This is a genomic window from Caulobacter sp. DWR2-3-1b2 (assembly GCF_049896345.1).
GTDB lineage: Bacteria > Pseudomonadota > Alphaproteobacteria > Caulobacterales > Caulobacteraceae > Caulobacter.
The window spans coordinates 53,596-162,666 of sequence record NZ_JAFCUC010000005.1 but is presented as its reverse complement, the minus strand read 5'-3'; the positions used below and the strand labels follow the sequence as shown (position 1 = coordinate 162,666).

General features: G+C 66.6%; 120 protein-coding genes, 1 other RNA gene and 1 pseudogene (2 of these 122 cut by a window edge). 60 read left to right on the top strand and 62 right to left on the bottom strand.

The genetic code is table 11. The features are described from left to right. Positions 1 to 957, bottom strand: the start of a protein-coding gene (gene pepN / locus ACP694_RS14740) for an aminopeptidase N (RefSeq protein ID WP_426013552.1). It extends 1,647 nt beyond the left edge of the window; 957 of the gene's 2,604 nt are visible here — the first part of the coding sequence; the start codon lies at positions 955 to 957; its stop codon lies off the left edge, out of view. 79 nt (positions 958 to 1,036) lie between these two features. Here pepN and ACP694_RS14735 point away from each other — a divergent pair, with 79 nt between their 5' ends. Together ACP694_RS14735 and ACP694_RS14730 are read left to right on the top strand one after the other, a co-directional pair. Beyond that, positions 1,037 to 1,597 carry a YkgJ family cysteine cluster protein gene (locus tag ACP694_RS14735; protein ID WP_426013551.1) on the top strand — a complete coding sequence of 187 codons (561 nt, stop codon included), beginning with the start codon at positions 1,037 to 1,039 and terminating at the stop codon, positions 1,595 to 1,597. Between the two features lie 51 nt (positions 1,598 to 1,648). Next, a complete protein-coding gene (locus ACP694_RS14730) occupies positions 1,649 to 2,575 on the top strand; it encodes a CPBP family intramembrane glutamic endopeptidase (protein WP_426013549.1) in 927 nt (308 codons plus the stop codon). On the opposite strand, the gene ACP694_RS14725 is transcribed toward ACP694_RS14730, so the two are convergent. Next, positions 2,572 to 3,138: a hypothetical protein gene (locus tag ACP694_RS14725; RefSeq protein ID WP_426013547.1), complete on the bottom strand. Its 567-nt coding sequence runs from the start codon at positions 3,136 to 3,138 to the stop codon at positions 2,572 to 2,574. The genes ACP694_RS14730 and ACP694_RS14725 overlap by 4 nt on opposite strands. Positions 3,139 to 3,273: 135 nt before the next feature. On the opposite strand from ACP694_RS14725, the gene ACP694_RS14720 reads away from it, so the two are divergent. Then, positions 3,274 to 4,389: an acyl-CoA dehydrogenase family protein gene (locus ACP694_RS14720; protein ID WP_426013545.1), complete on the top strand. Its 1,116-nt coding sequence runs from the start codon at positions 3,274 to 3,276 to the stop codon at positions 4,387 to 4,389. 2 nt (positions 4,390 to 4,391) lie between these two features. Here ACP694_RS14720 and ACP694_RS14715 read toward each other — a convergent pair whose 3' ends face one another. After that, positions 4,392 to 4,544: a hypothetical protein gene (locus tag ACP694_RS14715; RefSeq protein WP_426013797.1), complete on the bottom strand. Its 153-nt coding sequence runs from the start codon at positions 4,542 to 4,544 to the stop codon at positions 4,392 to 4,394. On the opposite strand from ACP694_RS14715, the gene ACP694_RS14710 reads away from it, so the two are divergent. Together ACP694_RS14710 and ACP694_RS14705 are read left to right on the top strand one after the other, a co-directional pair. Then, entirely contained in the window at positions 4,539 to 5,774 is a 1,236-nt protein-coding gene (locus ACP694_RS14710) for an acyl-CoA dehydrogenase family protein (protein WP_426013544.1), read from the top strand. The two genes, ACP694_RS14715 and ACP694_RS14710, sit on opposite strands and share 6 nt — an antisense overlap. A gap of 4 nt (positions 5,775 to 5,778) precedes the next feature. Then, a pseudogene (locus ACP694_RS14705) lies at positions 5,779 to 5,891 on the top strand (hypothetical protein); the annotation flags it as partial. Here the strand turns inward: ACP694_RS14705 and ACP694_RS14700 are convergent. Beyond that, entirely contained in the window at positions 5,889 to 7,661 is a 1,773-nt protein-coding gene (locus ACP694_RS14700; RefSeq protein WP_426013542.1) for a vWA domain-containing protein, read from the bottom strand. The pseudogene ACP694_RS14705 and the gene ACP694_RS14700 overlap by 3 nt on opposite strands. Positions 7,662 to 7,881: 220 nt before the next feature. Between ACP694_RS14700 and ACP694_RS14695 the strand changes: the two genes are divergently transcribed. From ACP694_RS14695 to ACP694_RS14680, 4 genes are read left to right on the top strand one after another with little or no spacing between them, the layout of a single operon-like run. Beyond that, entirely contained in the window at positions 7,882 to 9,405 is a 1,524-nt protein-coding gene (locus ACP694_RS14695) for a tetratricopeptide repeat protein (protein WP_426013540.1), read from the top strand. Continuing rightward, positions 9,402 to 10,913 carry a hypothetical protein gene (locus ACP694_RS14690; RefSeq protein WP_426013539.1) on the top strand — a complete coding sequence of 504 codons (1,512 nt, stop codon included), beginning with the start codon at positions 9,402 to 9,404 and terminating at the stop codon, positions 10,911 to 10,913. The genes ACP694_RS14695 and ACP694_RS14690 overlap by 4 nt, the downstream gene beginning before the upstream one ends. Continuing rightward, positions 10,910 to 11,482 (top strand): hypothetical protein, encoded by a 573-nt coding sequence (locus ACP694_RS14685; RefSeq protein WP_426013537.1) that lies wholly within the window; start codon positions 10,910 to 10,912, stop codon positions 11,480 to 11,482. Before ACP694_RS14690 ends, ACP694_RS14685 begins: the two co-directional genes overlap by 4 nt. Next, entirely contained in the window at positions 11,476 to 11,643 is a 168-nt protein-coding gene (locus ACP694_RS14680; protein ID WP_426013535.1) for a hypothetical protein, read from the top strand. Before ACP694_RS14685 ends, ACP694_RS14680 begins: the two co-directional genes overlap by 7 nt. Positions 11,644 to 11,768: 125 nt before the next feature. On the opposite strand, the gene ACP694_RS14675 is transcribed toward ACP694_RS14680, so the two are convergent. The 4 genes from ACP694_RS14675 to ACP694_RS14660 all read right to left on the bottom strand — a co-directional run bounded on the left by ACP694_RS14675 (position 11,769) and on the right by ACP694_RS14660 (position 19,811). Further along, complete coding sequence (locus ACP694_RS14675; protein ID WP_426013795.1) at positions 11,769 to 13,202, bottom strand: amidase; 1,434 nt, start codon at positions 13,200 to 13,202, stop codon at positions 11,769 to 11,771. Between the two features lie 263 nt (positions 13,203 to 13,465). Then, positions 13,466 to 14,248: an acyl-CoA thioesterase gene (locus ACP694_RS14670; RefSeq protein ID WP_426013534.1), complete on the bottom strand. Its 783-nt coding sequence runs from the start codon at positions 14,246 to 14,248 to the stop codon at positions 13,466 to 13,468. 818 nt (positions 14,249 to 15,066) lie between these two features. Beyond that, a complete protein-coding gene (locus ACP694_RS14665; protein ID WP_426013532.1) occupies positions 15,067 to 17,295 on the bottom strand; it encodes a DPP IV N-terminal domain-containing protein in 2,229 nt (742 codons plus the stop codon). A gap of 143 nt (positions 17,296 to 17,438) precedes the next feature. Next, on the bottom strand, positions 17,439 to 19,811 hold the full coding sequence (locus ACP694_RS14660; RefSeq protein ID WP_426013530.1) for a TonB-dependent receptor: 2,373 nt from the start codon (positions 19,809 to 19,811) through the stop codon (positions 17,439 to 17,441). 223 nt (positions 19,812 to 20,034) lie between these two features. On the opposite strand from ACP694_RS14660, the gene ettA reads away from it, so the two are divergent. Continuing rightward, positions 20,035 to 21,702, top strand: coding sequence for an energy-dependent translational throttle protein EttA (gene ettA / locus ACP694_RS14655; RefSeq protein WP_426013529.1), 1,668 nt, complete (start codon positions 20,035 to 20,037; stop codon positions 21,700 to 21,702). Positions 21,703 to 21,874: 172 nt separating this feature from the next. Here ettA and ACP694_RS14650 read toward each other — a convergent pair whose 3' ends face one another. Beyond that, positions 21,875 to 22,300: a hypothetical protein gene (locus ACP694_RS14650; RefSeq protein ID WP_426013527.1), complete on the bottom strand. Its 426-nt coding sequence runs from the start codon at positions 22,298 to 22,300 to the stop codon at positions 21,875 to 21,877. A gap of 161 nt (positions 22,301 to 22,461) precedes the next feature. Between ACP694_RS14650 and ACP694_RS14645 the strand changes: the two genes are divergently transcribed. The 12 genes from ACP694_RS14645 to ACP694_RS14590 all read left to right on the top strand — a co-directional run bounded on the left by ACP694_RS14645 (position 22,462) and on the right by ACP694_RS14590 (position 33,441). Further along, a complete protein-coding gene (locus ACP694_RS14645) occupies positions 22,462 to 23,037 on the top strand; it encodes a type 1 glutamine amidotransferase domain-containing protein (RefSeq protein WP_426013525.1) in 576 nt (191 codons plus the stop codon). A gap of 107 nt (positions 23,038 to 23,144) precedes the next feature. Then, complete coding sequence (locus tag ACP694_RS14640; RefSeq protein WP_426013524.1) at positions 23,145 to 24,104, top strand: 2-hydroxyacid dehydrogenase; 960 nt, start codon at positions 23,145 to 23,147, stop codon at positions 24,102 to 24,104. Positions 24,105 to 24,237: 133 nt separating this feature from the next. Next, the gene (locus ACP694_RS14635) at positions 24,238 to 24,603 is read left to right on the top strand and encodes a VOC family protein (RefSeq protein ID WP_426013523.1); all 366 of its coding nucleotides are present in this window, start codon (positions 24,238 to 24,240) and stop codon (positions 24,601 to 24,603) included. 62 nt (positions 24,604 to 24,665) lie between these two features. After that, complete coding sequence (locus ACP694_RS14630; RefSeq protein ID WP_426013521.1) at positions 24,666 to 25,643, top strand: ArsR/SmtB family transcription factor; 978 nt, start codon at positions 24,666 to 24,668, stop codon at positions 25,641 to 25,643. Beyond that, positions 25,640 to 26,599 carry a methylenetetrahydrofolate reductase [NAD(P)H] gene (gene metF, locus ACP694_RS14625; protein WP_426013520.1) on the top strand — a complete coding sequence of 320 codons (960 nt, stop codon included), beginning with the start codon at positions 25,640 to 25,642 and terminating at the stop codon, positions 26,597 to 26,599. Before ACP694_RS14630 ends, metF begins: the two co-directional genes overlap by 4 nt. Then, positions 26,596 to 27,690, top strand: coding sequence for a homocysteine S-methyltransferase family protein (locus ACP694_RS14620; protein WP_426013518.1), 1,095 nt, complete (start codon positions 26,596 to 26,598; stop codon positions 27,688 to 27,690). Before metF ends, ACP694_RS14620 begins: the two co-directional genes overlap by 4 nt. Positions 27,691 to 27,798: 108 nt before the next feature. Further along, complete coding sequence (locus ACP694_RS14615) at positions 27,799 to 28,797, top strand: D-alanine--D-alanine ligase family protein (protein ID WP_426013517.1); 999 nt, start codon at positions 27,799 to 27,801, stop codon at positions 28,795 to 28,797. Between the two features lie 2 nt (positions 28,798 to 28,799). Continuing rightward, complete coding sequence (locus ACP694_RS14610) at positions 28,800 to 29,198, top strand: DUF4259 domain-containing protein (protein WP_426013515.1); 399 nt, start codon at positions 28,800 to 28,802, stop codon at positions 29,196 to 29,198. After that, positions 29,195 to 31,864, top strand: coding sequence for a methionine synthase (metH, locus tag ACP694_RS14605; protein ID WP_426013513.1), 2,670 nt, complete (start codon positions 29,195 to 29,197; stop codon positions 31,862 to 31,864). The genes ACP694_RS14610 and metH overlap by 4 nt, the downstream gene beginning before the upstream one ends. Next, entirely contained in the window at positions 31,804 to 32,187 is a 384-nt protein-coding gene (locus ACP694_RS14600; RefSeq protein ID WP_426013512.1) for an HlyD family efflux transporter periplasmic adaptor subunit, read from the top strand. The genes metH and ACP694_RS14600 overlap by 61 nt, the downstream gene beginning before the upstream one ends. Before the next feature lie 278 nt (positions 32,188 to 32,465). Further along, positions 32,466 to 33,047, top strand: a complete 582-nt coding sequence (locus ACP694_RS14595; protein ID WP_426013510.1) for an SEL1-like repeat protein — start codon at positions 32,466 to 32,468, stop codon at positions 33,045 to 33,047. A gap of 67 nt (positions 33,048 to 33,114) precedes the next feature. Then, on the top strand, positions 33,115 to 33,441 hold the full coding sequence (locus tag ACP694_RS14590) for a hypothetical protein (RefSeq protein WP_426013508.1): 327 nt from the start codon (positions 33,115 to 33,117) through the stop codon (positions 33,439 to 33,441). 31 nt (positions 33,442 to 33,472) lie between these two features. Here the strand turns inward: ACP694_RS14590 and ACP694_RS14585 are convergent, their stop codons facing one another. After that, positions 33,473 to 33,820, bottom strand: coding sequence for a type II toxin-antitoxin system HicB family antitoxin (locus ACP694_RS14585; protein ID WP_426013506.1), 348 nt, complete (start codon positions 33,818 to 33,820; stop codon positions 33,473 to 33,475). A gap of 42 nt (positions 33,821 to 33,862) precedes the next feature. Beyond that, on the bottom strand, positions 33,863 to 34,162 hold the full coding sequence (locus ACP694_RS14580) for a Uma2 family endonuclease (RefSeq protein WP_426013504.1): 300 nt from the start codon (positions 34,160 to 34,162) through the stop codon (positions 33,863 to 33,865). Here ACP694_RS14580 and ACP694_RS14575 point away from each other — a divergent pair. Both ACP694_RS14575 and ACP694_RS14570 read left to right on the top strand, forming a co-directional pair. Next, on the top strand, positions 34,140 to 35,321 hold the full coding sequence (locus ACP694_RS14575; RefSeq protein WP_426013503.1) for a glycoside hydrolase family 1 protein: 1,182 nt from the start codon (positions 34,140 to 34,142) through the stop codon (positions 35,319 to 35,321). The two genes, ACP694_RS14580 and ACP694_RS14575, sit on opposite strands and share 23 nt — an antisense overlap. Then, positions 35,288 to 35,620, top strand: coding sequence for a family 1 glycosylhydrolase (locus ACP694_RS14570; protein WP_426013502.1), 333 nt, complete (start codon positions 35,288 to 35,290; stop codon positions 35,618 to 35,620). Before ACP694_RS14575 ends, ACP694_RS14570 begins: the two co-directional genes overlap by 34 nt. 33 nt (positions 35,621 to 35,653) lie before the next feature. Here the strand turns inward: ACP694_RS14570 and ACP694_RS14565 are convergent, their stop codons facing one another. Next, a complete protein-coding gene (locus ACP694_RS14565) occupies positions 35,654 to 36,544 on the bottom strand; it encodes a hypothetical protein (protein WP_426013501.1) in 891 nt (296 codons plus the stop codon). A gap of 349 nt (positions 36,545 to 36,893) precedes the next feature. Between ACP694_RS14565 and ACP694_RS14560 the strand changes: the two genes are divergently transcribed. Further along, a complete protein-coding gene (locus ACP694_RS14560; protein WP_426013500.1) occupies positions 36,894 to 37,589 on the top strand; it encodes a TerB family tellurite resistance protein in 696 nt (231 codons plus the stop codon). A gap of 104 nt (positions 37,590 to 37,693) precedes the next feature. Further along, complete coding sequence (locus ACP694_RS14555) at positions 37,694 to 37,981, top strand: hypothetical protein (protein ID WP_426013498.1); 288 nt, start codon at positions 37,694 to 37,696, stop codon at positions 37,979 to 37,981. A gap of 11 nt (positions 37,982 to 37,992) precedes the next feature. Here the strand turns inward: ACP694_RS14555 and ACP694_RS14550 are convergent, their stop codons facing one another. Further along, on the bottom strand, positions 37,993 to 38,328 hold the full coding sequence (locus ACP694_RS14550; RefSeq protein WP_426013497.1) for a hypothetical protein: 336 nt from the start codon (positions 38,326 to 38,328) through the stop codon (positions 37,993 to 37,995). 252 nt (positions 38,329 to 38,580) lie between these two features. Here ACP694_RS14550 and ACP694_RS14545 point away from each other — a divergent pair, with 252 nt between their 5' ends. The 3 genes from ACP694_RS14545 to ACP694_RS14535 all read left to right on the top strand — a co-directional run bounded on the left by ACP694_RS14545 (position 38,581) and on the right by ACP694_RS14535 (position 41,309). Then, on the top strand, positions 38,581 to 38,871 hold the full coding sequence (locus ACP694_RS14545) for a putative quinol monooxygenase (protein ID WP_426013495.1): 291 nt from the start codon (positions 38,581 to 38,583) through the stop codon (positions 38,869 to 38,871). A 5-nt stretch (positions 38,872 to 38,876) separates the two neighbouring features. Then, positions 38,877 to 40,088 (top strand): acyl-CoA dehydrogenase family protein, encoded by a 1,212-nt coding sequence (locus tag ACP694_RS14540; protein WP_426013493.1) that lies wholly within the window; start codon positions 38,877 to 38,879, stop codon positions 40,086 to 40,088. A 129-nt stretch (positions 40,089 to 40,217) separates the two neighbouring features. After that, positions 40,218 to 41,309, top strand: a complete 1,092-nt coding sequence (locus ACP694_RS14535) for an NADH:flavin oxidoreductase (protein WP_426013491.1) — start codon at positions 40,218 to 40,220, stop codon at positions 41,307 to 41,309. A gap of 126 nt (positions 41,310 to 41,435) precedes the next feature. On the opposite strand, the gene ACP694_RS14530 is transcribed toward ACP694_RS14535, so the two are convergent. The 6 genes from ACP694_RS14530 to ACP694_RS14505 form a co-directional block, all read right to left on the bottom strand. Further along, positions 41,436 to 42,347, bottom strand: coding sequence for an SMP-30/gluconolactonase/LRE family protein (locus ACP694_RS14530; protein WP_426013489.1), 912 nt, complete (start codon positions 42,345 to 42,347; stop codon positions 41,436 to 41,438). Positions 42,348 to 42,424: 77 nt separating this feature from the next. After that, positions 42,425 to 42,826 (bottom strand): hypothetical protein, encoded by a 402-nt coding sequence (locus ACP694_RS14525; RefSeq protein ID WP_426013487.1) that lies wholly within the window; start codon positions 42,824 to 42,826, stop codon positions 42,425 to 42,427. Beyond that, positions 42,823 to 43,338, bottom strand: coding sequence for a dihydrofolate reductase (locus ACP694_RS14520; RefSeq protein WP_426013486.1), 516 nt, complete (start codon positions 43,336 to 43,338; stop codon positions 42,823 to 42,825). The genes ACP694_RS14525 and ACP694_RS14520 overlap by 4 nt, the downstream gene beginning before the upstream one ends. 9 nt (positions 43,339 to 43,347) lie before the next feature. Continuing rightward, a complete protein-coding gene (locus tag ACP694_RS14515) occupies positions 43,348 to 43,779 on the bottom strand; it encodes a PaaI family thioesterase (RefSeq protein WP_426013485.1) in 432 nt (143 codons plus the stop codon). Continuing rightward, positions 43,776 to 44,633, bottom strand: coding sequence for a thymidylate synthase (locus ACP694_RS14510; protein WP_426013483.1), 858 nt, complete (start codon positions 44,631 to 44,633; stop codon positions 43,776 to 43,778). Before ACP694_RS14510 ends, ACP694_RS14515 begins: the two co-directional genes overlap by 4 nt. A 93-nt stretch (positions 44,634 to 44,726) precedes the next feature. Then, positions 44,727 to 45,281, bottom strand: a complete 555-nt coding sequence (locus ACP694_RS14505) for a DUF924 family protein (RefSeq protein WP_426013482.1) — start codon at positions 45,279 to 45,281, stop codon at positions 44,727 to 44,729. Between the two features lie 107 nt (positions 45,282 to 45,388). On the opposite strand from ACP694_RS14505, the gene ACP694_RS14500 reads away from it, so the two are divergent. Together ACP694_RS14500 and ilvC are read left to right on the top strand one after the other, a co-directional pair. Next, a complete protein-coding gene (locus ACP694_RS14500) occupies positions 45,389 to 46,291 on the top strand; it encodes an RcnB family protein (RefSeq protein WP_426013480.1) in 903 nt (300 codons plus the stop codon). Positions 46,292 to 46,595: 304 nt separating this feature from the next. Next, the gene (ilvC, locus tag ACP694_RS14495; RefSeq protein WP_426013478.1) at positions 46,596 to 47,615 is read left to right on the top strand and encodes a ketol-acid reductoisomerase; all 1,020 of its coding nucleotides are present in this window, start codon (positions 46,596 to 46,598) and stop codon (positions 47,613 to 47,615) included. Positions 47,616 to 47,735: 120 nt separating this feature from the next. Here the strand turns inward: ilvC and ACP694_RS14490 are convergent, their stop codons facing one another. Beyond that, complete coding sequence (locus ACP694_RS14490) at positions 47,736 to 48,569, bottom strand: CAP domain-containing protein (protein WP_426013476.1); 834 nt, start codon at positions 48,567 to 48,569, stop codon at positions 47,736 to 47,738. 26 nt (positions 48,570 to 48,595) lie between these two features. Between ACP694_RS14490 and ACP694_RS14485 the strand changes: the two genes are divergently transcribed. Further along, the gene (locus ACP694_RS14485; protein ID WP_426013475.1) at positions 48,596 to 49,159 is read left to right on the top strand and encodes a nucleoside 2-deoxyribosyltransferase; all 564 of its coding nucleotides are present in this window, start codon (positions 48,596 to 48,598) and stop codon (positions 49,157 to 49,159) included. Between the two features lie 139 nt (positions 49,160 to 49,298). On the opposite strand, the gene ACP694_RS14480 is transcribed toward ACP694_RS14485, so the two are convergent. Continuing rightward, entirely contained in the window at positions 49,299 to 49,961 is a 663-nt protein-coding gene (locus tag ACP694_RS14480) for a tRNA1(Val) (adenine(37)-N6)-methyltransferase (protein WP_426013793.1), read from the bottom strand. A gap of 240 nt (positions 49,962 to 50,201) precedes the next feature. Between ACP694_RS14480 and ACP694_RS14475 the strand changes: the two genes are divergently transcribed. Both ACP694_RS14475 and ACP694_RS14470 read left to right on the top strand, forming a co-directional pair. Next, a complete protein-coding gene (locus ACP694_RS14475; protein ID WP_426013473.1) occupies positions 50,202 to 51,212 on the top strand; it encodes a polyprenyl synthetase family protein in 1,011 nt (336 codons plus the stop codon). A gap of 32 nt (positions 51,213 to 51,244) precedes the next feature. Further along, positions 51,245 to 51,814 (top strand): hypothetical protein, encoded by a 570-nt coding sequence (locus ACP694_RS14470; RefSeq protein ID WP_426013472.1) that lies wholly within the window; start codon positions 51,245 to 51,247, stop codon positions 51,812 to 51,814. A gap of 10 nt (positions 51,815 to 51,824) precedes the next feature. Here the strand turns inward: ACP694_RS14470 and ACP694_RS14465 are convergent, their stop codons facing one another. Next, positions 51,825 to 52,679 (bottom strand): FkbM family methyltransferase, encoded by an 855-nt coding sequence (locus ACP694_RS14465; protein WP_426013470.1) that lies wholly within the window; start codon positions 52,677 to 52,679, stop codon positions 51,825 to 51,827. A 168-nt stretch (positions 52,680 to 52,847) separates the two neighbouring features. On the opposite strand from ACP694_RS14465, the gene ACP694_RS14460 reads away from it, so the two are divergent. Both ACP694_RS14460 and ACP694_RS14455 read left to right on the top strand, forming a co-directional pair. Next, positions 52,848 to 53,249: a YccF domain-containing protein gene (locus ACP694_RS14460; protein WP_426013469.1), complete on the top strand. Its 402-nt coding sequence runs from the start codon at positions 52,848 to 52,850 to the stop codon at positions 53,247 to 53,249. Positions 53,250 to 53,317: 68 nt separating this feature from the next. After that, on the top strand, positions 53,318 to 54,397 hold the full coding sequence (locus tag ACP694_RS14455; protein WP_426013467.1) for an IS630 family transposase: 1,080 nt from the start codon (positions 53,318 to 53,320) through the stop codon (positions 54,395 to 54,397). On the opposite strand, the gene ACP694_RS14450 is transcribed toward ACP694_RS14455, so the two are convergent. From ACP694_RS14450 to fumC, 6 genes are read right to left on the bottom strand one after another with little or no spacing between them, the layout of a single operon-like run. Further along, positions 54,394 to 54,702, bottom strand: coding sequence for a CcdB family protein (locus ACP694_RS14450; RefSeq protein ID WP_426013465.1), 309 nt, complete (start codon positions 54,700 to 54,702; stop codon positions 54,394 to 54,396). The genes ACP694_RS14455 and ACP694_RS14450 overlap by 4 nt on opposite strands. Before the next feature lies 1 nt (position 54,703). After that, complete coding sequence (locus ACP694_RS14445) at positions 54,704 to 54,946, bottom strand: type II toxin-antitoxin system CcdA family antitoxin (RefSeq protein WP_426013463.1); 243 nt, start codon at positions 54,944 to 54,946, stop codon at positions 54,704 to 54,706. Positions 54,947 to 54,977: 31 nt separating this feature from the next. Beyond that, the gene (locus ACP694_RS14440) at positions 54,978 to 55,733 is read right to left on the bottom strand and encodes an AAA family ATPase (RefSeq protein ID WP_426013461.1); all 756 of its coding nucleotides are present in this window, start codon (positions 55,731 to 55,733) and stop codon (positions 54,978 to 54,980) included. Further along, complete coding sequence (locus ACP694_RS14435; protein WP_426013460.1) at positions 55,730 to 56,404, bottom strand: phytanoyl-CoA dioxygenase family protein; 675 nt, start codon at positions 56,402 to 56,404, stop codon at positions 55,730 to 55,732. Before ACP694_RS14435 ends, ACP694_RS14440 begins: the two co-directional genes overlap by 4 nt. After that, positions 56,401 to 56,808 (bottom strand): DoxX family protein, encoded by a 408-nt coding sequence (locus ACP694_RS14430; protein WP_426013458.1) that lies wholly within the window; start codon positions 56,806 to 56,808, stop codon positions 56,401 to 56,403. Before ACP694_RS14430 ends, ACP694_RS14435 begins: the two co-directional genes overlap by 4 nt. After that, positions 56,808 to 58,199: a class II fumarate hydratase gene (gene fumC, locus ACP694_RS14425; protein WP_426013456.1), complete on the bottom strand. Its 1,392-nt coding sequence runs from the start codon at positions 58,197 to 58,199 to the stop codon at positions 56,808 to 56,810. Before fumC ends, ACP694_RS14430 begins: the two co-directional genes overlap by 1 nt. A 125-nt stretch (positions 58,200 to 58,324) precedes the next feature. Here fumC and ACP694_RS14420 point away from each other — a divergent pair, with 125 nt between their 5' ends. The 4 genes from ACP694_RS14420 to ACP694_RS14405 all read left to right on the top strand — a co-directional run bounded on the left by ACP694_RS14420 (position 58,325) and on the right by ACP694_RS14405 (position 60,921). Beyond that, on the top strand, positions 58,325 to 58,861 hold the full coding sequence (locus tag ACP694_RS14420; RefSeq protein WP_426013454.1) for a DUF1697 domain-containing protein: 537 nt from the start codon (positions 58,325 to 58,327) through the stop codon (positions 58,859 to 58,861). Between the two features lie 109 nt (positions 58,862 to 58,970). After that, entirely contained in the window at positions 58,971 to 60,158 is a 1,188-nt protein-coding gene (locus tag ACP694_RS14415; RefSeq protein WP_426013452.1) for an acyltransferase family protein, read from the top strand. A gap of 50 nt (positions 60,159 to 60,208) precedes the next feature. Next, the gene (locus ACP694_RS14410; RefSeq protein WP_426013451.1) at positions 60,209 to 60,532 is read left to right on the top strand and encodes a YbjQ family protein; all 324 of its coding nucleotides are present in this window, start codon (positions 60,209 to 60,211) and stop codon (positions 60,530 to 60,532) included. Positions 60,533 to 60,534: 2 nt separating this feature from the next. Beyond that, positions 60,535 to 60,921: a RusA family crossover junction endodeoxyribonuclease gene (locus ACP694_RS14405; protein ID WP_426013449.1), complete on the top strand. Its 387-nt coding sequence runs from the start codon at positions 60,535 to 60,537 to the stop codon at positions 60,919 to 60,921. On the opposite strand, the gene ACP694_RS14400 is transcribed toward ACP694_RS14405, so the two are convergent. The 7 genes from ACP694_RS14400 to ACP694_RS14370 form a co-directional block, all read right to left on the bottom strand. Next, positions 60,883 to 61,272 (bottom strand): hypothetical protein, encoded by a 390-nt coding sequence (locus ACP694_RS14400; RefSeq protein WP_426013447.1) that lies wholly within the window; start codon positions 61,270 to 61,272, stop codon positions 60,883 to 60,885. The two genes, ACP694_RS14405 and ACP694_RS14400, sit on opposite strands and share 39 nt — an antisense overlap. Positions 61,273 to 61,343: 71 nt before the next feature. Then, complete coding sequence (locus ACP694_RS14395) at positions 61,344 to 63,494, bottom strand: serine hydrolase (RefSeq protein ID WP_426013445.1); 2,151 nt, start codon at positions 63,492 to 63,494, stop codon at positions 61,344 to 61,346. A gap of 112 nt (positions 63,495 to 63,606) precedes the next feature. Further along, the gene (locus tag ACP694_RS14390; RefSeq protein ID WP_426013443.1) at positions 63,607 to 64,458 is read right to left on the bottom strand and encodes a C13 family peptidase; all 852 of its coding nucleotides are present in this window, start codon (positions 64,456 to 64,458) and stop codon (positions 63,607 to 63,609) included. A gap of 6 nt (positions 64,459 to 64,464) precedes the next feature. Beyond that, on the bottom strand, positions 64,465 to 64,950 hold the full coding sequence (locus tag ACP694_RS14385; RefSeq protein WP_426013441.1) for a PaaI family thioesterase: 486 nt from the start codon (positions 64,948 to 64,950) through the stop codon (positions 64,465 to 64,467). 6 nt (positions 64,951 to 64,956) lie between these two features. Further along, on the bottom strand, positions 64,957 to 65,442 hold the full coding sequence (locus tag ACP694_RS14380; RefSeq protein ID WP_426013439.1) for an SspB family protein: 486 nt from the start codon (positions 65,440 to 65,442) through the stop codon (positions 64,957 to 64,959). A 134-nt stretch (positions 65,443 to 65,576) separates the two neighbouring features. Further along, positions 65,577 to 65,942: a transfer-messenger RNA gene (ssrA, locus tag ACP694_RS14375) on the bottom strand. Then, positions 65,908 to 66,216 carry an Atu4866 domain-containing protein gene (locus ACP694_RS14370; protein WP_426013437.1) on the bottom strand — a complete coding sequence of 103 codons (309 nt, stop codon included), beginning with the start codon at positions 66,214 to 66,216 and terminating at the stop codon, positions 65,908 to 65,910. The genes ssrA and ACP694_RS14370 overlap by 35 nt, the downstream gene beginning before the upstream one ends. A gap of 202 nt (positions 66,217 to 66,418) precedes the next feature. Between ACP694_RS14370 and ACP694_RS14365 the strand changes: the two genes are divergently transcribed. Continuing rightward, on the top strand, positions 66,419 to 67,330 hold the full coding sequence (locus ACP694_RS14365; protein ID WP_426013436.1) for an AraC family transcriptional regulator N-terminal domain-containing protein: 912 nt from the start codon (positions 66,419 to 66,421) through the stop codon (positions 67,328 to 67,330). Between the two features lie 134 nt (positions 67,331 to 67,464). Here ACP694_RS14365 and ACP694_RS14360 read toward each other — a convergent pair whose 3' ends face one another. Next, positions 67,465 to 67,602, bottom strand: coding sequence for a hypothetical protein (locus tag ACP694_RS14360; protein ID WP_426013434.1), 138 nt, complete (start codon positions 67,600 to 67,602; stop codon positions 67,465 to 67,467). On the opposite strand from ACP694_RS14360, the gene ACP694_RS14355 reads away from it, so the two are divergent. Continuing rightward, entirely contained in the window at positions 67,601 to 68,131 is a 531-nt protein-coding gene (locus tag ACP694_RS14355; protein ID WP_426013432.1) for an aquaporin, read from the top strand. The two genes, ACP694_RS14360 and ACP694_RS14355, sit on opposite strands and share 2 nt — an antisense overlap. Before the next feature lie 89 nt (positions 68,132 to 68,220). Here ACP694_RS14355 and ACP694_RS14350 read toward each other — a convergent pair whose 3' ends face one another. From ACP694_RS14350 to ACP694_RS14310, 9 genes are all read right to left on the bottom strand, one after another. After that, positions 68,221 to 68,484: a hypothetical protein gene (locus ACP694_RS14350; protein WP_426013431.1), complete on the bottom strand. Its 264-nt coding sequence runs from the start codon at positions 68,482 to 68,484 to the stop codon at positions 68,221 to 68,223. A gap of 307 nt (positions 68,485 to 68,791) precedes the next feature. After that, positions 68,792 to 69,661 carry a hypothetical protein gene (locus tag ACP694_RS14345; protein WP_426013429.1) on the bottom strand — a complete coding sequence of 290 codons (870 nt, stop codon included), beginning with the start codon at positions 69,659 to 69,661 and terminating at the stop codon, positions 68,792 to 68,794. Positions 69,662 to 69,663: 2 nt separating this feature from the next. After that, positions 69,664 to 70,215 (bottom strand): acetolactate synthase small subunit, encoded by a 552-nt coding sequence (gene ilvN / locus ACP694_RS14340; protein WP_426013427.1) that lies wholly within the window; start codon positions 70,213 to 70,215, stop codon positions 69,664 to 69,666. Then, a complete protein-coding gene (locus tag ACP694_RS14335; RefSeq protein WP_426013425.1) occupies positions 70,212 to 70,775 on the bottom strand; it encodes a hypothetical protein in 564 nt (187 codons plus the stop codon). Before ACP694_RS14335 ends, ilvN begins: the two co-directional genes overlap by 4 nt. Before the next feature lie 61 nt (positions 70,776 to 70,836). Continuing rightward, on the bottom strand, positions 70,837 to 72,645 hold the full coding sequence (locus ACP694_RS14330; protein WP_426013423.1) for an acetolactate synthase 3 large subunit: 1,809 nt from the start codon (positions 72,643 to 72,645) through the stop codon (positions 70,837 to 70,839). 107 nt (positions 72,646 to 72,752) lie between these two features. Continuing rightward, positions 72,753 to 72,800: a hypothetical protein gene (locus ACP694_RS14325; protein WP_426013791.1), complete on the bottom strand. Its 48-nt coding sequence runs from the start codon at positions 72,798 to 72,800 to the stop codon at positions 72,753 to 72,755. Positions 72,801 to 72,917: 117 nt separating this feature from the next. Continuing rightward, the gene (locus ACP694_RS14320) at positions 72,918 to 73,400 is read right to left on the bottom strand and encodes a CinA family protein (protein ID WP_426013422.1); all 483 of its coding nucleotides are present in this window, start codon (positions 73,398 to 73,400) and stop codon (positions 72,918 to 72,920) included. A gap of 99 nt (positions 73,401 to 73,499) precedes the next feature. Next, positions 73,500 to 74,417, bottom strand: coding sequence for a tRNA (adenosine(37)-N6)-dimethylallyltransferase MiaA (miaA, locus tag ACP694_RS14315; RefSeq protein WP_426013420.1), 918 nt, complete (start codon positions 74,415 to 74,417; stop codon positions 73,500 to 73,502). Further along, a complete protein-coding gene (locus tag ACP694_RS14310) occupies positions 74,414 to 75,217 on the bottom strand; it encodes a hypothetical protein (protein ID WP_426013418.1) in 804 nt (267 codons plus the stop codon). The genes miaA and ACP694_RS14310 overlap by 4 nt, the downstream gene beginning before the upstream one ends. A 92-nt stretch (positions 75,218 to 75,309) precedes the next feature. Between ACP694_RS14310 and serB the strand changes: the two genes are divergently transcribed. Then, positions 75,310 to 76,170, top strand: a complete 861-nt coding sequence (serB, locus tag ACP694_RS14305) for a phosphoserine phosphatase SerB (RefSeq protein WP_426013416.1) — start codon at positions 75,310 to 75,312, stop codon at positions 76,168 to 76,170. Then, a complete protein-coding gene (locus ACP694_RS14300) occupies positions 76,167 to 76,832 on the top strand; it encodes an HAD family hydrolase (protein ID WP_426013415.1) in 666 nt (221 codons plus the stop codon). Before serB ends, ACP694_RS14300 begins: the two co-directional genes overlap by 4 nt. Here ACP694_RS14300 and ACP694_RS14295 read toward each other — a convergent pair. Then, complete coding sequence (locus ACP694_RS14295) at positions 76,829 to 79,165, bottom strand: putative bifunctional diguanylate cyclase/phosphodiesterase (RefSeq protein ID WP_426013414.1); 2,337 nt, start codon at positions 79,163 to 79,165, stop codon at positions 76,829 to 76,831. The two genes, ACP694_RS14300 and ACP694_RS14295, sit on opposite strands and share 4 nt — an antisense overlap. An 8-nt stretch (positions 79,166 to 79,173) precedes the next feature. Further along, positions 79,174 to 79,785 carry a methylamine utilization protein gene (locus ACP694_RS14290; protein ID WP_426013412.1) on the bottom strand — a complete coding sequence of 204 codons (612 nt, stop codon included), beginning with the start codon at positions 79,783 to 79,785 and terminating at the stop codon, positions 79,174 to 79,176. A 177-nt stretch (positions 79,786 to 79,962) separates the two neighbouring features. Between ACP694_RS14290 and ACP694_RS14285 the strand changes: the two genes are divergently transcribed. Beyond that, positions 79,963 to 80,844 carry a DUF3034 family protein gene (locus ACP694_RS14285; protein WP_426013410.1) on the top strand — a complete coding sequence of 294 codons (882 nt, stop codon included), beginning with the start codon at positions 79,963 to 79,965 and terminating at the stop codon, positions 80,842 to 80,844. Between the two features lie 7 nt (positions 80,845 to 80,851). Then, positions 80,852 to 81,358, top strand: coding sequence for a group I truncated hemoglobin (locus tag ACP694_RS14280; protein WP_426013408.1), 507 nt, complete (start codon positions 80,852 to 80,854; stop codon positions 81,356 to 81,358). 32 nt (positions 81,359 to 81,390) lie between these two features. Here ACP694_RS14280 and hflC read toward each other — a convergent pair whose 3' ends face one another. Together hflC and hflK are read right to left on the bottom strand one after the other, a co-directional pair. After that, complete coding sequence (gene hflC, locus ACP694_RS14275) at positions 81,391 to 82,236, bottom strand: protease modulator HflC (RefSeq protein ID WP_426013407.1); 846 nt, start codon at positions 82,234 to 82,236, stop codon at positions 81,391 to 81,393. Further along, positions 82,233 to 83,342, bottom strand: coding sequence for an FtsH protease activity modulator HflK (hflK, locus tag ACP694_RS14270; RefSeq protein ID WP_426013405.1), 1,110 nt, complete (start codon positions 83,340 to 83,342; stop codon positions 82,233 to 82,235). Before hflK ends, hflC begins: the two co-directional genes overlap by 4 nt. Positions 83,343 to 83,448: 106 nt before the next feature. Here hflK and ACP694_RS14265 point away from each other — a divergent pair, with 106 nt between their 5' ends. Continuing rightward, positions 83,449 to 84,555 carry an Mrp/NBP35 family ATP-binding protein gene (locus ACP694_RS14265; protein ID WP_426013789.1) on the top strand — a complete coding sequence of 369 codons (1,107 nt, stop codon included), beginning with the start codon at positions 83,449 to 83,451 and terminating at the stop codon, positions 84,553 to 84,555. Between the two features lie 187 nt (positions 84,556 to 84,742). Here the strand turns inward: ACP694_RS14265 and ACP694_RS14260 are convergent, their stop codons facing one another. From ACP694_RS14260 to ACP694_RS14240, 5 genes are all read right to left on the bottom strand, one after another. Then, positions 84,743 to 86,053: an outer membrane protein transport protein gene (locus ACP694_RS14260; RefSeq protein ID WP_426013403.1), complete on the bottom strand. Its 1,311-nt coding sequence runs from the start codon at positions 86,051 to 86,053 to the stop codon at positions 84,743 to 84,745. A gap of 272 nt (positions 86,054 to 86,325) precedes the next feature. Beyond that, complete coding sequence (locus ACP694_RS14255) at positions 86,326 to 87,234, bottom strand: SDR family NAD(P)-dependent oxidoreductase (RefSeq protein WP_426013402.1); 909 nt, start codon at positions 87,232 to 87,234, stop codon at positions 86,326 to 86,328. Positions 87,235 to 87,420: 186 nt separating this feature from the next. Next, positions 87,421 to 88,425, bottom strand: a complete 1,005-nt coding sequence (locus ACP694_RS14250) for an HlyD family secretion protein (protein ID WP_426013401.1) — start codon at positions 88,423 to 88,425, stop codon at positions 87,421 to 87,423. Positions 88,426 to 88,445: 20 nt separating this feature from the next. Beyond that, positions 88,446 to 89,195 carry an ABC transporter ATP-binding protein gene (locus ACP694_RS14245; protein ID WP_426013399.1) on the bottom strand — a complete coding sequence of 250 codons (750 nt, stop codon included), beginning with the start codon at positions 89,193 to 89,195 and terminating at the stop codon, positions 88,446 to 88,448. Beyond that, a complete protein-coding gene (locus tag ACP694_RS14240) occupies positions 89,192 to 90,394 on the bottom strand; it encodes an ABC transporter permease (RefSeq protein WP_426013397.1) in 1,203 nt (400 codons plus the stop codon). The genes ACP694_RS14245 and ACP694_RS14240 overlap by 4 nt, the downstream gene beginning before the upstream one ends. A 314-nt stretch (positions 90,395 to 90,708) precedes the next feature. On the opposite strand from ACP694_RS14240, the gene ACP694_RS14235 reads away from it, so the two are divergent. The 4 genes from ACP694_RS14235 to ACP694_RS14220 all read left to right on the top strand — a co-directional run bounded on the left by ACP694_RS14235 (position 90,709) and on the right by ACP694_RS14220 (position 93,551). Then, on the top strand, positions 90,709 to 90,852 hold the full coding sequence (locus ACP694_RS14235) for a hypothetical protein (protein ID WP_426013396.1): 144 nt from the start codon (positions 90,709 to 90,711) through the stop codon (positions 90,850 to 90,852). A gap of 72 nt (positions 90,853 to 90,924) precedes the next feature. Beyond that, a complete protein-coding gene (locus tag ACP694_RS14230; protein WP_426013394.1) occupies positions 90,925 to 91,443 on the top strand; it encodes a calcium-binding protein in 519 nt (172 codons plus the stop codon). 147 nt (positions 91,444 to 91,590) lie between these two features. Continuing rightward, positions 91,591 to 92,871: a NupC/NupG family nucleoside CNT transporter gene (locus ACP694_RS14225; RefSeq protein ID WP_426013787.1), complete on the top strand. Its 1,281-nt coding sequence runs from the start codon at positions 91,591 to 91,593 to the stop codon at positions 92,869 to 92,871. Positions 92,872 to 92,933: 62 nt separating this feature from the next. Next, entirely contained in the window at positions 92,934 to 93,551 is a 618-nt protein-coding gene (locus tag ACP694_RS14220) for a glutathione S-transferase family protein (protein WP_426013392.1), read from the top strand. A gap of 4 nt (positions 93,552 to 93,555) precedes the next feature. Here the strand turns inward: ACP694_RS14220 and ACP694_RS14215 are convergent, their stop codons facing one another. Beyond that, positions 93,556 to 94,005, bottom strand: coding sequence for a PaaI family thioesterase (locus ACP694_RS14215; RefSeq protein WP_426013391.1), 450 nt, complete (start codon positions 94,003 to 94,005; stop codon positions 93,556 to 93,558). 103 nt (positions 94,006 to 94,108) lie between these two features. Here ACP694_RS14215 and ACP694_RS14210 point away from each other — a divergent pair, with 103 nt between their 5' ends. From ACP694_RS14210 to ACP694_RS14180, 7 genes are all read left to right on the top strand, one after another. Further along, a complete protein-coding gene (locus ACP694_RS14210) occupies positions 94,109 to 94,435 on the top strand; it encodes a DUF3253 domain-containing protein (protein WP_426013389.1) in 327 nt (108 codons plus the stop codon). Between the two features lie 72 nt (positions 94,436 to 94,507). After that, positions 94,508 to 95,095: a uracil-DNA glycosylase family protein gene (locus ACP694_RS14205; RefSeq protein WP_426013387.1), complete on the top strand. Its 588-nt coding sequence runs from the start codon at positions 94,508 to 94,510 to the stop codon at positions 95,093 to 95,095. After that, complete coding sequence (locus tag ACP694_RS14200) at positions 95,092 to 96,129, top strand: alpha/beta fold hydrolase (protein ID WP_426013386.1); 1,038 nt, start codon at positions 95,092 to 95,094, stop codon at positions 96,127 to 96,129. The genes ACP694_RS14205 and ACP694_RS14200 overlap by 4 nt, the downstream gene beginning before the upstream one ends. Positions 96,130 to 96,202: 73 nt before the next feature. Further along, the gene (locus tag ACP694_RS14195) at positions 96,203 to 97,264 is read left to right on the top strand and encodes a Leu/Phe/Val dehydrogenase (RefSeq protein ID WP_426013384.1); all 1,062 of its coding nucleotides are present in this window, start codon (positions 96,203 to 96,205) and stop codon (positions 97,262 to 97,264) included. Between the two features lie 119 nt (positions 97,265 to 97,383). After that, on the top strand, positions 97,384 to 98,913 hold the full coding sequence (locus ACP694_RS14190; protein WP_426013382.1) for a collagenase: 1,530 nt from the start codon (positions 97,384 to 97,386) through the stop codon (positions 98,911 to 98,913). A gap of 59 nt (positions 98,914 to 98,972) precedes the next feature. Further along, entirely contained in the window at positions 98,973 to 99,311 is a 339-nt protein-coding gene (locus ACP694_RS14185; protein WP_426013380.1) for a GIY-YIG nuclease family protein, read from the top strand. Next, positions 99,308 to 99,880, top strand: a complete 573-nt coding sequence (locus ACP694_RS14180; RefSeq protein ID WP_426013378.1) for a DUF2239 family protein — start codon at positions 99,308 to 99,310, stop codon at positions 99,878 to 99,880. Before ACP694_RS14185 ends, ACP694_RS14180 begins: the two co-directional genes overlap by 4 nt. Positions 99,881 to 99,907: 27 nt before the next feature. On the opposite strand, the gene ACP694_RS14175 is transcribed toward ACP694_RS14180, so the two are convergent. The 4 genes from ACP694_RS14175 to ACP694_RS14160 all read right to left on the bottom strand — a co-directional run bounded on the left by ACP694_RS14175 (position 99,908) and on the right by ACP694_RS14160 (position 103,453). Continuing rightward, positions 99,908 to 100,306 carry a VOC family protein gene (locus tag ACP694_RS14175; RefSeq protein ID WP_426013376.1) on the bottom strand — a complete coding sequence of 133 codons (399 nt, stop codon included), beginning with the start codon at positions 100,304 to 100,306 and terminating at the stop codon, positions 99,908 to 99,910. A 28-nt stretch (positions 100,307 to 100,334) separates the two neighbouring features. Continuing rightward, positions 100,335 to 101,168: a flagellin gene (locus tag ACP694_RS14170; RefSeq protein ID WP_426013375.1), complete on the bottom strand. Its 834-nt coding sequence runs from the start codon at positions 101,166 to 101,168 to the stop codon at positions 100,335 to 100,337. Between the two features lie 112 nt (positions 101,169 to 101,280). Next, positions 101,281 to 102,372 (bottom strand): alpha/beta hydrolase, encoded by a 1,092-nt coding sequence (locus tag ACP694_RS14165; protein WP_426013374.1) that lies wholly within the window; start codon positions 102,370 to 102,372, stop codon positions 101,281 to 101,283. Positions 102,373 to 102,448: 76 nt separating this feature from the next. After that, entirely contained in the window at positions 102,449 to 103,453 is a 1,005-nt protein-coding gene (locus ACP694_RS14160) for an SDR family oxidoreductase (protein ID WP_426013373.1), read from the bottom strand. Between the two features lie 132 nt (positions 103,454 to 103,585). On the opposite strand from ACP694_RS14160, the gene ACP694_RS14155 reads away from it, so the two are divergent. Then, on the top strand, positions 103,586 to 104,962 hold the full coding sequence (locus tag ACP694_RS14155; RefSeq protein WP_426013372.1) for an MATE family efflux transporter: 1,377 nt from the start codon (positions 103,586 to 103,588) through the stop codon (positions 104,960 to 104,962). 47 nt (positions 104,963 to 105,009) lie between these two features. On the opposite strand, the gene ACP694_RS14150 is transcribed toward ACP694_RS14155, so the two are convergent. Continuing rightward, positions 105,010 to 105,927 (bottom strand): cobalamin biosynthesis protein CbiG, encoded by a 918-nt coding sequence (locus ACP694_RS14150; RefSeq protein WP_426013371.1) that lies wholly within the window; start codon positions 105,925 to 105,927, stop codon positions 105,010 to 105,012. 90 nt (positions 105,928 to 106,017) lie between these two features. Next, complete coding sequence (gene mdoH / locus ACP694_RS14145; protein ID WP_426013369.1) at positions 106,018 to 108,024, bottom strand: glucans biosynthesis glucosyltransferase MdoH; 2,007 nt, start codon at positions 108,022 to 108,024, stop codon at positions 106,018 to 106,020. Positions 108,025 to 108,312: 288 nt separating this feature from the next. Between mdoH and ACP694_RS14140 the strand changes: the two genes are divergently transcribed. Then, the gene (locus tag ACP694_RS14140; protein WP_426013367.1) at positions 108,313 to 108,660 is read left to right on the top strand and encodes a copper-binding protein; all 348 of its coding nucleotides are present in this window, start codon (positions 108,313 to 108,315) and stop codon (positions 108,658 to 108,660) included. A gap of 49 nt (positions 108,661 to 108,709) precedes the next feature. Here the strand turns inward: ACP694_RS14140 and ACP694_RS14135 are convergent, their stop codons facing one another. Continuing rightward, positions 108,710 to 109,071: the 3' portion of an NADP-dependent oxidoreductase gene (locus ACP694_RS14135; RefSeq protein ID WP_426013366.1), read on the bottom strand. Its footprint extends 664 nt past the window's final position; 362 of the gene's 1,026 nt are visible here — the last part of the coding sequence; its start codon lies beyond the right edge, outside the window; the stop codon is at positions 108,710 to 108,712.

Sequence of the window (109,071 nt, the reverse complement as noted above, 5' to 3'; positions counted from 1 at the left end):
CCAGTCGCGGCAAGTGATGCGGTTGCCGGTCCAGTTATGGAAATATTCGTGGGCCACGACGCTTTCGATGCGCTCGTAATCCATGTCGGTGGCGGTCTCGGGGGCAGCCAGCAGCAGGGAGCTGTTGAAGATGTTCAGCCCCTTGTTCTCCATCGCCCCGAAATTGAAGTCGCGCACGGCGACGATCATGAACAGGTCCAGGTCGTATTCGCGGCCGAACGCCTCTTCGTCCCACTTCATCGAGCGCTTGAGGCTGTCCATCGCATAGGCGGCGCGCGGCGCCATGCCAGGATCGACAAATACTTTCAGCGCCACCGTCCGGCCGGTCATGGTGACGAAGCTATCTTCCAGCACGTCCAGTTGGCCCGCCACCAGGGCGAACAGATAGGCCGGCTTGGGGAAGGGGTCGTTCCAGACGGCGTAGTGGCGGCCGCCTTCCACCGTGGAGTCCAGTTCGCCGCCTTCCCACAGATTGCCGTTGCTGAGCAGGTAGGGGAACGCCACGTCCGCCTCGATCCGCACCGTGTAGCGGCTCAGCACGTCGGGCCGGTCGGGGAAGAAGGTGATGGTCCGGAAACCTTCAGCCTCGCACTGGGTGCAGAACCGGCCGCCGGACATGTAGAGGCCCATCAGCGCCTTGTTGGCCGACGGGTTGATCTCGACCTCGGTGGTCAGGACGAAGGCGTCTGGCACGGCGTGGATCGTCAAGCCCTCGCCGTCTAGGGCGTATGCGTTCGCGCCGAGGGCCTGGCCGTCGATGGCCACCGAGATCAGCTTCAGGCGTTCGCCGTTCAGGAACAGGGGCTCGCCGGGCGCGCCGCTGCGTTTGATCGTCAGGGTCGCCCTGATCCGCGTCGCCTCGGGATTCAGCAGGAACTCGAGATCGGTGGTCTCGATCGTGAACGGGAAGGGGCGATAGTCCGAAAGCTGGACGGGCTGGGGCGTGTCGGTGCGCATCCGGCCAATGTAGGCAAGGAGATGTGTCGGGGCGAGGGCGCACTTGACCCGATTGCAGAATTGTCGCGAGTTCCGCGCCATGACCCCGCTGGGTCCACAGGGGGCGTCGATGACCGGGCGGGAATGCGGCGAGTGCGGCCAGTGCTGCAAGCTGATCGGCGTGCGCGAGTTGGAGAAGGCGCCGCAAGTCTGGTGCCGCTATTACAAGCGTGGCAAGGGCTGCTGCGTCTATGAGGGCCGCCCGCAAGGCTGCGCGGACTTCGCCTGCGACTGGCTGCTCGATCAGCGCCTGGACGAGACGTGGCGGCCAGACCGTAGCGGTTTTGTCCTGCACGCCGGCAAGGGCGGCCGCACGATCCATGTCGAGCTCGACCCGACCAAGCCCACGGCTTGGCGGCGCGCACCGTTCGAGGCGACCTTGCGCGGCTGGGCCAGCGCCGGGGCGGCGGACGGGCTGGAAGTGCTGATCTGGGTCGGACGCCGTTGTTGGCGGCTTGGGCCGAACGGCGGCGAGATCGACCTGGGCGTCACGCGCCCGGCGGTGGAATTCAGCTCGCACAGCCGCCTGCGTCGCCCGGGCTCGGGCATGGACTGGCCGCCACTGGCCGACGCAACGCGACCTGAACCGTTCGTCACTTGAAGCCAAGCGTGATCCCGCCAAAGGTCGGTGCTTGTTCTGGGGTCTGATTCAATGTCGCTGATCGATACGGCGCCAAGCGCCGGCCTTGACCTGGGCTCGCGCCGGTTCGTGCATCCGGGGCCCCTGCGGTGGCTGCGATGCCTGGGTTGGGGGGTGTTGCTGTTCGTCGCGTTCATGTTGATCGACGCGGCGGCCACGATCCTGCCGGGCGTCTGGTTCAACGGGCACGAGCCGCTGATCGCCCTGGCGACTCTCGCCATCTGCGCGGCGGGCTATGGTCTCTACGCTGGCGTGATGCGCTTGGCCGAAGCGCGGTGGCCCTCGGAGTTGGCTCTGCGACCCGCCTTGTCGGAGCTGGCGATCGGCCTGCTGCTTGGCGCGGCGATGATGACCGTGGTGGTTGGGCTGCTGGTCGGCTTTGGACTCTATGACGTCACCGGACCGCGCGCCGCGTCGGCCTGGGGCATGATCACTGTCGCCATCTTCTCGGGCTCCATGGAAGAGCTGGTCTTCCGCGCCATCATCCTGCGCCTGCTGATGCGCGCGTTCGGCGCCTGGTGGGCCTTGGCCATCTCAGCCGCCCTGTTTGGGCTGATGCACCTGGGCAACGACAACGCCACGCCGACGGCCGCCTTCGCCATCAGCATCGAGGCGGGCCTGATGCTGGCGGCCTTCTACATGCTGACGGGCCGAATCTGGATGTCGGTGGGCGTCCATGCGGCCTGGAACTTCGCCCAGGGCTGGATCTGGGGCGCGCGGGTGTCAGGCATCGAGGTCAAGGAGAGCCTGTATTTCAGCACCCCCAAGGCCGGGGCGCCGGAATGGCTGAGCGGCGGCGGCTTCGGGCCCGAGGCGTCCGTCCCGGCCATGGTCGTGGGCACCGGCGTAGCGATCCTGGTGCTCTACTGGGCCTGGAAGAAGGGCAATTTCAAAGCGACTCCGGACGAGCCTTCGGTGGCGCAGATCGAGGCCGGCTAACTGGCCTCGAGGATGGTCACCGACGCGTCGGCGGCGGGCACCTCGTGCAGGGCCCGTTCGATGGCGGCGGCGCGCTGGGCGATGGCCACCAAGGCCGGTGGCGCGTCCTCCGGATGATCGGCGGCCAGTTCAATCAACTGGCGGGCCAAGGCGTGCAGTTGGGGCGCGGCGGCGATCAGTCGCGCCTGGAACTCCATCTTACGCGGATCGCGATCGTACTCGGCTCCGGGGGTGCGCCAGCCGCCCCAGTCATTGGCGTCGGTCACCACCACGGGATAGGTCCCGGGATAGGGGTGGTGCAGGCAGTCGCTTTCCTGCTGCCACTTGTTGCGGGCCCGCAGGATGCGCCAGTTGGCGAGCGCGACGCCGCCGTCCTCGCCGATGCGGTCTTCGGGTTTCAGCTCATGGGCCTGGAACTCGCGGTTCAGTCCGACGTCGTAGGTGACGCGCACCGGTTCGTCGAAACCCTTGGCCCAGATGGGAACGATCTTCTCGATCGTCGCCCACGCGCCAACGCTCTCGACCCACACCTTCTGGTTCCGCTGAAAGACGGTCTTGGCCACGCACGCGCTCTCACTCGTTTCGAGGCCGCCATAAGAACGTGAAATCCTTGACGCGAGGTCAATCTTTCCCTCGAGGCCAAGGCGGTCCATCGTGTCTCGACGCCGCCGCCAGAGCGACCCAAGGAGGAAGTCCAAGTGGATTTCGACTATTCCGACGACCAGAAGTTCCTCAAGGACGAGGCGCGCAAGTTCCTCGCCGCCCGTTGCGCGCCCTCGGTGGTGCGCGGCGTGTTGGACGATCCGGCCAAGAGCTATGATGCGGGGCTATGGACCGCCGTGGCTGAGCAGGGCTGGCTCGGTGCGGCCATTCCGGAAGACTACAATGGCCTGGGCCTAGGGCGGGTCGAGCTGTGCGCCATCGCCGAGGAACTGGGCCGCGCCGTCGCGCCCATTCCCTTCGCCTCGACGGTCTATGTGTTGGCTGAGGCCGTGATGGCGTACGGCACGGCCGCCCAGAAGGCCGCCATCTTGCCGCGCATCGCCGTTGGTGAACTGATCGGCTGCCTGGCGGTGTCGGAAGGACCGGGCGCGGTCACCCCGTCCAGCCTGTCGGCCAAGGTCGAGGGCGGCAAGCTGTCGGGCGTCAAGATCCCGGTTACCGACGGCGACGCGGCCGACATCGCCATCGTGCTGGCGGCCGAGAGCGGCAGGCCCGGCCTGTTCCTGGTCGACTTGCGGGCTGGCGGCGTCAAGGTCGAGACCCTGGAGAGCCTGGATCCGACACGGGGTGTGGCTCGCCTGACCTTCGACGGCGCCACCGCCGACCGTCTTGGCGAGTCCGGACGGGGCTTCGAACTGCTCCAGGCCATCCTCGACCGCGCCGCCGTGCTGCTAGCCTTCGAGCAACTGGGCGGCGCTGATCGCTGCCTGGAAATGGCCCGCGAATATGCGCTGGGACGCTACGCCTTCGGCCGCGTGATCGCCGGCTACCAGGCGATGAAGCACAAGATGGCCGACATGTACGTCAAGAACGAGGTCGCTCGCTCCAACGCCTATTATGGGGCCTGGGCCCTAGACGTCGACGCGCCGGAATTGCCGACCGCCGCAGCCGCCGCGCGCATCGCCGCCTCCGACGCCTTCTGGTTCGCCAGCAAGGAAAGCGTCCAGGTGCATGGCGGCATGGGCTTCACCTGGGATGTCGACTGCCACCTCTATTACCGCCGCTCGCGGCAACTCGCGCTGGTCGCCGGCTCGCCCAAGCTCTGGAAAGAGCGGCTGGTTTCTGAATTGGAAAAGAAGAACGCCGCCTGACGCTATCCCTCTCCCCTTGCGGGAGAGGGTGGCCCGCAGGGCCGGGTTAGGGGTCTCTCAGACCTCTCCGGACAGGCCTTTCGACCCCTCATCCGTCGGCCGCTGGCCGACACCTTCTCCCGCAAGGGGAGAAGGCAAGGAGAACCAAGATGGATTTCAACGACTCCCCCGAAGAAATCGCCTATCGCGAGACGGCTCGCGCCTGGCTGGTCGAGGCCGCCGCCGCGCATCGCGCCGAGCACGGCGAGCCCAAGCCGACCACGCCCGAGCACATGGCGGCCGGCAAGGCCTGGCAGGCCCGTAAAGCCGCCGCCGGCTATGCCTGCATTACCTGGCCCGCGGGGGTCGGCGGGGGCGGCGGCACGCCGATCCAGTCGGTGATCTTCGGCCAGGAAGAGGCCAAGGCGGGCGTTTCCTACGGCTATTTCACCATAGGCCTGGGCATGTGCGTGCCCACGGTCATGGCCTTCGCCAACGACGAGACCAAGCAGCGCTTTGTCTCCCCGGCCGTGAAGGGCGAGGAGATCTGGTGCCAGCTGTTCTCCGAACCGGCCGGCGGCTCCGACGTCGCGGCCCTGCGGACACGGGCCGTCCAGGACGGCCCAGATCCTGATGGCGACTGGGTGATCAACGGCCAGAAGGTCTGGACCACCGGCGCTCACTACTGCGACTACGGCATCGTCCTGGTCCGCACCGATCCCGACGTGCCCAAGCACAAGGGCCTGACCATGTTCTGGATCGACATGCGCGACGCCGCCGTCGCGTGCCGGCCGATCCACCAGATGTCGGGCGGCCGCGAATTCAACGAGGTCTATTTCACCGACCTGCGCGTCAAGGACAGCCAGCGGCTGGGCGCGGTCGGCGACGGCTGGAAGGTCGCCCTGGTCACCCTGATGAACGAGCGCCTGGCGGTCGGCGGCTCCAGCGGGCCCGACTACCGCCAAGTGATGGAACTGGCCCGCGGCCTGTCCGGTCCCAGCGGTCCGGCGCTGAAGGACAACGCCTTCCGGGAGAAGCTGGCCGATTGGTATGTCAACTCGCAAGGCCTGAAATATACTCGCTTTCGCACCATGACCGCCCTGTCGCGCGGCCAGACGCCGGGCCCGGAAAGTTCGATCGGCAAGATCATCGCCGCCAACCAGATGCAGGAAATGGCCAATACCGCTGTCGAGGCCCAGGGCGAATACGGCATCCTCACCGATCCGTCCCTTGCCCCCATGGAGGCGGCCTTCCAGGCCAGCCTGATGTGGGCGCCGGGCTTGCGCATCGCCGGCGGCACCGACGAGATCCTCAAGAACATCATCGCCGAGCGGGTGCTGGGCCTGCCGGGCGACGTGCGCGTGGACAAGGACGTGGCGTTCAAGGACATGCCGACGGGGCGGTAGCTATGTGCGTCCTTCGAGGCTTCGGCTTTGCCTCGCACCTCAGGATGAGGAAATCAGCAGAGCGTTCCTCATCCTGAGGCGCCCGCGCAGCGGGCCTCGAAGGACGCAGAGCGCCTAGCCCTTCACGCCCTTCGCCGCCCGCGTCAGCTGCACGAACTCCGCCCGCAGGCCGTAGGGATCATCGCCCCGCGCGCCCTGGGCCAGGGCCGTGACGTCATCCCAGCCGAAACGGTCCTCCACCCACGGATCACCCCGCAGCTTCTGTCCATAGGCGGCGACCGCCACGGCGAAGCGGGTCGCCTCCGGCGCGGCGGCCAGGCTGGCGCGCACGTCGCCGGCTCCGATCGGCCGCTCGATCAGCTTCGAGGTCGAGCCCCCCGGCGGCTTGTAGCGAATCTTCAGGAACGCCAGCTCGTCGCCGCCGCTCTTGACCGGCGCCTTGCCGCGATAGCGCAGCGGGTCGGACGACGGCCGCGCGCCGACGGGTGTGATCTCGTAGATCGCCGTCACCGCCGCGCCTGAACCGACTTCGCCAGCGTCGACCTGGTCATTGTTGAAGTCCTCGCGATTGAGCAGCCGGGTCTCGTAGCCGATCAGTCGATATTCGGCGACCTTGGCCGGATTGAACTCGACCTGAATTTTTACGTCGTCGGCGATCGGGAAAAGGGCGCTGTCGAAGTCGTCGCGCAGCAGCTTGCTCGCCTCCTGCAAGCCATCGACATAGGCGGCGGTTCCGTTGCCGTTCTGGGCCAGGGCCTGCATCATCGTGTCGTTATAGTTGCCGCGGCCAAAGCCGTAGACCGACAGGTAGACGCCGCTCTTGCGTTGGTCGGCGACGAAGTCCTTCAGGCGCGACGGATCACTGACGCCGACATTGAAGTCGCCGTCGGTCATCAGGATCACCCGATTGACCGCATCTGGATCCATGTTCTGTTTGGCCAGGGCGTAGGCCAGTTCCAGCCCCTGGCCGCCGGCGGTGGAGCCGCCGGAGTTCAGGGCGGTCAGGGCGCAGCGCATCTTCAGCTTCGTACGGCCATCGGTCGGCGACAGCACCGCGCCGGCAGAGCCGGCATAGGCCACCATCGAAACCCGGTCCTGCGGCCGCAGCTGGTCGATCAGGACATTCAGCGCCTTCTTGGCCAGGGGCAGGCGGTCGGGCGACGACATCGAACCCGAGGTGTCGATCAGGAACACCAGGTTCAATGGGGGTTGGTCGGCGTGGGGGGTGGTGTAGCCCTGGACGCCGATGTGCAACAGCTGGCGGTCCTTCGACCAGGGCGAGGGCACGACCACGACGGTCGGCTTGAACGGCGCGTCCTTGGCGGAGGGCCGGGCATAGCCGTAGTCGAAATAGTTGATCAGTTCCTCGACCCGCACAGCGTCGTTGGGCGGAGCGGCGGCCTCGTTGAGGAACCGCCGCACATTGGCGTAGGCGGCGGTGTCGACATCGATCGAGAAGGTCGAGACCGGCTCTTCGGCGGTGCGCTTCACCGGATTGGCGACGGCGCCGGGGTATTTCTCGGTGTCGCGATACTGCGCCATGTAGCCTGGGGACGGCGGCGTCACGGATGGCGCCGCGACGCTGTAGGAGGCCTGGGGAGGCGGAGGCGGAGGAGGGGGCGGAAACTTCGATTCGGCGCGACGAGCCGGCGAGATCGGCCGCAGGGGCGCTGCCGTCTCGGCTCCCGTCGGGCGCGCGCGCGTCGCAGTCACAGTGACGCTTTCGTGATCGTTGGCCGGCGAAGCGTACCCCAGCGCCGCGCAGGCCTCGGGCGTCACCGCGCCATCGGCGACGTCAGGCCGGGCCAGGCTGGGGCCGCTGGCGCTCGCCGCGATTAGCAGCGAAAGCGCCGTGGAGCCGAGGACGCGAGCGATGCATGACGCCATGATCTGAAAACCTCCCGAGGTTGCAGACCATGGTGCTTCCCGGCTTGTGGCCAAAGCTGGGCCTTGACTAAAAACCTAGGGATTCACCTGAGACGAGAATCCTTCTGTGAGCAGTCTCGTGATGAGGCTCAGAACAGCGTTCCGCGAGCTTGACAGGGTTTGCCCCCAGGCACATGAGTGATTTCGGATTTTATGGTTAACGACGTGCTGAGGGGGAGCGATGCGCGAGACCAGCAATGCTGTTTCTCATCTCGTGGCGCTCCGAAGAGCGTTGGCCTATGTGGTCGATAACCGGGTCACCCTGATCCGCCGCCTGCCGGTCACGGCCGTGGTGGCGGCGGTGGTGATCCCGCTGGTCGGCTGCGACACCGGCCCGTCCTTCTGGTTTCACAAGCGCGCCAGCGCCTGCCCGCGTCCACAAGCGGCGCAAGGGGTTTCTGGCCAGTTCAATCAGCAACAGCAGGAAATCCGCGCCCTGCGCCAGGGCGGTTTCCACGGCGACTTCTTTGCCCAGTTGGAACTGGCCCGGCGCTATGAGGGACAGCGCGCGGTCGACAAGAATCTCGAGGATCAGGTCGAGGCGGCGGTGTGGTACGCCATGGCCCTCTCCAACGCCGGCGGCTATTCGCCGATCGCCGCCTACGAGCGCCGCGGCCAGAACGGCGGTGGCGCACTGTCGCGATTCGACGACTGTAGGGCCTTCGAGCGCCACGCCGCCTATGGCGCGCTCGATCGCCTGCTGTCGCGGATGTCGACCGAGGAACGCGAGAAGGTCCGCAACCGCGTCATCTACATTCTTTCCACCCAGGGCGCCGACGGCTACCGGGTGCTGGCGCGGATGCATGACGGCTTCTTCGGACCGTTCGGCGAGCCCTCCGACAACCTCCAGGCCGTCGAGGCCTACGGAACGCCCAAGCGCAGCGGTGCGGCCGCAGCCCTGGATCTGTTCCGACGCAACGACGTGGACGCCTATCTCTACAACTATCTGGCCGTCCAGACCGGTGACGTGTCGGCCTATGTGATGCTCAAGGATTTCGAACGGTCCTCGCCGCAGCGCGCGTCCTACGGCGGCTTCGTCGAGACCAAGGCCAAGCGCTGGATCCCGCCTTACGAGTTCTACCCGCCCGATTCGCCGGACTCCGGCGTGCCACACTCCGACGAAAGCGACCCCTCGGGCGACGCCAAGGAGGCGGCCCTGGCGCGGCTGCCCGAACTGCCCTTCGTGCACATCGGCGAGGCCCTGGCCTATCTGCGGGTCATCCCGGCGCCCATCCTCGACGAGCGCCTGCTCAGCCTCAACGCCGCCCAGACCTTCCAGGCGATGATCGGCCGGCCGATCACCGGCCGCCTGACCGGGATCGAGAAGGTGCGGGCGGTGCAGTACGCGGCGACCAATGGCTCGTCCAAGGCCCAACTGGTGCTGGCGGTGATGTACTCCGAGGGCGTCGGCGTGCCGCGTGACTATGCCCGGGCCTATCACTGGTACGAGGAGGCCGAGCGCCAGGGATCCCCTGAGGCCAAGTACGCCATGTCCACCTTCTTCTCGCTAGGCCTGCAGGGCGTGGCCGACCAGGACCGGGCCAAGGCCGTGGTCTATCAGCTGGACGGCGCCTTGGCCGGCTTCAAGCCCTCGGTCTGGCGTCTGCAGCAACTGCTGTCGCAGGTCTCACGGCCGCCGCGCGCCGCCGGCGATCGCGGCCAGCCCGACGGCCAACGGCCCTATATCGAAAGGGACTATCGATGACCCGCTTTCGCCAGCTCATCGCGGCCCTGGCGGTTCTCTGTTTGATCGTCGGCGTGACGCCGCAGCCCGCCCTGGCCGGCTCGCCCGACGCCAAGATCGACCAGCAGATCCGTCCATGCTTTGGCCTGCTGCTCGAACCCAACCTGTCGGACGGCTGCCGGGTCAAGCACTATCGCAAGAAGAAACCACGCTATGGCACGGGCTACGGCTACGGCGACTCGCGGGGCCGCTATCGTACCTCGGTGGATTGCGACCGCGCCTATCCGGGCGAGGTCAGCGACGTGCTCGACCATCTCTATGAAGGCGACACCCTGACCCTGCGGTCACGCAACGGCCGGGCCTGTGTTGATTCACTGAACGTCACGCGGGCCGTGAACATCATCTTCGACGGACCGGCGCCGATGCGCGGCCGGCCGGTTCTGGTCACGCCCCCTGGGCAACCCTGCATCCGCATCGCCGCCGGCGTGCAATATGTCGTCATCGAGGGACTGAGCATCGAGGCGCTGCGCGCCGGTTCGTCCTCCTGCATCAGCGGCCGGGCCACCGAACTGGCCTTGAAGAACGTTGTCATCCGCTATGAAGGCGACGCCTCGGCGCTGGACCTCGGCGAAAGCCGGCTGGAGCTGGCCAATGTCACGGTCATCGGCCGCACGCGCCAGGCAGTGGTCAAGGCCACCGGCGCGATCATGGCCGAAAATGTCGAGGTCGCCGCCACTGCCATCGGCGCGGCGTTCGAGGCCAGCGAGGACAGCCGCATCCGCGATTTCCGGGTCATTCGCCTGGGCGACTGGACCGGCTCGAGTCGTAGTCGAAGTTCGGCCGGCTTCGTGCTGGCTGGCATGAACCGCTCGCAGCTGGTGCAGATCGAGGGCCTGTATGTCGACGGCTTCTCGCGCGGCGTCTATGTGGGCGGCGGCGACGAGACGACCCTGCTGCGTCCTGTAGTGCGCGACAGCGACTGGGCCATCGTGCTGGAGAACGCCGACCTGCGGGTGTTGGAAGGTAAGCTCGAGGCCACCGATGTCGGCATCTATGCCGGTTCGGGCACGGTCTACGCGTCCGACAACGCCATCGCCGGCGTCATGCGCGCCGGCCTGTTCGCCGACAACGGCGCCCAGGTACGGGCTCGCGACAACCGCGTCTACGCCAAGCCGGGCGGCTGCGAGGCGCTGATCACCGGCTATTTCGACGGCAAGCTGACCTGCGAGCCTTGGTTCGAGGGGCCGGAGCTGTTCCGTACCCCGCGCGACCGGGCCCGGGTCGATTTCGACAACTATTGGCCGGTCGCCGCCCTGACCGCCACCGCCGCCATGCCGACCCTGCCGGGTGACGCGTACTTGGCCGGCCGGTCGCTTGACTTGCAGGACGCCTCGGCCGCCGCCGGCGGCCCCGCCGGTCCTGGTTCGCCCCAACCCTATCCGCCGCCTTGCTATGTTTCGTCTCCGTCCGGTCTGGCTGTCCAGGTCGCGTGTCCGGCCAAGGCGCCTAGAGGAGGAGCCTCGCGATGAGCAAGCTTGCCACCGGCCTGTTGGCCGCCCTGATCGCGTCCACCGCCTCGACCGGCGCCTGGGCCCAGCAACAGTCCGGAGCCTATGGCGTTCCCGGCGGCTATGGACCTTCCAATGGCCCGCCAAGCCGCCGCCCCACGCCGTGCGGCGCGCCGCTGACCGGCGAGGCGCCCGACGTCATGACCTATGACCGCGCCACGGGCACCCAGGTGTTTGTGGGGGGAAAAGGCCAGACCGAGGTCAGCGCCTTCAACCGCGAGACGGGCTCGTCGGCGGCGATGCGTGGCGACCTCAGCCGGGCCGGCGTAACCGAGACCTGCGCGGTCGACAAGCTGTCGGGCGACTCCTATCGCGTCAGCTCCGACGGCCCTGGCGACATAAATGTCAGCGGCCGCACAGGCCGGACGGGCGAACGCTGGTCGTTCCGGGCGCCGGACGGCTCGACCCAGTACTGGGATCCTCGCGCCGACAATCGCTGCTTCCGCGACGGACTGGGCCTCAGCCCGAACGGTAGCCTGGCCTCTGGTCCGCGTCCCGATCCCCGCGACGGCGGGCGTTCGGGATGCTGAGGACGGCGCTCCTGCTCGGCGGTCTGCTGCTGGCGCTGGCCGCCTGCGCGCCGCGCTATCCCTATTACCCGTCCGGTGGCCCACCGCCGCCGGTCTCGCCGGACGCCTACCAGGTAACGCCGCCGCCACCGCCGGTCGATGTCATCCGGCCGAAGGTGTAGGCGCCGGTCCTCCCCCCGTGGGATCGGTGGGGGAGGTTTAAGATCGATAGATCAGGCTTTCGGTTGACCCCCGATCACTCCCCCCTCCGTCGGCTTCGCCGACACCTCCCCCACAGAGGGAGGACTTATTTCTCCGGCGCCACGGTCGGCAGGAACTTCGGTTCGATCCGGCGGTGGGTCGCCTGTTCGTAGGCGTAGCCCAGTCCCAGCAATCGCGCCTCGCTCCAGGCCGGGCCGATGAAGCTCAGCCCCACCGGCAGGCCGCCGACCGCGCCCATCGGCACGGTCAGGTGCGGATAGCCGGCCACGGCGGGCAGGGTGGTGGACGAGCCGCCATAATGGTCGCCGTTCAGCGGGTCGATGGTCCAGGCCGGACCGGTGGTCGGGGCGACGATGGCGATGGCGCCGGTGTCCTTCAAGATCTTGTCGATGCCCTCGGGACCGGCCATGCGCTTGGAGTCTGCCAGGGCCTTCTTGTATTCAGGATCGTCATAGCCCTTGGTGGCCTGAGCCTTCTCGAAGGTTTCCTGGCCGAACCACTCCATCTCCTTGGGGGTGGCGGCGTTGAAGGCGATCAGGTCGGCCAGGGTGCGGGTCTTGACCTTGGTCGGATCGGTCGAGGCCAGGTAGGCGTTCAGATCGACCTTCAGCTCGGTATAGAGCACCACGCCCTCGGCCTTGCCGATCGGGGCCTCGTCGAAATCCTTGACCTCGACCAGGGTCGCGCCCTGGGCCTTGAGGTCCTTCAAGGCCTGTTCGAATACCGCGTCGGTGCCCGGCGAGGAGCCGGTATAGAACCGGGCGACAGCCAGGGTCACGCCCTTCAGCGCGTCCTTGTCCAGGCCCTTGGCGTAGTCGGTCTTGTGGGCGTCGGCCTCCTTTGTCGCCACGTCGGCGGGGTCGGAGCCGGCGATGGCGGTGAGGATCAGGGCCGCGTCCATGACCGTGCGGGTCATCGGGCCGGCGGTGTCCTGGCTGTGGCTGATCGGCACGATGTGGGTGCGCGACACCAGGCCGACGGTGGGTTTCAGGCCGACCAGGCCGTTGATAGCGGCGGGGCAGGTGATCGAGCCGTCGGTCTCGGTGCCGATCGCCGCCGGGGCCAGGCCGGCCGCCACCGCGGCGCCTGAACCGCTGGACGAGCCGCAGGCGCTGCGGTCCAGCACATAGGGGTTGCGCACCGTACCGCCCACCGCGCTCCAACCGCTGATCGAATGGTCGGAGCGGATATTGGCCCATTCCGACAGGTTGGTCTTGCCCAGGATCACCATGCCGGCGTCACGCAAGCGCTTGACCAGCGGGGCGTCGCGGCCGTTGACGTTGTCCTTCAGCGCCAAGGAACCGGCGGTGGTAGGCATTTCGTCGGCGGTTTCGATGTTGTCCTTCAGCAGGATCGGCACGCCGTGCAGCGGCCCCCGGACCTTGCCGGCCTTGCGCTCGGCGTCCAGCGCCCGGGCGTCGGCCAGGGCGTGGGGGTTCAGGGCGATCACGGCGTGGAGCTTCGGGTTGAGCGATCGGATCCAGCCCAGGCGCTGCGCGGTTGCCGCTTCGGAGGTCATTAACTCAGGGACCGCCCAGAGTTGGCTGGCCGGCGGCGGGCCTTGGGGGCGATAGGCGGTGATGACCTCCTCGACCTGAGGGGCCTTGGACGCGACCTTGGCCTTCGCCGGATCCGCCAGCGCCGGCTGGCACGGTAAGGCCACAACGCAGACGGTCGCGGCGCCAATCAACAAGCTCTTTCGGATCACGCGGTCTCCCACTCAATTCTGTCCCTTAATTCCGTTCATCCCGGCTTTCGCCGGGAGGAACGGAGTGTGGGGAATCAGATGAACACCGCCACGGACTGGCGCGCAACGATCAATGGCGTTCCGGCCGCGTCCCAGACCGCCATGTCCTGGGCGGAGTAGCCGTCCAGCACCGTGTCCGCCCGGCTTTTCATCAGGCGCCAGCCGTCGTCGTCCGCCGAGGGCTCGGCCAGCACGTCCAGCGACCAGGTCATGGTCGAGATCGGGGCGCGTTCGGGAAAGAGCGTGATGGCCGGCGGGGGCAGGGCGTCGGCCAAAGCGACCAGGGCGGCCAGCGACCGGGCGGCGGGGTCCTTGTGGCGGATCCAGACCAGGAAATCCGGCGCGCCGGGCGTGCCGATCCGCGTGCCGCCCGCCAGCCTGAACTCGAATTGCTGGGTGAAGTTGGGACCTGCCCCGCTGGGGAAGAAGTCCGGAGCGTCGGCCAGCGGCGCGGCGGCTGGCATGGGCAGATCGAGATGGCTCAGCCGCGAGTCCCGCGCCGCGCCGAAGGTCAGGATGGCGCGGGTGGCCAGGCCCTGCTCGCCGAACAGGTCGACGCCCATGAACAGGGTCGACTTGCCGCGCCGCAGCACTTGCGTGCTGATCGCCAACTCGCCCGCCGCCGGTCCGACGAAGGCGAACTGGCCCGAACGCAGGGGCGGAGCGTCCGGCGCGGCCTTCAACGCCGCCTCCAGGCACAGCGCCGCCGACAGCCCGCCATAGGTGGTGCGGCCCTGCTGCCAGTCGGGGGTGACCTGGGCGGTGAAGCCGGTGTCGGTCGGGGCGAGGGCGGCGATCAGGTCGGTATAGATGGTCACGGCGGGTCCTTTTGGTTCGCGGCCAAGGTTCGTCTTCTTTCGCTACGGAAGTCAAACGGACAGTCCTCCCCCCGTGGGGGAGGGGGTCGCGCAGCGACCGGTGGGGGAGTTTTCAGATCGAAGATCGCGGGACTGGCCGGCGTCCGATCACGCCCCCCTCCGTCGGCTTCGCCGACATCTCCGCCACGGGGGGAGGACTTCACGCGGACGGCCGCTGAAGAGGTGGAAAGGGTCGCGGAGCGCCGGACATCGTCCGGAGTGTTTTCTAGTGTATACCGTTTCGACGAAGCCGATCGCTCCGCGCCATCGTTATCCGTCCGCGTCCGGTAGGCGGCCCTGTTAAGGCCTAGCCGGATGACCGGTTCGCCGTTTCCGACGAGGGCCGGCGCCGGGGGACGCGGATCCAGAAGACACGCACGCCGATTCCCCAGCTGACGCCGACGGCGGGCGGGCTCCCCAACGATGGGAGTCCCCGGACACGCTGAAGTAACCCCCTTCAGCCCAGTCCCGCTCGATCGCCCCCCGCCGCCGCATCGGTCGCTGGCCATGCGCCCTTTCCTCGCGACGAGGTGAGAGAAGGATACGGGCGCCGGGAGTCACGGAGGATAAGTCTTTTTCAGGCGTTGATTTTGCTTGGGAAACACGGCGGGAGACGGGAGCATGGATTTGTTTCTTGTCCCTCCCCTTATGGGGAGGGTGGCGGCGAAGCCGACGGGTGGGGCTCCGGCGCCCGGCGCTCCATGCGGCCAGCTCCCCCCACCCGACCCCTTCGGGGCCACCCTCCCGCGAGGGGAGGGAAGGATATGTTCTTTTGGCGACTACTTCCCCTTCAACTGGCGATCGAAGAAGTCCAGGTGGGTCTTCAGCACGTGCAGGCCCTTGGTACGGCTGCCGGGGGCGCTGTGGCGCTCGCCGGGATAGAGCATCATCTCGAACGGCGTGGCGTTCTTCTGCAGGGCCGCGATCAGGCGGGTGCTGTTCTCGAAGATCACGTTGTCATCGGCCATGCCATGCAGCAGCAGCAAGCTGTTGGGCTTGAGGTTCTTCAGGCGATTGAGCGCGTCGGACTTGGCATAGCCGTCCTTGTTCTCGTCCGGCTTGCCCATGAACTGCTCGGTATAGTGGGTGTCGTACAGGCCCCAGGCCGTGGGCGGGGCGCCAGCCGCGCCGGCCTTGAACGGGGTGTCGGGCGCCGTCATCAGCATCAGGGTCATGAACCCGCCGTATGACCAGCCCATGACACCCAGATTCCCGGCGTCGACATAGGCCAGGGTCTGCAGGAACTTGGCCCCCACCAACTGGTCGTCGACCTCCACCGTCCCCATGCGGCGGTCCAGCGCCCGCTTGAACTTGGCGGAGCGGTTGGTGCTGCCGCGGTTGTCCAGCTTGAAGATGACGTAGCCGTCTTCGAGATAGGGCCGCTCGCGCACGCTCTGCCAACCCTTGTTCACCGTCTGGGCGTGTGGGCCGCCATAGACCGAAACGATGGCCGGGTATTTCTTCGCCGGATCGAAGCCGATCGGCTTGAGGATTTCGTAGTGCAGCACCTCGCCGTCGGCGGCCTTCAGCACGCCGTATTCCGGAACCGGCAGGGTCGCGGCATAGGGCCAGTAGGGATGGCCCTCGGCCAGCCTGTTTTCCTCGATCCAGCGCACGCGCTGGCCGTCGGGCGCGTAGAGCGCGGTCTGGGGCGGGGTCTTGATGTCGCTATAGCTGCCGGCGAAGGCGCCGTTGGGGGCGACCTTGGCGCTCCACCAGCCGCCGGCCGAGGTCAGGGGTTTGGGCGCGCCATTCTTTCCGCTGGGGGGCTTCCCGTAGGAGACTTCGTAGATGCGGCGCTCCAGCGGCGTCTCGATCGAGGCGCTGAAGATCGCCACCTTGCGGGCCTCGTCGACGCCTTCCAGGTCGGCCATGGGCCAGTCGCCCTTGGTGACCTGGGCGATCAACTTGCCGGTGGCGGCGTGGTGATAGAGGTGCTTGTAGCCAGACTTCTCCGACGACCACAGGAAGCTTCCGTCTTTCAACGGCTTGAAATCGTCGTTCAGCTCCAGCCAGTGGGCGTCGGTCTCGGTCAGGATCGTCTTGCCCACGCCCGTCGCGGGGTCATAGGCGATCAGCTCGAGCGTCTTCTGATCGCGGGCCTGGCGCTGGACATAGAGAGTCTTGCCGTCGGCCGACCAGTCGACTCGGGCCAGATAGATGTCCTTGTTCGAACCCAGGTCGATTTGGATGGTCTTGCCCGAAGCCATGTCCTGGACGAACAGGTCGACCACGGCGTTGGGACGGCCGGCGCGCGGATAGCGCTGCTCGACCACCGTGGCGCCGCCCGGACCGATGTCGGCGCGCGGCACGACATCGACGCCGCTCTCATCGACGCGGGTATAGGCGATGCTCGTTTCGTTGGGGTTCCACCAGTAGCCGGTGAAACGGTCCATTTCCTCCTGAGCGACGAACTCGGCCACGCCGAACGACAGAGCGTCCTTGCCGCCAGCGGTCAAGGCCTTCTCGGCGCCGCCGGTGATCGGCTTGATGTAGAGGTTCTGGTCGCGGACATAGGAGACGAAACCGCCCTTGGGCGAGACCTTGGCGTCGACTTCGTCGCCGGGGGTCTCGGTCAGCCGGCTGACCTTGCCGTTTGCGACGCTGTCCAGATAGAGGTCGCCGTCCAGCGGCACGAGGATGAAGCGGCCCTGGCTGTCCCAGCTATATTCGACGATGCCGCGGGCCGAGACGCGGGCCCGTTCGCGGCGGGCCAGCTCGGCTTCCGACAGCGCCTTGGCGCCCGAGGACAGGGCCGCCGAGTCGATCAGGCGATAGGGCTCGCCGCCCGCCACGTCGGCCGCCCACAGGTCCTGGACATTGGCCGCGTCAGCCTTGCCCTTCAGATAGGTGACGCGCTTGCCGTCCGGCGACAGGGCTACGCCCTTGGCGGTGGGGCCCGACAGGGCCGGATCGGCGAAAACGCGTTCGGGGGTGAGGTTTTGCGCCAGGACCGGCGAGGAGAGGGCGAGGGCGGCCGTGATGGCCAGGAGCGAGGGTCTGATCATGGCGTGGGACGCTAGAGGTGCGTGGGGCGGTTGTCAGCAGGGAAAGTTAGCGTCTGTCCGCCCACCTAGCAGGGCAAGTGTTCGCCGCACGAAAAAGGGCCGGGATCGCTCCCGGCCCTTCGCTCATTTCGGGCGATGAACGACTAGAAGGCCTTCTTCACCGTCACGAACCCTTGGCGCGGCGGCGCCGTCAGCACCGTCTGAGCCGTGCCGGCGGCGTCATTATTGGCGAAACCGCCCGAACCAATGGTGGAGATATAGTCCTTGTCGGTCAGGTTGGTGATGTTGGCCTGGATTTCCAGACCCTTGGTCCAGACATTGTCATCAGGAAACCGATAGCCGACCGTCAGGTCCGCCACGGTGGTTGAAGGCGCCTGACCACCGATGTTTTCGTAGGTGTAGTAGCGCTTGTCGGTATAGGCGACGCCTAGCTTGCCGTAGAAGCCGCTTTGCTCGAACGACACTTCGCCCTTGAAGATGTTCTTGGGCGTGTTGACGACGGTCTTGTCCTTTGTTCTGGCCTTGATCGTGCCGTCTGCGGCGACGACGTCGTCCTCGTACTTCGAGTCGTTATAGGAGTAGGCGCCGTACAGCGACCAGGCGTCAGACAGGCGATAGGTTCCAGCCAGTTCCAAGCCCTTGGTCTCGACCGAACCGACGTTCGACAGCACCGGCGCGTTGCCTTGGATCGTCGCGCCTTGAGCCAAGGCCAGCAGGCGATCATCGAAGGCGACGTGATAGAAGGCCGCCACGCCCTGAAAGCGCTCGTTGTGGTAGCGGGCGCCCAGTTCGATGGTCTTGGAGCTTTCCGGGTTCAAGGTTTTGGCGATGTAGTCGACCCGAGCCTGGCTTTGCGAGGCGAACGGACCGGACGTGGCCGCCGAGACATAGGCGCCCATGTTCTCCGTATAGCCGGCAAACAGCTCTCCGCCGTTTTTCAGATCGTAGACCGCGCCGAACTGCGGCAGGAAGCTGTCCTTGGACTCGATCTTGCCCGACAGGGGAGAGCCGACCACGGTCTTGACGCCGTTCTCGACCTTGATGGCCTTGAAGCCGAAATTGACCTTCAGATCATCCGCCGCGGTCCAGGTGTCTTCGATATGGGCCGTCGTGGTCTTGGTGTCGAAACTGTACTGCCACTGGGTGAAGAACGGGTTGGACTGGAAGTCCAGCGCGTCGCGCGAAGGCGCCGCGGCGGTCTCGGCGTAGAAGCGGCGTGCCTGGTTGAAGTCGTTCTGCTCGGTCCAGAACCCGCCGCTGACGATGTGGGCGCCCAGATCGACGGCTAGTTCGGCGATCAGGCCCTTGCGGTCGATATCGTACTCAGTGGAGCGGATCGATAGGGGGGCGGCCGTCGAACCCGCAGTTCCGAAGCCGGGGCTGGGCACATACGGCGTGTACCACAGGCCCTGACCCTGGTTGGTGTGACCATAGGCGGTGGCGGTGAGGCGGACCTTGTCGGTGATCGGCAGGTTCAGTCCCAGGCCGTAGAGGTCATCGTCGCGGATGCCGGCCCCGGCGTAATAGGAGTCGTCAACGCACTTGACCGGCGCCGGATAGGGATTCGTCCCCGTGCCCGTGTAGCAGCCGTTGCCGTCCAGCCGGGCCGCGCCGGCGGTGTAGTTCGCGGGGTTCAGATAGGCAGCCGCCGTGGACACCGCCGCCGCCCAGTTGGGCTGGAAATTGTCCCAGTCGCGGCCCAAGCGCTTGATCATGTCGAACGACAGGTCTTGGTAGTCTTGCTCGCGGCGCTCCGAGCGATTGTAGAAGGCGGTCAAGTCGCCCTCGCCGATCGGCAAAACGACCTTGAGGTCATATTGGCGCTGCTTCTGCTCGCCGCCGCCCTTCCACTTGTCGGTGTTCTGGTCGGCGATCGACAGATAGCCGCGCAGGCCGCCCAGACCGGCGATGGCGCCACTGTCGACGCGGCCGAACAGCCGGTACATGCTTTCCGAACCCGCTGTAGCGTTGATCTGGGCGCCGAAGGCTTCGGAGGGATCGCGCGAGAAGAACTGCAGCGTACCGCCCAGGTTCGAGGTCGAGGCGGTGCCCAGCGCGCCGGCGCCCTGCGCCAGTTCAACCCGCCCGATGTCCTCGCTGGCGATGGCGCGGCTGATGTGTAGGCCGTTGTGGTTGCCGTAGCTCATGTCGCCTAGCGGCACGCCGTCCAGGGTGAAGCCCAGCTGGTTCTGGTTGAAGCCGCGGATCGAGATGCGGGTCGACCACTCATAGGCGCCGAAGGCGTCGGCCGACTGGAAGGTCACGCCCGGAAGCTTGTCGATCGCCTTCAGCGGGCTGCTGCCGGCGGCTTCGAGCAGCAATTGCTCAGTCTTGAGGGTCTGGACCTGCCGGCTCTGACCTTGGCCCAACACGACGACGGCGTCGACTTCGTTGGCGTCGGCCGGAGCGTCGGCGCCGGGCGCTGGCGTGGCGGCGGAGACGGTCTCGGCGGCGAGGGCGGGCGCGGCCAGCAACAGCGCGCAGGCGGCGGCGCCCAGCATCAGGTGTTGTCTCATAATTGGATCCCCACGCCGGCGCTCAGGGAGAGCGGCGCCGGCTTAGGAACCTCGGGTAACAGCGCTGCGCGACAGTCCTTTGACGCTTTCGTGTCGGGTTTCCGACGGCGGCGCGACGCCGCCGTGACGCTCCGCCACGACCGCCGACATTGCGCAATCCCGCCCCGGGGGCTATCTGAGCGCCCGACCCCCCGATCCGATACGCAAGAGGCCGACGCCCCCCATGGCTCAGCAATATATTTTCCAGATGCAGGGCCTCACCAAGGCCTTCCCCGGTGGCAAGAAGATCTTCGAGAACATCTGGCTGTCGTTCTATTCCGACGCCAAGATCGGCGTCGTGGGCGTCAACGGCTCGGGCAAGTCGACCCTGCTGAAGATCATGGCTGGCCTTGACGACCAGTTTTCGGGCGAGGCCAAGGCCGCCGAGGGCATCCGGCGCGGCTACCTGCCGCAGGAGCCGGTGCTGGATCCGACCAAGGACGTCTGGGGCAATGTCATCGCCGACTGCGAGGACAAGCTGATCTTCGACAAGTACAACGAGATCGCCAACCGGCTCGGCGAGGACTATTCCGACGAGCTGATGGAGGAGATGACCAAGCTCCAGGAGATCATCGACGCCCGCGACCTGTGGGACATCGACTCCAAGGTCGAGATGGCCATCAACGCCCTGCGCTGCCCGCCCAACGACGCCAGCATCGAAGACCTGTCGGGCGGTGAAAAGCGCCGCATCGCCCTGGCGCGCCTGCTGCTCAGCAAGCCCGACATCATGCTGCTGGACGAACCCACCAACCACCTGGACGCCGAGTCGGTGGCCTGGCTGCAGCACCACCTGGAAAACTTCCCGGGCTGTGTGATCCTGGTCACCCACGATCGCTACTTCCTGGATCAGGTCACCAAGTGGACGCTCGAGCTCGATCGCGGCAAGGGCGTGCCGTACGAGGGAAATTACTCCGGCTGGCTGGAGCAGAAGACCAAGCGTGTCGTGCAGGAGCAGTCGGAGTCCGACAGCCGCCAGCGCGCCCTGACCCGCGAACTTGAGTGGGTGCGTTCCAGCCCCAAGGCCCGTCAGGCCAAGTCCAAGGCCCGTCTGGCGAGCTATGATGAAATGGTCGCCGCCCAGGACAACGCCCGTCTGGCCCAGACCCACGCCCACATCCAGATCCCGCCTGGCCCGCGCTTGGGCAATCTGGTGCTGGAAGTCGAGAATCTGGAAAAGGAATATGGCGACAAGGTGCTGTTCAAGGACCTGTCGTTCCGCCTGCCGCCGAACGGCATCGTCGGGGTCATCGGCCCCAACGGCGCCGGCAAGTCGACGCTGTTCAAGCTGATCACCGGCCGCGAACAGCCGGACGGCGGCACGGTCAAGGTCGGCGACACCGTCAAGCTTTCGTACGTCGACCAGTCGCGCGATGCGCTCGACGCCAACAAGACCATCTGGGAAGAGATCAGCGGCGGCACCGACATCATGATTGTCGGAAAGCGCGAGATTAACAGCCGCGCTTACGTGGGCAGCTTCAACTTCAAGGGCGCGGACCAACAAAAGAAGGTCGGCCTGCTGTCGGGCGGTGAGCGCAACCGCGTCCATCTGGCCAAGACCCTGGCCACCGGCGGCAATCTTCTGCTGCTCGACGAACCGACCAACGACCTGGACATCGAAACCTTGCAGGCCCTGGAAGAGGCCCTGGAGGAGTTCGCCGGCTGCGCCGTGGTCATCTCCCACGATCGCTGGTTCCTGGACCGCCTGGCCACCCATATCCTGGCCTTCGAGGGCGACAGCCACGTCGAGTGGTTTGAGGGTAACTTCGAGATGTATGAGGAAGACAAGAAGCGCCGCTTGGGCGCCGACAGCCTGATCCCCAAGCGCATCAAGTTCCAGAAATTCGCGCGCTAGGGCGTTTCCCGACCCGACTGCGTCAGGCCGTGAGCTCTAATCTTCTGTTTTGACGCATTTTTCTTCACGAGAACCGGAACCACTTCGCTCGAAAAATGCTCTAACGCGCCGACTTTTTTCCGGACTCCGCGACAGGGCGGCCGCCAGGGCCGCCCTGTCATCGTTTCTGGATCTACTTTGGTTCGGTCATCGTGCCCGGCGTGGAGCTTGAGCCGGGAAGGTTCGAGCCGGGCTCGGGGCCGGTGGATTCTGGCATGGTCGGCGGTGTAGCCGGCATGCTGCTCGTACTGTCGGAAGGCATGGTCGTGGACGGCATGCTACCGGCCGGCGAGCCCATCGAGGCGCCGGTCATGGCCGGGGCTGCGGGCATGGTCGCCGAGGTGTCGGTCGACATGCCGGTCGAGGCCGAGCCGCTCCACCAGTCCTTGCTGGCCCGGACCTTGGGCGAGGCCTTGAGATAGGCGTCCAACTGCGAATAGGGGATCGGCTGCTTGGGTGCGGCGGCTGCGGCCGAAGCCTTGGCCTGCGGCGCGGCCGAAGCGGCGCCAGACAAGACCATGGCCAGCGCGGCGCCGGCGGCGAGCGTTCTGATCATCATGGGAATTCCTCCAGGATCTTCAGGCGTCGGGGCGGCGCCACGGACAAAACCCGTGGCAAGACAGGGAGTTCACAGCTTAACCTTGCGTGACTTGGGTGGGGGCCGGGAACCCCCGCGTCGTTGGTCGAGTTTGGATGGCGCATTGTTCGCAGGAGTCGCCCATGTCCAACCCACCCCTGACCGGTCGTCCGCCCTCGCTCATCGGCCGCAAGGTGGCCGTCCTGGCCACCGACGGTTTTGAGCAGTCGGAGCTGGATACGCCCGTCGAGGCCTTGAAGGCGGCGGGCGCCACCGTCGAGATCGTCTCGCCGAAGGCCGGCGAAATCCAGGGCTGGGAACATCATGACAAGGGTCACGTCGTGCCGGTCGATCGCGGCCTGGCCAGCGCCGACCCCGCAGGATACGACGCCCTCGTCCTGCCGGGCGGTGTGATCAACCCCGACGCGTTGCGGATCGAGCCGGAGGCCATCGCCTTCATCAAGCACTTCGTGACCAGCGGCAAGCCGATCGCGGCGATCTGCCATGGCCCTTGGACGCTGATCAACGCCGGCGGCGTCGAGGGCAAGCAGATGACCTCCTGGCCATCGCTGGAGATGGACCTCCGCAACGCCGGGGCCTTTTGGGTGGATCGCGACGTGGTGGTCGACCAGGGGCTGGTCACCTCGCGCAAGCCCGCCGACCTGCCGGCCTTCTGCGCCAAGATGATTGAGGAATTCGCCAAGGGACTACACAGCTAGGCAGTTATCTCCCTGCGGTTCTGGGTAGCGCGCGGTTACAACTGGAGTAGTTTGCGTCGCGTTCCGGCGGCTCTATCTCGGGCTCCATCCCGGGATGGAGGAAGCGCATGCCGCAAACGCCCGCCGACAAGCCCCACATCCTGATCTCGCACGAGATGCTGACGCCGCTGCAGTCGATGCTGGAGGGCGCCTACGAGGTGCACCGCCTGTGGGACTATCCCGATCGGCTGGCGTTCCTGGAGGGGCCGGGACGAGAGGTGAGGGCCATCGTCCATGCGGGCGAGATGGTGCTGACCAAGGACCTGCTGTCGGAAATGCCCAAGCTGGGTCTGATCGCTTGCGTCAGTGTCGGCTATGACGGGATCGACGTGCCGTGGTGCAAGTCGCATGGCATCGCGGTCAGCCATTCGACGGGCCTCAATGCTGGTGATGTCGCCGATCACGCGGTGGGTCTGGTGCTGGCTGCCTGGCGGGGCGTCGTCGAGGGCGACACGCGGCTTCGCACCGGCCACTGGACCAACATGGAGCGGATGAGCCCCCGCCATGGCCTGCGCGGCCGCAAGGCCGGGATCGTCGGCCTGGGCCATATCGGCGAGGCGGTCGCCCGCCGGCTGGAAGCCTTCGAGCTCAAGATCTCGTGGTGGGCGCCCCGGCCCAAGGACACCGACCGGCCGCGCGCCGCGAGCCTGCTGGACCTGGCCCGCGACAGTGACATCCTGGTGGTCTGCGCCCGGCCCGACGCCAGCAACCGCCACATGATCGACCAGGCGGTGATCGAGGCGCTCGGGCCCCAGGGCCTGCTGGTCAATGTGGCTCGGGGCTCGCTGGTCGACGAGGACGCCCTGATCGCGGCGCTCAAGGACGGCCGGTTGGGCATGGCGGGGCTGGACGTGTTTGATCACGAACCGACCCCGGCCGCGCGTTGGGCCGGCGTGCCGCACACCGTGCTGACTCCCCACACGGCTGGCGCGACCCTCGACAGCATCCCCGCCATGGTCGGGCTGACTCTGGAGAACCTGCGGCGGTTCTTCAAAGGCGAAGGTCTGGCCTCGCCGGTCGAGGTTTAGGCGGGGAACGGCGCCGCAAAGGGCGTCGAACTGATCGAGGCTCTTGCGCCTTTGCTGACTTGGTCGGAAGCTTGGGCCCGGGATCTCGGGGCGCAAGACCTCGGGGCCGCCGATCGGGCGCGAGAGGGCTAGCATGGCGAAGGTGTTGGGACTGGGTGGGTTGTTCTTCAAGGCGGAGGATCCGGCCGCGGTTCGCGCCTGGTACGCCCGGGTGCTGGGCTTCGAAGTCCACGACTGGGGCGCCACCTTCAACCACCCGAAAACCGGCGCCGTGAGTTGGGCGCCATTCGCCGCCGACACTGGCTATTTCGAGCCGTCGGACGCTTCGTTCATGATCAATTTCATCGTCGATGACCTGGACGGCGTGCTGGCGATGGCCGCAGCCGAAGGGGTTGAGCCGACGGGTCGACAGGACGAGGATCTGGGCCGTTTTGCCTGGTTGATCGACCCTGCTGGGGTGAAGATCGAACTCTGGCAACCGGCGCCTGAGGGGGCCTGAAGCCGAGGCGGCGCAACAAAATCCACTTGCAAAATGGGACATAAAGATATCTTTATATCCCCATGAAGGCGTCATCCGAAAAGGTTGTGGATCTGCTGCGCGCGGCCGGGGAATCGACCCGTCTGCGCCTGCTGGCGCTACTGGCCCATGAGGAACTGTCGGTGCTGGAGCTGTGCCGAATCCTCGATCAGAGCCAACCCCGCGTATCACGCCATCTGAAGCTGCTGGCCGAGGCCGGGCTCGTCGAACGCTTTCCCGACGGCGCCTGGGTCTTCTACCGTCTGGCCGCCAAATCGCCGGGCCGGGCCCTGATCGCCCAGGCGCTGGACCTGATTGACGCAGCAGATCCTGCCGCGCGCGCTGACGGCGAGAAGCTGGCCCGGGTGCGGACCGAGCGCGCCGCCGGCGCCCAGGCCTATTTCGCCCGCAACGCCGCGCGCTGGAACGAAATTCGCTCGCTCTATGTCGATGAAGCCGAGGTCGAGGCCGCTATCCTGCAGGCGGCCGGTGAGGGGCCCTTCGATGAGATGGTCGACCTGGGGGCCGGCGCGGGTCGCATGCTGACCCTGCTGGGGCGTCGGGCGGGCACGGCTTTGGGTTTGGATCTTTCACAACAGATGCTCAACATCGCCCGCGACGAGGTGGCCAAGGCCGGCCTGGTCCAGTGCGAATTGCGACATGGCGACATCTTCGCCACCGGCCTGCCGGGCGGTTGCGCCGATCTGGTGACCGTTCACCAGGTGCTGCACTATCTCGGCGACCCGGCTGCGGCCGTGGCTGAGGCCGCCCGACTGGTGGCCGACGGCGGCCTGCTGTTGATCGCCGATTTCGCGCCGCATGATCACGAGTTCCTGCGTGAGGCGCACCAGCATCGCCGCCTGGGCTTCGCCGACGGCGAGATCACCGCCTGGGTCGAGGCTGCGGGCCTGGTGCTCGACAGCAACATCGCCCTGCCGCCGACCAGCAACGAAGGGCTCACCGTCAAGATCTGGACGGCTCGCCGTCCCGCTATCAAGACCGCCGAAAGAAGCGCCGCATGACGACCCCGCTCGACCCCCGTGTGCTCGACCCCCGCGTCCTTGGCCCGGTCGCCCGCGCCGGCGAACGCACCGACCGCCCGCGCGTCTCGTTCGAGTTCTTCCCGCCGAAGACCGAGCAAATGGAGGAGAACCTGTGGGCGGCGATCAATCGGCTGGCTCCGCTGGATCCGGCCTTCGTCTCGGTGACCTATGGGGCCGGCGGCTCGACCCGCGAGCGCACCCACCGCACGGTCAAGCGCATCCTCGAAGAGACCAGCCTCAAGCCCGCCGCCCACCTGACTTGCGTCGGCGCCAGCCGCGCCGAGGTCGATGAGGTGATCCGCGAATATTGGGAGACCGGCGTACGCCACGTGGTGTCGCTGCGCGGCGACCCGCCCCCCGGCGAGGGCGGCATCGGCGGCGTCTATGTGCCCCGCGAAGACGGCTACAAGAACGCCACCGAGCTGACCTCGGCCTTGAAGGCCGTCGCGCCGTTCAATGTGCTGGTCGGGGTCTATCCGGAAAAGCATCCCGAAAGTCCGTCGATCGAGCACGACATCGAGGTGCTGAAGGCCAAGATCGACGCCGGGGCCACGCTGGGCATCAGCCAGTTCTTTTTTGACACCGACGCCTTCCTGCGGTTCGTCGACAAGGTCCGCGCCGCCGGCATCACCATCCCGATCGTGCCGGGCATCATGCCGGTGACCAACTTCAAGGGCCTGGTGAAGATGTCCAGGGCCTGCGGCACGGCTGTGCCTGGCTGGCTGGCCAATCTCTTCGACGGCCTGGACGACGACGCCGACACCCGTCGCCTGCTGGCCTGTTCGGTGGCCGCCGAGATGTGCGCCAAGCTGCAAGAGCAGGGCTTTTCGGACTTCCACTTCTACACCCTCAACCGGGCCGACCTCGTCTACGCCATCTGCCGCGTGCTGGGCGTCCGCGAGACCGTCCCGGCGCCTTCGGAGGCCGCCGCATGACCGATCTGACCTCCCGCCCAGATCTTTCGACAAGAAGGGGCCGCGTCGCGGCCCTGAGGGCCGCCGCCAAGGAACGGATCTTGATCCTCGACGGCTCGTGGGGCGTGATGTTCCAGAAGCGCAAGCTGAGCGAGGCCGACTACCGCGCCGAGCGCTTCGCCGACTATGACGGCCAGATGAAGGGCAATAACGACATCCTCTGCCTGACCCGGCCCGACATCGTCGCCGATCTGCATCACCAGTATTTCGCGGCCGGCGCCGACATCTCCGAGACCAATACGTTTTCCGGCACCACCATCGCCCAGGCCGACTATCGCCTCGGGGCCGACGTGGTGCGCGACATCAATTACGAGGGCGCGCGCATCGCCCGCGCCGTGGCCGACGAGTGGCTGGCCAGGGAGCCGGAAAAACCGCGCTTCGTGGCCGGCTCGATGGGGCCGCTCAACGTCATGCTGTCGATGTCGTCGGACGTGAACGACCCCGGCGCGCGCAAGGTCACATTCGACCAGGTCTACCAGGCCTATCGCGAGCAGGTGGCCGCGCTGCACGACGGCGGGGTGGACCTGTTCCTGATCGAGACCATCACCGACACGCTGAACTGCAAGGCCGCGATCAAGGCGATCATGGACCTGGTCGACGAGGGCTATGAGGAGCTGCCGATCTGGATTAGCGGCACCATTACCGACCGCTCGGGCCGAACCCTGTCAGGCCAGACGGCGGAAGCCTTCTGGAACTCGATCAAGCACTGCAAGCCGTTCGCCGTGGGCTTCAACTGCGCCTTGGGCGCCGACCTGATGCGGCCGCACATCGCCGAGATGGCTCGCATCGCCGACACCCTGGTCGCGGCCTATCCCAATGCTGGCCTGCCCAACGCCATGGGCGAATATGACGAGGAGCCGCACCAGACCGGCCACCAGCTGCACGAGTGGGCCAAGGACGGCATCGTCAACATCCTGGGCGGCTGCTGCGGCACCACGCCGGACCACATCAAGCATGTGGCCGACGAGGTGCGCGGCGTGAAGCCCCGCGCGATCCCCGAGCGCCCGAAGGCGATGCGCCTGGCGGGGCTTGAGCCGTTCGAGCTGGCCTAGGGGCTCCGATCCGATCGCATCGGATCAGGCCTCTCGATCATTGTTTCCACGCATTTTCTTCACGCGAACCGAACGCCGCTTGGCTTGAAATGCTTTAGAGATTTCACGATGCGCACCACCATTCTCTTCGGCGGCATGAGCCGCGAGCGTCTCGTCTCGGTAGCCAGCGCCAAGGCCTTGGCCACGGCCTTGCCAGGCGCCGACCTGTGGTTCTGGGCCCCGGACGACAAGGTCTATGTCGCCAGCGACGCGGTGCTTCAGGCCCATCAGCGGCCGTTCGAGCTGGACCTGCCCACCGAAGGGGCGTCGATTGGCGGCATCGAGGCGGCGCTCGACAAGGCCAAGGCCGAGGACCGCGTTCTGGTGCTGGGCATGCACGGCGGCGAGGCCGAGAACGGCGACCTGGCCGCCCTGTGCGAGGCGCGGCGCGTGGCGTTTACCGGTTCGGACTCCAAGTCCAGCCGCCTGGCTTTCGACAAGATCGCGACCAAGGTCGCCATGGCTCAGGCCGGCGTCGATGCGCCTTCGACGGTCGAACTGGCCGACGCCGAAGCGGCTCTGGCCAAGTACGGCAAGCTGGTCGCCAAGCCGGTGGCCGATGGCTCCAGCTACGGCCTGATCTTCGTCAACGGTCCCGCCGATCTGGAAACCCTCGAAGAGGCCGCCGGCTCGGCAGCCTATGTCATCGAACCCTTCGTGGCTGGGTTGGAGGCCACCTGCGGCGTGCTCGAACAGGCCGACGGTTCGCTGATCGCTCTGCCGCCGGTCGAGATCCATCCCGCCGACGGAGCCTTCGACTACGCCGCCAAATATCTAGCGGCGGCGACCCGTGAGATCTGCCCCGCCACCTTCCCCTCGGAGATCATCGCCGCCATCCAGACTGGCGCCCTCAAGGCCCACGAAACCGTGGGGGCCGGCGGCTATTCGCGCAGCGACTTCATCGTCACGCCGAACGGCCCGATCTTCCTGGAGATCAACACCCTGCCAGGCATGACCGCAGCGTCCCTCTATCCCAAGTCGCTGAAAGCCCAGGGGATCGCCTTCACCGACTTCCTGGCCGGCCAGATCACCTTGGCGACGGCCCGCGCCAAGACCGAGGCGGTTTGAGCATGGCCTGGGCGAGCGGACTGTTCGACAATGACGAGGCGATGGATTTCGTCGGCGACCTGGCCGAGGCGCCGGACTGGCGCACGGTCGTCCAGATGCTGGACCATGTGACGAAGACGGCCGGCTATCTGGAAGCCCCCGAGGGCGAGATCGCCGTGGCAGCCGCGGCGATCGTCGCCGCATCGGTCGGCGACGTCACCATCCTGCCCGACAGCCACCGCGACCTGAAGACGGCGCTGGGCGCGGCTCCGGACGGCGCGGTCGCCCTGGCGCGCTCTGCCCTGGCGCGCGTCGTCGGCCCGGCCTCCGAACTCGACGAACTGTGGCAGGAGGGGGAGGATCACGACGCGTGGCTCACCCAGATCGCCGCCCTGCAAACGACCTTGAGTGCCGCGAAATGAGACCTGTCTTCGTCAATATCGGTGAGCGCACCAACGTTACTGGCTCGGCCAAGTTCAAGAAGCTGGTCATCGACGGCGACTATCCGGCCGCCCTGTCGGTGGCCCGCCAGCAGGTCGAGGCCGGGGCCCAGGTCATCGACGTCAACATGGACGAGGGCCTGCTCGACTCCAAGCAGGCGATGATCACCTATTTGAACCTGATGGCGGCCGAGCCCGACATCGCTCGGGTGCCGGTGATGATCGACAGCTCCAAGTGGGAGGTGATCGAGGCCGGCCTGAAGTGCGTCCAGGGCAAGGCGATCGTCAATTCGATCTCGATGAAGGAGGGGGAAGCCAAGTTCATCGAACAGGCGAAGCTATGCCTGCGCTACGGCGCGGCCGTGGTGGTCATGGCCTTCGACGAGCAGGGCCAGGCCGACACCGCCGCCCGTAAGATCGAGATCTGCGAGAAGGCCTATCGCATCCTGGTCGACAAGGTGGGCTTCCCGGCCGAAGACATCATCTTCGACCCCAACATCTTCGCCGTGGCGACGGGCATCGAGGAGCACGACAACTACGCCGTCGACTTCATCGAGGGCACGCGAGAGATCAAGAAGCGCTGTCCCTACGCCCGCATCAGCGGCGGGGTGTCGAACGTCTCGTTCAGCTTCCGTGGCAACGAGCCGGTGCGACGGGCCATCCACTCGGTGTTCCTGTACCACGCCATCGCGGCGGGCATGGACATGGGCATCGTCAACGCCGGCGACCTGCCGGTCTATGATGCGCTGGACGCCGAACTGCGCGAGGCCGTCGAGGACGTGATCCTCAACCGCCCGCAGCGCACCAACGTCACCAACACCGAGCGGCTGGTCGACCTGGCCCCCAAGTACAAAGGCGACAAGAGCCAGGTCCAGACCGCCAATCTCGAATGGCGCAAGGGCACGGTCAACGAACGCATCACCCACGCCCTGGTCAACGGCATCACCGAATTCATCGAGGCGGACACCGAGGAGGCGCGCCTGTCGGTCGAGCGACCGCTACACGTCATCGAAGGCCATCTGATGGACGGCATGAACGTGGTCGGCGACCTGTTCGGCTCGGGCAAGATGTTCCTGCCGCAGGTGGTCAAGTCGGCCCGCGTCATGAAGCAGGCCGTGGCCTGGCTGGAGCCGTTCATGGAGGCCGAGAAGGCCGGCAAGCCGCGCGTCCAGGCCGGCCGCATCCTGATGGCCACGGTAAAGGGCGACGTCCACGACATCGGCAAGAACATCGTTGGCGTGGTGCTGCAGTGTAACAATTACGAGGTCATCGACCTGGGCGTGATGGTCCCGGCCGACCGCATCCTGGAAGAGGCCAAGAAGCACAACGTCGACATGATCGGGCTGTCGGGTCTGATCACCCCGTCGCTGGACGAGATGGTGTTCGTGGCCGCCGAGATGGAGCGCCAGGGCTTCACCATGCCGCTGCTGATCGGCGGCGCCACAACCAGCCGCACTCACACGGCGGTCAAGATTGAGCCGGCCTATTCTAAGGGCTCGACCACCTATGTGCTGGACGCCAGCCGGGCGGTGGGCGTGGTCTCGGGCCTGCTGTCGCTCAGCGAGCGCGACCGCCTGCAGGCCGAGACGCGCACTGAGTATGTCCGCATCCGCGAGCAGTATGCGCGGGGGCAGAGCAACAAGGCGCGCACCAGCATCGCCGATGCCCGCAAGAAGAAGTTCGAGATCGAGTGGGCCGGCTACCAGCCGCCCAAGCCCAGCTTTATCGGCGTGCGGACCTTCGAGCCGTCGCTGGCCGAGCTGGTCCCGTTCATCGACTGGTCGCCGTTCTTCGCCAGCTGGGAGCTGATCGGCCGCTTCCCACAGATCTTGGAGGACGACGTGGTCGGCGTGGCCGCCACCGATCTCTATCGCGAAGCCCGCGAAATGCTCGACAAGGTGGTGGCCGAAAAGTGGTTCGGGGCCAAGGGCGTGATCGGCTTCTGGCCGGCCCAGGCCGACGGCGACGACATCGTTCTGTACACTGACGAAAGTCGCAAGACTGAGCTGTCGCGCCTGTTCACCCTGCGCCAGCAGATGGACAAGGGCGCCGGCAAGATGAACGCCGCCCTGGCTGACTTCGTCGCGCCGATCGGGCACGGCCCCGACTATGTCGGCGGCTTCGCCGTCACTGCCGGCCATGGCGAGGACGAGATCGTCAAGCGCTTCAAGGACGCCGGCGACGACTACAGCGCCATCATGGCCAGCGCCCTGGCCGACCGCTTGGCCGAGGCCTTCGCCGAGTGGCTGCACTACCAGGCCCGCGTCGAGCTGTGGGGCTACGCCGCCAATGAGGCCCGCGACACCGACGTGATGATCGCCGAAAAATACCAGGGCATCCGCCCCGCCCCCGGCTATCCGGCCCAGCCCGACCACACCGAGAAGGGCACGCTGTTCAAGCTGCTGGACGCCGAGGCCGCCACCGGCATGATCCTGACCGAGAGCTACGCCATGAGCCCCGGCGCGGCGGTGTCGGGCTTCTATTTCAGCCATCCGAAGTCGCACTATTTCGGCGTTGGCAAGGTCGATCCCGATCAGGTCGAGGACTATGCCCGCCGCAAGGGCTGGGAGGTGGCCCTGGCCGAGAAGTGGCTGTCGCCGATCCTCAACTACACCCCCGGCGCCAAGGCGCGGGGGGAGGCGGCTTAGCCGCCCAGGAACGGGCCGAGGCCGAAGGCCTGGCCGCCACCCGGGGCGACGCCCTGCGCAAGGCCCAGCAGAAGCGCGGCCTGCAGACCCTGACCGCCCCGGTCGGCGGCATCGTCCAGGCCGTTTCTGTGACGACGCTGGGCGAGGTGGCCGAGACCGGCAAGCCGGTCGTCACCCTGGTGGCCGACGGCGAGGCCCTGGTGGTCGAGGCCCTCGTTTTGGGCCGCGACATCGGCTTCGTCCACACCGGCGACCCCGCCGTCGTCAAGCTGGAGGCCTATCCGTTCACCCGCTACGGCACGCTGAGCGGCCAAGTGATCTAGGTCTCGCCGGACGCCATCGTCGATGAAAAAAGGGGCTTGGTGTTTCCCGTCAGGATGAAGCTGTCACGGGCGCGTCTTACGGTTGACGGCCGGCAAGCTTTGCTGTCGGCTGGCATGAGCGCTTCGGTCGAGATCGTGACGGGGAAACGGCGGGTGATTGATTTTGTGTGGTCGCCGGTGGCGAAGACGGTGTCAGAGGCGGGGAGAGAGCGGTGAGGAACGGATATCGACGGCCTTACCCCCCGACCCGTGCGGGGGCCTCCCTGGCAGCGGCCTGCTTGGTCGCATCGATGTCGTTTGGCTTCGCCTGGAGTGCGCCTCCCAAGACGTCGCGGACCAAGCAGGAGCCTCCCAGTCTCTACTTCTGGCGTAACGAACGCCCTCACAACCAGCTTCAGTTCGAGACGGTGGAAGGCTACCTCTACAACATGCAAGAAAGGCAGCGTCGCGTCGTTCCCACGAGGACCGCCAGCGCCTATTCCGCCGCCCAACTGCGCACATGGGCCCAGCGCGGCGACTTGATCGCGAACTTCATCATCGCCGGGCAGCTCCGAGGTTCGCTCAACGCGCAGACCATAAACAGCCAGCAGGACGAGGCCGCGCTGGCGCGATCACTCCCGTTCTATGAACGCGCCGCACAACCGTCGCCATGCGCCGGCATCCTGGCGAGCGAAAAGAAAATCCGGGAGTTCCTTGGTTGCAGCAAAGGTCTCCCCGAAGCCCAATACGTCTTGGCCGTTTGCTACAAATACGGACTTCTTGGCTGCCGCCAAGACGACGCCCTATCCTTAAAATACTGCACCCTGAGTAAAGGGCAAGGATACATCCCGTCCGAAAACCTATGCCGATCTGAGGATTGAAATGCCAAACCCCACGAAGGCTGTTCGTCCTGAATTCGTCGCCCAGTCATTGCCGGGCGGAGACACCTTGATCAATCTCGTCAGCGGATCGGCGGCGAACGTCGGAATTACTCTGCCGCGCATCGTCCTGGGACCGGGCACCGCGACCACCAGCGTGTCGGCCTTCGTGGAAGGCCTTGAGGCTCTCTACTGGCACTCGGACACCGCGAGCCCGATCGACTCGGTGACACAGTTCACGGACTACGCCACCAAGGGATGGGACGTGCGGGTCGATTTCGGCGCCACCGGCAAGAATGGTGCGCGTGGGGGAGCGGCGTCGGCCGTCTGGAACAAGGAGAAATGGAGACACACACTCTATTTTCTCGGCGCCATAGATCTTCGAGTGGAAGCCTAGGCGCGGCGGCATCGAGCATAGCGACCCCCCTTTAAGCCGCCTCGATCTCCCGCGTCGCCGCGTCGCGCAGCTTCTCCTCCGTCCAGCCCGCCAGGCTCTTGCCCGCCAGTTCCGCCGCCAAGGCGGCGCGGGCGTGGACCACGGGATCGACGCGGACCATGATCTGGCCGGAATAGGGCTTTTCCGGCTTCTTTCCGGCCTTGGCGCAGGTGGCGATGTAGTCGGCGACGGCCTCGTGGAAGGCGGCCTTCAGGTCGCTGACGCTGTCGGCGTGGAAGCCGACGATGTCATTGACCCCGGCGAGGCGGCCGATGAAGATCTCATCCTCGTCGTCGAATTCGGCCCGAGCCGTGTAGCCGTTGTGCTTCATGACATTCATGGCGTCACTCCAATCGCCGCGAGGGTCGTTCCGGCCGACTTGTCAGGCGTCGCCGAGCAACTCCGCCAGCCGCATCGCCAACTCCGGCGCCAACAGTGCGGCCACCTCGGCGTCGGCTCCGAACGCCTTGACCGAGCGATAACGCTCGTCCGTCGGGTCGCGATGGACGATCATCCGCCGGGCCGCGACATCGACCACCCAGTAGGCGCGGAGGCCGTGGTCGGCATAGATCGCGGTCTTCAAGCCCAGGTCGCGTGACAGGCTTTCGTCGCTGACCTCGACGATCAGGGTGACGTCGCCGCCCGACAAGTCCTGCGGCTTGAGGCAGCGCTTTGCGATCATCTTCGCCGCAACGAAGACGCGCGATCTTCAACGGAGCGTCCTGGCGGTCGGTGGTGCGGCCGGGCTTGGCCTCAGCGGCTGCGACCGCGCCGGCAAGACCGAGGTCGCGATCAAGTCTCGACAATTCCCCGACGACTTCGTCTGGGGCGTGGCCACGGCGGCCTTTCAGACCGAGGGCTCGCCTACCGCCGACGGGCGCGGCCCCAGCATCTGGGATACCTTCGAGAAGCAGCCGGGCCGGATCAAGGACGGCTCGACCGCCGATCTGGCCACAGACAGCTACCGTCGCTACGCCGAGGATATCGAGCTGATCGCCGGGGCGGGGCTGAAGGCCTTCCGCTTCTCGATGTCGTGGTCGCGGGTGCTGCCCACCGGGTCAGGCACGGTCAACGCCGCGGGCTTGGACCATTACGAGCGCCTGGTCGACGCCTGCCTGGCCAAGGGCGTCACGCCCTACGCCACCCTGTTCCACTGGGACCTGCCCCAGGCCCTGCAGGACAAGGGCGGTTGGAGCGCGCGCGACACCGCCCAGAGCTTCGCCGACTACGCCGCCGCCGTCGGCCAGCGGATGGGCGACCGGCTCAAGCACATAATCACCCTCAACGAGCCGGCGGTGCACACCGTCTTCGGCCATGTGCTGGGCGAGCACGCGCCGGGCCTGAAGGACATCGCCCTGCTGGGACCAACCACCCACCATATGAACCTCGCGCAGGGCCTGGCGATCCAGGCCCTGCGCGAGGGGCACGACGATCTGAAGATCGGCACGACCCTGGCCCTGCAGCCATGTCGCCCGGCCGGCGGAGCGCTGGCCTTCTGGAACCGCCCGGCGTCCGGCGGCCTGGATGCGCTGTGGAACCGGGCGTGGCTGGATCCCCTGCTGAAGGGCGTCTATCCGGCTTTGATGGATGATTTCCTGAAGGGGCATGTGCAGGACGGCGACCTTGCCAAGATCCGCCAGCCGGTAGACTTCCTGGGGGTGAACTACTACTCGCCGGCCTATGTGAAGATCGACCTGGGCTCGCCCAGCCACATCGCGCCCGCCGCCCCGCCGCCCCGCCGCCCGGGGCCGAGCTCGACGCCTTTGGCCGCCAGATCGACCCCTCGGGCCTGGCCCAGGTGCTGGACATGCTGCGCCACGACTACGGCAACCCGGCGGTGATGATCACCGAGAACGGCTGCTCGGACGCCTTCGGCCCGGGTCCAGCGGTGCTCGACGACGGCTTCCGCAGCCAGTATCTGCGCCGCCACCTCGAGGCGGTGAAGGGGGCGATGGAGGCAGGCTCCCGGATCGGCGGCTATTTTACCTGGACTCTGATCGACAACTGGGAACGGGACCTGGGCTTCACGTCCAAGTTCGGCTTGGTGGCGATGGACCGAACCACGGGCGTGCGAACGCCCAAGGCGTCCTATGCGTGGTTCAAGGCGCTGGCGGAGAGCGGGGCGCTGCCGGTAAAATAACCCTCTCATCGGGAGAGGGTCTAAACGCCGCCCTTAGTCCGGCTTGCAGACCAGTACGTTCTTGCCGCCGCGCTTGCCGGGCGCGAGGCTGCCGGCGCAGGGCTGGGGATTGTTGGGGTCGATGATGATCTCTCCCTTTTCGGCCAGCGGCAGTGCGGGCGGCTTGGCGCCAGGCTTCGCCGCCGTCTTCGCCCCAGGTTTCGCCGCCGTCTTCGCAGGCGTGACCTTGGCGGAAACCGGCTTGGCCTTCGCCGCGACAGGCTTGGCGATCGGAGCCGGCTTCGGCGTGTCGGCGACCGGGGTTTCAGCCGCTGGAGCCTCCTGAGGCAAGGGCTCCGTCGCAGCCGGGACGGGTGCGGATTCGGTCGGCGCGAGAACCGGAGCCTCGTCCTTCTTGACGTTGTAGTTCAGGGCTTGGCCGAACAGGTTGGACTTGGTCTCCAGGGTCTTGGCGCGGGATTCGCAGTCGCCTGGGGGCGACCAACTCATCCACACCTGAGCCAGGCGGGCCTTGTCGACCTGCTCGGAGCCGCCCCAGACCGAACGGCCCTTCTTGATCGCCGCCGCGCCATATTCGGAGATCGGACGGGGGCTGGCCTTCTCGGCCGCCACAATCGCCGACCGATAGATCTTCAGGTCGCTCTGGGCCTGAGTGCGCAGGGCCGGATATTCCTTCATTGCAGCGGAAAATCCGTCGGGGCCGGGGAAGGCCTTCTCGATGCGAGTCACTTCCGGCAGGACCTTGTCGTACAGCTCGACATAGCCGCCCAGCGCGCCGTAGCACCAACCGACATAGCCATAGTCGTCGGTCGGCGGCGTGGGCGCGGCGGTCGTGCGGACCGGGGGAGCGGAGGCGACCGGCGCGGTGGACACGGGAGCGTCCTGGGCCAGCAGGGCCAGGGCGAGAAGGAAAGCGGTCGCCATGCGGGCGGAAGTCCTCTTGATAGGGCGTCGATCTACAAAGTCGGGCGCGTTGAGTTAGAGCCTTTCCGGCCGCAATGGGACCGGAGCATGGCGCCGGGGGCGTTTCAACCCGCCCACGCTCAAGCGTGACCATAACGACGTGGACGGCCAAAACGCTCCCCCGGCCCGCGAATATTTCCGGCGAGCGTCGGACAGACTGTTACCAATTTTCAATGTGCGATGCAGCATGGCCGGGTGGGGCCACGGCTTTTTTGTGCTAGAAAGCGTGGGAGGCGTGATCCGTGGGGGACGGTCTTGCGTATATACAACTGCCACTACTCCGCCACGCTTCTGGACTCACGTCGCTGCCATGACCTTCTGGCGTAACATTGCAAGCCTCGCCGCGCGGCGGTTGGACATGGCGGAATGCCAGGAATGTCCGCCTGGCCTGCCGGGGCAGGATCCGGCCTTCTCGACGGCCGTGACGGCCCTGGGCGCGAAGCTGGCCAAGGCCGACGGCTCGGCCGACACCGACGAGTTCGCCGCCTTCGCCGAGGTGTTCCACCCCGACCCCGCGTCCGAGAACAACATCCACCGCCTGTATGACCTGGCGCGGCAGACGACGCACGGCTTCGAGAGCTATGCCAAGCGCCTGGCCAAGCGCTATCGCACCTGCCCGCAGCTGCTGGAGGACGTGCTGGACGGCCTGTTCCACATCGCCAAGGCCGACGGCGCGGTGACCCCCGAGGAGCTGGCCTATCTGGAGCGGGTGTCGGATCTGTTTGGCATGTCGCCGCTCGCCTTCCGCCGCCTGACCGCCACCCACGTCGGCGCCGAGCCTGACGATCCTTACCGCATCCTCGACGTGCCGGCCGACGCCGAGGACGCGGTGGTGCACTCGGCCTGGCGCACGGCGATGTCGGAGGTCCACCCGGACCGGGCGAGAGCCCGAGGTCTGCCTCTGGAGTTCATCGAAGTGGCCGAGGCCAAGTCGGCCGCGATCAACGCCGCCTTCAGCACGGTGATGCGCGAACGCCGCGAATTGGCGGGTTTCGCGGCGGGCTAGCGTCGAATTCATTTTACGCAACGATCGACTGGGTGTTCAGTTGACGTTCAGTACTGGCGCCCCACCTTAGCAAGAGGGCGGGGCAACGCCTGGCGAGGAAGACGATGGAGACATCCAAGGCCAACGGTATCGCCTGGCGCAGCCTGGCCACCATCGCCGGAGCCGTGGCGACCTCGGTCGCCGTCGCCGTCGCCGCCGTCATCGCCGTTGTGTTCGCCGCCACCTTGGTGGTCATTGGCTTCATGGCCACCGCCTTGCTGGGCTTGGCCGCCTTCGCCCTTCGCGGTCGTCCCACCGCCGCGCCCGCGCCCGCCGGCGATCCTGGCCTGATCGAGGCCCGACACATGGGCGGCCATTCGTGGGTGGCCTACGGTTGGAACGAGCGACGGTAAGTTCTCTCCCGCTACCCCGGATTTCGACTGAGCTTCGCCGCGCCCTGCGGCTGCCGCATGACTGAGTTCGCCTCGGGCGTCACCGCGTTCTGAACGCCCGCGAACGCCATTCCCGCCGGCCTGTCTATGAAGGCCTGGGTCCACCACAGACCGTTCGAACCGACATGACCCAGGCTACAGGCGGTGTCGACGCCCCAGCCTAACGCCGAATAGCCGCCGAACGGAGGGGTCTGCAGCGTTCGCCACGACGCCTCGGTCAGGAAGCCGGTCGGGCGGTCGCGATGGGCCTTCAGATAGGTCAGCAGATCGCCGAGGTTGATGTGGACCAGGCCGGACGGTCCCAGCACCGTGCCTGACTAGGCTCCGACCAAAGCCGCCAGCACGTCAGCCGCGTTAGCTGGGCGAGCAACCGCGAAGCGGCGAGCGCCAAGGCGGCGCGGATGTGGTCTCGACGCGTCGGCTCCATGCGATCCCCTGGACGCCGCATGTGGCGCGGCGCTCGCCATGGTTGTCAAGCGCGTGCCCCCTTGCCCTCTACGCCACTCTGCCCGACACTGGCTTCAAACAAGCGTTTAGCCGCCAAGGCCTCGGAGACGAACATGATCGGCGTTATAGCAATTCTCAAAGTGCAGCCGGACAAGGCCGCCGATTTCGAAAAAGTCTTCCTCGACCTCCAAAACAAGGTGAAGGCCAACGAGCCCGGTTGCCTGGCCTACCAGCTCGTCAAGAGCCGGACGGAGCCTGCAGTCTACAAAGTGCTGGAACTCTATGCCTCGGAAGACGCGCTAAAGGCCCACGGCGGCAGCGACTATTTCAAGGCCGCCGGCGCGGCGATGGGACCGTTCATGGCCGGTCGTCCCGAGATCGAATATCTGGATGCGGTGGAGTAGCGGCCGTGGATCTCGCCTTTTCCGCCGAGGATCTGACCTTCCAGAATGACGTCCGCGACTGGATCGCCAAGGCTTTCGATGACGGCCTGCGACACAAGATGGCCCAGTCGAAGAACGGCTATCTCGACAAGGCCGGCCAGGTGAAATGGCAGAAGAAGCTGTTCGAGCGCGGCTGGGCCGCGCCGGATTGGCCGGTTGAGCTGGGCGGGACGGGCTTCACGCCCTCGCAGCGCTACATCTTCAACATGGAGATGTCGCTGGCTGGCACACCAAACCCCTCGCCCATGGGGCTGAAGATGTGCGCGCCGGTGATCATGGCGTTCGGCACGCCAGAACAGAAGGCCCAGCACCTGCCGCCGATCCTGTCGTCCGACATCTGGTGGTGCCAGGGCTATTCGGAGCCGGGCGCGGGGTCGGACCTCGCCTCGCTGAAGATGAGCGCCGTCCGGGATGGCGACGACTATGTCCTGAACGGCTCAAAAATCTGGACCACCCAAGCTCAGTGGGCCGACTGGATGTTCTGCCTGGTGCGCACCTCGACGCAGGGCAAGCCGCAGGAGGGGATCAGCTTCCTGCTGCTGCCGATGACCCTGCCCGGCATCCAGGTGAAGGCCCTGCCCACCCTGGACGGTCCGGCCGAGGGCGAGCAGGAGATCAACCAGGTGTTCTTCGACAATGTTCGCGTGCCCGTGGGCAACCGGATCGGCGAGGAGAACAAGGGCTGGACCTACGCCAAATATCTGCTCGAGTTTGAGCGCGGCAACGCCTATGCGCCTGGCCTGATGCACATGTTGCGCAAGGTGAAGAAGATCGCCGCCCTGGAGCGCGCCGACGACGGCGGGGCGCTGATCGAGGACCCGGACTTCCGCTTGAAGATCGCCGAGCTGGAGATCGCGGTGGAGTCGCTGAACGCCACCGAGCTGCGAATCTTCTCCGGCCGTTCTGCGGGCAAGGCGGTGGGGCCGGCCTCGTCGATGCTGAAGCTGGCGGGATCAGAGACCCAGCAGGCGATCACAGAATTGGCCCTGGAGGCGGTCGGAACCTATGCAGCGCCGTTCGTGCGCGACACCTGGGCCCCGACCAACGAGGGCCGGGCCGGACCGGATTACGCGGCCCCGATCGCGCCGTCCTATTTCAGCTACCGCAAGACCACGATCTATGCGGGCTCCAGCGAGATCCAGAAGAACATCATCACCAAGCTGGTGTTGGGGCTTTAGATCGGAGTGGGGACAGGCGCATGCGCCTGTCCCCACTCCGCACGGGGAGGCGTTAGTTTTTCTCCATCGTCCTCAAACGAAACCCGCCTTTATAACCACCGCTAACCCAGCCCTTTGCGGAGCCGCCTCATGGCCCTCGACGCCCTGTTCAAGCCGTTCGAATTCAAGTCGCTGAAACTGCCCAACCGGGTGGTGATGGCCCCGATGACCCGGTCGTTCTCGCCCGGCGGCGTCGCCACCGACGACGTCGCCGCCTATTACCGCCGCCGCGCCGAGAACCAGGTCGGATTGATCATCACCGAGGGCACGGGCGTGGCCCGCGACGCCTCGCTGAACGACGCCAACATTCCGCGCTTCCATGGCGAGAAGGAACTGGCGGCCTGGAAGACTGTGGTCGATGAGGTGCACGCGGCCGGCGGCCTGATTGCGCCGCAGCTGTGGCATGTGGGCGCGGCCAAGGGGAAGGACGTGCTGGGCAAGATCGATAGTCCCTCGGGTCTCTCCAAAGCTGGCGGCGAGCCCTTCACCACCCCGATGACCGACGCCGAGATCGCCGACACCATCGCCGCCTTCGCCACGGCGGCCGCGGACGCCAAGCGCCTTGGCTTCGACGCCATCGAACTGCACGGCGCCCACGGCTATCTGATCGACCAGTTCTTCTGGAACGGCACCAATGTCCGCGACGACGGTTTTGGCGGCGCCACCATTGCCGCCCGCGCCAATTTCGCGGCCGAAATCCTCAAGGCCGTGCGGGCTGCGGTCGGTCCGGACTATCCGGTGATCATCCGTCTGTCGCAGTGGAAGCAGCAGGATTTCACCGTCAAGAACGCCGTCACGCCTCAAGAGCTGGAAGCCTGGCTTCAGCCCCTGGCCGACGCCGGGGCCGACATCTTCCACTGCTCACAGCGCCGGTTCTGGGAGCCGGAGTTTGAGGGCTCAGACCTCAACTTCGCCGGCTGGGCCAAGAAGCTGACCGGCGCCCCGACGATCACCGTCGGCTCGGTGGGCTTGTCGGGCGAGTTCATCGCGGCGTTCGGCGGCGAGGGCAGCCAACCGGCCTCGATCGACGGTCTGCTGGAGCGCCTGGACCGCGGCGAGTTCGACCTGGTCGGCGTCGGGCGCGCGCTCTTGCAGGACCCGGAGTGGGTCATGAAGATCCGCGACGGCCGCAACGACGAACTGAAGGCCTTCGAGCGCGAGGCGCTGGGGGTGCTGTACTAAGACCAAATCTTCCCCCTGCGGGGGAGGTGTCGGCGCAGCCGACGGAGGGGGGAGTTAGCCGCGGTGGGTCCGCCCCCCCCCCACCGGCGCCTTCGCGCCGCCTCCCCCACAGGGGGAGGAATGGGTTCATCCGTTGAAATTCAACCTCAACCCCGCCCTGGGCCACCGCGCCTTGTAGAGTTTCCCCGTCCCCGACGCCGTGATCCAGGCGTCTCTCATGTCGGCGCCGCCGAAACAGATGTTGGTGACAATCACGTCGGGCACGGCGAAGTGCTCGGTCGCGCCGCCCGGCGAGATCGCGGTGATTCCGCCATTGATGATCGTCGCCACGCAGACCCTGCCATCGGCCTCGACCGCCAGGCTGTCGAACAACTGATACCCCGGCAGGGTGACCACCACGTTTCCGGGCATCAACGGCGGCGCGTCGGCCAGGACGCCGGGCGCGGCGATGTCGAACGACCATAGCCGGCCCAGGGTGGTGTCGGCCATGTAGACGGTTTTCTCGTCGGGCGAGAGGCCCACGCCGTTGGGCGAGACGAAGTGGTCGCGCCAGCGAACGATCTGGCTGCCGTCGGTCAGGGCGTAGTAGAGGGCGCCGAACTTGCGACCCTCGGCTGTGGTGCAGCCGTGATCGGTGAACCAGAAGCCGCCTTGCCGGTCGAACACCAGATCGTTGGGCCCGATCAGCCGCTTGCCGTCGCACTCTGTGTAGAGCGTGGTCACAGCGCCGGTCGTTAGGTCTACGCGCTGGATCGACCCGCCCTCGTGGCCTGGCGGTGTCGGGCCGGGCACGTTGAGGCCGCCCATGTCGATGAAGTTGAAGCTGCCGCCGTTGTTGGTGACATAGACCGCGCCGTCCGGACCGATGGCCGCGCCGTTTGGGCCGCCCGGCAACTCGGCGATCGTCTCGCGGCGCCCGTCGGCGGCTACGCGGCTAAGGGTCTGGCGCTGGATCTCGGTGAGGATCACCGAGCCGTCGGCCATGGCGATCGGCCCCTCGGGGAATTGCAGGCCCTCGGCGACGAGTTCCAGTTCCATGCGTCTTGCTCCCGTTGCGACACCTCTAGCGGGCGCATGGGCGGAGTAAACGGGCGTTTGAACCCGCACGCAACGCCTCAGTCCAGATCGTAGAGCTCATAGGCGATCAACGCGCCGTCACTGGCCAGGAAGGCGCGGCCGTGGGCCGAGCGAACCAGGGCCTCGCGGTCGATCCATTTGGGCGTCGAGTCCGACGATCCGGCGCCCTGGGCGGCGCAGGGGACGGTCAATCGCACTGACTGGCGCGGCTTGAAGCGGGCGCCACGCTCGGCCTTGATCGCCCGACCATAGACCCGGCAGGTCGCTACTTCGCCGCGCTGTAGCGGACGAACCTTGAGCACGTCGAACACCACCACGTCGGTCGCCGCCGCCCGCCCCAGGCTGTCGTCCTGGCCCAGGTTGCGCGCATCGACCGGGGCGGCGCTGCACAGCGTCAGGACGCAAAGCGCGGCGAACAGGTGAGGGCGAACAGGCATCATCGACGCTCCAATACACGGAACACGAAGGCGTGGTCATCATCGGGACCGGCGGGGTGCTCCTCGCGGCGCACCTCCGTCCAGGCGGTCTCGTCGAAAGCCGGGAACGAGACGTCGCCCTCCACCTCGGCCTGCACCTCGGTGAGGTACAGCCGCTTGGCGCGGGGCAGGGCCAGCTCGAAGATCGCCCGGCCGCCGATCACGCAGACCTCGTCGACGCCGTCGTCGGCGGCCTGTTCCTTGGCCATCTGCAGGGCTTCCAGGAAGCTCTCGCAGACCACGGCCTGCTGGGGTTCGAACGAGCCGTCCTGCGACAGCACGATGTTCATCCGGCCGGGAAGAGGCTTGCGGGGCAGGCTGTCCCAGGTCTTTCGCCCCATGATCACCGGCTTGCCCATCGTGCAGGCCTTGAAGATCGCCAGGTCGGACTTCAGGCGCCAGGGCAGATCGCCATCTCGGCCGATGACGCCGTTGAGCGAGCGGGCCACGGGGCCGACGGTAAGGATCACGGACATGGGCCCGTTCTACGCCGCTCCGAACGGAACCACCACCTGTTGCGCCGAGGCGCGGGCGATCAACTCGCCGTCGGGTCGCCGGAAATCGGCGTCGACATGGATCATGCCCCTGGTCTGGGCCACCACGCGGCCTTCGATCGTCAAGACTTCCGCCTTGCCCACGCGGATGAAATCGACCTTGAGATTGCTGGTGCGGAACATTGCGTTGCCCGGCGCGACGGTCATGGCCGCGAGCGCCAGGATCTGGTCGGCGAGGGCGGCGATGTAGCCGCCGAACAACGAGCCATCGACATTCAGCAACTCCGGCGCCGGCGTCCAGGTCTTGCGCACCCAGCCCTCGCCCCAGTCGTCGAGGCCGCCGAGCTGGAGGGTCTGGACGACCGGCGGCAGGACGACGTCGCCGCTCTTGATCTGATCGAGGCGGTCAGTAGCCCAGGTCACACCGCCACGGCCGCCTTGATGTGCGGATGAGCCTCGTAGCCTTCCAGCGTGAAGTCTGCGTACTCAAAGCCGAACAGATCTGTCTTGTCGGCCATCTTCAGGGTGGGGAGGGGGAGGGGTTCGCGGGTCAGTTGTTCGCGGGCCTGGTCCAGGTGGTTGAGATAGAGGTGGGCGTCGCCGAAGGTGTGGACGAACTCGCCCGGCTGCAGACCGACGACCTGGGCGACCATCATCGTCAGCAGGGCGTAGGAGGCGATGTTGAACGGCACGCCCAGGAAGACGTCGGCGCTGCGCTGGTAGAGCTGGCAGCTGAGTTTCCCATCCGCGACGAAGAATTGGAACAGACAGTGGCAAGGCGGCAGGGCCATGTCGTCGACATCGGCCGGATTCCAGGCGCTGACGATGTGACGGCGACCGTTGGGATTGGTCTTCAGGCCCTCGACCAGCCTGGCCATCTGGTCGATCGAGCCGACTCCGTTTCCGTCTTTGGCCGGCGCCGCCCACGAGCGCCATTGCTTGCCGTAGACCGGACCCAGGTCGCCGTTCTCGTCGGCCCATTCGTCCCAGATCTTGCAGCCGTTTTCCTGCAGATAGCGGACATTGGTGTCGCCCTTCAGAAACCACAGCAGCTCGACGATGATCGAGCGCAGGTGCAGTTTCTTGGTGGTCAGGACCGGGAAGCCTTTGGACAGATCGAAACGAATCTGCCGGCCAAAGACGCCCAACGTGCCGGTGCCTGTGCGATCGCCGCGCTGGACGCCGTTGTCGAGGATGTCCTGCAACAGGTTCAGGTACTGCCGTTCCGGATGGTCGGCGGGGGCCTGCTGGGCGTGGATGGGGACGATGGCGTTCATGGTCGCTAGAGTGCAGGCGAATCGCCGTCGTCGCCAGTGCGGCAAATGCGTTTGGGCGTTCGTCCCGTCAGTAAGGTGGAGGGAGGGGCTTTGTCACCCCGCGAAGCCGCCCTCGTCCAGAAACGCCTGTTCTTCCTGCGTGGTTGTCCGCCCTAGCGCCGCGTTGCGGTGCGGGAACCGGCCGAACCGGGCGATGATGTCCCGGTGCAGCAGGGCCCAGTTCAGGCTCTCGGCGTCGCCGTTGTCCTTCGGCAGGCCTTCGAACAGGGCGATGCCGGCGTCCTGTTCGGCCAGGGACTCCGAATGTTCGTAAGGCAGGTAGAAGAACGGCCGCAGCAGCGGGTCCACGGTCTTATCGTAACCGGCGGCCACGGCCGCGACAGCGATCGTCCGGGCCTTGCCGTCGGTGGCGAACGCGTGGCCACTGTCGCGGTAGAGGTTGCGGGGAAACTGGTCGAGCAGGATGACCAGGGCCATCGCGCCTTCGGCGTCGCCCGCCCAGCCGTCGTACTGGCCGCGCGCGGCGACGAGATGGACGGGTTCGAACCTCAGCCGGATCGCCGCGTCGAAGACGTCCGACTTGACGAACCACTTGGCCGGGCCGGCGGCGGCCCAGAAGCCGAGAACGTCCTGAGGGTTGACGAGCATAAAGCATTCCTCAGCGGCGTCGTTCAAACGCGGTTCATGGCGCTGGGCCGACACTACATACAAGGGATGAGCGTCGGACCCACCACAAGGGATCCCTGGAGCACGAAATGAAACGTCTGATCACGACCGCGATGATCCTGTCGCTGCTGGGCGGTGCCGCGGCCGAAGCCGCCGGCGCGGGACAGCTTGACCGGCGCGGGGGCCGCCAAGAGGGCGGCGAGCGCGGCCCACGCGGGGATAACGGTGGCGATCGCGGCGGTCAGCAGCAGCCTCAACCACAGGCCCAGCCTCAACAGCAACCTTCGAGTAGCGATCGCGGTGATCGTGGCGACCGCTCCAACGGCGGCGGCAGTTGGAGCGGCGGCCGTCCGGCGCCACAGCCGCAGGAGCCTCAACAGCCTCAACAGCCTCAACAGCCTCAACAGCCTCAACAGCCTCAGCAGCCTCAAACTCCCCCGCAGGCGCAAAACCCGCAGCAAGGCCGTGACCGCGGCGGCTGGCAGGGCCAGAATGGCCAAGGCGGTCGTGGTGGCCAGGGCGGAAATTGGGGTCAAGGACAGGGTCGTCCAGATCAGGGCCGCCCCGACCAAGGCGGGCGTCCCGGTGGCTGGGACCGTCCCGGCCAAGGCGGTCGTCCCGATCAGGGCGGACGTCCGGGCGGTTGGGATCGTCCCGGCCAGAGCCGCCCCGGCGACAACGGCCACTGGCGTGACCGCGACAACAACCGTCAGCGCTATGACCAGCGTCGCTACCGTCCTTCCTATCAGGCCGGCCAGCGCTACCGGGTCGGCGTCTATCGCTATCCACGTGGCTTCTACGTGAACCAATGGTCGTTCGGCGACTATCTGCCGGGCGGCTGGTACGGCCAGTCCTACTATCTGAACGCCGGTTCCTATGGCCTGCCCTATCCTCCGGCCGGCTGCGAGTGGGTTCGGGTCGGCGACGACGCCGTCCTCGTCGATATCTGGTCGGGCCAGGTGCTCAGCGTCAACTACGACCTGTTCTGGTGATTGACTGAAATTTGGGGACGCACGCATGCGTGCGTCCCCATCGGCATCCTCGACCTTCGTCGTCGATTTCGCTGCCTTTCAGGAGCGGCGGACGGCGGCGACTTGCCGTTCTGGCCGGCTCCTGCCACGCCGACGATGGCGGCGGAGCGCCCCAGGGTCTAAAACGTGGCCGCAGAGGCTATAAGGTCACAACGTTCTGCCGTCATCGCCTTGACGAAACGGCAAAAAAACGCTCAAACGCCCGGCCTTTGTCGCTCCGCCGTTGCGCGGGACGGCCTGATTTGACCAGTCCTGGAGAAAAAACATGCGCGTCTATTATGATCGCGACGCCGACCTCGCCCGCATCCTGGACAAGAAGATCGCGATCGTAGGCTACGGCTCGCAAGGTCACGCGCACGCTCTCAACCTCCGCGACTCGGGCGCCAGCAACGTCGCCGTCGCCCTGCGCGCCGGTTCGGCCACCGCCAAGAAGGCTCAGGCCGAGGGCCTGCAGGTCATGACCGTGGCCGAGGCCGCCGCCTGGGCCGACCTGATCATGATCCTGGCGCCCGACGAGCATCAGCGGGCGATCTATGCCGAAGAGATCGCCCCCAATATCCGCGACGGCGCGGCCCTGCTGTTCGCTCACGGCCTGAACGTCCACTTCGGCCTGATCGAGCCCAAGGACACCATCGACGTCCTGATGGTCGCGCCCAAGGGCCCCGGCCACACCGTGCGCGGCGAATATCAGAAAGGCGGCGGCGTGCCCTGCCTGATCGCTGTCCACCACGACGCCACGGGCAACGCCCACGACCTGGGCCTGGCCTACGCGTCGGCCATCGGCGGCGGCCGCTCGGGCATCATCGAGACCAACTTCCGCGAAGAGTGCGAGACCGACCTGTTCGGCGAACAGGCCGTCCTGTGCGGCGGCACGGTCGAGCTGATCCGCTGCGGCTTCGAAGTGCTGGTCGAAGCCGGTTACGCGCCGGAAATGGCCTATTTCGAGTGCCTGCACGAGCTGAAGCTGATCGTCGACCTGATCTATGAAGGCGGCATCGCCAACATGAACTACTCGATCAGCAACACGGCCGAGTACGGCGAATATGTCACCGGCCCGCGCATCGTCACCTCGGAGACCAAGGCCGAGATGAAGCGGGTGCTGGAAGACATCCAGTCGGGCAAGTTCGTCCGCGATTTCATGCTGGAAAACCAGGTCGGCCAACCCTCGTTCAAGGCCACCCGTCGCCGGACGTCCGAGCACCAGATCGAGGAAGTCGGCGGCCGCCTGCGCGCCATGATGCCCTGGATCGCCAAGAACAAGCTGGTCGACGTGGCCAAGAACTAGGCTTTTGCGCCATCGCTGAAACGTCAGACGGCGGGCTCGAGAGGGCCCGCCGTTTTTCGTCCACCAAACCCATTCAACCGCTCATCCTGGCATTGGCCGGGATGAGCGGCATTTGGAATCTCACCCCAACAAGAACACCGGCCCCCAGGCGACCTGATACTTGTGTTCCCCGGTCGAAAGGTGAGGGCGCAGTTGCCAGGCGCCCGGCGGCAGGGTTTGGGGGCCAGGGCCTTCGAGATAGGTCTCGATCAGGGGCTCGGCGCCCGGCTCCGACACCGAGAACTGATCGATGCGCGGGGTGGCGCGGGCCAGGGCCTCGCCGATGGCGTCCACGGACGACACCCGTAGCGGGGCAGGGCCAGCCAGCCGGGCCGAGACCTCGGCATAGGCGCCCACGGCAATCACCTCGGCCCCCCGGCGAAGCACGCCGTAGCCCACATGGGTGAAGCCCGTGGCCAGCAGGTTGGCGCGGTGGCTGGGGCTGGTCTTCCACTGGCCCATGATCTGGTCGGGACGCACTGGCCCAATGGCGTTGAGCCGCTCGGCGATGTTCTCGGCCGGGGCGCCGATCAGGTCGCGGGCCAGCAGGCCGACGCGGGCCGCAGGTCCGAAACCCTCGGGGGTCATGTGGTCGAACACGCCGGTGCGGGCCACGTCAGCGGCATGGGCCCGGGCCGCCAGGGTCAGGCCGGGATCGGGCGTCAGGTTTCGCAGGCCTCGAGCGCGCCGAAAGATGTCGCCCAGATCGGCCAGGTCCTGTTCGAAATCTGGATCGAAGTCGCCGCGTCGCTGGGCCAACTGAGCCCGCAGGCGGCGCTCATAGGCGAGCCAGGAGTCGCTCAGCGCGGCGCGCGCGCAGGCAGGCAGCAGGCTTGAGCCGACGACGGCGAGGAGGGTGCGACGGTGGACCGTGGTCCCGATGGGGGGCGACATCTTCAAGGCGGTTGACAGCATCCCGTTTGCGCAAGCTCTAAGGTCTCATGAGACCTGTCCGTTCCCTATGGCTGGCCGGCCCCGAACCCTGGCTGCCCGACGCCGAGCCGCACGCCGCCCGGCAACGCGCCTTGTGCCTGAACTTCGGCTTCACTGGCCTGACGGCGCCCGCCATCGTCGAGAGCGATCCCAACGATTCCGAGATCCGGGCCCGCGAACTCTACACCGAAAGAATGGCGAAGCTGCGTCAGGCCGACGCCGGGGTGATAAACCTGACGCCCTGGCGCGGTCCGTCCTGCGCCGCCAGCGCCGCCTTCGAGGCCGGGGTGTTGGCTGGGCTGGGCAAGCCGGTCTTCGCCTATCTCAACGTCGCCGACGAAATCGAGGCCGAATATGTCGACCGGGTCGAGGCCCATGTCGGCGCCCAGCGCGACGAGGCCGGCGTCTGGCGCGATGGCGACGGTTGCGTGGTCGAGGACTTCGGCCTGCCGGAGACGGTGATGCTGTGGGCCGAGGCCCGGCGCCTGTTCGTGATCATCACCGAGGACACGCTGCACGACCTGACGGGGCTGGAGATGTGCCTGGACGCCTTGGCGCTGTACGCTGAGTAGGGTCTATTCGCCCACTTGCCCCCACCTGGCGGCTTCGCCGCCTGTCCGTCCCCCATGGGGCGCGGAGCCCAGCGCGCCTGAGCTCTTCCTCCTATGGGGGAAGACGATCGCGAAGCGACCCCTAGGGGGCAAGTAACGGCTAACTCCATCCCAGCCCCGTTTCCCCCCTCAGGATCGCTTCCGCCCGCACCGTGTGTCCCGCGCCCTCCCGTTCATGCAGCACCAGAGGCGGCAACAGCACCAGCGGCGCCTTGCCGGTCTTGATCGCCCGGACGATCACCCGCTTGGCCGGAGCGTCGGCGAACGGCGCGATGGGGCGGATCCTGAACGACCCCGCCTTGGGAGCCAATAGCGTCAGGATGTCGCCCAGCCGATCGGCGCGGTGAATCAGGGTGACCGTCCCGCCCTCGCGCACCGCTTTCAGGCAAAAGACCGTCCAGGCCGCCAGGCCGCCATCCGCCATCCAGGCGCCGGACTTTTCTGCGGCCGGGGCGCGCAGGGCGCCAGGGTCGTCAAAGAACGGCGGATTGCTGATCGCCGCGTCGAACAAGGGCAGGCCGAGCGCCCGAAAGCCGGCCTCGACATCGCCCTCGATGATCTCGACCCGAGCCTCCAGGCCGTTGAGCGCGACATTGCCGCGCGCCAATGTGGCGGCGGCCGGATCGCGCTCCAGTCCGACGAATCGGGTGTCGGGTCGGCGACTTGCGGCGCCCAGCAGGGCGCCGCCAACGCCGCAACCGGCCTCGATGACGCGATCGCCGGGCGGGGCGTCGCAGGTCGCCGCCAGCAGGGCGGCGTCCATGCCCGCCCGGTATCCGGACACGGCCTGGCGCAGCCTGACGCGGCCGCCCAGCACGGTATCTTCAGTGACCCCGAGGGGCGGTCCAGGGGGGAGGATCTCGTTCGGCAACGTTTCAAGCCTTGTGCTCGCCTTGACCCTGACCTATCCCGCCACCATTGTCGCTCGCAACGGCTGATCAAGCCCGCGAGACGCAAGGCGCACGCCGACCCCCGGCGGGCGTCAGTCAGGGAGAGTATTGTCTTGGACGCAGCTGCAGCGACCCTCGCCCGGGAGCCGGGATCGGTGGATCGTCTCGTGCGGCTGGCCGCCGCCGACATGACCGGGGTCGATGCTCTGATCACCGCGCGCATGCAGAGCGAAGTGCCGGTCATCCCGGCTTTGGCCGAGCACCTGATCGCCGCCGGCGGCAAGCGCCTGCGCCCGCTGCTGACCGTGGCCGCCGCGCGCCTGGCCGGGTCGGGCGACGACACCTGCCTCAAGCTGGCCGCCGCCGTCGAGTTCATCCACACCGCCACCCTGCTGCACGACGACGTGGTCGATGGCAGCCAGCTGCGGCGCGGCAAGATGGCGGCGCACCTGATTTGGGGCGCGGCGCAAAGCGTGCTGGTCGGCGACTTCCTCTTCGCCCGGGCCTTCGAGCTGATGGTCGAAACGAATTCGATGAAGGCGCTGGAGATCCTGGCCAAGGCCAGCCGCGTCATCGCCGAGGGCGAGGTTCTACAGCTCACCCGCAGCCACGACCTGAACCTTTCGCAGTCGCTGTATCTGGAAATCATTGGCGCCAAGACCGCGGAGCTGTTCGCCGCGGCCTCGGAGGCTGGCGGCGTCTCGGCCGGAGTGCCGGCCGTGCAGTCCGACGCCCTGCGCGCCTATGGCATGAACCTGGGCCTAGCCTTCCAGCTGGCCGACGACGCCTTGGACTATGGCGGCACGACCGAGGCCTTGGGCAAGAACGCTGGTGACGACTTCCGCGAAGGCAAGGCCACCTTGCCGCTGCTGCTGGCCATCGCCCGGTCCGGCCCCCGCGAGGCCGAGTTCTGGGAGCGGGCCATCGGCCGTCGCGAGCAGACAGACGCCGACTTCCGCCGCGCCCGCGAACTGATCATCGGCACCGGCGCGCTGGAGGCAACCCTCGACCTGGCCTCGGAATATGCCGACAAGGCCAAGGGCGCCCTGGCGGGCTTCCCGGCCAACGAATGGCGCTCCAGCCTGGAAAGCCTGGCCGACTTCGCGGTCAGCCGGCGCAGTTGATGGCGCGGCGGGACGATCCAAAGACGTCGAACATGCTGTGGGTCGAGCCCGAGGGCCCGCCCACGCCGCTGAACACGACGCTGGAGACTTCGTCCAACAATCCCAGCGGCGACCCCCACGGCCAGGCCCATCACGCGGGCGAAGCGGCAGGCAAGGTGATCGGCGGCGGGATCGGCCTTGTGGTCGGCGTCGGCATCTTCTTGCTGATGTTCGGACCGGTGCTTTGGGCGCCGCTGTGGGCCGCCTTTACCGCCGCCATCCGGGTCAAACTTCTGGCTCATAACGGCTGGCTGACCGCTGGCGCAGCCATCGCGGCTTTTCTGGCCGTGGCCTTCGTCCAGTTCCTGCTGCTGGTCCAGAAGAGCCCGCTGCTGCGCTATCCCGCAGTGCTGCTGTTCTCGCTGGCCTGGGTGGGCGGGCTTTGGTGGGAACTGACATCACCGCCGCACAACTGGCTTCTGCCGCCGCCGTGGCGCACGCCCGGAACCTGGGCCATGGTCGCGGTCGGCGTCGGCACGGTAATCTATTCAGGCCTCTACCTGCTGATTCTCACCCGCTTCGGCAAGGGCCGCTGGGCCAAGAAGTGGCAACTGATCAAGTAGGCCGGGCCTGCTAGCCCCTTGCCTTCAAGCACAGGTCCAGGTGGGTGCCGTTGTCGTCCTCGACATGGCGCTTCCAGGCTTCATCGACTTTCGCAATCACTTCGGCAGGGCTGGCCGCCTTCACGGCCTCGCGCCGCTTTTTGCGGTGCAGGATTTCGACGCCGTAGCCCATGTCGAGGAAGAAGCTCAGCAGGGCCGAACCTTCCGCGCGCGAGGTCTCGGCCTGGAAGGCCGGGGAATATTCCAGGAAGGTGATGGGCTTCTGGTCGGCCATGAAGGCCTTGGCCCCCATGAAGGCGCGATATTCCATGCCCTCGATGTCGATCTTCATCACATCGACCTTGCCGAACTCGCCGCGCAGCAGATCAATCGGCACCACGGGGGCCAAGTCGTAGTCGCCCAAGTCGCTCGGCGCGGCCTCACCCGACGGTTCCAGCTGGTGGTTGTTGTGCATCGTCTGGCGACGCAAGAAGGCGGTGCCCAGGGTGTCGGACACGCCGACCAGGATCAGCCGGATGTTCTCCACGCCATTGGCCTTGGCGCTTTCCAGGATCACCCGGCCGTTGCCAGGGCTCATCTCGATGGCGATGACCTGGCCGCTGGCTCCGACCTTCCTGGCGGCTGGCAGGGCGAAGGCGCCCCAGCTAGCGCCGACGTCCAGCACGGTCATGCCGGGCTTCAGCGTCTGCAGGAAGTAGTCCAACACCCAGGGCTCGTAATCCTTGCCGTCCAGCAATTGCTTGGTAATCACCCAGTGGTCGGGCATGCGGAAGGTGCAGCCGCGGAACTTCACCGCGGTCGGGATGGGGGCGGCGCCGACCGGCAGCGAGATGGCTTGGTGCTTCGTCTTGCGGAACAGGCCCATGGAGTCCTCGTCGCGTGCGGCGTCACGGAATCGCGGCGCGGCAATCTTGTGTCTGGCGCGTCACATAGCCGGCCGGCAACGCTGCGTCACCTGCGTCGCGGCGCGCCAAGCTCGACAAGGCCCGCGATTCGTCGCACGGCTAGGCGTCGTAAGACATTGGAGACCGCGATGATCCGACTGTTGCTCAACATCCTGTGGTTCGTGATGGGTGGCTGGATCAGCGGCCTGCTGTGGCTGCTGGGCGGCGCTCTGCTGGCCCTCACCGTCGTAGGCCTGCCCTATACCGCCGCGGCCTGGCGCATCGCCGGCTTCGCCTTCTGGCCGTTCGGCAAGGAAATCGTGTCGCGCGACGTGATGACTGGCCAAGGCGACCTGGGGACCGGCGGCTTGGGCTGCGTGCTCAATGTCATCTGGTTTGTGCTAGGCGGATGGTACATCGCCCTGTCCCATCTGGTCATCGCCGTCGCCGAGGCCGTGACGATCATCGGCATCCCCTTCGCGATCAAGGACCTGCAGTTGGCCGTCGTGGCCCTAGCGCCGATCGGGCGGGTCGTGGTCGATAAGCGCTAGTGGATTGAAGCTTACATAAGAGTCCTTTGCGGGATTCCCATGGCTTTTCGGCTGTGCGAGTCTTGGGGATGCGCACTGGCATCACCGTCCATCTGAGCCCGACCGATCGCAAGCGCCTGCGGGCGATCGTCGATGACCGCAACAGCGCGCAGAAGCATGTCTGGCGCGCCAAGATCGTGCTGGCCACGGCCGATGGCCTGGGCACGTTGGAGATCATGCGCACCGCCGGCGTCAGCAAGACGGCGGTCTGGCGCTGGCAGGCGCGGTTCATGGAGGCCGGTGTTGAGGGCCTGCTGCGCGACAAGACCCGACCGCCGCGGATACCCAAGCTGGCCGACGAGGTGGCTGATCGGATCATCGCCCTGACCCTGGGCGAACCGCCCGGCGAGACGACCCACTGGACCGGCCGGGTTATGGCGAGAGCCGCTGGCGTCAGCCTGACCTCGGTTCAGCGCATCTGGCGGGCCCATGGCCTGGCGCCGCACCGTATTCGCACCTTCAAGCTGTCCAACGATCCCAAGTTCGCCGCCAAGGTTCGCGACATCGTCGGCCTCTATGTCGATCCCCCCGCCCACGCCGTAGTGCTCAGCGTCGATGAGAAGTCGCAAATCCAGGCGCTTGACCGCACCCAGCCGGGCCTGCCGTTAAAGAAGGGTCGGGCCGGAACCATGACCCATGATTACAAGCGCCATGGCACGACCACCCTGTTCGCCGCCTTCGACGTGCTCGAAGGCAAGGTCATCGGCCGCTGCATGCAGCGCCACCGACATCAGGAGTTCATCCGCTTTCTCAACGCCGTCGAGCGCGAGGTCCCGGCTGGTAAGGCCGTCCACGCCATCCTCGACAACTATGCCACCCACAAGCATCCGAAGGTGATCGCCTGGCTGGGCCGCCATCCGCGCTGGACGTTCCATTTCACGCCCACCTCGGCCAGCTGGCTCAACGCCGTCGAGGGCTTCTTCGCCGTCCTGACCAAGCGACGACTCAAGCGGGGCGTCTTCAAGGGCGTCGTCGATCTCCAGGCCGCCATCAACCGCTTCGTCGCCGATCACAACCAGCAGCCCAAACCCTTCGTCTGGACTGCCGACCCCGACAAGATCATCGCCGCCGCAGCACGAGGGCACCAAGTGTTGGATTCAATCCACTAGAAGCCGGTGAACAGGCGGTCGATGGCGCGTCGGATGTCGTCTTCAAGGTAGACCAGACTTGCAACTGCGCCATGCAGTCCTGTCGGCAGGAGGCTGAACAGCTCGCTGACGATAAGGGTCAGGCGTTGGCCTTCGATTTCAACTCGAATTTCAAGTAGGCAGACGGTTTCGGCGGCGTCATTGACCAGGGGCGCGACAATGACTTCGTCTATGCTGCGGAGGTGATGCGACGACAGCATCACCAGGAAAGGCGCAACCTTGCGGGCTTCGAGCGACGGATTTCGAAAGACGTCGAACTGCCGCAACTCACCACTTTCTGAAGTGGTCTGAGATCAGGCCGCGCCGAGCGATCCGTTCGTTGTGTTCCTTGATGGCCTCGGCGTTTTCTTCCACCCAGCGCCGGGCGCGTTCTTCGGCGCCTGCGGGATCAACCTTCTGAAGATGAAGCCGAAGCTGATTCTCGCTCAGGCCCGCCACGGAAATGCCCAGCCGCTTGGCCTGAGCCAGCAGTTCCGGATCGATGCCGATGTCGAGTTCGACCTTGCCCATGGCCGGAGACTAACACGGCGCAGGCAAGGCGTCAGGCCTCGAAGGAGTCGCCATCGTCTTCCGGGGCCAGCAGGATATCGAGGAAGGTCTGTCGGCGGTTGAGGAAGCTGCGGGTCACCTGGAAGTGCTCGGTGTCCTCGTACTCGACGCGATCCAGGCCGCGTTCGGAGGCCTGGTAGATCCAGGCGTCGGGATAGCCCAGTAGGATCGGCGAATGGGTGGCGATGATGAATTGCGAGCGCGCCAGGACGAGCTCATGCAGTCGCGCCAGGAAGGACAGCTGCCGCTGCGGCGACAGGGCCGCCTCGGGCTCGTCGAGGATGTAGAGGCCGTCGCCCAGGAATCGATTGTCGAACAGGTCGAAGAAGGCTTCCCCATGTGAACGCTCGTGCAAACCGACCTGACCGGCCCGTCCGGTGCCCGACGCTTCCAGATAGCTCGCCGTGGTGAAGAAGCTCTCGGCGCGCAGGAAGTAGCCGTCCCGAGCTCTCAGCGGCGCGCGCACGGGCCGCACGAAACGGTGCAGCGGCGAGTGAGAGGCACGGGTGGAGTACTGGTGGTCTCGCGAACCACCCTCGGCGTTGAAGCCCCACGCCACGGCCAGGGCCTCGATCAAGGTTGATTTGCCCGAGCCGTTCTCGCCGACCAGGAAGGTGACGCGCGGATGGAAGGCCAACCGGTCGAGGTCGCGCACGGCCGGCAGGTTGAACGGATAGGACCCGGCGTCCCATCCGTCGCGCCGCTCGAACAGCGCCTCGATCCAGTACGGACGGTCCAGGGCGGTCATGCGGCCAACCCTAACCATTCCAGGCCACCAGGCAGGCTGAAGTCGGCATAATCGACCTGCAACACGCGACGGCGACGCGGCGCCTTCGATCGATCGGAGGCGTGCAGGATGGGCGTGGCGTAGGCCCATATGTCGCCAACTTCCGCCAGGCATGCGACCACCACATGCTCGATGGCGCGGATAGCGGCTTGGTCCGCCGAGACGCGTCCCAGGCGATGCGAACCGAGCGCGGCCCGCAGAGGCGCGTTGTCCGGCGTCACGGGGTCGAGATGAATGCGCAGGGTGACCATGCGCTGCAGGATCTCGAAGGGCGGCGCGACATGCAACAGGCCGTCCTTCGTGGACCAGGGGCCGAAGCCCTCGATCTCGACGCGTCGGCGCACGGGGATGGTGCGATCCTGATGCCAGCCCACCGACCAATTGGCCTCGGGGGTCTTGTCGAACATTACAGCACGCACCGGACGGGCCGTCGCCGTGGTGAGCTCGGCGGCCAATGCGCCGACCGGTCCTGTCGGCGAAAGGACAGTCTCCAGGATCTCAGCGCCATGAAGGCGTGCGCCGGGACGCTTTCCGACCTGCGCGACGGCCAAATCGCGTAGGGCGGCAATGTGAATGGAGTCCAGAATGGCGGGCGCGAGAACCGCCCCGTCTCGTTGTAGAACGGCCCTCATTCAGCGGCCCGTCGCCGAAACGGCCAGTCGATTACCCCAGCCGCCCACAGCGGCGCCCAGATGAGCACCGGCTGCAGCAGCAGGCGAGGTCCGTGGTACCACCACGAGCTGGGCAGGGGCGGGATGCTGACGCCGCTGAGGGCGTGGTAGAGATTGGCCGGCCAGACACACAGGGCGTAAAGGGCCAGCATGATCCCGGCTAACCGACGCGTTCGGGGCAGCAACAGCCCCACGGCGCCCGCGATCTCGCACAACCCGGTGAAGATCACGATTTGCTGCGGAAACGGTATCATCGGCGGCATGATCGCCAAGAAGCCGTGGCTGCCCAGGATGTGAAACAGGCCGAAGGGCGCGTAGACGGCGGCGATCACCAGACGTGTGTAACCGCGCGCCGTCATCGTCATCAGCCCGGCGAAATCATGTTCTCGGGGCGGACATACTGGTCGAACTCTTCGTTGGTCAGGTAGCCGCCGCCGACGGCTTCCTCGCGAAGGGTGGTGCCGTTCTTGTGCGCGGTCTTGGCGATCTTGGCGCAGGCGTCGTAGCCCAGCTTGCCATTCAGGGCGGTGACCAACATCAGGCTGTTCTCGACGCCTTTCTGAATGTTGTCGATCCGCGGCTCGATGCCGACCACGCAGTTGTTGGTGAAGCTGATGGCGGCGTCAGAGACCAGACGTACCGACTGCAGGAAGTTGTAGGCCATCACCGGGTTGAAGACGTTCAGCTCGAAATGACCCTGGCTGCCGGCGAAGGTGACGGCGGCGTGGTTGCCGAACACCTGGACGCAGACCTGGGTGAGGGCCTCGCACTGGGTCGGGTTGACCTTCCCCGGCATGATTGACGAGCCGGGCTCGTTTTCTGGCAGGCTCAGCTCGCCCAGGCCGGCGCGGGGGCCGCTGCCGAGGAAGCGGATGTCGTTGGCGATCTTGAACAGGCTGGCGGCGACGGTGTTGATCGCGCCGTGGCTGAAGACCATGGCGTCGTGGGCTGCCAGCGCCTCGAACTTGTTGGGAGCGGTCACGAAGGGTAGGCCGGTGATGGCCGCGATCTGCTCGGCCACCTTCTCGGCGAAGCCGATCGGGGCGTTGAGGCCGGTGCCGACAGCGGTGCCGCCTTGCGCCAGTTCCATCAGCTTGGGCAGGGTCAGCTCGATGCGCGCGATGCCGTTGGCGACCTGCTGGGCGTAGCCGCCGAACTCTTGGCCCAGCGTCAGGGGGGTGGCGTCCTGGGTGTGGGTGCGGCCGATCTTGATGATCTTGGCCCAGGCGTCGGACTTGGCCTTGATGGCCTCGTGCAGGTGCTTGAGGGCGGGCAGCAGGTCGTGGACGATCTGTTCGGCGCAGGCCACGTGCATGGCCGTCGGATAGGTGTCGTTCGACGACTGGCTCATATTGACATGGTCGTTGGGGTGGACGGGCTTCTTGGAGCCCATCTCGCCGCCCAGCATCTCGATCGCGCGGTTGGAGATCACCTCATTGGCGTTCATGTTCGACTGAGTGCCCGAGCCGGTCTGCCAGACGACCAGCGGGAAGTGCGCGTTCAGCTTGCCGTCGATGACCTCGTTAGCGGCCGCGACGATGGTCTCGGCGATCTTTGGATCCAGCTTGCCGAGGGCCAGATTGGCCTCGGCGGCGGCGCGCTTGACGATCCCGAGGGCACGGACGATGGGAAGCGGCTGCTTCTCCCAGCCGATCTTGAAGTTGCCGAGCGAGCGCTGGGCCTGAGCGCCCCAGTACTTGTCGTTCTCGACGGCGATCGGGCCGAAGGTGTCGGTCTCGTTGCGCGTGCTGGTCATGCGGCGGGTCTCCGAAAATCTGTCGAGCGGGGTCTAGACCCAAGCCGGGCCAAGGGCAACGCTCGCGGCTTGCGAAGCCGCCCGATGGGTCTTACGCCTCCAGTTCTGGATGAACAGGAGTCTCCATGAGCCCTCACATCGCCCTGCTGCGCGGCGTCAATGTCGGCGGCCGCAAGGTGCTGAAGGACGACCTGCTGGGTTTGGCGAAGGACCTGGGCTTCGACGACGCCAAGACCCTGCTGGCCAGCGGCAATCTGGTGCTGTGGGGCGAGGGGGCGTCCGACGTCGCGCTGGAGAAACGTCTGGAGGACGGGCTCGAAGCCCGCATGGGCGTGCGCACCGCGTTCTTCGTTCGCACGCCGGCTCAACTGCGGGCGATCATAGCCGGAAACCCCTATCCCGCCCAGGCCGCCAGCCATCCCAACCACCTGCTGGTCCAGTTTTTGAAAGCCCCGTTGCCGGAGGGCGACGAGCTCATCTTGCGGGCGGCGATCACCGGGCGCGAGACCTTCGAGGCGCTCGGCCGCGAGCTCTATGTCGACTATCCCGAGGACGTCGGCCATTCGATGCTGGATCGCGACTGGAAGAAAACCAAGCGCTCGCCCAACGGCACCAGCCGCAACTGGAACACGGTGTTGAAGCTGGCCGCGCTGGTCGGCTGAGGTCTTCCGACCCCGCAAGGTCGCGGCGGCCGAGCCGCCTCAATCGCTGGCAATTTGACAGCGCTGTCCCGCGTGGCATGATCCTTTCAACGCGTGCGGGGGAGGGGTCATGAGTTCGGATACCGACGGCCAGCGGATTGTCGCGCTCGACGCTTTGCGGGGCCTGGCCGTGGCGGGCATGATCGTCGTCACCAGTCCCGGCGCCTGGGAGCATAGCTATGCGCCGCTGATGCACGCGGCCTGGAACGGCTGGACCCCGGCCGACCTGGTGTTTCCGACCTTCCTGTTCTGCGTCGGCCTGGCGATCGGCCTGTCGATGCCGGGGCTGAGCGCGACGGATCGCGCCTCTCCCGCCCTTTGGATCAAGTTCGCGCGCCGCACGGCGCTGCTGGTTCTGCTGGGCCTGATCCTGAACGCCCTGCCGACCTTCGACCTGGCTCACCTGCGCTTTCCCGGGATCCTGCAGCGGATCGGGCTTTGCTACGCCTTGGGCTGCCTGATCTGTCTGCCGTCGGCGAGGACGGGTCCGGACGGGATGCTGCGGCTCGACGCCGGCGTCACGCTCTCGGCGGCCGTGGCGCTGCTGATCGGCTACTGGGCCCTGCTGGCCTTCACGCCCGTGCCTGGCTTTGGCGTCGGGCGGCTGGACACCCAGGGCTCCCTGCCGGCCTTCGTCGATCGCGCCGTGTTCACCGTGCCGCATCTGTGGGTGCTCGGCCTGACCGAGGGCGTCGGCGTCACCTACGACCCCGAGGGCCTGCTTTCCACCCTGCCGGCGACGGTCAATGTGCTGATCGGCGCCGTCGCCGCGCTCCTCCTCCGTCAGCCGACGGATTCTCTACGTCCCGGTCGGGCGGCGGGCCTGGCGCTGGTGCTGGGCGTGGCCCTGATCGTGGCCGGCTTGGCGCTGGACCCTCTGCTGCCTATCAACAAGCGGATCTGGACACCCAGCTTCGCCCTGTTCAGCAGCGGCGTGGCGCTGACGGCTCTTGCGGTCCTGCACGCGCTGCTGGCCTTTCGCGTCGCGCGGATCGCCGCCTGGCCGCTGAAAGTTCTGGGCGGCAACGCCATCCTGGTCTTCGTCATTTCGCAGGTCATGGGCGCCTATTCCAGTCTCGCCCTAGGTCAAGGCCCGGACGGCGCGGTCATCACGCCCCAGGCCTTTGGTTACGCCTTGGCCCAGCGACTAACCCACGATCTCAAGCTGGCGTCCCTGCTCTGCGCCTTGGGCGTGCTGACGCTGATAATCTGCCTGGTCGCGCCGTTGCACCGGCGGGGCATTCACCTGCGTCTCTAGGCAGGCCGACGGAGGGTCGGCTATACCAGCCGAACGCACAGGAGACACTCATGCTCGTCGCCACCACCAATGATCTGCCCGGTTATCGCATCGTCGCCCATCTGGGCCTGGTGCGCGGCGTCACCGTTCGCTCGCGCAGCGTGATCGGCAATATCGGCGGCTCGATTCAGTCGATCTTCGGCGGCAAGCTGTCGATCTATGTCAACCTGGCCGAGGCGGCCCGCAAGGAAGCCTATGACCTGTTGGTGGCCCATGCCGCCGAAACGGGGGCCAACGCCATCCTGGCCATGCGCTACGACGCCAACGAGATCATGGACGGCATCACCGAGGTGTTGGCCTATGGCACCGCCGTCAAGGTCGAGCCGATCGCCTGAGCATGGATCACGGCTGGGTCCATCACGGCAAGGTCCGGGCCCGCGAGGACGGCGGCGAGTTGACCCTGGTGGTCGATGGCCTGACCACCCAGGCCAAATACTACAAGCCCCTGATCTACGAATTCTTCCGCAAGGTCTGGCGCGGATCACGGCCGGCCTGGGGCGAATTTTCGGTCGAGATCGGCATGGAGTTCGTCGGCGAACCGCCGTGGATGGACCTCGACAACCTGGCCAAGGCCCTGCTGGACGCCATCAAGGGCTACGCCTTCCATGACGACGCCCAGGTCGCCCGGCTGCTGGTCGAACGCCGCCCGGCCGAGCGCGAGCGGATCGTCATCGTGGTGCGAAAGCTAGACTCGCGCTTTCTGCGCGCCACGCTCGAAGATTGAAGCGCCGATCCCGATGAGCAGCACCACCACGAAGGCGCCGTAGCGGCCCAGGCTGACCGGATCGTCCGACATCAGCTGCTGGAAATTGACGACCACCAGGTCGCCCCCGACCAGGATGGGCAGGCCGAAGGCCAGGGCCGGGAACAGCCGCTGGCCGCAGGGAATTCGCCGCAGCCGGGCCGTGACCTGGAACACGAACGTCGCCAGGGCGGCCGCGCCGAAGGCGTTCAGGGCGTAGAACCAGAAGGCCTTCTCCAGCAAGCCGTCGCCATAGGCCGCGTAGAACAACGTCGCGGCCAGCCAGGCCAGGAACCCGGCGCCTGTGAAAACGATGACGTCCTGCTTTGACACGATCCGCTCCCCCGGATGTTTCTTCGGGGGTCTGGTTGCAGTTCGCGTGCCTGTCTTTTTGGGCAAGAAGCCTACGTGTTCCAGAATTCCAGGAAGCCCCAGGTCGACAGGATTACCGCGAAGCCCAGGAAAACCAGCGTGGTGCAGGTGAAGCCCAGCTTGCGCAGCGATGTCCAGCTGTCGACCCGCCGCCCGCCGCGCCACACCACGGGCGCCATGAACAGGGTGGCCAGGGTCAGCAAGGCGGCCACGAAGGCGCACGCCGAAGCGGTCAGCAGCCAACCGCTGGGCCAGCCATAGAACACCTTGGCGATGTCGCGCGATCCGGACGCAAAGATCCCGACGCCGGCCAGGGCGGTCAGCCACAGCACCGCCTGGGTGATCTGCAACAGGCTGGCAAGGGCCTGGGTCGGGGTCTGGCGTGACTCGCGGCGGTCTCGGGTGACGACGCCGATCAGGGTGGCGATCGAAGCCAGCCCCGTCAGGATCGCGAAGGTCATAAACAGGCCCAGCCCGTGCGGGAAGCCGATGCGCTCGAACGCCGCGAACCCCATGGGCGAGAAGAAGCGCACGACGCGACCCTCTTCGCGCTGGAACACCAGCAGGCCAGGACCGCTGACTGGGGCAAAGACATCCGGCTTGTCGGTCGCCGTCCACTGGCTGGACTTGCCGTCGAGGGTGAGGGTCAGACGCCCGTCCGGCGCGGCGCGCACCGAGGCGTCGCCGATCATCCGGTCGATGAAGCCTTCCAGCCCACCATAGGAGCGCCGGGTGGTCAGGAACTGGCCCCCATAGGCCTTGGCCTCCGCGACGCTCATGCGGCTGGCGACAGGAACCTCGGGGCGAGGGGCGTAGAAGCGCTCGATGATGGCCGCCGGCAGGGTGGCGGGCAAATCAACGCCTGTGTCGGTGTTGACGGCGATGAATACGCCCAGGCCCAGGTCCGGAACCATGACCATGTTGGAGTGGAACCACAGCGTCGCGCCGGCATGGCCGAAGCCGCGGTGGCCGCCCGGCAGGGGGATGTCCATGAAGCCGGCGTTCCAGCCCGGCGCGCCTTCGGCCGGACGGTACATCGGCGTGCGGAACGCGGCGCTGGTCTTGGGCGAGAACACTGTCCTGCCGTCGATCGTCCCGCCGTTCAGCAGCAGGGTCATGTAGCGGGCCATGTCGCCGGCCGTGCTGGATGCCGATCCGGCGGGGGCGATGTGGCCGATATATTCCGGCGCTTCAGTGTGGAAGCCCAGCGGGGTCCAGCGGAAGCCGTCCGAGCGATCGGCGGCCAGGGCCGGCGACATCGGCGCGGGCAGGTCGGCGCGCCACGGGCGATCCTCGCGGAAGGTGGTGTGGGTCAGGCCGGCGGGGAAGATCACCTGCTCGGTGACCAACTGCTCGAACGGCTTTCCGGTCACATTGGCCAGGGCCTCGCCGGCCAGGGCGACGCCATAGTTGGAATAGGCGGGCAGGACGCCTGGTTCGCGCACGCGGTTGGGACGCTCCTGGCGCAGATAGAGCTCCAGCGACCGCTCGCGACGCGCATCGCGTTCGAACAGTTGGCCCAGCGCCCGGTCCTCGAACCCTGCGGTGTGGGTCATCAGATCGCGCAGCCGCACGGGGCTCTTCTTGCCCTGGTCCTTCAACTGCAGCTTTTCGGGCAGGTAGATGTTGACCGGGGTATCCAGCCGTATGCGCCCGGCCTCGACCTCGTTCATCAGGGCGATCCAGGTGAAGGTCTTGGAAATCGAGCCCACCCGGAACAGGGTCTTGTCGGGATCGACGCGCCGGCCGCCGGTCACGCTGGCGACGCCATAGCCCTTTTTCAAAACGACTTGGCCGTTCTGGACCACGGCGATAGTCACCCCGGCGATGTGGTCGCGGGCCATGCTGCTGCGCACGACCCCATCGACATAGGCCTCAAGATCAGCGGCCGGCAGGGGGGCGGCGGTGACCGGCACGGGCGTCGGAGCGGCGGCGGCGATCGCCGCGCTGGTCGTGGTCAAGGGGGAGCCGACGGACAACGTGCGGGTCGGCGCGGGGCGTACTCTGCCGGGGCGACGCTTGACGGTGGCCGTGTAGGGGATGGGCGCGCCAGGTGTGGCGACCGCGGCGGCAGGTAGCGGCGGCGCGACGGCGTCCTGGGCTTCGACCATCGACGCGCCGAAGAACACGCTGCCGATGAGCGCCGCCAACGCGGCGGCCTTGAACGAAAGACGCAGCGCCACGAACAAGACCTCAATGGTTAGGGCAGGGGATGATCAAACTTCTAGGGCGCCCGGGCGACGGATCAAAGGATTCGTGGCGCCGCCGGAGCTCTTTCCCGCAGACTTTCGATCCTCAACGCGCGGCCGCCGGCCTCTTGAGCCTGGCCGGCGGCCGCGCGGTGGGCTTCGGCGGAGGGTGTGAGAGGGTGTAGAGCGGCAGCAGAGGGCGCAGGTCGGCCCCGATCCACAACTGCGGCTCCGAGGGCGGCTGCGCGCCGGTGTCCCGCTCCTTCCTGGCCACGCAGGTCTGCACAGCCCGGCCCAAGGCGGCGAAGTCGGGAGCCAAAGGTGCCGACGACAGGAAGCAGTCGTCGAAATAGGGATACTTGTCGTCCGCGCTGCAGCCGAACGAGGCGCGATCCGATCGCGCCGCCGTCAGGATCATCCGGTTGCTCTTTTGAAGGGGCGCCACGAACACACCGGAGAAACAGGCGGAGATCACCACGATCGAGGGGCGGCCGGGACAGGCGTCGTTGATCACCGCCGCCAGCAGGTGAGGCGGCAAAATCCCCTCGTCCAGCACCACCCCCTCCGGCGCGCCATGGCTGCTTATATAGAACAGACAGCCGGCCGTGTTTCGGGCGGCCAGCTTGCGCAGTCCGGCGTGAATGACGCCGAGATCGGCCTTTCCGGGACTCACGGCGGGATAACGCGCGGGCCTTACGGAATACTGTCTTATGGCGTCGCGCGCGAAACCCAGATCCGCCAGGGTCAGGCTGACGTCGCGGCGGGCGTTGTCGAACGCTTCTGTCGGGCCATCCGAATGGGCGTGCCAGTCACCGGCGACAACGACGGCGGCCCAATTGGCGAACGGACTCCGGTAGGGGCTGGAAGGCGTTGGCGCGGCGGGAGAAACCCCGCTCTGGGCGAGAGCGGGCGCGGCCAGCAGCAGCAAACCCAGAAACAGGCCCGCGATACGCCGCATCGCGCTCTACTTCTTGAACTTCGCGAAGGGCGTGGGGATGGCCGTGGCGCTGGCCTTGGCCAGCAGACGGCCTTGGGGATCGTAGAGCTCGCCCTCGGTAAAGCAGACGGTCTTGCCCCACTTAACCACCCAGCCGACGCCCCGCAGCGGGCCGGGAATGGCAGGTCGCAGGAAGCTGGTCTTCATCTCCAGCGTCGGGACCACGCAGGTCATGCCCGAGGCGATCATGCCCGCCACCGACATGCATTCGTCCAGCATGGCGCTGACATAGCCGCCCTGCACCTGGCCCATCGGGTTGCCCACGGCCTCGATCGACGGCTCGAAGGCGATCTCGACGCGCCGTTCGGCCTGGTTCACCGACACCATGCGAAAGCCCAGCGTGCGGGCGCTGCCCGGCACGGTCTTGGCGGCATGGAATCGCGCCAGGATCGCCTCGTCCGTCAGGGCCTGCGGGGTGTCCGAAACCACCTCGTTTGGGGCGATGTCGCTCACGCGCGACTACTTCTTGCGGAACTGGTCGAGGGAGATGATCTTCGGCGCGTCCTCGCCGCCCTCGGATGGCCCAGTGGTTTCGGGCTCTGGGTCCGGCTCAGGCGCCTGCGGCACGATCTCGGGCGCCTCGAACTGCAAGGCAAATTGCACCGATGGATCGTAGAACCGCGTCACGGCTGCGTAGGGCACCGACAAACGCTTGGGCTGGCCGCCGAACTTCAGGGTGACCGAGAAGAAGGTCTCGCCCGGCGCCAGGTCCCAGTACTGGTGCTGCAGGATGATGGTCATCTCATCGGGATACTTGCCGAGAAGGTCCTGCGGCCCCGACACGCCGGCCGCCTGGGTCTTGAAGGTGATGTACAGATGATGGGGCTCGGGCAGGCCGCCGGGCGCGGCGGCCTTGCGCAGGGCGGCCTTGACCACGCCACGCAGTGCGTCCTGGGCCATCGCCTCGTATTGCATCAGGTCTTCAGGCGGATTGGTCTGGGCCATGCGGTCCATCGAAAAGCAAGAACTGGAAACGAAGCGCGGAGAGTAGCGTGTCGCGGTGGCGGGGAGAAGGTGGGGGCGCGCCGTTTTTATTCCCTCCCCGCTTTGGGGAGGTAAAGCGCCGCGTTCTGGTGGAAAGTGGAGGGATTCTGTTGGCAGGCTCCCTCCGGGCCCCGCCTAGGGATCTGAACCCCTAGGACTTAAGAGGCGAGATCACCCGCACCGCATTACGCGGCGATGGCGAACTCTTCAGCGAAGTTATCGTTCGCATTTAGAAAAATGGCCCGAAACGGTGAGCCACGCCGAGAGAAAGCATACACCTTTACACGTCTGTCGATGCTGATCGGCCCCATGCAGTCCCGCGATAACTCGGGAAAGAGTTGGTGGAGCCGCCGGGAATCGCACCCGGGTCCAGTCCGCTTATTACGTGCGCGTTTATCCCCATAGTCCGAGCGAACCCGGACAAACTCAATATAGGGGGTGCGATCGGCCGAGGGAAGTCCGACGTTGGTTTCGAGCCGGAAATCGACCGACATCGCGCGGGCGAGGCGGCGGCTCCAAGCTAAGACGGCCCTCTGTAAGGCGGCCAATCAGCAGGCCGCCGCCATCCTCGAACAGGCGCACGTCGTCGCCTTCCATCTCGTAATGGCCGGTGAACACGACCTCGCCGTCGTGGCGTTCTTCGAACCGGCCGTCCATGCGCAGTTCCAGGGCGACGCCATCGGCGCTGGCCCACACACCGGACACCCAGCGCGCGATCTTGGGATAGTATTTCATGAAGACCTCGGGGGCAGGCGGCTTCGCCACGACCAGACAAGGACGGTGACGACGCCGACCTCGCCAATGTGACTTATGCCGACCGATGTTCGATAGACCGATGCTCCGCCTTGATTGCACGATCCTGCACATCATCTCCCGAAGGCGTGACGCATGTTCGTGGCTTGGCTAGGAGAGTGGGCGTTGCGGAAAGGAATTTCTCATGGCCGAACAGGGCGAACTCGCCGCGTTGATTGAACGATACGCCCCGCAAGACGGTTCGTATGAGGTCTGCGGCCCGCGTTGCGCGGTGGTGCGGACCAGCCAGCCGAGCGAACCGGTGCATGGGGTGTTCGGCGCCGCCGTCTGCGTGGTGGCCCAAGGAACCAAGCAGGTGATCAGTGGCGGCCAAACCCTGATCTATGACGCCCTGCGCTATGTCGTGGTGTCGGTCGACCTGCCAGTGATCGGCCAAGTGATCGAGGCGACACCTGAGACGCCCTATCTTTGTTTCCGCATGGAACTGGATCCCGAGGTGATCGGCGATCTGCTGCTGCAGACGGGCGCCGAGGCGGCCCTGGCCCATGACGGCGGTCCCCTGATCGGGGCCATGGCGGTCAGCGAGGTCAATCCGCCGCTGCTGGACGCGGTGATGCGAATGGTGCGGTTGATGGAGACCCCGCGCGACGCCGCCGTGCTAGCGCCGCTGATCGAGCGCGAGATCCTCTATCGCATCTTGCTGGGCGACCAGGGGCCACGCTTGGCCCAGATTACCCGGGCCAATGGCCGCATGCGTCAGGTCCGCCGGGCGATTGGCTGGATCAAGCAACACTTCGACGAGCCGTTCCGCATCGAGGATCTGGCCGCCGAGGCCCGCATGAGTCCTTCGGCCCTACATCGCCATTTCAAGGCGGTCACCGCCCTCAGCCCCCTTCAGTACCAGAAGCAGATTCGCCTGCAGGAGGCGCGCAAGCTGATCCTGGTGCAGCGCCTGGACGCGGGGTCGGCCGGCCATGCCGTGGGCTACGATAGCGCCTCGCAGTTCAGCCGCGAATACGCCAGGCTGTTCGGCGCGCCGCCTCTGCGTGACGTCGCCCGCCTGCGGGGCCGTCCAGACATGCTGGTCGAGACCTAAGTCCGGCGCGTCCTGGGGCGGCCCGCCCGATCGCCTAGAGATTTCGCCTATTCCAAGACTCGCCCAACAGAGACAAGCTCGCCGCGCCTGCCTTCGAGGTGCAGATGGGCGCGGGTGAGGGAGGCGGTCAAATGTCAAAACTCGTTGCCGAGTTCGTCGGCACGTTTGCTCTGGTCTTGTTTGGCTGCGGCGCGGTGGTGTTGGGCGGCGATCATGTCGGACAACTGGGCATAGCCTTGGCGTTCGGGTTCGCGATCATCGCCATGGCCCATGGCCTATGGCATCGGCCCGGTGTCCGGCTGTCACGTCAATCCAGCTGTCAGCCTGGCGGCCTTCGTCGCCAATCGCATCAGCGCCAAGGAGATGGTGCTCTATTGGGCCGCTCAGTTTGTCGGCGCGACGGCGGGGGCGGCGGTTTTGCTGGCCATCGCGGGCGGCACGGCCCACGGCCTGGGCCAGAATGGTTGGGGTCCTGGCTACGGCGGCGCGCTCCCAGTGCAGGCGGCCTTCCTGTTCGAGGTTGTGATGACCGCGCTCTTTGTCATCGTCATCCTGGGGTCGACCGGCACCGACGCCGCGCCCGGCTTCGTGGGCCTGGGGATCGGCATCGCCCTCGCGGTAATCCACATCGTTGGCATTCAGGTGACCGGCGTCTCGGTCAATCCGGCCCGTAGCTTCGGCCCTGCCATCTCTATGGGCGGACAGGCCCTGGCCCAGTTGTGGCTGTTCTTCGTGGCGCCGGCGATCGGGGCGGTGCTGGGCGCGCTGCTCTACCGCTTCAATGTGCTGAAGGTGGGTTGAGGCGCGCCCAGGGCGTCCTCCCTAGAGCATTTCCCGACCTGACTGCGTCAGGCCGTGAGCTCTAATCATTTGTTTTAACGCATTTTTCTTCACGCGAACCGGAACCACTTCGCTCGAAAAATTCTCCAGTGCGGCAGGTCGGACCAGTTGACCGCGATGAACTGCTTGTCCTGGCCGAAGATGGTGATCTTCTCGCCCTTGTCGTCGCTGATCGCGTCGAAGACATAGCGCGCGCCGTCGCGTCGGACGTTCCACAAGACGTTTCCGGCGCTGTCGTAGGTGACCAGGGCGAAGGACGTCCGGTTGTCATTGAAGCTGTAGATCCAGGTCTTGTAGCCACCGTAGTAGATCACCGGACAGGTCTTGCTCGCCGGAGAGCCGTCGTCGGGCGCCGTCGTGCACGCGGCGTTCAAACCGGCGGGGATGGGCGGATGCTCCGCGATCGGGTCGTACTTGATCTACGGCGTGTGAGGCGTGGCCTGGGCCATCGACGCCGCGCCGATCACGGCGCCAACGCTCGCCGCGGCCAGCATGGATTTCAGGATGACGGTCTTCAACATGGCTTTCCCTCCCGAGGTTATTGCCAAGCCTGATAACGCCGTTAACCATCAATTCCAATTTACGAGTGTGTCCACGGCGACGGGCGCGCATAGGAAGTTGTCAGTTCGCGCCCCTTGTCGGGGATACTTGTGACACCGCGTCCAATCCAAATCCGTCGTCTAGCGGCAAAGGGACCGCCGGGGGTTGGGTCCGGCTGCTTTCGCCCTTCAGTCGGCCGCCCGAGGCGATCAGAGCGTCATAGGCTCGTTGCTGGCGCGAGAAATCGCCGCCGCGCGCGAACATGACGTCGAACCTGGAGTCGTGGCCGGTAGCCGCCGACAGCGCCGCCGTGAGAACAGGCGCGATGGATCCCACCTCAGTGTCGTCGCAGGCCCTGCGCAGATGCCGCGCCTGACCGGGAACCAGCAGGGTGACGTCCCAGGAAATACCGTCAAGGCACACCGGCGCGATGGCTCCGCCGCCGTAGTCGACGATTACCGAACGCGGCTGGCTCCACAGCGGAGCGCCGACCAGCGCCTTGAGCGCAGCGATCTGCTGCGGCGCCAGTTCGGCGTCGATGTCGACTCGGCGGCTGATCTCGGGGGTGCAACAGCCCAGCCCGGCCCGGGCTTGAACGAACGCGCGACCATCGCGGCGGACGGTGACCCGAACGATGGCCTGGCGCACGCCCAAGGCGGGGCGGGCCCAGACCTCGAGGATCAGTTCGCCGCGCTTGATCAACTGGGCTTGCAGGGGCTGCAGGCCCCACAGGCGGTAGAGCAGGGGATCGACGCCATTGTCGATTGGCACGAGCTTTTCGTTACGCGCCAGCCGGCGATTTTGCAGCGGATCCTGTTCGGACGGGACCCTGGGAATTTCCGGCGCCCACCAGACGGCGGGATCGGTCGGCAAAACCGTTTGAGGCGCGGGTTGCTGACCAGCGAGGGCGAACCCCGCCAGAAGACCGGCCAATAGCGTCGCGCCCGTCATGACTACATTCCTTCAACGCCCCGCTCGATGGAAAGCACGCCCGTACGGGACAGTTCCACCAATCCCAGCGGCCGCATCAGATCGAGGAACTTGTCGATCTTCGATGGCGCGCCGCTGATCTCGAACACGAAGCTCTCCAGTGTGGTGTCCACGGGCTTGGCGCGGAAGATCTCGGCGATGCGCAGGGCCTCGACCCGATCGACGCCCGAGCCGCGCACCTTGACCAGGGCCAACTCACGTTCGACGCCGTTCGGGTCGCGGGTCACGTCATGCACGCGCCGGACATTGACCACCTTGTTGAGCTGGGCCTCGATCTGGTCCAGCACCTGGCGCGTGCCACGGGTGACCACGGTGATGCGGCTGGTATGGGCCTTGTGATCGGTCTCGGCCACCGTCAGGCTCTCGATGTTGTAGCCCCGCGCGGCGAACAGCCCGACCACCCGGTGGAGCACGCCCGGCTCATTGTCGACGAGCAGGGCGAAGGTCGCGGTCAGCTCTAGTTGGGCCGCGCCGGGCATGTCATAGGCGGAGGCGGGTTGGCTGGTTGTGCTCATGATAGGTCTTCCAAGCGAATCTTGATGGCGGGGCGGGTCTCGCGGACCGCGGCCGAGTGGCGCCGGCTCGATCCGACTTCTTTTTGTAGCAGGGATACGAACTCGCGGCGGGCGTCTCGCAACGGCTGTTGCAAGAGGCCTTTCCGCTCAAGGCCGGCCTCCGGGATCAGATGGGCGACGTCATAGCCGACGATCACCTGGTCGAGGATGACCACCCGCGAACCCCGATAGGCTGCGGGCTTGTCTCCGCGCTGCTGGCCTCTGGTTTGGACATTGGGAAAGAACATCCGGCCCTGATCGACCAGGCTGGAAAGCCGTGCGGCAATGGCCAGGCGTTCGCGATCGAACCCGACGCCCGGCCATAGGCTGGCGGGATTGGCGCAGAGCGTTTCCAACTCGGCCATGGCGTCCATCACCTTCGAGCCCCAGGCCAGGAGTTCGTCGTCCCGCTCATCCGACCGCTCGCGCGCCGCCAGCAGCCATTGGAACAGGCTGAACGCCCCCGCCACGAGGGCGAACACGACGGGCGCGGCGGCCAGGGCGATCTGAAGCGGCGGCATGAGGTCTCCGGGAAGTTCGCCGGCAAGCTACAGCAGAGCGGCCGGCAAGAAAGGTGGCGCTCTAGACCAACCCAGCCCCCGCCGCCCCGATCACATTCCCGATGTCCTCGACGTCGCCCATGATCATCTCGTTGTGGGCCTTGCCCGAGGGGATCATCGGCAGGCAGTTCTCGTGCTTCTCGACGCGGCAGTCGAAGACCACGACCTTGTCGCTGTTGATCATCTGCAGGATCTTCTCATCCAGCTCGGCCGGATCACTGCAGCGGATGCCGACCGCGCCATAGGCCTCGGCCAGCTTCACGAAGTCGGGCAGGCTGTCGGAATAGGAGTGGCTGTAGCGCTCGCCGTGCAGCAGTTGCTGCCACTGGCGGACCATGCCCATCCACTCGTTATTGAGGATGAAGATCTTGACCGGCAGGTTGAACTGGATCGCCGTCGACAGCTCCTGGATACACATCTGGATCGAGGCCTCGCCGGCGATGTCGATGACCAGGCTGCCAGGATGGGCCAGTTGCACGCCGATGGCGGCGGGCAGGCCGTAGCCCATGGTGCCGAGGCCCCCGGAGGTCATCCAGCGATTGGGCTCCTCGAAGCGGAAGAACTGCGCGGCCCACATCTGATGCTGACCAACTTCCGTCGTGATGTAGACGTCCTTGTCGCGGGTCAGGGCGTACAGCCGCTCGACCGCGTATTGCGGTTTGATCACCGTTTCCGAGCCGCGATAGTTCAGGCACTGGCGGGCGCGCCAGGTGTCGATCTGGGCCCACCAGTCGCTCAGGGCTGCCTTGTTGGCTTGGTGGCCGGCCGCCTTCCAGGCGGTGATCAGGTCATCGAGGATGCTGCCGGCGTCGCCGATGATCGGCAGGTCGATGCGGACGTTCTTGTTGATCGAAGAGGCGTCGATATCGATGTGGATCTTCTTGCTGCCCGGCGAGAAGGCGTCGAGGCGCCCCGTGACCCGGTCGTCGAAGCGCGCGCCGACGCAGATCATCACGTCGCAGTCGTGCATCGCGTTGTTGGCCTCGAACGTGCCGTGCATGCCCAGCATGCCCAGCCAGGCGGGGTCCGCCGCCGGGAAGGCGCCCAGGCCCATCAGGGTCGACGTGACCGGCGCGCCGGTCATGGCCTGGAACTGCCGCAGGGCCTCGCTGGCCTTGGGACCCGCGTTGATGACGCCGCCGCCCGTATAGAAGATTGGCCGGCGCGCCTGGGCGATCAGCTTTGCGGCCTCGGCGATGCGGTTTTGGTCACCCTTGGTGCGCGGATTGTAGGCGTGGGTCGAAGACACCTCGGTCGGGCCATAATATTCACCCTGGGCGAACTGCACGTCCTTGGGGATGTCGATCAGCACGGGGCCGGGCCGGCCGGTGGTGGCGATCTCGAACGCCTCGTGGATGATCCGCGGCAGGTCGCGGACGTCTTTCACCAGGTAGTTGTGCTTGGTGCAGGAGCGGGTCATGCCGACGGTGTCGGCTTCCTGGAACGCGTCGGTGCCGATCAGGTGCGTCGGGACCTGGCCGGTGATGATGACCATTGGGATGGAGTCCATCAGGGCGTCCATGATGCCGGTGATGGCGTTGGTCGCGCCCGGCCCCGAGGTGACCAGGACAACGCCAGGCTTGCCTGAGCTGCGGGCATAGCCTTCGGCGGCGTGGGTCGCGCCTTGCTCGTGGCGCACCAAAATATGCTGCAGGCGCGGCTCGTGGAAAAGCGCGTCATAGATCGGCAGGACCGCCCCGCCCGGATAGCCGAACAAAACCTCGACACCCTGGTCTACCAGGCCGCGAACCACGATCTCGGCGCCGGTCATGGCGCGATCATTTTGGGGCTGGGCGGGAGCCTGGCTCTCGATGGTCTGGTGGGCGGTCATGGCGGTGTCCGGGGGCTTGGAAGCTTGGCTTGGAGCAGAGCAGAAAAGAAAAAAGGTCCCGAAGGACCTTTTGTACGCGCGACCGATCTATCAGCGTGACTTCTAGGTCACGCCGCGAACGGCCGCTCCATAAGTACGATCATGGTGTTGCGCACGAGTGTTGCTCCAAATGGATGATCGGGGAATGCCATGCTCGCGCGAGGGCGTCAAGGCGCACTTTGACGCAAGAAACGACCCGTGGCTGACGCGCCACAGGCTTCACCGGGCCAATTTTAGCCCAAGGTTTTCAGCAGCAGGGCAAGAGCTTGCTCGGCGAAGCGCTGCATATTGGTCGCGCGGTCATCCAGACCGGTCTCGATGGTAAGACTGACCTCCTGCTCGCCGCCGACCACGGCCACACAGCTGTGACCGGCCAGATCGCCATAGCGATTGCCGTCCGGCCCAGCCGCCCCGGTTTCCGACAGGCCCCAGGTGGCCTTGAGGTTCTTGCCCACGACCCGCGCCAGTAGCACGGCATAGGGCTCGCTGGCCGAGCGAAGCCCGTCCATGGCCTTCTGCGGGATGTCCAGCAGGGTCAGGCGGGCGCGGGCCGTGTAGACCACGGCCCCGCCCACATAGAACTTCGATGCGCCAGGTACGGCCAACAGGGCGGCCGAAATCAGGCCGCCGGTCGAGGACTCGGCCACGGCGAGCGTCTCGCCCCGTTCGGTGAGGCGGGCGGCCACGGCAGCGGCGAGGCGGGCGAGTTCGGTCATGGGGAAGATCCTTGTTTCGGGGAACTTGCCCCCACCTGGCGACTTCGTCGCCGTTCCGCCCCCATAGGGGGCGGAGCTTAAACGCCTGAGCTCTTTCCCCTATGGGGGAGGAGGGTCGCGCAGCGACCCGGAGGGGGCGAGTGCGTCAACCCTCTCCCAGTCCGGCGTCTGGTTCCGGAACCAGGTCATCTGCCGCTTGGCGTAGCGGCGCGTCTCCTGGCGGGCGTCGTCCAGCGCGGCGTCCAAGCTGATCTCGCCCCGCAGGTACGCCGCCAATTGCCTGTAGCCCACGGCCTTCAGCGCCGGGAGAGCGGGATCGAGGCCCCGAGCCTCCATCGCCGCCACCTCGTCCAGGGCGCCGTTCTCTACCATCAGACCTAACCGCGCGTCGCAGCGATCGTAGAGTTCGGCGCGCGGCGGATCGAGCACCATGCCTTTCCAACTCCCCTCGGCCAGGGTCGGGCGGGTGTCGGTCTGCCAAGCGGTCAGGGACTTGCCGGTGGCTATGGCCACGGCGTGGGCGCGCAGCAGGCGCTGGCGGTCGCCGACCTCGATGCGGGTCTCGGCGGCGGGGTCGAGTTCGGCGAGGATGTCGCGAAACTCCGGCTCGCCCAGGGCGGCGTACAGCAGGGCCGAGACCTCGCGCTGGGTCTCGGACACCGGCGGCACGTCGGCCAGGCCGTGGGTCAGGGCCTTGAGGTAAAGCCCCGTGCCGCCGACCACGATCGCGGGCCGGCCGCGCGCGGCGATCTCGGCCAGGGCGGCCGAGGCGGCCTTCAACCAGCGCGCTACCGACCAGCCGTTGGCCGCATCGACGACGCCGAACAGGTGATGCGGCGCCTGAGCCAGCTCCTCACCCGTGGGACCGGCCGTCAGCACCGGCATGCCGGCATAGATTTGCATGGAGTCGGCGTTGACGAGTTCAGCGCCGGTCTCGCGGGCCAACTTCAGGGCCAGGGCGGACTTGCCGCTGGCGGTGGCTCCGGCGAGCAGGGTAATAGGCGGGGAAGCGCTCATGGCGCGACCCTTCTCCGGCGATGCGGTCGGGTCAAGGCAAGCCGTGTCCCAGGGTCGCGACGAACAGCGCGAAGGTCGCGGTCGCCAGCCAGATCCACGGCCAGCTGCGACGCAGCGGCGGCGAGGCCAAGGCCGTCCGTCTCGCCACTCCACCGGCGATGAACCACAGCGGCAGCGAGGCCAGGGCGATTTCCTGCGCCGCTTCCTTGAAGGCCTCGGCCCGGCCAGCGCCCTTGAACGCCAGCACGGCCACGATCGCGACGAGCGCGCCCGTCAGCCAGATCGTGCGCAGGCGCTTCGCCGGCCGGCCCGCGCGGCGCCAGGCGGGCGACGACGAACACGGCGCCCGTGTAGAGACCAAGGCCGGCGGCGATCATGATGGGACGCCACACCGCCGCCGGGGTCGCCAGGGCGTCGCGGGCCCAGAAGGCGAAGTCGCCCTGGCCCGTCAAGCCGCACAGCAGCAAATACCCCGCGCCCCAGAAGGCGCTGAAGGCCAGCAGCGCCGTCAGGAACAGCTTGGAGGCCTGGCCCGCGCCGCGCCAGACCAGCAGTCCGGCCAGGGCGACCAACGCCATGCCCAGATTGCCCAGCGGACCCGCCAGATCGACGATTGGCGCGCCGCCTTGGCAATGGAAGAAGACGTTGGACAGCAGAGCGACCCGGCCCCCGACCGCCAGACAGGCGCCCCCGTGACCGACCGCTTCATGGGCCGTGGCGGCCAGGCAGGCCGCGGCGACTCCAATGGCGGCGAGGGTGGCGGTGTCGTCCCTGGCGCTGGAGGCTGGCGTCGCGGTCATCGGCCTTCCCTCTATGGAATGTCCTTCGCTTACCACCAATCGTTGGCCGGTGAAGGTTGATCTCGCCGCCGCAGCAGTCTACGCCCCGCGCCATGGTCCAGATCGCCGTCTTCGTCAGCCCCGACGCCGCCGCTCTGGCGCGCGCCGTTGCCGCCTTTGGTCGGGGCTCGCCAGAGGTTCTCGGCCCCGGCGCCGTCGAGATCGCCGTTGAGGGCGACCTGCCGGCCCTGCACCGCGCGGCGGCCGACGCGGTCCTTGGCCTGCCCGTGGACGTCGCGGTCACGCCTGCCGATAACCGCCGCAAGCGCCTGCTGATCGCCGACATGGACTCGACCATCATCGGCTGCGAATGCCTGGACGAGTTGGCCGACTTTGCGGGCTTGAAAGCCCAGGTCTCGGAGATCACCGAGCGGGCCATGCGCGGCGAGCTGTTGTTCGAAGGTGCGTTGCGTGAGCGGGTCGGCATGCTCAAAGGCCTGTCGGTCGACGCGCTGCAGTCCTGCTACGACGGCCGTGTGCGCCTCAACGCCGGGGCGCGGACCCTAGTCGCCACGATGGCCGCCAACGGCGCACGCTGCGCCCTGGTCTCGGGCGGTTTCACCTTCTTCACCAGCCGCGTTGCGCAGGCGGCGGGCTTCCACCTGAATCGCGCCAACACGTTGATCCAAGCAGGCGGCCTGCTGACGGGCGCGGTCGGTGAGCCGATCCTCGGCAAGGAGGCCAAGCTGGCGGCCTTGCGGGAAGAGACCGCCGCCCTGGGCCTGACTCCGGCCGACGCCCTGGCCGTGGGCGATGGGGCGAACGACCTGGCGATGATCGAGGCGGCCGGCCTGGGTGTCGCCTACCGCGCCAAGCCGATCGTCGCCGCCCAGGCCCATGCAAAGATCGACCACGCCGACCTGACGGCGCTGCTCTACTTCCAGGGCTATAGGGCCTCGGAGTTCGTTTCTTGACCTTCCCGCGTCGCGTCCAGGCGGTGGTCTTCGACATGGACGGCCTGTTGCTCGACACCGAGACGGTCTACCAGGCCGCGATGATCGAGGCGGGCCAAGCGTTCGGCATCGATTTCTCGGCGGCGACCTATCAGTCGATGGTCGGCAAGACCAACCCGGAGTGCGCGCGGATGCTCCGCGATCTTTACGGCCCGGACTTCCCGGTCGAGGCCTATTTCAAGCGCACCTGGGGCGACGTCGAGATCCTGCTCGAGGCCGAGGTGCGGTTGAAGACCGGGGTGATGGAGATCCTCGACTATCTGGACGCCCTGGGCCTGCCGCGCGCCATCGCCACCTCCAACAGTCGCGAATCAGTGGAGCGCTATCTGGGGCGCTTTGACCTGGTGAAGCGCTTCCACGCGGTGGTCGCCAACGCCGACGTCCAGCGCCACAAGCCGCATCCGGATCCCTACCTGGAGGCCGCGCGGCGATTGGGCGTGGACCCGACCCTGTGCCTGGCGCTCGAGGACTCGCACCCGGGCGTGCGGGCGGCGCACGCGGCGGGGATGATGACGATCATGGTGCCTGACATCCTCGATCCGAACGACGAGATGCATGACAAGTGCGTGCACGTGGCCGAAAGCCTGCACGTGGTGCTGGAGCTGTTGAAGGCGACAGCCTAAGCCGTCAGCGCCTCGTCGCCAGCCACGACTTCCGCACTCCAATCCGCCAGAAATTCCACCAGGGCCTCCAATCCCATCGGCTTGGCGATGTGATACCCCTGGGCCAGGTCGCAGCCCATCACTTGTAGCATGGCCAAGGCCTCGCGGCTCTCGACGCCCTCGGCGGTGACTTTCAGGCCCAGGCTGTGGGCGAGGTCGATGGTGGACTTCACCAGCAGGGCGTCCTTGCCGTCCTTTTCCAGCGACAGCACGAAGGCCTTGTCGATCTTCAGTTCGTCGGCGCTGATCTGCTTGAGATAAGCGAGGGACGACAGGCCCGAGCCGTAGTCATCTATCGAGACGGCGATGCCGGCGGCGCTCAGCTTGTCGAGCACGCCCAGCGCAACGTCGGGATTGCCGATCACGGCGGTCTCGGTGATCTCGAAGCAGAACCGTGCGCCGGCGGCCGCGACCTTCTCGATAGCGCGATTGGCGAATTCGGAATCGTCGATCAGGCGACCGGAGATGTTGATCGACATCAAAACATCGTGGCCGACCTCGCGCAGGGCCTTTTGATCGAGGATGGCCTGGTCGAGCACGCATTCGGTCAGGGCGCGGATATGGCCGGTTTCCTCGGCCATGCCGACGAACAGGTCGGGGCGCAGCAGGCCGCGCGTCGGGTGGTTCCAGCGCACCAGGGCCTCGACGCCGGTGATCGCGCCGCTGCGCAGGTCGAGTTTCGGCTGGTGATTGAGGAAGAGCGCGCCGGTCGTCACACCCTGAAGCATTTCGCTCATCAGGGAGAGGTTGCCGGCCGGGTCGCCATAGGCCACGGCGTCGAAGACCGCCACCTTGCGGCCGCTGGTCCGGGCTTGGTCCAGGGCGATCATCGCGTGCTCAATCAAGCGCAGGGCGTCCATCTCGCCGGCTTGGGCGCCGGCCAGGCCGTTGCTCATGTGCACATCGACCAGCTCGCCGCCCAGGCGCACGGGGGCCGACAGATCGGCCAGCGCGCGCGTGACCATGGGAAGGGCGGTCTGCACGTCGGTAACGTCGGAAATCACGCAAAGGGTCGAGGTGGTGAGGCGCGCCACCATCACGGCAGGATGCAGCGCGCGGACGCGCGCCCCGACTTCGGTCACCAGTTGAGTGAACAAGGCGTAGCCGATGGCTCCGCGCAATAGAGTGAAGCGGTCCAGGCCCAAGGCGCCGACCACCACCTGCTGGCCGGGCTTGAGGCGGGCCATGCGGGCCTCGATCTCGCGTTCGGCCGCCAGGCGGTTGGGCAGGCCGGTCTCGGCGTCGTGCAGGGCTAGCTCGGTGATCCGGTGCTCGCGCTCGCGAATCTCGGCGGCCATCAGGTTGAAGCTGTCCGACAGGCGGCCGATCTCGTCGCTGGAGCGCACGTCCACATGAACGTCCTCGCCCCGTTGCAAACGCCGGGCGGCGTCGTCCAGGGCGATGATCGGCTTGGCGATGTCGCGCGACAGGGCCCAGCTGGCGGCGACCACCAGGGCCGCGCTGATCAGACCGGCGATGATCACCGCAGCCATCAAGGGGCGGTAGGGCGCCATGGCCAGGGCCATGGGATAGCGCAGCACCAAGGCGGCCGGGGTCTGGCCATCCAGGGTCTTCAGCCGCTTGACCAGCACCAGGTTGTCGCCGGTCGCGGTGCGCAGGCGATGGGGCGAGGCGATCGTCTGGCCCATTTCCCTGGCGACGAAAGCGCTCATCGCGTTGCTGTCGGCGGTCTTGTCGGTGGTCACCCAGGTCTCGCCCCGGCGGTCGAACACCTGGGCCTCCAAGCGAATGGCCGACAGCCGTTCCAGGGCGGTCATCTCGCGATCGTCGAGGCGGGCGCCGAACACGAGCCACCCGGTGAGGGTGGGCGACATGACGGGGGCCGAGATCAGCTGGTAGGGCGCGCCGTCAACCACGAACACGCCTTGGGCGCCGTCTTCATGGTCCAGGGCGCTCCACAGTTTCTCGATGTCGACCTTGCTCGGGTCGGTCCCGACGACGACGCCATCAACTCCGACCATGAAGGCCAGGTCCAGGCCCATGCGGGCGCGCAGGTTGGTCACCGCCGACTGCACCGTCGGCACGTCCTGGGTCGCTACGGCGGCGCGGAAGCCGAAGTCGCGCGACAGCAATTCCGCGCCATCGTGAAGGCGCTGGGTCCGCAAGGCCCAGACGCTGTCGAACACCGTACCGGTCGAGGCCAGCTCCTTGCGGACCTGCGACTGGGCGTTGCCGGCGATGGTCAGATAGACGCTCACCGCCACCAGGCTCAGGGCCAGAGCGAACAGTCCCGCATAGAGCACGGTCAGCTTGGTCTGGAGGCGGTTGAACATGCCTGGGCTCAGTGTCCCGTTGCGCGCAGTTCGAGGGTGACGGTCTCGCGCGCCACGCCGCGAACGGCGCTCGTGGTCAGCGTCTTCTCGTTCTTCGGCGCGCGCAGATAGGGGTGCCAGACCTTGGCCACGACCGGCCCGTCCGGGATCCCATGGACCACCGCATTGCCGTTGGCGTCGCTCTTGGCGGCGTAGGCGGTGTCGACCACCTTGATAAAGCCGACCATCTGGTCGTGGATGTTGCAGCCGATAGCGGCCACGCCAACCGCGGGCAGCTTGACGTTGCGGTTCTCTTCGCGGCCGTAGAGCTTCAGCTCGAACTTGTTGCCGGCCGAGAACGAATAGACGTGGTGGCGCACCTTGTCGAAGTTGGGGAACGACACCTCGGCTCCCGCCGGCACGATCAGCACGAACGGATTGAACTGGATGTTCTGCTGCGCGACCCGGTAGGGCCAGTCGAACTTGATCGGACCCTTGGTCGGCTGGCCGTTCGGATAGACAGTGACAACGGCATCCGGAATGGGCTTGCCGTCAGCCCCGCGCACCGAAACCGTCAGGTCGGCGGCTTGAGCGGAGCCCGCGAACATTGCAACCAAAAATAGTACGGGTGCGAATTTCATGGCTCTGCTTAGCGCGGCCGCCGTGAAATCCCGGTTAACACCCGGTGGCCACCTCTCGGCAAGCACATGCGACAACTTGTCATGGTCAAGGTTCTGTAAAGTCTTGTCAGGGATGCTCTCGCGTGAATTTGGCGACGTCATTCGAACGACGTGACGCTAACGGCCAAAGGGGGCGTCATGCGATCGACACTGTTGGGACTGGCTGTCGCCATTGTGGCGCTTGGCCTTGGCGTCGGCGCGGCTGGCGCCGAGGAGATGGAGCCGGGCGGCAAGCTGCTGCTCACCGGCGGCGTCAGCGCCTTGGAAGGCGGCGCGGGCGGCGGGTTATCGACCTGGGCCCTGATCGGCGGCAACGAGACCTCGCGCGGTGTCGGCGGTAGTGTGCACGCCACCTATGTCAACGTGCCCGACTACGAGCTGCGCTCGGTCGGCGGGGCCGTCGGCCTGTTCGATCGGATCGAGCTGTCGATCGCCCGGCAGGAGTTCGACACCGGCGAGACCGGGGCCAAGTTGGGCCTGGGCAAGGGCTTCACCTTCAAGCAAGACATCATCGGCGTGAAGGTCCGCCTGGTTGGCGACGTGGTCTATGACCAGGACACCTGGCTGCCGCAGATCGCCGTCGGTGTTCAGGCCAAGCAAAACAATCAGGGCGCCATCATCCACGCCATTGGCGGCAAGGACGATGACGGGGTCGACTACTATGTCGCGGCGACCAAGCTGCTGCTGAATTACAGCCTGGTGTTGAACGGCACGGCGCGGCTGACCAAGGCCAACCAGACCGGCCTGCTGGGCTTCGGCGGCGACAGGAACGACAGCTACAAAACTCAGTTCGAGGGCTCGGCCGGCTATCTGGTCAGCAAGCGCCTGCTGGTCGGGGCCGAGTATCGCACCAAGCCCGACAATCTCGGGTTCGCCAAGGAAAACGACTGGGCCGACGTGTTCGTGGCCTATGCGTTCAGCAAGACCCTATCGTTGACGGCGGCCTATGCCGATCTCGGCTCGATTGCCACCTTCAAGAACCAGCGTGGCCTCTATGTCTCGCTGCAGGCCGGCTTTTAGGGATCACATGACCATGCGTCTCATCGCCCTGGCCGCGACGGCCTTTTCGCTCACGCTCTCCAACGCGGCGCTCGCCCAGACCGTCCCGCCCGGCGAGATAGCGGTGGATCCTTACATCCAGTCCAACGCCAACGCCGGCGCGACGCCGATGAAGGACGCCAGCGTCTTCAAGGCGTTCCACGGCAAGGAGGGACTGGTGCGGATCACCAGCGACCTAGTTGATCGCAACCTGGCCGATCCGCGCATCAAGGACGTCTTCGCCACGGCCGACATCGTCCGCCTGAAGCGCACCCTGGCCGAGCAGTTCTGCTACATCCTTGATGGAGGGTGCGACTACACCGGCAAGGACATGAGCGCCTCGCACAAGGACCAGGGCATCACGCCGCGCGACTTCAACGCCCTGGTCGAGAACCTGCAATGGGCGATGGACAAGGAACGCGTGCCCTTCGCTGCCCAGAACAAGCTCCTGGCCAAGCTGGCCCCGATGAGCCGGCAGGCGATCGAGCGGCGGTAGTTTCCTTCTCCCGCAAGGGGAGAAGGAAGGATCTACCCAGCCGGGCCCTTCGCGAAATATTTGAAGAACGCGCTGTCGGGAGACAGCACCAGCGTCGTGTCGCCCTTGCCCAGGGCCGCCTCATAGGCCTGCATAGAGCGGTAGAACGAGGCGAAGCCGGGGTCGCGGCCGAAGCTGGCGGCGAACATCTGGGCGCGCCGGGCGTCGGCGTCGCCACGGATTTTTTCGGCCTCCTCATAGGCGGTCGCGACGATCTCGCGGCGGCGCTGCTCGCCGATGGCGCGCAACTGGGCGGCCTCCTGCTTGCGGGCCGTCTGCATGCGCTCGAACACCGCCTGTTCGTTGGCCGGCGGCAGGTCGGCGCGCTTGATGCGCACGTCGATGATCTGCACGCCGAGATCGGAGGCGGCGACCTGGCGGGCGACCTTGGCGCGGATGGCGGCCATGATCTGCGCCCGCTTGCCTGCGATGACGTCTTCCGAGTTCGAGCGGCCGACCTCCTCGCGCAGGGCGGCGTTGATGATGCTCTCCAGGCGGTCGGTGGCGACGCTTTCCTGGCCGAGGGTGCGGTAGAACTGGCGCGGGTCGGTGATGCGGTAGCGGACGAAGGCGTTGACCACCAGCCGCTCCTGGTCGGCGGCTGTGACCTCTTCCTCGTTGGCGTTGAGGTCGATATTGCGCTTGTCGAACCGCAGCACCGTCTCGAAGGGGCTCTTCATGTGCAGGCCGGGCGTCAGCACCGTGCGCACGGGATCGCCGAAGCGGATCACCAGGGCCTGTTGCCGCTGATCGACCTGGAACAGGACGAAATTGGCCAGGATCAGCGCGGATAAGGCGGCGACGCCAGCGAAGATGGTCGTACCGTTGAGGCGGTTCATCGGACGGCTCCCTCGGCGGCGTTGGCATTGGGCGCGGACGTCCGGGGGCGGAAGGTCTCGGACGGCAGGATCACGGGGGCGTTGGCGCCCTTGCTGTCGATGATCACCTTGTTGGAGTTGGCCAGCACCCGCTGCATGGTCTCGATATAGAGTCGTTCGCGGGTCACGGCCGGCGCCAGCTTGTACTGCTCGTACACCTGGTTGAAGCGCGCCGCGTCGCCCGAGGCTTCGCGCACCACCTGTTCGCGATAGCCGAGCGCCGCCTGGGTAATCTGCGCCGCCTCACCGCCAGCGTTGTTGGCGGCCGACTGGGCGTTCTGGGCGGCGCGCTGGACGTCGCGATAGGCTTCCAGCACCGGGCCGGGCGTCGTGGCGGTCTGGATGTTGACGTTCTGGATCGAGACGCCGATGTCGTAGCGGTCCAGGATTTGCTGCATCAGCCGCTTGGTCTCGTCCTGCACCCGGCCGCGACCGGTGGTGAGGATCGGGGTGAGGGCGGTCTTGCCGACCACTTCGCGCATGGCGCTTTCGGCGACGTCCTTGATCAGGCCATCAGGCTCGCGGACGTTGAAGGTGTATCTCGCCGCGTCCATGACCCGCCACTGCACCGTGAAGCTGAGATCGACGATATTCTCGTCACCGGTCAGCATCAGGCGCTCGTCCGGCACCGGCGCCGCAGCCGTACCGCCGACGTCGAGGGCCTGGGTGGTGGTGAACGGCACCAGTTCCGCTTGCTCGAAAGGGAAGGGCAGGTGGTAGCGCAGGCCGGGGCCGGCGGTGCGGGTATAGGCGCCGAAGGTGGTGATCACCGCCTGCTCCTTGGGCTGCACGACATAGCAGCCTGACAGCGCCCAGAGGCTGGCGACGGCCGCGACCGAGACCACGATGGCGCGCGACCGGCCTGGGCCGTTGAAGGTCTGGCGCAGGCGCTCCGAGACGCGATCGACGATGGCGTTGACGTCGAAAGGCGCGGGTGGGCCGCCGGGGCCCTTGGGACCGCCGCCGGGGCGTGGTCCTTCGATCTTGGGCTTGTCGCCGTCCTTCTTGCCGTCGTTAGGCGGCGGGGATCCCCAGGGACCGGGGCCTGCATTGTCGTTCCAGGGCATGGGCGGCGTCGACTTCCCGTCACTACTTGGGCGGGGTTGTAAAGCTAGCCCCGCACGCGGATATGAGAGCCCTCGCACCACAAGGCAAGACAAACACGTGACCGCAGTGCTTCCCGCCACCCTCGATGACGCCCGCGCGGCGCTGGATCGGGTCGTCGATCCGGTGTCCGGCGAGGGCTTGGTGGCCGCCGGTCTGGTGCAGGGACTGGTGTTACGCGCAGGCCGGGCGGGTTTTATGCTGGAGGTCCCGGCCTCGCAGGCAGCGACCTATGGCCCAGTGCGCGAGGCGGCAGAAAAGATCCTGGCGGCCCTGGCCGGTGTTGAGGTGGCCCAAGTGGTTCTGACGGCCCAGGCCGCCGAAGGCGCGACCCGGGTGCGCAAGGGCGCTTCGGTCAGAGAGGACAAGCAGGCGCGTCTTGTCCCGCCGCCGGAGGCCGAGAAGCCCGTCCATGTGAAGCACGTGATCGCCGTGGCGTCTGGCAAGGGCGGGGTGGGCAAGTCCACTGTCGCCACCAACCTGGCCTGCGCCTTCGCGGCCCAGGGCCTGAGGGTCGGCCTGCTTGACGCCGACGTCTATGGCCCCTCGGCCCCCCGAATGATGGGCGTGGACGGCGAGCCCAGCTTCGAGGACGGCAAGCTGCAGCCTCTGGTCGCCCATGGGATCAGGCTGATGTCGATCGGCTTCCTGGTCGATGAGGGCAAGGCGATGATCTGGCGCGGGCCGATGGCCTCGTCGGCGGTGCGTCAGATGATTCACGACGTGGCCTGGGGCAGCGAAGCCGCGCCGCTGGACGTGCTGGTTGTCGACCTGCCGCCCGGCACCGGCGACATCCAGCTGACCCTGGTGCAGAAGCTGCGGATCGACGGTGTGGTGCTGGTGACGACCCCGCAGGAGATCGCCCTGATCGACGTTCGCCGGGCGGCGGTGATGTTTGGCAAGACGGCGACCCCGATCCTGGGCTTGATCGAGAACATGGCCTTCTTCGCCGATCCGACGACCGGCGCCCCGATCCCGATCTTCGGAACGGGAGGTGGCGTGGCCGAGGCAAAGACGCTGGACGTCGCGTTGCTGGCTCAGATTCCGATCGAGATCGCCGTCCGCGAGGCCGGCGACGCCGGGACGCCGGTGGTGTTGCGTGCGCCCGGCAGCGCGGCGGCCAGGGCGTTCACCGAGGCGGCGCGGGCATTGTGGACCACTGTCGGGCAGGGCTGATCTCCACGTCCCCCTATGGTGGAGGCGGCCGAAGGCCGGTGGGGGGAGTGTTGGGGCGTCACATTATCTGCCGATAGCTCCCCCCTCCGTCGGCTTCGCCGACACCTCCCCCCCCGAGAGGGAGGACTTAGAAAAACGGCCGCCCGGGTTGCTCCGGGCGGCCGCGTTCTAGCCAATCAGGCCAAGCTTAGAAGCTGTAGCGCAAACCGGTCGAGATGACCGCCGCCGAACCGCCGACGTCGCCCCTGAGGTTCAAGGTCGTCGCCGCCGCAGTGCCGGCGAAGATCGTTTCGGTGCGGTTGATCTTGGTGTCTTCGAAGGTGATGTACGACAGGGCCGCATCCCACTTGATGGACGGGGTCGCTTGCCAGGTGGCGCCGGTTGCATAGACCATCCGGTCGCCGTCCGGTACGCGGGCGGTGCGGCCCAGGTCCGGGGTCGGGGTCGGGTCGTACTGCACGCCGGCCCGCAGGGTCAGCTTCGGCGAAGCCTGGTAGTCGACGCCGACCGCCACCGTGGTGGTGTCCTTGTAGTTCTGGGCGCTGACATTGCCGCCGCCCGGATAGCTGACGACGATCTTGTCGAACTCGCTCCAGCCGATGCGCGACACCGACAGGTTCAGGGTCGTCTTGTCGTTTACCGCCCAGCGGGCGCCGACATTGGCCATCCACGGCGTGGTGATCGTGGCCTTACCGTCGGTGTTGACATTGGCGCCGGCCAGCGGACCCACCAAGCCCGAGACCACGACGTGGCCATCCAGCTTGTGATCGATCTTCGAGCGATACGACGCGCCGAAGGTCAGGGCCGGCGAGGCGTGGAACTGGGCGCCGACGTTCCAGCCGTAATCCCAATTGCCATCACCCTTCAGCGATGACGAGCCATCGGCCAGCAGGGGCGACAGGTTCGGCAGCGCCGAGGTCAGTTCGGCGTCGGTATATTGCGCCGAAACACCCATGCCGAGGTCGAGCATGTCATTGAGGCGATAAGCCACCGCACCATTGACGTCGATCGTGGTCAGGCTGGACTTCAGGGCGTCGTAGCGGGTCCAACTGCGGGTGTTGTAGTCGGTGGTGAAGTTGTAGGGCGCGGCCGCGGTCAGGCCGACGGCCAGCTTGTCGGTGATGCGGAAGGCCGCGGCGAAGTTGGGCACGACGCCGTTGTTGATCGGGCCAGGCGAACGCGGCTCGCCGCCGACCGGGGTGGTCAGGCCGCCGGGGATCACGGGACGGGTCAGGGTCGAGCCGCTGTCATTGACGTCGGAATCGACTTGGATCAGGTGCAGACCGCCATAGATCTCGCTCTGTTCGAGACCGGCGATGGCGGCGGGGTTCCACCAGAGGCTGGCGGCGCCGCGGTCGGCGACCTCGCCCGAATAGGCGCGACCGGCGCCACGCACCGATTGTTCCTGGAGATAGAATGCCGAAGCCGAGGCCTGGGAGGCGACAACCATGGCGGCAAGGGCCACGCCGGCGGCGAGGCAAGTACGCGAGAGAGACATGAGACGACCTTCTGGGGAGGAAGAGCCGGCGTCCTTGGATGGCGCCGATTGGCGTCGCTCTAACGCATTTAGTCAAAAACCGTTGCTATTTATTCCTGTAACAATGAATTTTGTGCCCTGCGTTCAAAGAACGCCTGACTTTAAAGCCGTTACTTATTTCGTCGTTATGTCAGAAAGTGCCATAGTTGCCTGGAAAAGGCGCGATGTGGCTAGCCGTAGGGGGCTGTTCCTTGGCCACAATCGCGCCCTATTCAACTTAAGCTCAAGCTAACCTACCCGCCAGCCATCTTGCGGAAGAACTTCTGGCCCTGTTCGCCGCCGTTGAAATAGGCCTTCTGGCCATCCTCTGCGGCGATCTGGCCCCAGCAGTCGCGCACTTCTTCGGCCGACAATCCGCCTTCACCCAGATAGACGCCTTCGGTCTCGTAGATCCGCGACAGGGCGAAGGCGCCGGCGCCGGCGGTCAGGATCGCGCCCGTCGGGGCGTCTTCCGACACCAGATAGACGACACCCGGCGTCACATATTCCGGCTTCAGCTTCTCCAGCACTTCGGGCGGCATCAAGCCTTCGGTCATGCGGGTGGCGGCGACCGGGCTGATGGCGTTGATCTTGATGTTGTTCTTGCCGCCTTCCAGCTTCAGCGTGTTCATCAGGCCCAGAACCGCCATCTTGGCCGCGCCGTAATTGCTCTGGCCGAAATTGCCATACATGCCCGAGGACGAGGTGGTGACGACGATGCGGCCGTAGTTCTGGGCCTTCATGATGTCCCACACGGCCTTGATAGGCTTGAAGGTGCCGAACACATGGACCTGGATCACGGCCTCGAAGTCGGCCAGCTCCATCTTGGTCAGGGTTCGATCGCGAAGGATGCCGGCGTTGGCGACGAGGATGTCGATCCGGCCCCACTTTTCCATCGTGGTCTTCACAAGATCAGCGACGCCGGCGTCGTCGGTAACGGAAGCGCCATGGGCGATGGCCTCGCCGCCCGCGGCTTCGATTTCCTTGACCACGTTCAAGGCCGCGTCAGATGAGCCGCCCGAACCATCGACACTGCCGCCTAGATCATTGATCACGACCTTGGCGCCGCGCCGCGCCAGCTCCAGCGCATGCTGTCGGCCCAGGCCGCCGCCGGCCCCTGTCACGATCGCCACCTGACCGTCGAACCGGATGTCGTCCGCCATGTTCGTATCTCCCTCAAACGCGTGTTTGGTTTGGCGCGTTTGTGCGGCGCGAGAGACAGAGCGTCAAGAGAGGCGTGTCCTCCGAGGGACCGCTGCGCGGGCGCCTCGGGATGGGGAGCGCTGTTGCTCTGGATTCCTCATCCTGAGGTGCGAAGCGAAGCCGAGCCTCGAAGGACGCACCGCGCGCTACGCCTTCTGCTTTTCGCCCCCGGCCACCGGCGGCTTAGGCTGGTCGCGCTTGATGCCGGCCTTTTGGCCCGGCTTCATGAACTTAACCAGCACGCGCTGGCCGACCAACAGCGGGGCGCCGTCGGCGGTGACAACCACCTCGACCACGCGCTCGTCGCTGCGCTGGCTGGGGTCGTCCGAGGACAGCTTGCGCGCCCCGAACACGACGGCTCGTCGCAGCACCTTGCCGACATAGGTTTTGGTGGGGTCGCCCTCGGGCTGGATCTCGATCTCCTGGCCGACGGCGACATTAGGGATGTCTGCCTCGACGATCTCGGCGCGGACGATGCGGGCGGTCTGCGGTTCCAGGTCGAACATCGGAGTGACGTTCAGGGTCGAGACGCCGGCCCCGGGATTGGCGTAGCGGCGGGCGATGCGGCCGTTCGCCGGGGCGCGGATCACCGTCAGTTCCTGGTTGTAGCGGGCCTGGGCCAACTGGGCGGAGGTCACCTGGATGGCGGCCTGTTGGGCGGCGATGTTGGCGTTGGCCGCGGCGATCTGGTCCTGGGCCGCGTCGAGCCGCTGGCCGGCCACGAAATTGGCCGTCGACAGGGTCTGCAGGCGCTTGAATTCGCGCTGGCCGGTGCGCAACTGCACCTGATAGACGGCGATCTGGGCGCGGGCCGAGGCCAGGCCGGCCTCGGCGGTGGCGGCGGCCAGGCGGGCGTCGTCGTCTTCCTGCTTGGCCAAGGGCTGGCCGGCGACCACGTCCTGGCCTTCCTGCACGTACACCTCTCGGACGATGCCCTGGCGGCGCGCGGCCACCTGGATGATTCCGCCCTCAACGTCAGCCTTGCCGTTGGCGATGGCGCCGTAGGGGCTGGGCTCCTCCTGGGCGGCGGCGATCTCGAGCTTCTTCTTCTTCTCTGCCGCCTGGCCCTTCATGAAGAACACGCCGCCGACCACGGCGGCGATGATCACGATGACGATCCAGAAGGCGGGACGACGCAGGAACGCGGGCATTTGGCAGTTTCCCCAGAAAGTCAGTGGCTAAGCGGCGCGGGATTGGCGTCGGGCGTTCTACGCACGTCGTCCAGGATCCGGCCGTCTTCGATGTGGATGACGCGGTCGGCATAGGCCTCGAGGCGCGGGTCGTGGGTGACGCAGATCACGGCCGCGCCGCGATCGGTGGCGGCGGCGCGCAGCAGGCGGATGACGATCTCGCCGCTTTTCCCGTCTAGCGCTGAGGTGGGCTCGTCGGCGAAGATCAGGTTGGGGTTCTTGGCCAGGGCGCGGGCGATGGCGACGCGCTGCTTCTCGCCGCCCGACAGTTCCGACGGCCGCTGGTTGACGCGCGGGCCAAGGCCCACCTCTTCCAGCGCCGCCTGGGCGCGGCGGGCGCATTCGCCCTTGCCGACACCCTGGTACTTCAGGGCCGTCATCACTTGCTGCTTGGCGGTGAGGGCGGGGAACAGGTTGAAGCCCTGAAAGATGAAGCCGCAGTGATCGAGGCGGAACTTGTCGATCTTGCCCGCCGGCAGCTGCCACAGATCCTTGGCCTCTAGCGCCGAGACCTTGCCCTCGTCGGGACGGAGCAGGCCCGACAGGGCGGCCACGAGGGTCGACTTGCCCGAGCCCGACGGCCCCATGACCATGGTCACGTCGCCATGCTTGGCGTCGAAATCCACGCCCTTGAGCACCTCGATGAAGGTGCGGCCGGTCTTGAAGCGCTTGACCAGTTGCGTGGCCGAGAGGGCGCTCTCGCCGCGCTTGTGGCTGTGATCGGCGATCATCGCAGGAGGTCCGCAGGTTGGCTGTTTTTCAGGACGCCCAGCGACAGGAAGCCGGACAGCATGGCGATCAGGATCAGGAACACCGCGACCACGCCGACCAGTACGGGTGGGAAAGACATCGGCACGCCGCCGGCCGTGGCGACCAGCGAAACCAGCCAGGTCAGCAGGGCGGAGGCGAACACGCCGACGATCCCGACCCAGAAGCTGAGCTCCAGGACGATGTTACGCAGGTCGCCGATCGACACCCCCAGAGCGCGAAGCGAGGCGAACTCCTTGATATTGGCCATGATCGCCCCGCGCAGGGTCTGCCAGGTGATGACCACCCCGATCAGCAGTCCCAGGAAGGCCGAGAAGCCCAGGATAATCCCGATGATCTGGTCGTCGAGCATGGCCCCGGAATTGGCGTCGGCCAGTTCCTGGCGGGTCCAGGCGCGAAACTGGCCGTCGCCCTTCTTGTTGAGCTGGGCGGCGACGATCTCGGAGCGGGCCGGATCGCGGATCTGCACCATCAGCGGGCCGACGCGCTGGCCGGTGTCGGCCTCGCCCAACATCCGCAGGGTGTCGCGCGACATCACCAGCGTCGGTTGGATAATGTTGGGATAGCCGGTGGTGACCACGCCTATGGTGACGGTCTTGCCGTTGTAGATGGCCTTGTCGCCCTTCTTGACCCCCAGGCGCTTGAGAGCGGTCTGATCGACCGCAACCGCGAACGGCTGGCGCAGGGCCTCGATCATGGTCTCGCTATAGTCGGTCGGCACGGTGACGAAGCCCGGAATCGCGTCGATCACCGTGACATTGACGAACTCGCTCTTGCGACCGCCGCCAGCGACCTTGTTGCCGCCCTTGGCGGCCTGCTTGGCGCGGGCGTCGGCCTTGGCCTGGTCCTCGGGCGACAGGATGTTCTGGAAACGGCCGCCGGAGCCGTCGAGGGGCGCGACCTGAACGACCTCGGGGTGGCTGTAGACCAGGGGGATCATCCGCCGAGGCAGGCCCGAAGGGCCGCCGAACAACGCCTTGGCGCCGGGGCCCAACACCATGATGTCGGCGCGGGAGCGGTCGATCTGGGCGGTGAAGCCCTTGCCGATGCCGACGAAGATGCCGACCTGGGCCAACACCAGCAAGCCGGAGAACGCCAGGGCGACAACAGCCGCCATGTATCTACGCCACTCGTACAACAGTGTGGCCAAGGCCAACGACATGCGCGCTACGCTCCACCCCAATCAAGGGTTGCAGCAATGGACGGCGATCTTCAAGCGGCCAAGTTAAATCGAGGTAAGGCGAGCGAAGCGCGTTCCGCGACCGCCGGTTTGCACGATTTGGCGGCCTCGCGCCGAAGCTGTCGATACGCGGCGCCGCGCCCCTTAGGCCGGTTGTCGCGTCGAGGGCGAGCTTTGTATCGGTGGCGTAACAAATTGAAAAACGGCATGTTTTTCGCAGATCGAACGACCGCGTCGGCAAATCCGGCGTGGGCGTTCGGCGCAGGGGCCGGCGCTCTCATCGCAAGGAGAGCATGGTGACCATCTCCACCGTGGGGTCTTCCTCGCTATTGCAGCAACTGCTGCAGGCCAGAGCGGCCGCGTCCTCCCAAACCGCCAATGACGACGACGCCTCCAGCCCGTTCCAGGCCACCGGACAGAACATGCCGACCGGCGGCTAGAACGGTTCGCCGCCGCCGATGCAGGGCTGGTCCTCGTCAAGTCAAGGTTTCAGCGCCGACACATCAGCGTCGTTGCTTTCAACCCAGCAGACCAGCCAGACCGACCGCGCCGCCTCGATGTTCGCCGACGCCGACGGCGACGGCACGGTCACCGCCGATGAACTGTCGATCGCCATGGCCGCCCACGCGCCCAAGGACCTGCCATCGGATGCGCCCAGCGCCACTGACATGGCGGCGAACATGCTCGCCGAGAGCGATTCGGATGGCGATGGCTCGCTTTCGCTCAGCGAGTTCCAGGCCATGAAGCCGCAGGGTGGCCCGCATGGCCCGCATGGCCCGCACGGTCCGCCGCCCAGCGACGACTCCAGCGCCAGCACACAGGCCTCGACCTCGACCTCGACCGACCCGAACGGCGACGGCGTGGTCTCGGCCAGCGAATTGGCCACGAACCTGACCTCGTCCTTCGACAAGCTGGGCTCGGAGGTCTCCAGCGACGCGTCGGACCTGATGCAGAAACTGTTGGCCCAACTGACCAGCAACCTCAGCAGTTCGACCACCTCCTCCGCGACTTCGGTCGACATCGCCGCCTAAGGCCCCGCGCCCGAGGGGCGAGCAGAACGCTCGGCCCCTACGGTTCTCCGCGCATAGCGCTTGCGCCCCGTCCCTTAATCATAGTCATTTGGCCCCTTGGACGGCGTCGCGGGGGCGTCGCCGCATCAGTTAAGGTCCTCAGTCTTGATCTTCCTTCCCGAGAACGTCCAAGCCCTGGCGGGCGTGGCGCTGATCCTCGGCCTTTGCTGGCTCGTCTCCGAGAACCGCAAGCGCTTCCCGTTCGTGCTGGCTGTCTGCGCCATCGCCATCCAGCTGATCCTGGTCTTCGTACTGTTCAAATTGCCCGCGACCCGCAACGCGCTGCAGGGCGTCAATGGCGCCGTCGAGGGGCTGGCTTCGTCGACCCAGGCCGGCACCAACTTCGTGTTCGGCTATCTGTCGGGCACGACGCCGCCCTATGCCGAGACCAATCCCGGCGCTGGCTTCCTGTTCGCCTTCCGCGTGATGCCGGTGATCCTGGTGGTCTGCGCCCTGTCGGCGCTGCTGTGGCACTGGGGCATTCTGAAGCTGATGGCCAAGGGCCTGGGCTTTCTGTTTCAGAAAACACTGGGCCTGCGCGGCCCGCCGGCCCTGGCCACCGCCGCCACCATCTTCATGGGCCAGATCGAAGGACCCATCTTCATCCGCGCCTATCTGGAGCGTTTGACCCGCTCGGAGCTGTTCATGCTGATCGCGGTCGGCATGGCCTGCGTCTCGGGCTCGACCATGGTGGCCTACGCCACCATCCTGCACGACGTCTTGCCCAACGCCGCCGCCCACGTGTTGGCCGCCTCGCTGATCTCGGCCCCGGCCGGGGTGCTCCTGGCCCGGATCATGGTGCCCGGCGATCCCAGCGAGAAGTCCGAAGACCTGGACCTGGCCGAGGAAGACAAGACCTATGGCAGCTCGATCGACGCGGTGATGAAGGGCACCACCGACGGGCTGCAGATCGCGCTGAACGTTGGCGCCACCCTGATCGTCTTCATCGCCCTGGCCACCATGGTCGACAAGATCCTGTTCGCCCTACCCATGGTGGGGGGCGAGCATCTGAGCATCGCCCGGGTGCTGGGCGTGGTCTTCGCGCCCCTGGCCTGGTCGATGGGCATCCCCTGGAAGGAAGCCGGCAGCGCCGGCGGCCTGCTGGGCGTCAAGCTGATCCTCACTGAGTTTACGGCCTTCATCCAGCTGGCCAAGACCGGGCCGGAACTGCTGGATCCCCGCACGCGGATCATCATGACCTACGCCCTGTGCGGCTTCGCCAACATCGGCTCTGTCGGCATGAACGTCGCCGGCTTCTCGGTGCTGGTGCCAGAGCGTCGACAAGAGGTGCTGGGCCTGGTCTGGAAGGCGATGATGGCCGGCTTCCTGGCCACCTGCCTGACCGGTTCGCTGATCGGCCTGATGCCGCGGGCCTGGTTCGGGTTGTAAGGGCCTTTCCTTCCTAGGCGGAACTAAAGCATCCTCCCGGTCAAAAGCCGGGAGGATTTCTTTTGAAGCTCTATGACAGCCGCCGCGCCCCCAATCCTCGCCGCGTTCGCTGGTTCATGGCCGAGAAGGCCATCGAGGACATCGAGATCGTCGATGTCGATATCTTCGGCGGTCAGCACCGCCAGCCGGAGTACCTGGCCAGGGCCGGACTGCCCAACGTGCCGGCCCTCGAGATGGACAACGGCCAGACGATCACCGAGTCGGTGGCCATCTGCCGCTATCTGGAAAGCGTTTATCCAGAGCCCAATCTGTTCGGCGAGGAAGCCTGCGAGGTCGCCGTCATCGAGATGTGGTCGCGGCGCGCAGAGATGCTGGTCGCCACGCCGTTGATGATGTCCGTGCGCCATGCCCATCCGGCCCTTGCGGCGATCGAGACCCAGGTTCCCGAACTGGCCGCCAACGGCCGCGCCACAGCCGAGAAGGGCCTGAAGATGCTCAACCGTCGCTTGGCGGAGAGCGAATTCATCGCCGGCGATCGGGTGACCATGGCCGACATCCTAGCCGCCACCGGCATCGACTTCGCGCGGATGGTGCGTTTCCGGCCCGATCCAGAGCTGATCAATCTGAACCGCTGGCTGGCGGCGATGATGGCGCGGCCTGCGGCCAAGTCGGGGGTGTAGAGGCTCAGCGCGGCCTGGTCTTCTTGATCACGCCCGAGAAGTTCAGCATCGGCGAACCGCCCGTCGAAATCAGCCCGCGCACGAACAGCAGCGAACCGCCAGCCTTGGTGACCTCTCCTATCGATTCCACCAGGTCGCCGGTCCGCGCCGGGCCGAGGAACTCGCCGTTCAGGCTGACCGTGACGGCCCGCACGTCCTTCAGATGCGCCCAGGATATCGAGAACAGCGAATAGTCGGCGAAGGTCATCATGCAGCCACCGTGCATGAATCCGCCGCCGTTCATGTGGCGGGCCTCGGCGCGGAAGGCGCTGCGGACCACGCCGTTCTTTTCCCTGAAGTAGAAGGGCCCGGTCTGGTCCTCGAAGGCGTCCATGCCGGCCCAGGTGCGCCAGCCGGCCCATTCGCCGTCGGTCACTGGCTTGGGTCCGTCCCAGATCTCGTTGCCGCCGTCCATTGACCGTGCCCCTTGCGTTGTCTTTGAGGACCTAAGGCCGGCCTGGGCCGGAGGCAAGCGGCCACGCTCGCGCTGCTGACAGATTCGTGGCATTCCTCCGCCCATGAGCGATCCGATCCCACCATCCTCCCCGATCCAAGACACCATCCTGTCGCAACTGGCCGCCGTGGCGGCGGGCAAGTCGATAGACCCGATGTCGGTCGCCAAGACCGTCGAGCCCGTGCGCTGGCAGCGCCTACTGGGCCATGTCCGCACCAACGCCATCGAACTGGCCCGCGAGGGCAGGATCGTCATCCTGCGCCACAACAAGCCGGTGAACCCGGAGAAGTTTCGCGGCGTCTATCGCCTGCGGATGCGGATGGAAGGCGATCCCACCAGCTTCGAGGATGTCGTGGACGACGGTGCGATCGACGGCGGCGGCGAGGAATAGGACCCACGCGCCACACGCCCTCGGTCGTCCAGTCGCGCTTGTGCGATGGCGCGGCGCGCCTAACTCCCGTCCATGCCACTAGACGCTCTTCTCGCTGACATCGCCGCCTGCCGGGCCTGTGCGCCGTATCTTCCGCACGCCCCGCGACCCGTGGTGCGGGTTGCCCAGGGCACGCGACTGCTGATCTGCGGCCAGGCTCCGGGGAGGCTGGTGCACGAGACGGGGTTGCCGTTCAACGACCCCTCCGGAAACCGCCTGCGCGACTGGATGGGGATCGACCGCGAGACCTTCTATGGCCGGCCAGAGATCGGCGTCGCGGCCATGGCTTTCTGCTTTCCAGGGACCAGTCCTAAGGGCGGCGACTACCCGCCTCCGGCCCGCTGCGCGGCGTTGTGGCGACCTCAACTGCTGGCGGAGCTGCCCCAGGTCGAGCTGACCCTGCTGGTCGGGAGCCATGCTCAAGCCTGGGAGCTGGGCTCTCGAATGAGGGGAAGCATGACCGATACCGTCGGCGCCTGGCGCGACTATCTCGACGACGGCTTGTTGCCCCTGCCGCATCCGTCGTGGCGCAACAGCGCCTGGCTGAAGCGCAATCCGTGGTTCGACGCCGAGGTGGCGCCCTATCTTCGCCGTCGCGTGGCGGGCATTCTGGCGTCATGAACCGTCGGAACCTGCTCCTCAACGCGGCCTGTGTCGCGGGCCTGGCCGCCTGCGCCCCCATCACGCAACGCGCCGGCCCAGGCTCGTTGGGCTTTCGAGGCCCGCGCCTGTTGGCCGACGGCATGGTCAGCTTCGATGGTCAGACCCTAGGCCTGCAACGCTGGCTGCCGCCGGAAGGGACGCCTGTTAGACAGGTGATCGTCGCCCTCCACGGCATGAACGACTATTCCAACGCCTTCCACCTGGCCGGCCCGTTCTGGGCGGCGCAGGGGATCGCGACCTATGCCTTGGACATTAGGGGCTTTGGCCGCTCGCCCGACCGCGGGGTCTGGGCGCCGATCGCGCTCTCCGTCGAGGATGTGCGCACCGCCGTGGCCCTGGTCCGCGAGGCCCATCCTGAGTCCAAGGTCGCCTTGGCCGGCGTCAGCATGGGCGGCGGGCTCGCCATCGCGGCCATGGTGTCGGATCGGCCGCCCGCCGCCGACCGCCTCCTGCTGTTCGCCCCCGCCGTCTGGGGCTGGTCGGCCCAGCCTCTGCCCTACAAGACCAGCCTGTGGATCACCGCCCACACCACGCGCGGCTGGGTGGTTAAGCCGCCCGAATGGCTGGTCAAGCGCGTTCAGCCCACCGACAATATCGACGAACTGCGCCGGATGAGCCGCGATCCGCTGATGATCTGGGGCGCGCGGTCGGACACCCTCTACGGCCTGGTCGGACTTATGGAGAAGGCTTGGTCGTCGCTCGGCAAGGTGCAGGTCCCGGTCGCCTATTTCTACGGGGCCAAGGACCAGATCATTCCCAAGGAGCCGACCATGGAAGCGGCTCGACGGCTGAAGCCCGACGACCGCTCGGCCTATTACGCCGAAGGCTGGCACCTGCTGTTGGTCGACAAGCAGGCCGAGGTGGTCTGGCGTGACGCCGCCTCCTTCCTGAAGGACCCGCTGGCCGACCTGCCGTCCGGCGCCCCGCCGATCCCCGGCGCGCCGACCGCGCCCAATGTTGTGCGGACGCAGGCTGCGTCCTCGGGCGGCTAGGGCAGGGGTTGTTCCCCCTCGCCCTAAAGCGTACACGCTGCACAAACTTTCTGACTAGGGCAGGACTGACGGCATGACCTTGTTCGATTCCCCGGATTTCGAGGGACACGAAGGCGTTCACGCGTTCTTTGACGAAAAATCCGGCCTCAAGTCGATCATCGCCATCCACTCCACCGCCCGCGGCCCCGCCGCCGGCGGCTGCCGCATGTGGGATTACAGCAGCAGCGAGGCCGCAGTGACCGACGCCCTGCGCCTGTCGCGCGGCATGTCCTACAAGAACGCCATGGCCGACCTGCAGTTTGGCGGCGGCAAGGCCGTGATCATCGGCGACGCCCGCAGCCAGAAAACCCCCGAACTGTTCGAAGCCTTCGGTCGGGCCGTCGACAGCCTGGCCGGCCGCTATTGGACCGCGGAGGACGTCGGCGTCTCGCCCGCCGACCTGGTCAACACCCGCCGGACCACGCGCTATGTCGCCGGCCTCGAAGGCCACACGGGCGCCTCGGGCGATCCGTCCCCGGTCACCGCCGAGGGCGTGTTCCGTGGCGTTCGCCTCTGCGTCCAGCGCGCCCTGGGCCGCGATCTCAAGGGCGTGAGGGTCGCCATCCAAGGCGTCGGCCATGTCGGCGCCTATCTGGCCGAAAAGCTTCACGCTGCGGGGGCTCAACTGATCATCGCCGACGTCAATCAACAGGCTTTGGAGCAGGTCGCCGCCGCGACCGGCGCCCAGATCGTGCCGACCGACGCCATTTTCGACGTCGACGCCGACGTCTTCGCCCCCTGCGCCCTGGGCGGCGCGATCTCGACCACCACCTTGCCGCGCTTGAAGGTCAAGGTGATCGCTGGCGGCGCCAACAACCAACTGGCCGACGCCACCATCGGCCAGGCGGTGTTCGAGCGCGGCATTCTCTACGCGCCTGACTACGTCATCAACGGCGGCGGCATCATCAATGTGGCCGGCGAAATCCGTGCCTTGGAAGCCGGCGTTGCGTTCGACCCACAGTGGGTCGCGACCAAGCTGGACCGCCTGGCCCAGACCCTGGGCGAGGTGCTCGACCACTCCCTGGTCGACAATCGCCCCGCCAATCTGGTGGCCGACGAGATCGCCCGCGCCCGGATCGCTTCTGCGCGGGGCTGACCTTTCCAACGCGGCAAAATTGTCATGGATCAACCGTAGATCGCATGCGATTCTTGTCTTAGGGTTTCTCGGTAGCCGGCGCCCAAGCAAGGCGCCGGGGCGGATCGGGAAAACCAGCCATGAAGTTCGCTCTGCGCGCCCTGCTGCTTGGATTGCTCGTCGCCGCCGCCCAACCCGCCTCGGCGGCCGACCGCTGGCTCAAAGCTGCGACGCAGCACTTCGTGGTCTATGGCGCGATTGACGAGCCGAAATTGCGAGAGGCGGCGTCGGACCTTGAGCGTTATCACCGCCTGCTGGCGGGCGTGATGCACATGGACAGCCAGGCGACCGTGGCCCGTCTCGACATCTATCTTGTGTCTGACCATTCGGATCTCGAAAAGGTCTTGCCGGGCCTGGATCGCAATGTGGTGGGGTTCTACAAAGCCGGCCCTGGCGGACGGTTCGCGTTAGCCACGTGGGACGCCCGCGACCGCGACCAGGCGCGCCATGTCCTGCAGCACGAATATGCTCATCACTTCATGCAGCAGTATTTCACCTATCCCTACCCGACCTGGTTCACAGAGGGTTTCGCCGAGTATTTCGCCACCGCCACGGCGCAGGGCGAAACCATCCAGCTCGGCGCCGCCGCGCCCATGCGCGTGGCGTCACTCGAAAACCGGCCATGGATCACTCTGGACACTCTCCTGGCGCCCAAATCCGGGCAAGCCGCCGGTGAGATGGTCTATGCACAGGGCTGGCTGTTGACCCACTATCTACTGCGCGATCCGGTCCGCGCCGAACAACTGCAAACCTATTTCAGCGCCCTGCGCGGGGGCCAGGCCGAGCCGGAGGCCTTCGCGGCCGCCTTCAAGACCGACAAGCCCACGCTGCAGCGGCAACTTACCAGCTACGCCCGCTCGGGCATGACTTACACCATAATCCCCATCAAGCCGCTCGCCCCCGCTGACATGACGGTGACCGCGCTGTCGCCGGCCGCCAAGGATCTGCTGCTGCCGTCGCTGCGCCTGATGCAGGGGCGACATGGCGAGACCGACGATCAGGCGGCGGCGATCCTGGCCACGATCACCAAGAGCGCCGCCAAATATCCCGGCGATCCCCTGGCGATCCGCACCCAGGCTCACGCCGAGCAGGTGTTCGGTGACCCTTCGACCGCCGTGGCCACGCTGAAAGGCGCGGACATCGTGAAGGACGATCCCTATAGCCAGTATTTGCTGGGGGTTTCCTATCTCTCCGTCGCGCGTCGCGATCCGGCCCAGAAGGCCGGCGCGACCGCTGAAGCCAAGAAAGCCTTCGCCCGTGCGGTCAAGCTCGATCCCAGCTTCTACCCCGCCCTCTATCGCTACGCCCGCACGCTGCCGCCCGAGAGCGAGACCGTAATCGACGTCTTGGTCCAGGCCCATCTGCTGGCCCCCCAGGTCGAGCAAATCCGCATCGACGCTGTGCTCGCCCTGCTGCGAAAGGGCGAGTACGACACCGCAGGCGCGCTGATCGAGCCGCTGGCCCGCTCGCCGCACATGAACCTGAATGTCGCGGCCGCCCAGGTCCTCGCCGAGAGCGCCACCGCGCACAAGGCGCCGCCCAATGATCAAGTTCTCGTCAAGGAAGCCCACGGTCGGATGGAAAAAGCGACGAGCGATAACGAAAAATAAAATCCGGGTAATATTGACTCTCTAAATTATCCGGGTAAAAATCGGTCATGGAAACGAACATGACCGACCGACGGGCGCTGCTGCGAGACTACAAGGACCGCCAAGTACAGGCCGGAATCTACGCCGTCCGTTGCCTGGTGACACGCGAGGCATGGATCGGCAGCACGCCCGATCTCGCCACCCGCCAGAGCGGCGTCTGGTTCAGTCTGAGGATGGGCGGCCATTCCAGCGCCAGCCTGCAGGCGGCGTGGAAAACGCACGGCGAGGCGGCCTTCGGTTTCGACGTGCTGGAGGTGCTCGAAGACGAGGGCCTGGAACGGCTGGGCCGGGCCTCGTTGCTGGTCGAGCGCCGCGAGCATTGGCGGGTCAAGCTGGGCGCCGAGGGGTTGCGGCGATGAGTGGCGCGCCCAACCCCTATGTCGTCTTCGAGGGCGAGCGGCGGCTCGCGGCGGGCTCAAAGCTGGAAGTGGCCGTCGCCGCCCAAGGCCGGTTGGAGGACGCGCCGGCGGAGCCACTGCTGATCTTCGATCCGGAGGGCCGGCAAGTCGATTTCGACCTGCGCGGCGGTCCTTCGGATATCGCTCGGCGACTGGGCGGAGAGACGCCGGAGGCCGCGCCGCGCGGTCGGGGCCGCCCGAAGCTCGGCGTCACCGCCCGCGAGGTGACCCTGCTGCCGCGCCATTGGGAATGGTTGGCCGCGCAGCCGGGCGGCGCCTCGGTGGCGCTGCGCAAGCTGGTCGAGGCCGCCCGTCGCGACACGGAGGGACCCACCCGTCGCCGCGCCGCGCGTGACGCCACCTATCGTTTCGCCTCGGTGATGGCCGGCGACCGTGCGGGCTTCGAGGGCGCCTCTCGAGCGCTGTTCGCGGGCGACGCGCGGGCCTTCTTCGATCTGGCGGCCGCGTGGCCGACGGACATCGTCGAGCACCTTCGGGTCCTGGCGGCGGAGGCGTTCGAGGCGGCTTAACACGCCCATTGGCCTGCAGGCCCGCCGTCACTCAGCCTTGGTCTTGGGTTGCAGCAGGTCCCAGCGGTGGCCATAGACGTGCTCGAACACCGCGACGCTGCCATAGGCCTCATGACGCGGCTCCTCCAGGAAACGCACGCCCGCCGCGGTCAGCCGGGCATGGTCGCCGGCGAAGTCGTCGGTGTGCAGGAAAAGCCAGACCCGTCCGCCGCCCTGGCCGCCAACCATCGCCGCTTGAACCGCGTCGGCCGCCTTGGCCAGCAGGAAGCGCGAACCGCCAAGCCCCGGCGAGACCACGACCCAGCGCTTGCCGCCGCCCATGTCGCTGTCCTCGACCAGGCTGAAACCCAGCTTGCCGACATAGAAGGCCAAGGCCTCGTCATAGTCACGGACGAGCAGGGACAGCAGGGCGAGATGGCGGGCCATGGGAACTCATTGGGTGACGTCCCTGATCTTAGCGCCCAAACAGCGTCAGCAAATACGACGTGCCCGAATTGGCTATGCTCAGCGACTTGTAAGCCAACTGCTGCTTGATCTGCAGGGCCTGAAGCTTGGTGGCCTCCTTGGCCATGTCGGCGTCGACCAGCCGGCCGATCGAGGCGTCGAGCGTGTCCTGCAGCTTGTCGATGAAAGTCATGTGGGTCTGCAGCGCATAGGCGCCCGTGCCGATGTGCGAGAGGGCCGAGGTGACGTTCTCGATTGCCCCGCCCATCGCCTTGATCTCGGCGGTGCTGATCGGCGCGCCCAGCAGGTCGGCGCGCATGCCCGACAGGGCCGAGCCTGTGGTTGACAGGTCCACGTGATCGACATCGACGGTGTCGGAGGCCTGGGCGTTGGCGAGGGCCCGGATCTGGCCGTTCGAGCCTGAGGAGATCAGGTTGACGCCGTTGAAGTCGGCATTGCCGACCGTGCGATCGATCTGACGCTTCAGCGACACGTAGTCGTCGTTCAAGGCCTTGCGGCTGGTGGTGGAGAGGCTGGTGTCCGAAGCCGCCAGCATCTTTTCCTTCATCTGGCCGAGCAAGTCGGTGACGGTGTCGCCGGCCGCGAGGGCGACGTCGGTGATCGATTGGCCCCGTTGCAGCGAGGCGCGCACAGCGTCCAGCGAATGGGATTCCGCGCGCTGGTTCTGGGCGATCGCCCAGACGGCGGGATTGTCCTTGGGGGAGGAAATCGCCCGGCCGGTGGCGATGTGGCGCAAGGTGTCGGACAGGTCGCGGTTGGTCGCAGCCAGCGACTGCAGGGCGATCATCGCGCCGATATTGGTGTTGACGCTATTCAGCGACATCGAAAATTCCGACGGCGCGTTTTGCGCCTGGTTGGCAACCTAGACTGGCGACCTTAGCGGCCCGTTACGGAGCAAGGTAAAGGGCCTCCCCCGGAGAGGGAGGCCCTTAAGGCTACTGACCGAAAGCGGTCTTCAGCTTGCCGGCCGCGAAGTCCTCGGCGTCCTTGGCGTCGGCGACGACCGCGCCCATGCCGAAGAACTCGTGGGTCACGCCGGCATATTCCTTGAGGTCGGTGGCGACACCGGCGGCCTTCAGCTTGTCGGCCAGATTGACGCCGTCGTCGTGCAGCGGGTCGATCTCGGCCAGGATGATCGTGGTCGGCGGCAGGTTCTTCAGGTCGGCGCCCACCAGGTTCACCCGCGGGTCGGTGGCCTGGGCAGGGTTGCCGAGGGTGTGGGTGAAGAACCAGGCCAGCATCGGGGTGTTCAGCGGCTTGGCGGCGGCGTTGGCCACCTTGGAACGGGTGGCCATGTTGCTGTCGGCCACCGGATAGACGGCGATGACCGCCTTGGGCGCCATCCAACCCCTGTCCCGCGCGGCGATGGCGACATTGACGGCCATGTTGCCGCCTGCGCTTTCGCCGACCACGGCCACCTTGGTCGGATCGCCGCCCCACTTCGCGGCATTGGCCAGCAGCCAAGGATAGGCGGCGTTCGCGTCGTCGTGAGCGGCCGGGAACTTGGCTTCCGGCGCGTGGCGATACTCGATCGAGACGACGATGGCGTTGGCCGCCTTGGCCAGGGCGCGCGGCCCGCCGTCATAGACGTCGATATCGGCGATTACCCAGCCGCCGCCGTGGATGTAGAGCACGACGGGCAGGGGACCAGTCGCGCCGGCTGGCGTATAGACCCGCGCCTTCTGGGCGCCGCTGGCCCCAGGATAGGTTATATCCTTTGTTGTCACCGTGGTGTCGGCCCTAAGGCCCTTCTCGGCCATCAGCGCCTTGACCGCGTCGGTCGGGGTTGGCTGCTTGCGGGCCTCTTCGGGTGACAAGGTCTCGATGGGCTTGCCGCCCAGCGAGCCCAGCTTGTCGAGCACGGCCTGCATGTCGGCGTCGGCCTTGCCGGCTTCGGTGGTCTGGGTCGCGGCCGCCGGCGTGTCGCCGGTGGTCTTGGGCGCGCCGGTCTTCGGCGAGCAGGCGGCGGCGGTGAGCGCCAGCACAGAAACCGCGCCAAGCGCGATCAGCGGATGTTTCTTGGTCATGGACATTTCCTGGCTGGCGAAGGCCGCCAGACTTTTTTCTGATTTCGCAACGGGTTAACGCCGCCAGCGGTTCCGCCTAGCCTCCCGTGTAGCCGCCGATGATCGGCAGCACTTCACCGGTGATGTAGCTGGAGGTCTGGGGGGAGGCCAGGAACACGTAGGCGGGCGCGATCTCCTCCGGTTGGGCCGGGCGTTTCATGGGCGTCTTGCCGCCAAACTGCGCCACGTCGGGACCCAGCTTGTCGGCCGGGTTCAGCGGGGTCCAGACAGGACCGGGGGCCACGGCGTTGACCCGAATGCCCTTGTCGATCAGGTGGGTGGCCAGCGAGCGGGTGAAGGCGTGGATGCCGCCCTTGGTCATCGAATAGTCCAACAGGTCCTTGTTACCGAGCAAGCCGGTAACCGAGCCGGTGTTGACGATGGCGCCACCCGGCGGGATCACTTTCACCGCCGCCTGGGCCATGTGGAAATAGCCATAGAGGTTGGTCTTCAGCGTGCGGTCGAAGTGTTCTTCGGTCAGGTCCTCGAAGTCGAGCACGTGCTCCTGGAAGGCGGCGTTGTTGACCAAAATGTCCAACTTGCCCAACTCCGCGACCGTGCGCGCGACGGCGGCCTTGGCATAGGCGGGGTCGGCGACATCGCCGGGCACAAGGATGGCGCGGCGGCCTTCCTGTTCAACGGCCATGCGGGTCAGCTCGGCGTCCTCGTCTTCGTCGAGGTAGCCGATGGCGACGTCGGCCCCTTCGCGGGCGAAAAGCACCGCCACGGCCCGGCCAATGCCGCTGTCGGCGCCGGTGATCAGGGCCACCTTGCCCTCTAGCTTGCCCGAGCCCTTGTAGAAGGGCGCGTCGTACATCGGCGCCGGATCGAGCGCGGCCTCGAGGCCGGGCTTCAGCTGGTGCTGTTCGGGGAAGGGCGGCGCGGGATAGGGACGAGCGCCGGCTTGCATGGCGGGCTTCGCGTCCTCGTTCTCCTTGAACGACCGCTTCTCCTTCGCGTCCAGCGGGGCCTGGATGTCGCGTTCGGCCTGCGACGTGCGGTGGGCGGCGGATTCAAATTCCGGGGTTTCGACGTCTGACATCGCGCGCTCCTGAAGGCTGAGACGTCGGAACAGGCGAGCGGTAGCGGATGTTCCAAGCCTCAGCATGGGAAGCGGGGTTGCCCAAAGCGGAGGCATCGGTCATTTTCCCGGCCCTCTTTGAAAGGCCTTTCCATGCCGCCGCTCGCGGCCGCGTCGGCTCCCGACCCGGGGAAGCCGCACGGCGTCATCGTCTCCGACCTGATTGAACTGCTCCGCCTGGCGGGGCCGGTGGTGCTGTCGCGCCTGGGGATCATGGTCATGGGCCTGACCGACGCCATCGTGGTGGGGCACTATTCGGCGACGCAACTTGGCTTCCACGCCATGGCCTGGGCGCCGACCTCGGTGTTCGTCACCGTCACGGTCGGGCTGCTGGTCGGGGTGCAGGTGATGGGCTCGCGGGCCATCGGAGCCGGCAAGCCGCATGAGGCGGGAGCGGTGCTGCGGCGGGGGCTCTCCTACGCCCTGTGGTTGGGCCTGGCTGGCACCTTGCTGCTGGCGGTGCTGGGACCGCCGCTGCTGCACCGCGCGGGCCTGGACAAGGCCCTGGCCGACGGCGCGACCGTGCCGCTGATCGTGTTTTCGCTGTCACTGACCCCCTATGCGCTGAGCGTCGCCCTGAGCTTTTGGTTGGAGGGCCTGGCGCGGCCGGGGGCGGTGACCATCGCCATGTGGATCGCCAACCTGATCAACCTGGCGGTCAATCTGGTTTTGGTGCCGGGAACCTTTGGCTTGCCCGCCTTGGGCGCGACAGGCGCGGCCTGGTCCACCTTCGTGGCGCGGGTGGCCCTGACGGTGATGCTGGTCGTGATCATCCTGCGCCGCAAGGACGCCCGCGACCTGGGCGTGTTCGACAAGCCGGCCCGCGACCGGCCGGCCGAGATCGAGCAACGGCGGGTTGGCTATGGCGCGGGCACGTCGAACTTCTTCGAGGTCTCGGCCTTCGCCGGCATGAGCCTGGTGGCTGGCTGGCTGGGCGGCTATTCGGTGGCCGCCTGGGCTGTGGTGCTGAACGTGGTGGCGGTGATCTTCATGGTCCCGCTGGGCCTGTCGACCGCCACGGCGGTGCAGGTGGGCCGGGCCTATGGCGCGCGCGACCTGCCAGGCATGAGCCGAGCCGGCTGGATCGCCTTTGGCGTCACGGCGGTGTTCGCCCTCCTGGTGTCGGGACTGCTGTATCCGCTGCGCCATCTCGTGGCGGCGGCCTACACGACCGACCCGGCGGCCCTGGCCCTGATCGGGCCGGCGCTGGCGCTCAGCTGCCTGTTCCTGCTGCCCGACGCCGTCCAGGTGGTTTGCGCCCAAGCCCTGAGGGCGCGCGGCGAGGTGTGGATTCCCACCGCCACCCACATGGTGGCCTATGCCCTGATCATGGGCCCCTTGGCCTGGTGGCTGGCCCTGCCGATGAAGCTGGGGGTCAACGGCATCGTCTGGTCGGTGATCATCACCAGCTTCATCGCGGCGGGGCTGCTGCTGGGGCGATATAGAATGCTGGACGTGCGGGACCGGTGATGCAATGGGGACAGGCGCATGCGTCTGTCCCCATCAGGGCGTGCTGACTAGATGGCCGCCCCCAGGATCCAGCCTTCCTGCGTCTCGGCGTCGACCACCACGTCCTCCGGCGCGCCCTTGCTCGGCCCGAACAGCGCGGCCAGCTTGCCCGCCTCGTCCAGCTTGGCGAAGTGCTCGGCCAGAGCGCGCACCTGGGCGGCGTCCTTGACCTCGCCAGCCGCCTGAACGGCCTTGATCAGCGAGGGATAGACCTCGGCGATCACCACCGACACGCCCTCGAGGTCGGCCTCGGTCAGAGCCTTGAAGCCCGTTTCGAACGGCCAGACCCGCGCCGCGTCGCCGCGAGCATCCCGAAGACGGCGCGCCGCCGGAATGCCCATGATCGCCTGGCCACCTACCGAGCCGTTGTAGTAGAGCTTCCAGATCGAATGGGCGCCGCCCCCTTTTGTAGGTTGGGCCGCCACATCCGCGTGGCGGAACTCCGGCAGGTCGTCCGCGCCATGCTCGCGGGTCTTCTTCGGCTGCAGCGTGGTCAGGGTGTCCTTGGGCGGCACGCCCCAAAACGGGAAGGGACCGCCGGTCAGCCGGCGGTTAAGCTCCGAGCCGACGCCGAAGCGGTTGTTGGTGTTGTCGGTCTTGTCCTTGACCATCTTGGCCAGTTGGTCCCAGACCGCGCGCCAGGGTTGCTCGCCCTTCAGGGCCAGGGCCTGGGAGAAGCCGCGCGGGAAGCCCAGCGGGAAGTCGAAACCCACCAGAGCGCGCTCGCCCCGCTTCTTCAGGTCGTCGAGGATCGCCGCCAGCTTGGTCTCGGCTTCGAGACGCGTAGGCGGGTTGAAGGTCTCGTAGGTCAGGCGAAAGCGCACATCGCGCTTGACCACGCCGATCCACACGGAGTCCGCTCCCGTGGTCGGCTTGGCCGCCGCGCTCCAGTCGACGATCACATAGGCGCTGAAGAGGCGCGACACGGCGGAAGCTCCGTTAGGATTGAACGAAGCGCGCTTCTACTCCGGTCGGGGAGGCGGAGCCAGACGCTTAGCGCGCCTGGCTGTAAGATGTCAGGCGGCGTTCTGTTCCGCCGGGTGCTCGGCGACCAAGACGGGATGCTGCTGGCGGCTGAACCAGGCGGCCGGCGGCTCGCAGGCGGGGCCCAAGGCCGCGCGGACGATGGCTGGCGGCCGACGCTCTTCCGGGGTCATGAACAGGCCGTTGGCCTTGACGGCCAGGCCGGCGATCTTGTGTGCGCCCAGCATGGTCAGCGGCACGGCTAAAACCAGGCCGGCCAGGATCGGGGCGGTGGCGGTCAGCAGGTCCGGCGTGAACCAGAACATCACCGACAGGGCCAGGCCCGTGAGGCTGATCCAGCCCATGGCCGCGAAGGCTTCCTTGCCGGTGACCTTGTCGGCGTCGCGGCGCTGGGTGGCCCAGCCGCCGACCTTGCCGGCCAGGATCTCGACCAAGGCGCGGGTCTGGGTGAACATCAGCATCGGGGCGACCAAGGCCGAGAGCAGCATCTCGACGGCGAGGCCGGCCAGGATCCGGCGGCGGCCGCCGAAGCCCCTGATCTCGTGCTTGCGCGAAAAGACCAGGATCGAGCCCAGGATCTTGGGGCCAAACAGCAGGACGAAGGTGATGATCATCGCCCAGGCGGTGGCCTGGATCTCGCGCCAGTCAATCAGGGCGTGGGCTGCGGCCTGCAGGTCGGCCAGGGTGAAGGCGGCCTTCTTCAACTCCGGCATCAGCATGCGCGAGATGATCCCGGCTGACAGGGCTACGAACCAAAGGGGCGACAGCACATAGCTGAGCACGCCGATCACCAGGTGCAGGCGGCTCATCCAGTGCAGGCCGGGCAGGCCGATCAACGGCACGTGCTGCACATTGCCCCGGCACCACCGGCGATCGCGCGTGGCGAAATCCAGCAAATTGGAGGGGCTCTCTTCATACGAGCCACCCAGATAAGGCGCCAGGTGCACGCCCCAGCCGCCGCGGCGCAGCAGGGCGCTTTCCAGGGCGTCGTGGCTCATCACCTCGCCGCCGAACGGCTTGGGGCCGTCCAGGCTGGGCAGGCCGCAGGTCTCGGCGAAGGCGCGGGTGCGGACGATGGCGTTGTGGCCCCAAAAGGAGCTTTCCGAACCCGACCACCAGGCCAGGCCCGTCCAGGCGACGCGGCCGTAGAGGCGCGTGGCGAACTGCAGGGTGCGGGCGAAGATCGTCTGGCCGTTGATGATCATTGGCATGGTTTGGATCAGGCCAATGCGCGGGTGACGCTCCATGGCGTCGGCCAGGCGGACCATGGCCTCGCCGGTCATCAGGCTGTCGGCGTCGAGGATCAGCATGTGCTCGTAGTCGCCGCCCCAGCGGGCGACCCAGTCGGCGACATTGCCAGCCTTGCGGCCCGTGTTCTGGGTGCGCTTGCGATAGAACACGTGGCTATTGGCCTCGCGGCGGAAGCGGGCGAAGCAGGCTTGCTCGGCCAAGGCCACGGCCGCGTCGCGGGTGTCGCTGAGGATGAAGATGTCGAAGGCGCGGCTATTGCCGGTCTCGGCCAGCGAGACGTCCATGGCGCGCAGGCGGGCGAACACCTCGGCGGCGTCCTCGTTGTGCACCGGCATCAGGATCGCGGTGCGGGCCTTGGGTCTGGGCATGGGCGAGGATGCGCTGTCGTCGATGCCCAGCGGATCCTTGGGCTTGCCCAGCAGCACCACAAAGCCAACAACGGCCGTGCAGAACCACAGGGCCAGAGCCAGGAACAGCGGGGCCAACAGGGTGATGCAGACGGCTTCCAGGTGAGTCACGCCGCCCAGGGCGATGGTGTCGAACGTGGCCTTCCAGCCGGCGAAGCCCATCACGGCGGTGCCGATGAACACGCCCCAGCGGCGTAGGTGAAGGTCGCTCTTGGCCGTGTTGGAAGGCTTGGCCCCGCCCTGCCAGAAGGCAAGCGGTTGCACCGGCATGGCCAGGGGTGCGTCGGTGGGAATCTCGACCCGCTCGCTGGCGGACATCACCGTTTCGTAGGCGACGCTGCGCGACGAAGTCAGATCGAAGAAGGCGCCGCGTTCGCTCATGGTCTGTCGTCTCGGGCTGTCCGGAGATAAGCCGGGCCTCTCCGAAGAAGCGTGGCGATGGGCGCGAGGTCAGCTTCACCGGACGCACCGCCTCCGCTAGGAATTGGGCGCGTTCTGCTGCTACTTTGCGTTCACCGACAACCGGCGTGGAGAGCCGCCAGTCTCCCTAGAGTAAAACTTCGATCACGAATTCGCTACCACAATCGCCGCGCTTTTCGCACTTGCGGCAAAAAACATCAAAGCGCGATCGTCCAACAGGCTGTCGCTAGTAACTTGTCACGAGACTATATGATAAAAATCAATGCCTTGAAGATCGTTTTTCTCAGCGGTTTGCTCATCGCCTGCGGCCAGGGGGCACCGCCAAAGGCGCCCGAAAAGGTCGCAGCGGCGCCGAAAGCGGCTGTCCCAAACGGCCCGGAGTACGACTCAACGGGTGTGATCGCGGCGATCGAAGGCCAGACTCTCACGCTCGATCACGACGGCGCGAGCGCGGTTAAGCTCTCCGCCGGGCGCGCGTCGTTCACGGGGTATGCGGACATTTTGGCCGAGGCGCCAATGACGCCTGGCGCGCGGGTGGGCTTCAAGTTCCGCAAGGTGGGCGACGGTTACGCCCTGACGGAGCTCAGGGGACGGTAGGTGTAGTGGGGACAGGCGCATGCGCCTGTCCCCAAAACGGAGCAGGCCGCTAGCCCAGCTTGACCAGCATCTTCCCCAGGTTCTCGCCCTTGAAGAGCTTGATGAACGCGTCGGGCGCGCGCTCTACGCCCTCTTCGATCGTCTCGTTCCACTTCAACTGACCCGAGCCGATCCAGCCGGCGATGTCGGCGATGAATTGCGGCGCGAGGTCGTAGTGGTTGGAGACGATGAAACCTTCCAGCCTAAGGCTCTTGCCGACCGCCTGGATGATGTTGCTTGGGCCGGTCAGGGCGCCGGTTTCGTTATATTGCGAGATCATCCCGCAGAGGGCGAAGCGGGCGAACGGCCGCGCCGAGTTGATGGCCGCCTCAAGGTGAACGCCGCCGACATTCTCGAAATAGACGTCAATGC

Coding starts and splice junctions, on each gene's coding strand:
- ACP694_RS14260 (WP_426013403.1), bottom strand. CDS start 86,053: ATGTCTCTCTCGCGTACTTGCCTCGCCGCCGGCGTGGCCCTTGCCGCC.
- ACP694_RS14360 (WP_426013434.1), bottom strand. CDS start 67,602: ATGGGCCATGGCGATGATCGCGAACCCGAACGCCAAGGCTATGCCCAG.
- ettA (WP_426013529.1), top strand. CDS start 20,035: ATGGCTCAGCAATATATTTTCCAGATGCAGGGCCTCACCAAGGCCTTC.
- ACP694_RS14615 (WP_426013517.1), top strand. CDS start 27,799: ATGCGCACCACCATTCTCTTCGGCGGCATGAGCCGCGAGCGTCTCGTC.
- ACP694_RS14510 (WP_426013483.1), bottom strand. CDS start 44,633: ATGAACGCCATCGTCCCCATCCACGCCCAGCAGGCCCCCGCCGACCAT.
- ACP694_RS14190 (WP_426013382.1), top strand. CDS start 97,384: ATGAAGTTCGCTCTGCGCGCCCTGCTGCTTGGATTGCTCGTCGCCGCC.
- ACP694_RS14245 (WP_426013399.1), bottom strand. CDS start 89,195: ATGATCGCCGATCACAGCCACAAGCGCGGCGAGAGCGCCCTCTCGGCC.
- ACP694_RS14295 (WP_426013414.1), bottom strand. CDS start 79,165: ATGTTCAACCGCCTCCAGACCAAGCTGACCGTGCTCTATGCGGGACTG.
- ACP694_RS14545 (WP_426013495.1), top strand. CDS start 38,581: ATGATCGGCGTTATAGCAATTCTCAAAGTGCAGCCGGACAAGGCCGCC.
- ACP694_RS14440 (WP_426013461.1), bottom strand. CDS start 55,733: ATGACCGCCCTGGACCGTCCGTACTGGATCGAGGCGCTGTTCGAGCGG.
- ilvN (WP_426013427.1), bottom strand. CDS start 70,215: ATGAGCACAACCAGCCAACCCGCCTCCGCCTATGACATGCCCGGCGCG.
- ACP694_RS14645 (WP_426013525.1), top strand. CDS start 22,462: ATGTCCAACCCACCCCTGACCGGTCGTCCGCCCTCGCTCATCGGCCGC.
- ACP694_RS14405 (WP_426013449.1), top strand. CDS start 60,535: ATGGATCACGGCTGGGTCCATCACGGCAAGGTCCGGGCCCGCGAGGAC.
- ACP694_RS14610 (WP_426013515.1), top strand. CDS start 28,800: ATGGCCTGGGCGAGCGGACTGTTCGACAATGACGAGGCGATGGATTTC.
- ACP694_RS14180 (WP_426013378.1), top strand. CDS start 99,308: ATGAGTGGCGCGCCCAACCCCTATGTCGTCTTCGAGGGCGAGCGGCGG.
- ACP694_RS14675 (WP_426013795.1), bottom strand. CDS start 13,202: ATGACCTCCGAAGCGGCAACCGCGCAGCGCCTGGGCTGGATCCGATCG.
- ACP694_RS14535 (WP_426013491.1), top strand. CDS start 40,218: ATGGCCCTCGACGCCCTGTTCAAGCCGTTCGAATTCAAGTCGCTGAAA.
- ACP694_RS14420 (WP_426013454.1), top strand. CDS start 58,325: ATGAGCCCTCACATCGCCCTGCTGCGCGGCGTCAATGTCGGCGGCCGC.
- ACP694_RS14635 (WP_426013523.1), top strand. CDS start 24,238: ATGGCGAAGGTGTTGGGACTGGGTGGGTTGTTCTTCAAGGCGGAGGAT.
- ACP694_RS14505 (WP_426013482.1), bottom strand. CDS start 45,281: ATGCTCGTCAACCCTCAGGACGTTCTCGGCTTCTGGGCCGCCGCCGGC.
- ACP694_RS14415 (WP_426013452.1), top strand. CDS start 58,971: ATGAGTTCGGATACCGACGGCCAGCGGATTGTCGCGCTCGACGCTTTG.
- ACP694_RS14365 (WP_426013436.1), top strand. CDS start 66,419: ATGGCCGAACAGGGCGAACTCGCCGCGTTGATTGAACGATACGCCCCG.
- ACP694_RS14255 (WP_426013402.1), bottom strand. CDS start 87,234: ATGGCGGACGACATCCGGTTCGACGGTCAGGTGGCGATCGTGACAGGG.
- ACP694_RS14640 (WP_426013524.1), top strand. CDS start 23,145: ATGCCGCAAACGCCCGCCGACAAGCCCCACATCCTGATCTCGCACGAG.
- ACP694_RS14520 (WP_426013486.1), bottom strand. CDS start 43,338: ATGTCCGTGATCCTTACCGTCGGCCCCGTGGCCCGCTCGCTCAACGGC.
- ACP694_RS14560 (WP_426013500.1), top strand. CDS start 36,894: ATGACCTTCTGGCGTAACATTGCAAGCCTCGCCGCGCGGCGGTTGGAC.
- ACP694_RS14700 (WP_426013542.1), bottom strand. CDS start 7,661: ATGGCGTCATGCATCGCTCGCGTCCTCGGCTCCACGGCGCTTTCGCTG.
- ACP694_RS14690 (WP_426013539.1), top strand. CDS start 9,402: ATGACCCGCTTTCGCCAGCTCATCGCGGCCCTGGCGGTTCTCTGTTTG.
- ACP694_RS14185 (WP_426013380.1), top strand. CDS start 98,973: ATGACCGACCGACGGGCGCTGCTGCGAGACTACAAGGACCGCCAAGTA.
- ACP694_RS14650 (WP_426013527.1), bottom strand. CDS start 22,300: ATGATGATCAGAACGCTCGCCGCCGGCGCCGCGCTGGCCATGGTCTTG.
- ACP694_RS14320 (WP_426013422.1), bottom strand. CDS start 73,400: ATGACCGAACTCGCCCGCCTCGCCGCTGCCGTGGCCGCCCGCCTCACC.
- ACP694_RS14215 (WP_426013391.1), bottom strand. CDS start 94,005: ATGGACGGCGGCAACGAGATCTGGGACGGACCCAAGCCAGTGACCGAC.
- ACP694_RS14470 (WP_426013472.1), top strand. CDS start 51,245: ATGCTGTGGGTCGAGCCCGAGGGCCCGCCCACGCCGCTGAACACGACG.
- ACP694_RS14695 (WP_426013540.1), top strand. CDS start 7,882: ATGCGCGAGACCAGCAATGCTGTTTCTCATCTCGTGGCGCTCCGAAGA.
- ACP694_RS14285 (WP_426013410.1), top strand. CDS start 79,963: ATGCGATCGACACTGTTGGGACTGGCTGTCGCCATTGTGGCGCTTGGC.
- ACP694_RS14465 (WP_426013470.1), bottom strand. CDS start 52,679: ATGGGCCTGTTCCGCAAGACGAAGCACCAAGCCATCTCGCTGCCGGTC.
- ACP694_RS14410 (WP_426013451.1), top strand. CDS start 60,209: ATGCTCGTCGCCACCACCAATGATCTGCCCGGTTATCGCATCGTCGCC.
- ACP694_RS14140 (WP_426013367.1), top strand. CDS start 108,313: ATGATAAAAATCAATGCCTTGAAGATCGTTTTTCTCAGCGGTTTGCTC.
- ACP694_RS14630 (WP_426013521.1), top strand. CDS start 24,666: ATGAAGGCGTCATCCGAAAAGGTTGTGGATCTGCTGCGCGCGGCCGGG.
- ACP694_RS14355 (WP_426013432.1), top strand. CDS start 67,601: ATGGCCTATGGCATCGGCCCGGTGTCCGGCTGTCACGTCAATCCAGCT.
- ACP694_RS14195 (WP_426013384.1), top strand. CDS start 96,203: ATGACCTTGTTCGATTCCCCGGATTTCGAGGGACACGAAGGCGTTCAC.
- ACP694_RS14685 (WP_426013537.1), top strand. CDS start 10,910: ATGAGCAAGCTTGCCACCGGCCTGTTGGCCGCCCTGATCGCGTCCACC.
- metH (WP_426013513.1), top strand. CDS start 29,195: ATGAGACCTGTCTTCGTCAATATCGGTGAGCGCACCAACGTTACTGGC.
- ACP694_RS14280 (WP_426013408.1), top strand. CDS start 80,852: ATGACCATGCGTCTCATCGCCCTGGCCGCGACGGCCTTTTCGCTCACG.
- ACP694_RS14170 (WP_426013375.1), bottom strand. CDS start 101,168: ATGTCGCTGAATAGCGTCAACACCAATATCGGCGCGATGATCGCCCTG.
- ACP694_RS14335 (WP_426013425.1), bottom strand. CDS start 70,775: ATGCCGCCGCTTCAGATCGCCCTGGCCGCCGCGCCCGTCGTGTTCGCC.
- ACP694_RS14710 (WP_426013544.1), top strand. CDS start 4,539: ATGGATTTCAACGACTCCCCCGAAGAAATCGCCTATCGCGAGACGGCT.
- ACP694_RS14390 (WP_426013443.1), bottom strand. CDS start 64,458: ATGCGGCGTATCGCGGGCCTGTTTCTGGGTTTGCTGCTGCTGGCCGCG.
- ACP694_RS14620 (WP_426013518.1), top strand. CDS start 26,596: ATGACCGATCTGACCTCCCGCCCAGATCTTTCGACAAGAAGGGGCCGC.
- ACP694_RS14485 (WP_426013475.1), top strand. CDS start 48,596: ATGAGACCTGTCCGTTCCCTATGGCTGGCCGGCCCCGAACCCTGGCTG.
- ACP694_RS14455 (WP_426013467.1), top strand. CDS start 53,318: ATGCGCACTGGCATCACCGTCCATCTGAGCCCGACCGATCGCAAGCGC.
- ACP694_RS14660 (WP_426013530.1), bottom strand. CDS start 19,811: ATGAGACAACACCTGATGCTGGGCGCCGCCGCCTGCGCGCTGTTGCTG.
- ACP694_RS14240 (WP_426013397.1), bottom strand. CDS start 90,394: ATGTCGTTGGCCTTGGCCACACTGTTGTACGAGTGGCGTAGATACATG.
- ACP694_RS14490 (WP_426013476.1), bottom strand. CDS start 48,569: ATGCTGTCAACCGCCTTGAAGATGTCGCCCCCCATCGGGACCACGGTC.
- ACP694_RS14290 (WP_426013412.1), bottom strand. CDS start 79,785: ATGAAATTCGCACCCGTACTATTTTTGGTTGCAATGTTCGCGGGCTCC.
- ACP694_RS14500 (WP_426013480.1), top strand. CDS start 45,389: ATGAAACGTCTGATCACGACCGCGATGATCCTGTCGCTGCTGGGCGGT.
- ACP694_RS14525 (WP_426013487.1), bottom strand. CDS start 42,826: ATGATGCCTGTTCGCCCTCACCTGTTCGCCGCGCTTTGCGTCCTGACG.
- ACP694_RS14730 (WP_426013549.1), top strand. CDS start 1,649: ATGTCGCTGATCGATACGGCGCCAAGCGCCGGCCTTGACCTGGGCTCG.
- miaA (WP_426013420.1), bottom strand. CDS start 74,417: ATGAGCGCTTCCCCGCCTATTACCCTGCTCGCCGGAGCCACCGCCAGC.
- metF (WP_426013520.1), top strand. CDS start 25,640: ATGACGACCCCGCTCGACCCCCGTGTGCTCGACCCCCGCGTCCTTGGC.
- ACP694_RS14435 (WP_426013460.1), bottom strand. CDS start 56,404: ATGAGGGCCGTTCTACAACGAGACGGGGCGGTTCTCGCGCCCGCCATT.
- ACP694_RS14250 (WP_426013401.1), bottom strand. CDS start 88,425: ATGCCCGCGTTCCTGCGTCGTCCCGCCTTCTGGATCGTCATCGTGATC.
- ACP694_RS14665 (WP_426013532.1), bottom strand. CDS start 17,295: ATGATCAGACCCTCGCTCCTGGCCATCACGGCCGCCCTCGCCCTCTCC.
- ACP694_RS14585 (WP_426013506.1), bottom strand. CDS start 33,820: ATGAATGTCATGAAGCACAACGGCTACACGGCTCGGGCCGAATTCGAC.
- ACP694_RS14200 (WP_426013386.1), top strand. CDS start 95,092: ATGAACCGTCGGAACCTGCTCCTCAACGCGGCCTGTGTCGCGGGCCTG.
- ACP694_RS14580 (WP_426013504.1), bottom strand. CDS start 34,162: ATGATCGCAAAGCGCTGCCTCAAGCCGCAGGACTTGTCGGGCGGCGAC.
- ACP694_RS14570 (WP_426013502.1), top strand. CDS start 35,288: ATGCTGCGCCACGACTACGGCAACCCGGCGGTGATGATCACCGAGAAC.
- ACP694_RS14380 (WP_426013439.1), bottom strand. CDS start 65,442: ATGGCCCAGACCAATCCGCCTGAAGACCTGATGCAATACGAGGCGATG.
- ACP694_RS14445 (WP_426013463.1), bottom strand. CDS start 54,946: ATGGGCAAGGTCGAACTCGACATCGGCATCGATCCGGAACTGCTGGCT.
- ACP694_RS14210 (WP_426013389.1), top strand. CDS start 94,109: ATGAGCGATCCGATCCCACCATCCTCCCCGATCCAAGACACCATCCTG.
- ACP694_RS14330 (WP_426013423.1), bottom strand. CDS start 72,645: ATGACCGCCCACCAGACCATCGAGAGCCAGGCTCCCGCCCAGCCCCAA.
- ACP694_RS14370 (WP_426013437.1), bottom strand. CDS start 66,216: ATGAAATACTATCCCAAGATCGCGCGCTGGGTGTCCGGTGTGTGGGCC.
- ACP694_RS14345 (WP_426013429.1), bottom strand. CDS start 69,661: ATGACGGGCGCGACGCTATTGGCCGGTCTTCTGGCGGGGTTCGCCCTC.
- ACP694_RS14310 (WP_426013418.1), bottom strand. CDS start 75,217: ATGACCGCGACGCCAGCCTCCAGCGCCAGGGACGACACCGCCACCCTC.
- hflK (WP_426013405.1), bottom strand. CDS start 83,342: ATGCCCTGGAACGACAATGCAGGCCCCGGTCCCTGGGGATCCCCGCCG.
- ACP694_RS14160 (WP_426013373.1), bottom strand. CDS start 103,453: ATGTCAGACGTCGAAACCCCGGAATTTGAATCCGCCGCCCACCGCACG.
- ACP694_RS14530 (WP_426013489.1), bottom strand. CDS start 42,347: ATGGAACTGGAACTCGTCGCCGAGGGCCTGCAATTCCCCGAGGGGCCG.
- ACP694_RS14680 (WP_426013535.1), top strand. CDS start 11,476: ATGCTGAGGACGGCGCTCCTGCTCGGCGGTCTGCTGCTGGCGCTGGCC.
- ACP694_RS14460 (WP_426013469.1), top strand. CDS start 52,848: ATGATCCGACTGTTGCTCAACATCCTGTGGTTCGTGATGGGTGGCTGG.
- ACP694_RS14165 (WP_426013374.1), bottom strand. CDS start 102,372: ATGACCAAGAAACATCCGCTGATCGCGCTTGGCGCGGTTTCTGTGCTG.
- fumC (WP_426013456.1), bottom strand. CDS start 58,199: ATGACCAGCACGCGCAACGAGACCGACACCTTCGGCCCGATCGCCGTC.
- ACP694_RS14155 (WP_426013372.1), top strand. CDS start 103,586: ATGCCGCCGCTCGCGGCCGCGTCGGCTCCCGACCCGGGGAAGCCGCAC.
- serB (WP_426013416.1), top strand. CDS start 75,310: ATGGTCCAGATCGCCGTCTTCGTCAGCCCCGACGCCGCCGCTCTGGCG.
- ACP694_RS14430 (WP_426013458.1), bottom strand. CDS start 56,808: ATGACGATGACGGCGCGCGGTTACACACGTCTGGTGATCGCCGCCGTC.
- ACP694_RS14175 (WP_426013376.1), bottom strand. CDS start 100,306: ATGGCCCGCCATCTCGCCCTGCTGTCCCTGCTCGTCCGTGACTATGAC.
- ACP694_RS14565 (WP_426013501.1), bottom strand. CDS start 36,544: ATGGCGACCGCTTTCCTTCTCGCCCTGGCCCTGCTGGCCCAGGACGCT.
- ACP694_RS14205 (WP_426013387.1), top strand. CDS start 94,508: ATGCCACTAGACGCTCTTCTCGCTGACATCGCCGCCTGCCGGGCCTGT.
- ACP694_RS14735 (WP_426013551.1), top strand. CDS start 1,037: ATGACCCCGCTGGGTCCACAGGGGGCGTCGATGACCGGGCGGGAATGC.
- mdoH (WP_426013369.1), bottom strand. CDS start 108,024: ATGAGCGAACGCGGCGCCTTCTTCGATCTGACTTCGTCGCGCAGCGTC.
- hflC (WP_426013407.1), bottom strand. CDS start 82,236: ATGAACCGCCTCAACGGTACGACCATCTTCGCTGGCGTCGCCGCCTTA.
- ACP694_RS14480 (WP_426013793.1), bottom strand. CDS start 49,961: ATGGACGCCGCCCTGCTGGCGGCGACCTGCGACGCCCCGCCCGGCGAT.
- ilvC (WP_426013478.1), top strand. CDS start 46,596: ATGCGCGTCTATTATGATCGCGACGCCGACCTCGCCCGCATCCTGGAC.
- ACP694_RS14555 (WP_426013498.1), top strand. CDS start 37,694: ATGGAGACATCCAAGGCCAACGGTATCGCCTGGCGCAGCCTGGCCACC.